81 protein-coding genes and 9 pseudogenes are annotated in these 100,118 nt (G+C 68.5%); 45 read left to right on the top strand and 45 right to left on the bottom strand.

Features of this window, described 5'->3' with window-relative positions; translation table 11 throughout:
- Window positions 1-382: transposase (locus ASC60_RS32265; RefSeq protein ID WP_199831104.1), on the top strand; the 382-nt coding region annotated here is incomplete at its 5' end.
- Between the two features lie 336 nt (window positions 383-718).
- On the opposite strand, the gene ASC60_RS32260 is transcribed toward ASC60_RS32265, so the two are convergent.
- A complete protein-coding gene (locus ASC60_RS32260) occupies window positions 719-1,453 on the bottom strand; it encodes an SDR family oxidoreductase (protein WP_055557211.1) in 735 nt (244 codons plus the stop codon).
- Window positions 1,450-1,716 carry an Atu4866 domain-containing protein gene (locus tag ASC60_RS32255; RefSeq protein ID WP_055557209.1) on the bottom strand — a complete coding sequence of 89 codons (267 nt, stop codon included), beginning with the start codon at window positions 1,714-1,716 and terminating at the stop codon, window positions 1,450-1,452. Before ASC60_RS32255 ends, ASC60_RS32260 begins: the two co-directional genes overlap by 4 nt.
- A 141-nt stretch (window positions 1,717-1,857) precedes the next feature.
- On the opposite strand from ASC60_RS32255, the gene ASC60_RS32250 reads away from it, so the two are divergent.
- The 6 genes from ASC60_RS32250 (at window position 1,858) to ASC60_RS32220 (ending at window position 8,633) form a co-directional block, all read left to right on the top strand.
- Window positions 1,858-2,691 carry a helix-turn-helix transcriptional regulator gene (locus ASC60_RS32250; RefSeq protein WP_079038770.1) on the top strand — a complete coding sequence of 278 codons (834 nt, stop codon included), beginning with the start codon at window positions 1,858-1,860 and terminating at the stop codon, window positions 2,689-2,691.
- A gap of 952 nt (window positions 2,692-3,643) precedes the next feature.
- The gene (locus ASC60_RS32240) at window positions 3,644-4,927 is read left to right on the top strand and encodes an NAD(P)/FAD-dependent oxidoreductase (RefSeq protein WP_079038769.1); all 1,284 of its coding nucleotides are present in this window, start codon (window positions 3,644-3,646) and stop codon (window positions 4,925-4,927) included.
- 10 nt (window positions 4,928-4,937) lie between these two features.
- Complete coding sequence (locus ASC60_RS32235; protein ID WP_055557203.1) at window positions 4,938-5,408, top strand: RidA family protein; 471 nt, start codon at window positions 4,938-4,940, stop codon at window positions 5,406-5,408.
- Entirely contained in the window at window positions 5,405-6,079 is a 675-nt protein-coding gene (locus ASC60_RS32230) for a DUF1028 domain-containing protein (RefSeq protein ID WP_055557202.1), read from the top strand. The genes ASC60_RS32235 and ASC60_RS32230 overlap by 4 nt, the downstream gene beginning before the upstream one ends.
- Window positions 6,079-7,221 carry a M20 family metallopeptidase gene (locus tag ASC60_RS32225; protein WP_055557200.1) on the top strand — a complete coding sequence of 381 codons (1,143 nt, stop codon included), beginning with the start codon at window positions 6,079-6,081 and terminating at the stop codon, window positions 7,219-7,221. The genes ASC60_RS32230 and ASC60_RS32225 overlap by 1 nt, the downstream gene beginning before the upstream one ends.
- 59 nt (window positions 7,222-7,280) lie before the next feature.
- Window positions 7,281-8,633 (top strand): MFS transporter, encoded by a 1,353-nt coding sequence (locus tag ASC60_RS32220; protein ID WP_079038768.1) that lies wholly within the window; start codon window positions 7,281-7,283, stop codon window positions 8,631-8,633.
- On the opposite strand, the pseudogene ASC60_RS40095 reads toward ASC60_RS32220, so the two are convergent.
- Window positions 8,630-9,261 (bottom strand): annotated as a pseudogene (locus tag ASC60_RS40095) (leucine zipper domain-containing protein). The gene ASC60_RS32220 and the pseudogene ASC60_RS40095 sit on opposite strands and share 4 nt — an antisense overlap.
- A gap of 183 nt (window positions 9,262-9,444) precedes the next feature.
- Here ASC60_RS40095 and ASC60_RS32210 point away from each other — a divergent pair.
- The 6 genes and pseudogenes from ASC60_RS32210 (at window position 9,445) to ASC60_RS32190 (ending at window position 14,960) form a co-directional block, all read left to right on the top strand.
- The gene (locus ASC60_RS32210) at window positions 9,445-10,371 is read left to right on the top strand and encodes a LysR family transcriptional regulator (RefSeq protein WP_063787254.1); all 927 of its coding nucleotides are present in this window, start codon (window positions 9,445-9,447) and stop codon (window positions 10,369-10,371) included.
- 140 nt (window positions 10,372-10,511) lie between these two features.
- The gene (locus ASC60_RS42395; RefSeq protein ID WP_055557194.1) at window positions 10,512-10,763 is read left to right on the top strand and encodes a hypothetical protein; all 252 of its coding nucleotides are present in this window, start codon (window positions 10,512-10,514) and stop codon (window positions 10,761-10,763) included.
- A gap of 8 nt (window positions 10,764-10,771) precedes the next feature.
- Window positions 10,772-11,050 (top strand): annotated as a pseudogene (locus ASC60_RS44250) (amidase family protein); the annotation flags it as partial.
- 211 nt (window positions 11,051-11,261) lie between these two features.
- Entirely contained in the window at window positions 11,262-13,169 is a 1,908-nt protein-coding gene (locus tag ASC60_RS43430) for a hypothetical protein (protein WP_055557192.1), read from the top strand.
- 191 nt (window positions 13,170-13,360) lie between these two features.
- Window positions 13,361-13,594: pseudogene (locus ASC60_RS40085) on the top strand (transposase); the annotation flags it as partial.
- 193 nt (window positions 13,595-13,787) lie between these two features.
- The gene (locus ASC60_RS32190; RefSeq protein ID WP_055557190.1) at window positions 13,788-14,960 is read left to right on the top strand and encodes a S1 family peptidase; all 1,173 of its coding nucleotides are present in this window, start codon (window positions 13,788-13,790) and stop codon (window positions 14,958-14,960) included.
- A 37-nt stretch (window positions 14,961-14,997) separates the two neighbouring features.
- Here ASC60_RS32190 and ASC60_RS40080 read toward each other — a convergent pair.
- From ASC60_RS40080 to ASC60_RS32160, 6 genes and pseudogenes are all read right to left on the bottom strand, one after another.
- Window positions 14,998-15,261 (bottom strand): annotated as a pseudogene (locus ASC60_RS40080) (multicopper oxidase domain-containing protein); the annotation flags it as partial.
- Window positions 15,262-15,266: 5 nt separating this feature from the next.
- Complete coding sequence (locus tag ASC60_RS32185) at window positions 15,267-15,608, bottom strand: IS110 family transposase (protein WP_055557188.1); 342 nt, start codon at window positions 15,606-15,608, stop codon at window positions 15,267-15,269.
- A 578-nt stretch (window positions 15,609-16,186) separates the two neighbouring features.
- A complete protein-coding gene (locus ASC60_RS32175; protein WP_055557184.1) occupies window positions 16,187-17,080 on the bottom strand; it encodes a nucleoside hydrolase in 894 nt (297 codons plus the stop codon).
- A gap of 85 nt (window positions 17,081-17,165) precedes the next feature.
- Window positions 17,166-18,032 carry a carbohydrate ABC transporter permease gene (locus ASC60_RS32170; protein WP_055557182.1) on the bottom strand — a complete coding sequence of 289 codons (867 nt, stop codon included), beginning with the start codon at window positions 18,030-18,032 and terminating at the stop codon, window positions 17,166-17,168.
- A gap of 2 nt (window positions 18,033-18,034) precedes the next feature.
- On the bottom strand, window positions 18,035-18,979 hold the full coding sequence (locus tag ASC60_RS32165) for a carbohydrate ABC transporter permease (protein WP_055557180.1): 945 nt from the start codon (window positions 18,977-18,979) through the stop codon (window positions 18,035-18,037).
- Window positions 18,976-20,301 (bottom strand): ABC transporter substrate-binding protein, encoded by a 1,326-nt coding sequence (locus ASC60_RS32160; protein WP_079038765.1) that lies wholly within the window; start codon window positions 20,299-20,301, stop codon window positions 18,976-18,978. The genes ASC60_RS32165 and ASC60_RS32160 overlap by 4 nt, the downstream gene beginning before the upstream one ends.
- Before the next feature lie 201 nt (window positions 20,302-20,502).
- Between ASC60_RS32160 and ASC60_RS32155 the strand changes: the two genes are divergently transcribed.
- The 8 genes from ASC60_RS32155 (at window position 20,503) to ASC60_RS32120 (ending at window position 28,527) form a co-directional block, all read left to right on the top strand.
- Complete coding sequence (locus ASC60_RS32155) at window positions 20,503-21,513, top strand: LacI family DNA-binding transcriptional regulator (protein ID WP_055557176.1); 1,011 nt, start codon at window positions 20,503-20,505, stop codon at window positions 21,511-21,513.
- Window positions 21,514-21,776: 263 nt separating this feature from the next.
- Window positions 21,777-21,965 (top strand): hypothetical protein, encoded by a 189-nt coding sequence (locus ASC60_RS32150; RefSeq protein WP_055557174.1) that lies wholly within the window; start codon window positions 21,777-21,779, stop codon window positions 21,963-21,965.
- 118 nt (window positions 21,966-22,083) lie between these two features.
- The gene (locus ASC60_RS32145; protein ID WP_055557172.1) at window positions 22,084-22,779 is read left to right on the top strand and encodes a TetR/AcrR family transcriptional regulator; all 696 of its coding nucleotides are present in this window, start codon (window positions 22,084-22,086) and stop codon (window positions 22,777-22,779) included.
- 242 nt (window positions 22,780-23,021) lie between these two features.
- Window positions 23,022-24,164 (top strand): NAD(P)/FAD-dependent oxidoreductase, encoded by a 1,143-nt coding sequence (locus tag ASC60_RS32140; RefSeq protein WP_079038764.1) that lies wholly within the window; start codon window positions 23,022-23,024, stop codon window positions 24,162-24,164.
- A 64-nt stretch (window positions 24,165-24,228) separates the two neighbouring features.
- On the top strand, window positions 24,229-24,981 hold the full coding sequence (locus tag ASC60_RS32135; protein ID WP_055557168.1) for an alpha/beta fold hydrolase: 753 nt from the start codon (window positions 24,229-24,231) through the stop codon (window positions 24,979-24,981).
- A gap of 144 nt (window positions 24,982-25,125) precedes the next feature.
- Window positions 25,126-25,707 (top strand): NADPH-dependent FMN reductase, encoded by a 582-nt coding sequence (locus ASC60_RS32130; protein WP_055557166.1) that lies wholly within the window; start codon window positions 25,126-25,128, stop codon window positions 25,705-25,707.
- 169 nt (window positions 25,708-25,876) lie between these two features.
- Window positions 25,877-26,773: a VOC family protein gene (locus tag ASC60_RS32125; RefSeq protein ID WP_055557164.1), complete on the top strand. Its 897-nt coding sequence runs from the start codon at window positions 25,877-25,879 to the stop codon at window positions 26,771-26,773.
- Window positions 26,774-26,979: 206 nt separating this feature from the next.
- Window positions 26,980-28,527, top strand: a complete 1,548-nt coding sequence (locus tag ASC60_RS32120) for an MDR family MFS transporter (RefSeq protein WP_055557162.1) — start codon at window positions 26,980-26,982, stop codon at window positions 28,525-28,527.
- A 154-nt stretch (window positions 28,528-28,681) separates the two neighbouring features.
- On the opposite strand, the gene ASC60_RS32115 is transcribed toward ASC60_RS32120, so the two are convergent.
- From ASC60_RS32115 to ASC60_RS32080, 8 genes are all read right to left on the bottom strand, one after another.
- A complete protein-coding gene (locus ASC60_RS32115) occupies window positions 28,682-29,686 on the bottom strand; it encodes a sugar phosphate isomerase/epimerase (protein ID WP_055557160.1) in 1,005 nt (334 codons plus the stop codon).
- 98 nt (window positions 29,687-29,784) lie between these two features.
- A complete protein-coding gene (locus ASC60_RS32110; RefSeq protein ID WP_370592994.1) occupies window positions 29,785-30,915 on the bottom strand; it encodes a Gfo/Idh/MocA family protein in 1,131 nt (376 codons plus the stop codon).
- Window positions 30,912-31,667, bottom strand: a complete 756-nt coding sequence (locus ASC60_RS32105; RefSeq protein WP_055557158.1) for a sugar phosphate isomerase/epimerase — start codon at window positions 31,665-31,667, stop codon at window positions 30,912-30,914. The genes ASC60_RS32110 and ASC60_RS32105 overlap by 4 nt, the downstream gene beginning before the upstream one ends.
- 57 nt (window positions 31,668-31,724) lie before the next feature.
- Complete coding sequence (locus tag ASC60_RS32100; RefSeq protein ID WP_055557156.1) at window positions 31,725-32,618, bottom strand: carbohydrate ABC transporter permease; 894 nt, start codon at window positions 32,616-32,618, stop codon at window positions 31,725-31,727.
- Window positions 32,615-33,577, bottom strand: coding sequence for a carbohydrate ABC transporter permease (locus tag ASC60_RS32095; protein ID WP_055557154.1), 963 nt, complete (start codon window positions 33,575-33,577; stop codon window positions 32,615-32,617). The genes ASC60_RS32100 and ASC60_RS32095 overlap by 4 nt, the downstream gene beginning before the upstream one ends.
- Before the next feature lie 14 nt (window positions 33,578-33,591).
- Complete coding sequence (locus ASC60_RS32090) at window positions 33,592-34,893, bottom strand: ABC transporter substrate-binding protein (RefSeq protein ID WP_055557152.1); 1,302 nt, start codon at window positions 34,891-34,893, stop codon at window positions 33,592-33,594.
- 47 nt (window positions 34,894-34,940) lie between these two features.
- On the bottom strand, window positions 34,941-35,720 hold the full coding sequence (locus ASC60_RS32085; RefSeq protein WP_055557150.1) for a hypothetical protein: 780 nt from the start codon (window positions 35,718-35,720) through the stop codon (window positions 34,941-34,943).
- Window positions 35,717-36,805 (bottom strand): Gfo/Idh/MocA family protein, encoded by a 1,089-nt coding sequence (locus ASC60_RS32080; RefSeq protein ID WP_199831102.1) that lies wholly within the window; start codon window positions 36,803-36,805, stop codon window positions 35,717-35,719. The genes ASC60_RS32085 and ASC60_RS32080 overlap by 4 nt, the downstream gene beginning before the upstream one ends.
- 558 nt (window positions 36,806-37,363) lie before the next feature.
- On the opposite strand from ASC60_RS32080, the gene ASC60_RS32075 reads away from it, so the two are divergent.
- Entirely contained in the window at window positions 37,364-38,011 is a 648-nt protein-coding gene (locus tag ASC60_RS32075; protein WP_055557146.1) for a TetR/AcrR family transcriptional regulator, read from the top strand.
- A gap of 288 nt (window positions 38,012-38,299) precedes the next feature.
- On the opposite strand, the gene ASC60_RS32070 is transcribed toward ASC60_RS32075, so the two are convergent.
- Window positions 38,300-38,761, bottom strand: coding sequence for a MarR family winged helix-turn-helix transcriptional regulator (locus ASC60_RS32070; RefSeq protein ID WP_055557144.1), 462 nt, complete (start codon window positions 38,759-38,761; stop codon window positions 38,300-38,302).
- Between the two features lie 157 nt (window positions 38,762-38,918).
- Between ASC60_RS32070 and ASC60_RS32065 the strand changes: the two genes are divergently transcribed.
- Window positions 38,919-39,866, top strand: a complete 948-nt coding sequence (locus ASC60_RS32065; protein ID WP_055557228.1) for an amidohydrolase family protein — start codon at window positions 38,919-38,921, stop codon at window positions 39,864-39,866.
- A gap of 695 nt (window positions 39,867-40,561) precedes the next feature.
- Here the strand turns inward: ASC60_RS32065 and ASC60_RS32060 are convergent.
- Window positions 40,562-41,242 (bottom strand): annotated as a pseudogene (locus ASC60_RS32060) (IS701 family transposase); the annotation flags it as partial.
- A gap of 46 nt (window positions 41,243-41,288) precedes the next feature.
- The gene (locus ASC60_RS32055) at window positions 41,289-41,642 is read right to left on the bottom strand and encodes a hypothetical protein (protein WP_055557142.1); all 354 of its coding nucleotides are present in this window, start codon (window positions 41,640-41,642) and stop codon (window positions 41,289-41,291) included.
- 1,225 nt (window positions 41,643-42,867) lie between these two features.
- Between ASC60_RS32055 and ASC60_RS38530 the strand changes: the two genes are divergently transcribed.
- The 6 genes from ASC60_RS38530 (at window position 42,868) to ASC60_RS32025 (ending at window position 46,569) form a co-directional block, all read left to right on the top strand.
- Window positions 42,868-43,437 (top strand): hypothetical protein, encoded by a 570-nt coding sequence (locus ASC60_RS38530; RefSeq protein WP_234357221.1) that lies wholly within the window; start codon window positions 42,868-42,870, stop codon window positions 43,435-43,437.
- A gap of 781 nt (window positions 43,438-44,218) precedes the next feature.
- Window positions 44,219-44,521 (top strand): hypothetical protein, encoded by a 303-nt coding sequence (locus ASC60_RS41895; RefSeq protein ID WP_159043366.1) that lies wholly within the window; start codon window positions 44,219-44,221, stop codon window positions 44,519-44,521.
- 155 nt (window positions 44,522-44,676) lie between these two features.
- A complete protein-coding gene (locus ASC60_RS41890) occupies window positions 44,677-45,345 on the top strand; it encodes a DUF6461 domain-containing protein (RefSeq protein ID WP_159043365.1) in 669 nt (222 codons plus the stop codon).
- Between the two features lie 285 nt (window positions 45,346-45,630).
- Window positions 45,631-45,870, top strand: a complete 240-nt coding sequence (locus tag ASC60_RS32035; RefSeq protein WP_055557136.1) for a hypothetical protein — start codon at window positions 45,631-45,633, stop codon at window positions 45,868-45,870.
- 40 nt (window positions 45,871-45,910) lie between these two features.
- Complete coding sequence (locus ASC60_RS32030) at window positions 45,911-46,282, top strand: DUF6247 family protein (protein ID WP_055557134.1); 372 nt, start codon at window positions 45,911-45,913, stop codon at window positions 46,280-46,282.
- A gap of 47 nt (window positions 46,283-46,329) precedes the next feature.
- Window positions 46,330-46,569, top strand: coding sequence for a hypothetical protein (locus ASC60_RS32025; RefSeq protein WP_055557227.1), 240 nt, complete (start codon window positions 46,330-46,332; stop codon window positions 46,567-46,569).
- Window positions 46,570-46,769: 200 nt separating this feature from the next.
- Here ASC60_RS32025 and ASC60_RS32020 read toward each other — a convergent pair whose 3' ends face one another.
- Window positions 46,770-47,669: an NADP-dependent oxidoreductase gene (locus ASC60_RS32020; protein WP_055557132.1), complete on the bottom strand. Its 900-nt coding sequence runs from the start codon at window positions 47,667-47,669 to the stop codon at window positions 46,770-46,772.
- Between the two features lie 195 nt (window positions 47,670-47,864).
- Complete coding sequence (locus ASC60_RS43825; protein ID WP_267892838.1) at window positions 47,865-47,987, bottom strand: hypothetical protein; 123 nt, start codon at window positions 47,985-47,987, stop codon at window positions 47,865-47,867.
- Window positions 47,988-48,066: 79 nt separating this feature from the next.
- Between ASC60_RS43825 and ASC60_RS32015 the strand changes: the two genes are divergently transcribed.
- Complete coding sequence (locus ASC60_RS32015; protein ID WP_107097228.1) at window positions 48,067-49,599, top strand: ISL3 family transposase; 1,533 nt, start codon at window positions 48,067-48,069, stop codon at window positions 49,597-49,599.
- Between the two features lie 317 nt (window positions 49,600-49,916).
- Here ASC60_RS32015 and ASC60_RS32010 read toward each other — a convergent pair whose 3' ends face one another.
- Window positions 49,917-50,432: a RidA family protein gene (locus tag ASC60_RS32010; protein WP_063787248.1), complete on the bottom strand. Its 516-nt coding sequence runs from the start codon at window positions 50,430-50,432 to the stop codon at window positions 49,917-49,919.
- Window positions 50,433-50,434: 2 nt separating this feature from the next.
- Window positions 50,435-51,958 carry a monooxygenase gene (locus tag ASC60_RS32005; protein WP_055557130.1) on the bottom strand — a complete coding sequence of 508 codons (1,524 nt, stop codon included), beginning with the start codon at window positions 51,956-51,958 and terminating at the stop codon, window positions 50,435-50,437.
- A 65-nt stretch (window positions 51,959-52,023) separates the two neighbouring features.
- Between ASC60_RS32005 and ASC60_RS32000 the strand changes: the two genes are divergently transcribed.
- Together ASC60_RS32000 and ASC60_RS31995 are read left to right on the top strand one after the other, a co-directional pair.
- Complete coding sequence (locus tag ASC60_RS32000) at window positions 52,024-52,692, top strand: TetR/AcrR family transcriptional regulator (RefSeq protein WP_107097227.1); 669 nt, start codon at window positions 52,024-52,026, stop codon at window positions 52,690-52,692.
- 842 nt (window positions 52,693-53,534) lie between these two features.
- Complete coding sequence (locus ASC60_RS31995) at window positions 53,535-54,161, top strand: ATP-binding protein (protein WP_267892843.1); 627 nt, start codon at window positions 53,535-53,537, stop codon at window positions 54,159-54,161.
- Window positions 54,162-54,363: 202 nt separating this feature from the next.
- On the opposite strand, the gene ASC60_RS31990 is transcribed toward ASC60_RS31995, so the two are convergent.
- The 3 genes and pseudogenes from ASC60_RS31990 to ASC60_RS31985 all read right to left on the bottom strand — a co-directional run bounded on the left by ASC60_RS31990 (window position 54,364) and on the right by ASC60_RS31985 (window position 56,749).
- A complete protein-coding gene (locus tag ASC60_RS31990; RefSeq protein WP_234357220.1) occupies window positions 54,364-55,233 on the bottom strand; it encodes a TniQ family protein in 870 nt (289 codons plus the stop codon).
- A gap of 89 nt (window positions 55,234-55,322) precedes the next feature.
- Window positions 55,323-56,333, bottom strand: a pseudogene (locus tag ASC60_RS40070) (TniB family NTP-binding protein); the annotation flags it as partial.
- Entirely contained in the window at window positions 56,330-56,749 is a 420-nt protein-coding gene (locus ASC60_RS31985; RefSeq protein ID WP_159043363.1) for a hypothetical protein, read from the bottom strand. The gene ASC60_RS31985 and the pseudogene ASC60_RS40070, both read right to left, overlap by 4 nt.
- Before the next feature lie 271 nt (window positions 56,750-57,020).
- Between ASC60_RS31985 and ASC60_RS31980 the strand changes: the two genes are divergently transcribed.
- Window positions 57,021-57,506 (top strand): GNAT family N-acetyltransferase, encoded by a 486-nt coding sequence (locus ASC60_RS31980; protein WP_055557122.1) that lies wholly within the window; start codon window positions 57,021-57,023, stop codon window positions 57,504-57,506.
- Between the two features lie 4 nt (window positions 57,507-57,510).
- On the opposite strand, the pseudogene ASC60_RS31975 reads toward ASC60_RS31980, so the two are convergent.
- Together ASC60_RS31975 and ASC60_RS43820 are read right to left on the bottom strand one after the other, a co-directional pair.
- A pseudogene (locus ASC60_RS31975) lies at window positions 57,511-58,176 on the bottom strand (ExeA family protein).
- Between the two features lie 140 nt (window positions 58,177-58,316).
- On the bottom strand, window positions 58,317-58,439 hold the full coding sequence (locus ASC60_RS43820) for a hypothetical protein (RefSeq protein WP_267892837.1): 123 nt from the start codon (window positions 58,437-58,439) through the stop codon (window positions 58,317-58,319).
- A 130-nt stretch (window positions 58,440-58,569) separates the two neighbouring features.
- Between ASC60_RS43820 and ASC60_RS31970 the strand changes: the two genes are divergently transcribed.
- On the top strand, window positions 58,570-60,156 hold the full coding sequence (locus ASC60_RS31970) for an ISL3 family transposase (RefSeq protein WP_370592995.1): 1,587 nt from the start codon (window positions 58,570-58,572) through the stop codon (window positions 60,154-60,156).
- A 93-nt stretch (window positions 60,157-60,249) separates the two neighbouring features.
- Window positions 60,250-62,556 (top strand): ATP-dependent RecD-like DNA helicase, encoded by a 2,307-nt coding sequence (locus tag ASC60_RS31965; RefSeq protein WP_055557120.1) that lies wholly within the window; start codon window positions 60,250-60,252, stop codon window positions 62,554-62,556.
- A 710-nt stretch (window positions 62,557-63,266) separates the two neighbouring features.
- On the opposite strand, the gene ASC60_RS40065 is transcribed toward ASC60_RS31965, so the two are convergent.
- From ASC60_RS40065 to ASC60_RS44245, 3 genes and pseudogenes are all read right to left on the bottom strand, one after another.
- Window positions 63,267-64,439, bottom strand: a complete 1,173-nt coding sequence (locus ASC60_RS40065) for a pitrilysin family protein (RefSeq protein WP_159043362.1) — start codon at window positions 64,437-64,439, stop codon at window positions 63,267-63,269.
- Between the two features lie 98 nt (window positions 64,440-64,537).
- Entirely contained in the window at window positions 64,538-65,377 is an 840-nt protein-coding gene (locus ASC60_RS31960; protein ID WP_055557118.1) for a pitrilysin family protein, read from the bottom strand.
- Between the two features lie 71 nt (window positions 65,378-65,448).
- Window positions 65,449-65,811 (bottom strand): annotated as a pseudogene (locus ASC60_RS44245) (insulinase family protein); the annotation flags it as partial.
- Window positions 65,812-65,907: 96 nt separating this feature from the next.
- Here ASC60_RS44245 and ASC60_RS31955 point away from each other — a divergent pair.
- The 6 genes from ASC60_RS31955 to ASC60_RS31930 all read left to right on the top strand — a co-directional run bounded on the left by ASC60_RS31955 (window position 65,908) and on the right by ASC60_RS31930 (window position 71,378).
- Window positions 65,908-66,507, top strand: coding sequence for a DUF6423 family protein (locus ASC60_RS31955; protein WP_107097225.1), 600 nt, complete (start codon window positions 65,908-65,910; stop codon window positions 66,505-66,507).
- Between the two features lie 65 nt (window positions 66,508-66,572).
- The gene (locus ASC60_RS31950) at window positions 66,573-67,820 is read left to right on the top strand and encodes an MFS transporter (protein ID WP_055557115.1); all 1,248 of its coding nucleotides are present in this window, start codon (window positions 66,573-66,575) and stop codon (window positions 67,818-67,820) included.
- A gap of 9 nt (window positions 67,821-67,829) precedes the next feature.
- Window positions 67,830-69,161 (top strand): NAD(P)-binding domain-containing protein, encoded by a 1,332-nt coding sequence (locus tag ASC60_RS38525; RefSeq protein ID WP_063787247.1) that lies wholly within the window; start codon window positions 67,830-67,832, stop codon window positions 69,159-69,161.
- Entirely contained in the window at window positions 69,158-69,589 is a 432-nt protein-coding gene (locus tag ASC60_RS31940) for a DUF6187 family protein (protein WP_055557111.1), read from the top strand. Before ASC60_RS38525 ends, ASC60_RS31940 begins: the two co-directional genes overlap by 4 nt.
- Window positions 69,586-70,473: a JmjC domain-containing protein gene (locus ASC60_RS31935; RefSeq protein ID WP_055557109.1), complete on the top strand. Its 888-nt coding sequence runs from the start codon at window positions 69,586-69,588 to the stop codon at window positions 70,471-70,473. The genes ASC60_RS31940 and ASC60_RS31935 overlap by 4 nt, the downstream gene beginning before the upstream one ends.
- A 176-nt stretch (window positions 70,474-70,649) precedes the next feature.
- On the top strand, window positions 70,650-71,378 hold the full coding sequence (locus tag ASC60_RS31930; RefSeq protein ID WP_234357224.1) for a DUF6008 family protein: 729 nt from the start codon (window positions 70,650-70,652) through the stop codon (window positions 71,376-71,378).
- Window positions 71,379-71,547: 169 nt separating this feature from the next.
- Here ASC60_RS31930 and ASC60_RS31925 read toward each other — a convergent pair.
- The 4 genes and pseudogenes from ASC60_RS31925 to ASC60_RS31910 form a co-directional block, all read right to left on the bottom strand.
- Window positions 71,548-71,958 (bottom strand): annotated as a pseudogene (locus ASC60_RS31925) (sugar ABC transporter ATP-binding protein); the annotation flags it as partial.
- A 438-nt stretch (window positions 71,959-72,396) separates the two neighbouring features.
- Window positions 72,397-75,168, bottom strand: coding sequence for an RNaseH domain-containing protein (locus tag ASC60_RS31920; RefSeq protein WP_055557107.1), 2,772 nt, complete (start codon window positions 75,166-75,168; stop codon window positions 72,397-72,399).
- Complete coding sequence (locus ASC60_RS31915; protein ID WP_055557105.1) at window positions 75,168-78,461, bottom strand: hypothetical protein; 3,294 nt, start codon at window positions 78,459-78,461, stop codon at window positions 75,168-75,170. The genes ASC60_RS31920 and ASC60_RS31915 overlap by 1 nt, the downstream gene beginning before the upstream one ends.
- Window positions 78,458-79,636, bottom strand: a complete 1,179-nt coding sequence (locus ASC60_RS31910; RefSeq protein WP_079038756.1) for a hypothetical protein — start codon at window positions 79,634-79,636, stop codon at window positions 78,458-78,460. Before ASC60_RS31910 ends, ASC60_RS31915 begins: the two co-directional genes overlap by 4 nt.
- A gap of 50 nt (window positions 79,637-79,686) precedes the next feature.
- Between ASC60_RS31910 and ASC60_RS31905 the strand changes: the two genes are divergently transcribed.
- From ASC60_RS31905 to ASC60_RS31895, 3 genes are all read left to right on the top strand, one after another.
- Entirely contained in the window at window positions 79,687-80,259 is a 573-nt protein-coding gene (locus ASC60_RS31905) for a putative phosphothreonine lyase domain-containg protein (RefSeq protein ID WP_159043359.1), read from the top strand.
- A 1,999-nt stretch (window positions 80,260-82,258) separates the two neighbouring features.
- Window positions 82,259-83,827 carry a DNA-binding transcriptional regulator gene (locus tag ASC60_RS31900; RefSeq protein WP_055557101.1) on the top strand — a complete coding sequence of 523 codons (1,569 nt, stop codon included), beginning with the start codon at window positions 82,259-82,261 and terminating at the stop codon, window positions 83,825-83,827.
- Window positions 83,827-84,417 (top strand): hypothetical protein, encoded by a 591-nt coding sequence (locus tag ASC60_RS31895; RefSeq protein WP_055557099.1) that lies wholly within the window; start codon window positions 83,827-83,829, stop codon window positions 84,415-84,417. Before ASC60_RS31900 ends, ASC60_RS31895 begins: the two co-directional genes overlap by 1 nt.
- A 159-nt stretch (window positions 84,418-84,576) precedes the next feature.
- On the opposite strand, the gene ASC60_RS31890 is transcribed toward ASC60_RS31895, so the two are convergent.
- Window positions 84,577-84,984 carry a hypothetical protein gene (locus ASC60_RS31890; RefSeq protein ID WP_159043357.1) on the bottom strand — a complete coding sequence of 136 codons (408 nt, stop codon included), beginning with the start codon at window positions 84,982-84,984 and terminating at the stop codon, window positions 84,577-84,579.
- 85 nt (window positions 84,985-85,069) lie between these two features.
- A complete protein-coding gene (locus ASC60_RS43815; protein WP_267892842.1) occupies window positions 85,070-85,897 on the bottom strand; it encodes a DUF742 domain-containing protein in 828 nt (275 codons plus the stop codon).
- A 1,776-nt stretch (window positions 85,898-87,673) separates the two neighbouring features.
- On the opposite strand from ASC60_RS43815, the gene ASC60_RS41875 reads away from it, so the two are divergent.
- On the top strand, window positions 87,674-87,838 hold the full coding sequence (locus ASC60_RS41875) for a hypothetical protein (RefSeq protein WP_159043356.1): 165 nt from the start codon (window positions 87,674-87,676) through the stop codon (window positions 87,836-87,838).
- A gap of 416 nt (window positions 87,839-88,254) precedes the next feature.
- Here the strand turns inward: ASC60_RS41875 and ASC60_RS41870 are convergent, their stop codons facing one another.
- The 7 genes from ASC60_RS41870 to ASC60_RS31845 all read right to left on the bottom strand — a co-directional run bounded on the left by ASC60_RS41870 (window position 88,255) and on the right by ASC60_RS31845 (window position 99,638).
- Window positions 88,255-89,205 carry a TniQ family protein gene (locus tag ASC60_RS41870; RefSeq protein ID WP_159043355.1) on the bottom strand — a complete coding sequence of 317 codons (951 nt, stop codon included), beginning with the start codon at window positions 89,203-89,205 and terminating at the stop codon, window positions 88,255-88,257.
- A complete protein-coding gene (locus tag ASC60_RS31870; RefSeq protein ID WP_055557092.1) occupies window positions 89,202-90,185 on the bottom strand; it encodes a TniB family NTP-binding protein in 984 nt (327 codons plus the stop codon). Before ASC60_RS31870 ends, ASC60_RS41870 begins: the two co-directional genes overlap by 4 nt.
- Before the next feature lie 98 nt (window positions 90,186-90,283).
- Window positions 90,284-92,446, bottom strand: a complete 2,163-nt coding sequence (locus ASC60_RS31865) for a Mu transposase C-terminal domain-containing protein (protein ID WP_055557091.1) — start codon at window positions 92,444-92,446, stop codon at window positions 90,284-90,286.
- Window positions 92,443-93,207: a TnsA-like heteromeric transposase endonuclease subunit gene (locus ASC60_RS31860; RefSeq protein ID WP_079038754.1), complete on the bottom strand. Its 765-nt coding sequence runs from the start codon at window positions 93,205-93,207 to the stop codon at window positions 92,443-92,445. The genes ASC60_RS31865 and ASC60_RS31860 overlap by 4 nt, the downstream gene beginning before the upstream one ends.
- Window positions 93,208-93,374: 167 nt before the next feature.
- Window positions 93,375-96,017 carry a Helicase associated domain protein gene (locus ASC60_RS31855; protein ID WP_055557087.1) on the bottom strand — a complete coding sequence of 881 codons (2,643 nt, stop codon included), beginning with the start codon at window positions 96,015-96,017 and terminating at the stop codon, window positions 93,375-93,377.
- A 14-nt stretch (window positions 96,018-96,031) separates the two neighbouring features.
- On the bottom strand, window positions 96,032-98,713 hold the full coding sequence (locus ASC60_RS31850; RefSeq protein WP_055557213.1) for a DEAD/DEAH box helicase: 2,682 nt from the start codon (window positions 98,711-98,713) through the stop codon (window positions 96,032-96,034).
- A gap of 151 nt (window positions 98,714-98,864) precedes the next feature.
- Complete coding sequence (locus ASC60_RS31845; RefSeq protein WP_234357219.1) at window positions 98,865-99,638, bottom strand: hypothetical protein; 774 nt, start codon at window positions 99,636-99,638, stop codon at window positions 98,865-98,867.
- Window positions 99,639-100,118: the final 480 nt, after the last annotated feature.

The following is a 100,118-nucleotide window of genomic DNA, read 5'->3' as shown; positions in this document are numbered from 1 at the left end:
CTACACGGCGCCGGCCGAAGAGGCCGCCCTGGAGCGGTTCGCCGAGTTCGCCGACGCCTGGGGCCGGAAGTATCCGGCGATCGTGAAGCTGTGGGAGAACGCCTGGGAGGAGTTCATCCCGTTCCTGCGGTTCGACACCGAGATCCGCCGCATCGTCTGCACCACCAACGCGATCGAGTCGGTCAACGCCCGCATCCGCCGGGCGGTCAAGGCCCGCGGCCACTTCCCCAACGAGCAGGCCGCCCTGAAGTGCGTCTACATGGCGATCATGTCCCTCGACCCCACCGGCAAGGGCCAGGCACGCTGGACCATGCGTTGGAAGACCGCGCTGAACGCCTTCGACATCACCTTCGACGGCCGCCTCTCCGCAGCCCGTCAGTAACCCATCAGCCCCAGTTACACCACTCGTTTGACAGACCCTCGGCCTGGTCGGACCGATCCGGGCCAGGAGCACCCGGCAGTCCCGCAAGGGCACCGTCTTCCACCGCGAAGCCTTCACGATCAACTGGGACGTGAAGGAGGCCACCTGCCCGCAGGGCAACGTCAGCCACCGGTGGTCGACACCCCCGTCCCTCGCGCCCTACGAGTTCTCCCCGGACGACTGCCGCCTTCTTCTGGGGGTAACCGTGTGGCGCGAGGCGAGTGGAGACCACTTTGTGCAGCTCAGCTCCGGTGTGATCGACAGTTTCGCGTGCAACGCGTGTGGCGCTACCGCGGGCTATTGGGCGCTTGCGGTGGGACGGACGACGATCTCGTTGACGTCGACCTGCGAAGGCTGGGAGATGGCGTAGGCGATGGCCTCCGCGATGGCGGAGGCGGGCAGTGCCACGGCGCGGTAGGTCTTCATGGCCTCCCTGGCAGCAGGGTCGGAGATGCTGTCGGCGAGTTCGGACTCGGTCACGCCCGGGGACACGAGGGTGACCCGGATGTTCCCGATGGACTCCTGGCGCAGTCCCTCGGAGATCGCGCGGACGGCGAATTTGGTGGCGCAGTAGACGGCGGCGGTGGGCGAGACCTCGTAGGCGCCGACAGAGGCGATGTTCACAAAGTGCCCGCCGCCCTGAGCGCGCATCGCGGGCAGGGCGGCGGCGATACCGTGCAGGACTCCCCGCACGTTCACGTCGATCATGCGGTCCCACTCCTCGGTCTTCAGCGCTTCCAGCGGCGAGAGCGGCATCACTCCGGCGTTGTTGACCACCACGTCCACTCGGCCGTAGCGCTCGCGGGCGGCGGACACGAAGGCCCGGACATCGTCGGCATCCGTGACGTCCAGCCGCTGGAACGCCGCAGTGCCGCCTGCGGCAGTGATCTCCCTGGTCAGCGCATCGAGACGATCGGTGCGCCGCGCTCCAAGGAGCAAACGGTGGCCGTCTGTGGCAAGTCGGCGGGCGGTCGCCTCGCCGATCCCGCTGCTCGCTCCGGTGACTGCCACGACCTTGGCTGTGTCTGTCATGCCTGCTTTTCCTCTCGGTAGAGCACGAGGTGCTCGTGGTAGAGCACGCCATCGCGGATGTCGCCCGTCGCGTGGAACCCGGAGTCGTCGACGTAATCGATATGGCTGCCGGTCACCGTGTAGCGGCCCGTGTACGCGCTGCGCCGGTTACCGCGGGCCTCGTCGTACCGGCCGTCCGCCCGCAGCTCCTGGCGGATGTGACCGTCCGCGGTCACCCACATGCCAACCACGTCGGCATGGCTCTCCTCCGTGTTCCCTGTCATGACGGACTCCCCTCGTCCATGGGTGCGGATCTGTCCTGCCCGACCGAGTCTGGACAGGTCGGAGACCGCCGACCAGGACGTGTGCTGCCTGGGTGCACCGCACCCAGGCAGCACACCGCCCCTGCGCCCTAGCCTGAGGACATGACCGACAACCTCCTGGGAGAGTTCCTACGCGCACGCAGGGCGGGCCTACGGCCGCAGGACGTCGGCATGGCGAGCTACGGCGTGCGCAGGGTCACTGGACTGCGCCGTGAAGAGGTCGCGGTCCTGGCCGGGGTGAACGCGGATTACTACACCCGCCTGGAACAGGGGCGCGAACGCCACCCCTCGGCCCAAGTACTCGACGCGCTCGGCCGCGCCTTGCGACTGGACCCCGACGCACACGCACACCTGCACCAGTTGGCCGGGACAGCGCCGAGTAACCAGTTCACCCACACCACGGACCGCGTCAGTCCCGCCCTTCGCCAGCTGATGGACGGCTACCCGGGCGCCCCGGCGTTCGTCATCAACCGGACCTTGGACGTCCTGGCGGGCAACGCCCTGGCCGGGGCCCTGCACTCACCCTTCCGGCAAGCGGACAATCTGGCCCGCATGACCTTCCTCGATCCGGCAGGCCGACAGTTCTACACCCGGTGGAGCCGCACGGCGCAGGCCACCGTGAGCCACCTGCGTCAGGCGGCCGGCCTCGACCCGGACAACCCACGGCTGGGGGAACTCGTCCGATCCCTCACCGAGCACAGCGCGGACTTCACCCGCTTGTGGAACTCCCACGCCGTGCGTGGCAAGACCCAGGACGCCAAGCACTTCCTCCACCCGGACGTCGGGCCCCTGACGCTCACCTTCCAGGCCTTTGACGTACGCGACGCTCCGGGCCAGCAACTTGTCATCTACCAGGCCGAACCCGGCAGCCCCAGCGCCCAGGCCCTCAACCTACTCGGTTCCATCCACGCCACTTCGAATCAGGCCGCCCTGTAGCCGGAAGAGATAGCCGGGATCTGCCGAGCAATCGCTGCAGCCGGCGCTCGCGTTCGGATGCCGCTCTTGGGCAAGTCCCTGAAGCGCCGGGATCCCGCCCGATCAATCCGATCGGGCGGGATCTCGTCAACCACCCAGACCTGGCCTCGCAACGGTCCTGGCAGTCGGCTGGGTCCGACCCAGCCGCGTTGGTTCAGCACGCTGGTCAGGTCCCGGTTGGCTGCCCTTGCGGCATCGAGATCGGAACGGGTCTCCTCCAACGCGGAGGTCAGTGCGACGTTGTGCTGCTCCAGCCTCGTGATCTTCCGTTGGAGCTCGTCGATGTCTGTTGAGGCTCCTGGCCCCGACTTCCGCCATGCCTGAGCTCCCGGCGTCTGCGAGAGGCGCTTCTCCGGCTGTTGAACGCGGGCGGCCAGGCGGGTGTTGCGGGCCTGGGCGTTGGCGAGGTCGGCCTGGAGCGAGGCCCGGCTCACCGGCGATCCGCCGGCCGGGTCCTGGGCTGCCGGTTCGAGTTCGGCGGCATGGACGAGTGCAAGCAGGTCGCGGTGACGGTAGAGGAAGCTGCGGTCGACTCCGGCTTGCCGGCGATGGCCGAGACACTGATCGGGGTGCCGCTCTTCGCGGCGCTCCTGACCGATGTGGCCCCCCGCTGGCGGCGACGCTCGGTGCCCGCCTGGCGGCCGTCACGCCTGGGCGGGGGTCATGGCAGCCTCCAGGGCCGGACGTCGGGGAGTGACTGGCCGACGCGGGGCATGCCCAGCATCACCAGACGGCCGCGGCGGACCACGGCGACGGCTTCCTCGGTCTGCGCCCGTTCTTCTTCTATAAATCAGATCGCTTACGGCGGAAACATCTGTTGGACAGATTTATAGCCCGGGTCGGAGGATTCCTCGTGCGGTAGCACAGTCAACGCGACAACCAATGGACTGCCGCATGGAGTGGAGGCTGAAAGTTGAGTGAAGAGACTGAGGTAGTCGTCGTCGGGGCGGGCCAGGCGGGTGTGGCGATGAGCGAGCACCTGGGAGCCCACGGTGTGCCACACATCGTCCTGGAGCGGCACCGTATCGCCGAGCGCTGGCGCTCGGAGCGCTGGGATTCCCTGGTGGCGAACGGCCCCGCGTGGCACGACCGGTTCCCAGGGATGGAGTTCCCTGGCCTCGCCCCCGATGCCTTCGCCTCAAAGGAGCAGGTCGCGGACTACTTCGTCACCTACGCCGAGAAGATCGGTGCCCCGATCCGGTGCGGTGTCGAGGTGACCTCGGTGCGTAAACACTCCGCTCGGCCCGGCTTCCGGGTCGAGACGTCGGAGGGCTCCATCGACGCGCGCTTCGTTGTGGCCGCGACGGGACCGTTCCAGCGACCCGTGATCCCGCCCATCGTCCCGGACGGTGCCGTCCCCGTGCAGATCCACTCCAGCGGGTACCGCAACCCGGAACAGCTTCCCGAGGGCGCGGTCCTCGTGGTCGGTGCCGGCTCCTCGGGAGTCCAGATCGCCGACGAGCTGCGTCGGTCCGGTCGCCGGGTCCTCCTCTCCGTCGGTCCGCACGACCGTCCCGCCCGCGAGTACCGCGGACGTGACTTCTGCTGGTGGCTCGGTGTGCTCGGGCGCTGGGACGAGGAGACGCCTCCGCGAGGTGCCGAACACGTCACCATCGCGGTCAGCGGCGCCCGTGGCGGCCACACCGTGGACTTCCGTGCCCTGGCCGCCGACGGCATCGAACTCGTCGGTCTGACCGCGTCCTACGACGACGGCGTGCTGCACTTCGCGCCGGATCTCGCCACGAACATCGCGCTCGGCGACGCCAAGTACCTCGAACTCCTCCGGGCGGCCGACGAGTACGTCGAGCGCAATGGGTTCGACCTCCCCGAGGAGCCGGAGGCCCACGTCCTCGGGCCGGACCCGGAAGGCGTGGCCGACCCCCGTCTGGAGCTCGACCTGGCCGGGGCCGGCGTGACCTCGATCGTCTGGGCGACGGGCTTCGCCACCGACTACAGCTGGCTCGAGGTCGACGCGTTCGACGAGCACGGCAGGCCGGACCAGCGACGCGGCGTGTCCTCCGAGCCCGGGGTCTACTTTCTGGGCCTGCCCTGGCTGTCCCGCCGCGGATCGAGCTTCATCTGGGGCGTCTGGCATGACGCCAGGTACGTCGCCGACCACATCACGACTCAGCGGGGATACCTCGCGTACGGCACCACCGACCGGCCCGGCGCCGCGCCGGCGAGCCGGCAGAACTGAGGAGCAGAAGATGACCTCCACGAGCGAGGGCCGCCAGGTGAAGGCCCCGATCGTCGCCGGCGGGCACACCCGGATCCGCCCGTTCAACACCCGCGACACCTATCCCGAGCAGAACCTCGACAACGACCTCTGTCAGGCCGTCGTCGCAGGCGACACCGTGTACGTACGGGGCCAGATCGGCCAGAACCTCGACACCAGCGAGTCCGTGGGCATCGGCGACGCCGAGGCGCAGGCCGAACAGGCCATGGCGAACATCCAGATGCTGCTCGAAGAGGCGGGCAGCCGGATGGAGCACCTGGTCAAGCTGACCATCTATCTGATCGACCCGCGCTACCGCGAGGTGGTGTACCGCACCGTGGGCCGCTGGACCAAGGGCGTCCACCCGATCTCCACCGGCCTGGTGGTGTCGGCCCTGGCCCGTCCGGAGTGGCTGTGCGAAATCGACGCCGTCGCCGTGATCCCCGAGGAGGAGCAGGCATGACGTTCTCACTGGTGGTCCGTGACGGCGAGCGGTTCGGCATGGTGGCCAGCTCGTCCAGTCCGGCGGTCGCCGCCCGGGTCGCCCATCTGCGACCCGGGGTCGGCGCGGCTGCTTCGCAGAACATCACCGACCCCACGCTCGGCACGAGCCTGCTGGAGGGGCTGGCGGACCACGGCGACGCGGAACGCGCGCTGGTCGGTGTCACCGGCGCGGCGCGGAACGCGAAGTCCATCGCCTACCGCCAGCTGACCGTTGTGGGCCGCTCCGGGCCCGGGTTCGCCTACAGCGGCTCGCACACCCTGGGCAGGTACGCCTCGGCCACCGCCGAGGGCGCGGTGGCGGCCGGCAACATGCTGTGCGGTGAGCACATCCCCGGCGTCCTCCTCGACGCGTACTCCGGTGCCTCGGGGGAGCTGGAGGAGCGGCTGGTCATCGCCCTGCAGGCGGCCGTCGCGGCCGGTGGCGAGGAGGGGCCGGTGTACTCCGCGGGCCTCGCAGTCGTCGCGGACGTGGACTGGCGGGTGACCGATCTGCGCGTGGACTGGGCCGACGACCCTGTCGACCGGCTCGCCGAACTCCTCGCCGTCTGGCTGCCGCAGCGGGACGACTACGTGCGCCGTGGGCTCGATCCCGCCTCCGCCCCCTCGTACGGCGTGCCGGGCGATCGGTGATGGGGGCGCTGAAAGAGGCCGCTCGGCACGAGATCGACCGGCACGCCGAGGAGCTGATCCGGCTGTCCGAGCGGCTGCACGCCGACCCGGAGACCGCCTGGGAAGAACACCGGGCGGCGGCCGCCGTACCCGAGCTGTTGGACCGCGCCGGATTCGACGTCACTTCGTCCTACCTGGGCCTGGACACCGCCTTCCATGCCCGGTTCGGCAGCGGGCCGGTCCGGATCGCGTTGTGCGCCGAGTACGACGCGTTGCCCGGCCTCGGTCATGCGTGTGGGCACAATCTCATCGCGGCGAGCTCGGTCGGTGCCGCGCTCGGCCTGGCCGCCGTCGCCGACGACGCCGGCCTCACCGTCGAGGTCTACGGCACCCCGGCGGAGGAGGGCGGCGGCGGCAAGATCGAGATGCTCGACCGGGGCGCCTTCGCCGGGGTGGACCTCGCGATGATGGTGCACCCGGCGCCGGTCGACGTCGCCGAGGCCCGCCCGTTCGCGGTCAGCCACTCCAAGGTCTCCTACACCGGCAGGTCCGCGCACGCCGCGGCCTATCCCGAGGCCGGGATCAACGCGGCCGACGCCTTCACCGTGGCCCAGGTCGCGATCGGGCTGCTCCGACAGCAGCTGCCGGCCTCCGCCCGGGTGCACGGCGTGGTGACCCACGCCGGGGACGCCCCGAACGCCATCCCGGAGCGGGCCACCGGCCGCTGGTACGTCAGGGCGGAAACCCTCGCCGAACTGGCCGGGCTGGAACCGCGGGTCATGCGGGCCTTCGAGGCGGGCGCCCTCGCCACTGGGTGCGAGCTGGAGATCGAGCCGGAGAGCAAGCCGTACGCGGAGTTCCGTAACGACGAGACCGCTCTCGGGCACTACCGTGCGAACGCCCTCGCTCTGGGGCGGCAGTTCGCGCCGCCCGGGCAGGCCGCCCGGATGAACCGCGCCTCCACCGACATGGGCAACGTCTCGCAGGTGGTGCCCGCCATCCACCCCTACATCGGCATCGGCTCGCTGCCCGCCACCAACCACCAGCACGAGTTCGCCACGTTCTGCGTGGGCGGGGAGGCCCAGCGGGCCCTGCTCGACGGGGCGAGGGCCCTGGCCTGGACCGGTGTCGACCGGAGCCCGGCCCGAGACGCGAGCCACTGACCGAGGCGGCACCCCTACAGCTCCGGCTTCTTCCACCCCATCCCCAAGGAGGCGCACACATGTCCAGTCCTCACACCGCCGTCACGACGACCGAGTCCCAGGTGGCCACCGATGTCGTCGCACTGCGCAGGAGCGTTGCCGCGGGAGCCGTCGGCGTGTTCGTGCACTGGTTCGACTGGGCGGCGTACGCCTATCTCGCCGGAACCGTCGCGACCGTGTTCTTCCCGGACGAGAACAGCACCACCGGACTGCTCGCCGTGTTCGGCGTATTCGCCGTGTCCTTCGGTATCCGGCCGATCGGCGCCATGGTGTTCGGACCGCTCGGTGACAGGATCGGCCGCAAGCGCACGCTGTCGCTGGTCATCTTCATGATGTCCGGCGCGACCATGACGATCGGCCTGCTCCCCGGTTACGCCGCGATCGGGGTCGCCGCCCCGGTGCTCCTGGTGATCCTGCGCCTGATCCAGGGATTCGCGGCGGGTGGCGAGTTCGGCAGCGCGGCGAGCTTCCTCGCCGAGAGCGCCCCCCGGCGCCGTCGCGGATTCGGGGTGAGCTGGCTGGAGGTCGGCTCCCTGCTGGGCTTCCTCGCCGGTTCGTTCGTCTACCTGCTGCTGTCCACGGGGCTGGACGAGAACCAGCTGACCTCCTGGGGCTGGCGCATCCCGTTCCTCATCTCCGCGCCGCTGGGCGTCATCGGCTTCATCATCCGCAACAAGATCGAGGACACCCCCGAGTACCGGACACTCGAGGCCAACAACACCCTGCCGCGCAGCCCGGTGCGGGAGCTGCTGCGCCGCGACAAGCGGCGACTGCTCCAGGCGGCGGGCCTGATGGCGGCCATGCACGTGCCCTTCTACACGGTGCTGACGTACCTGGTCACCTACGAGACCGACCACCTCGGGCACTCGGCGGGCAGCGCCGCCCTGCTGTCCACGGTGATCTCGCTGCTGGCGTTGGTGCTGGTCCCGGTGTTCGGGCTGCTGTCCGACCGCGTGGGGCGCAAACCGGTCTTTGTCGGCGCCACCGCGTCCCTCCTGGTCCTCTCCACCCCCGCGTTCCTCCTCATGCGAACCGGGCTCGTCGGAACCTGGATCGCCGGTCTGCTGCTCGGTGTGATCCTCGCTGCGATCCTCGGCACCTACGCGGTGTGGTCTGCGGAGATCTTCCCCACCCGCAGGCGTCAGAGCGGCCTGTCCATTCCTTACAACCTCACCGCCGCCCTGTTCGCCGGTACGGTGCCGTACCTGATGACCGTGCTCATCTCCGCGACCGGCAGTACCCTGCTGCCCGCCCCCTACCTGATGGTGTTCGCCGTCGGGGGCCTCATCGCCGCTCTGTCCCTGGAGGAGACCGCCGGTTCCGCCCTGCTGCGCCCCGAGGATGTCTCCGACATGTCCGCCGAGCGCCGCTAGGTGTGCTGTGCGGAGAGGTTGGTGACGCGGCTGGCTGGGCTGCGGCCGCTGGTTCCGGTGTGGGGTCGGTGGTTACCAGTCCAGCCAGTTGGGGAACGCGGCCTGTCGCTCGTTTTCTGAGGTGTAGGGCCGCTGGTAGGCCCACTCCCCGAGCAGGGTGCGATGGAAGCGTTCGACCTTCGGGGATACGGCCGAGGTTCTTGACGTCGATGTGGACCAGCTCGCCCGGCGGGGAGCGTTCGTAGCGGCGGACGGGCTCGCCAGTAGCCCGGTCGCAGGCAGCCAGGGGCGGCGTGCCATGGCGCTGGAGGATGCGGTGGGCGGTGGAGGTGGCGACCGAGACACGGGCGGCCAGCCGCAGCGGGCCGATGCGGTGTTCACGGCGCATCCGCAGCACCCGCGCCTCCACCACGGCGGGTGTCCGGCGTGGTGAGTGGTGGGGGCGGCTGGAGCGGTCGTGCAGACCCGCAGCCCCGTGGTGGCGGTAGCGGTGGGCCCAGCGGGCGGCGGTGGTGTGACTGACCTGGAACCGTTCGGCCGCCCGGCGCAGCGGCCACCCGTCGTCGATGACACACCGGGCCGGACGTAGCCTGCCGGTCGGGGGCAGCGGGGCGTTACGGTGGATCAACGAGGGCCTCCTGCGTGCCGGTGGTAGATGTCGCAATCCACACCGAAACCAGAGGCCCTCGCCTCGTTCAAGCACTTTCAGGGCGAGTCGCCCGTCACCAACGTGCCGGGACAGCACACCTGGGCACGGCCGCGTAAGGTCGACGCCGGCACGGTCACGTATCACCAGGCGCGAGGGGCACGCATGACGCCACCGGTGGGTTTCACCCTCCTCCAGCTCCGTTACTTCCTCGTCGCCGCCGAGCGCGGTTCGATGACGGAGGCATCGGGGGCGCTTCACGTCGCGCAGTCCGCCGTGTCCGCGGCCATCCAGAACCTCGAGCGCGACCTGCGGGTGCAGCTGTTCATCCGCCGCAGGGGCCGGGGACTGACCCTTACGCCCGCGGGGGAGAGGCTTAAACAGCACGCGCGTGAGCTGCTGGCCCGTGCGCGCGAGGTCGAGCGGGAGGCCCGGGGAGACGGTGAGACGATCTCCGGGCCGGTGGCCATCGGCTGCTTCGTGACGCTGGCCCCGTACTACCTGCCACCCTTGTTCAGCGAGTGCACCCGCCGCTACCCGGGCATCGAGATCGATGTGGTGGAAGCGGAGACGGATCAACTCGTCCAGGCCTTGGGCGCAGGGCGTATCGACTTCGCCGTCACCTACGGCCTCGGTCTGCCGACCGAGCCGACCCTGCGCAGCGAGACCATCGCGCAGGCTCCGGCCTACGTCATCGTCCCGGCCGATCACCCGCTGGCCCGGCAGTCCACCGTGGCGCTGGTCGAGCTGTCCGCGGAACCCCTCGTCCTGCTCGACCTGCCGCACAGTCGCGATTACTTCCGCTCGCTGGTGGCCGCCACCGGCACCGCACCCGATGTCCGCTACCGGACCCGGAGCTACGAAACCGTACGTTCCCTGGTGGCCCGTGGAGTCGGATACTCCGTGCTGAACCAGCGGCCGGCGACCACACAGACCTATGGCGGCGGCGAGATCGCGGAACTCGAGCTGCGGGACGAAAGCCCACCGCTCGAAGTCAAGATCGCCTCGGTGAAGGACATGACCCAGACCGTCCGCGCCCGCGCGGTGATGGATCTGCTGAGGGAGATCGCCGCCTGCCACGCCACGGCCTGAGCCGGGCTCCGCCCTACCACGAAGACGGCCCGCCGCCCCTTCGCGCCCCCGTCTTCGAGGGCGACCAGCCCGTGTGCCAGGTCGTGCGCGCTCGCGACGAGAGCGACCTCCCTGGCGAAGAGTGAGGTCATCAGCTCGGCGTGGCCGGGACTGCGGTCGACGCGCCGGTGCAGCTGTCGGCCGACGAGATGCCGGGGGCGTTTCGGCGGGGCGAGCTGTCCCCGGTGGAGGTACTGGACTCGCTGATCGAACGGGTCGCCAAGACCAGCGAGGTCAACGCGGTCGCCGAGGAGATGTTCGACGAGGCCCACGATGTCGCGCGGGCCGCCGAGGCCAGGTACGCGGGGAAGGCCCGGCGCCCCGGGCGCTCGAAGGCATCCCGGTCGCGGTGAAGGAGGAGATGCCGATCGCCGGCAGGTCCCATCGCTTCGGCTCCCTGCTGGCCGAAGGCAACGTCGCGACGCAGACGCAGCCGATGGTCCAGCGACTGATCGACGCCGGTGCGGTCCTGCATCTGCGGACCATGACGCCGGAGTTCTCGATCGCCGTGACCACCCGCCCCGAGCTGTGGGGCGTCACACGCAATCCATGGAACCTCGACTACAGCCCCGGCGGTTCGTCGGGCGGCTCGGGTGCGGCACTGGCTGCCGGACTCGCCCCACTGGCCACCGGCTCCGACAACGCGGGCTCCATCCGGGTTCCGTCGGCTCTGTGCGGCGTCATCGGGTTCCGGCCCCCTACGGACGGGTGCCATCGCTGCCGCCTACCAGTCTCGACACCTACTGTCAGGACGGGCCGATGGCCCGCACGGTCACTGACTGCGCTCTCCTCCAGAACGTCATCGCCGAACCGGACCTCGTCATGCTCAGGCCGAGGCCCGGGAGTACCGTGTGGCGGCTCAGGCATGCAAAACCGCTGGCAGGCCGCCCTGGAGCAGGAGCGGGGCGCACAAGCAGCTCAGCCAGGACCGCGCGGAGCGCTGGAAGGGATGGACGCACGAGATCCGGCAGGACCTGTCCGACGAGGTCCTCGCCGCCGCCCGTCCGGCTGTCGTGCCCGAGGGCAGCGTGCAGGCCCTGCGCGAGCGCTGGGCACAGACCCGGCGGGACTGGCTCAACGGCATCAGCGACACCGCCCTGCAACAGCGGCTCACCACTGCCGAAACCGCCATCAAGAATCTCAAGCAGAAGCTGGCCGAGGCTGGCTCTGCCGCACGCGCTCAGGCCACCGAACTCTTGGACCAAGCCGAGACGATGGACGCCGAGCACCTTGCTGCCCGCATCGCCGTTGCCGACAGAACTCTGAAAGACGCTGAGCGTGCGGAGGCGGAAGCGGGGCTGCTAGTGCGGCAGGCCACCAAGGACCACGAAGAGGCGGCCACCGCCCTCGATGACTTCTCCGGTGTCACGGTGCCGGCCATCGACAGCACCCAGGAAGCGCAGAAGCAGCTGCAGGAAGCCCAGCACCTGCTGGAACAGGACCGCGTCCTCGCCCAGGTGCGGCATCTGGACGCCGAGAAGATCCACCGGCGCGCCGACCAGGCGGCCAGCCACGCCGCGCAGCTTCGGCACTCGGTCAGCGCCCTCAGTGCGGCAAGCGACTATCCAGCCCTTGGCCAGGGTGCTGACGGCGCCGCGGAGATGACTGTGGACGCGCTCCTGCTCGAACAGCACGGGCTCTCCGCCGTGACCGCGCAGTCGCTGCAGCCGCACGACGCCGAGCAGATCAAGGACGCCCTCGTCCGCGAGGTCACTCAGGCCGACCGCGCCCTGGAGAGAGCCAGAACCGCCCTGTGCAAGGACGTGCGGAAGGTGGGACGGCTCGCACAACAGCCGGAGTACCTGCAGATCGTCGACGGACGGCTGCGCGAGCGCCTGCGGGAAGACCTCACCACCCCCGCCCGGCTGGCCGCACTCCTGGAGGACATCGAGGAGCGCGAACGGCAGGTGGTCGCGCTGCTGGCCGAGTCCGCCGAGGACCAGGCCCGCGTCGTGGACGCCTGTACGAGCACAGTCGAAGCGGTCCTGGACAGCGTGGAAGAAGTCGCCCACCACTCCCGTCTTCCCAAGTATCTGGGGAGTTGGTCCAGCCGGCGGTTCCTGTCGCTGGAGCTGCGCCAGCGCGCCAGAGGCGACGAACTGGCTCGGAGACTGTCCGCCGAGGTCGACCGTCTCATCACCAACCTGCCGGCCAAGGCCGCCGGACGGGCCAGCGCCCTGCCTGAGGCGATTGACCTGGCCAAACCACTGTTCCTGGCAGCCCTTGGCTGCCACGGCAACATCGTCGCGAAAATCATCAAGCCGACGCAGAGCCTGGACAACGTCGAACGTGAATCCGTCACCGAGATCCAGAAATTCAGCGGCGGCGAACTGCTGACCGTGTCCGTGCTGCTGTACTGCACACTTGCCCGGATGCGTGCAGTACAGCGGGACCGGCGCATCCCCGCCGGAGTGGGCACACTGGTGCTGGACAATCCCTTCGGGAAGGCCGACTACAGGCCCTTCGTCGACCTGCAGCGCCGCGCCGCCGCCCACGGTATCCAGCTCGTCCACACCACCGGATCCAACGATCTGCCTGCCCTGGGCCGCTTCCCCGTCATCATCCGCATGCGCAACGGCGTGGACGTGCGCACTGAACGGCGCTACGTCCAGATCCTCGACCGGTACGGCGACGCCGTCACTGCCGGCGTCGCCCGCGCCCAAGACGACGGCATCACCTCTGCCCATCTCCTGCGCCGAACCGTCCTGCGCACCGAGGCAGAACCAGACACTCAAGCCCCCGAGCAGGACGCCGTGTGACCGCCGCCGATCACATGGCCGCGTTCCTCGCCCGACAGCCCCGCCAGCGCGTCGACTTCGACGCGCTGGCGGGCGCCGCCGACGCGGGCGACTCCAGCCTGGCCGCCTCGCCCCGGCGCCGCCGCATCCTCGCCGACGCCGCCCGCACCTTGGCCCACCGCGGGATGGCCATCCTGCCCGAGGGAAGCGACAACGACGTGAAACTCACCGAGTGGATCACGACCGCCCGGGCCATCGACCTGCCTCACCTGCGCAGCTTCACCAACGGTCTCGAAATCGACCGATCCGCGGTGAACGCCGACCTCACCTTGCCCTACCACAACGGTCGCACCGAAGGCATCAACACCCGCACCAAGAGGATCATGCGACAGATACTCGGCCGCGCCGGATTCGACCTCCTCCGCCACCGCATCCTTCTGCCCTGACCGCTTACTCCGCGTCACCACCGACTATGGGGCAGAGCCACTCGTTTGACAGACCCCCTGCTGGCACAACCAGGTGCCGTCAGGTACTCGGTGGACTTCTCAGCTTGGTCTGGACTTTTCCCGGTGGATCGATAGGCTCCCCGCGATTGAAGGGGAGAGAGTGCTCTCACTCCACAGCTGAAGGGGAACAGCTATGCGACGTAAGCACGTTGTCCGTGCGGCTCTGTCCGCACTTCTCGTTCTCTGCACAGTGTCCGGCGCCGGTGGCGCGCTCTCGTCCGCCTCGGCGGCGCCTGCCCCCGGGACCGCGGACGCGCTGTCCGCGAAGTTCGTGCGCGCCCTCGGCCAGGACCTCGGCCTCACCGCGGAGCAGGCGCGGACCCGGCTGAGCCAGGAGGCCGCGGCCATGAAGACCGAGCCGAAGGCCAAGCGCGCCGCGGGCGCGGCCTACGGCGGATCCTGGTTCGACGCTGCCACCGGCAAGCTGGTCGTTGGCGTCACCAGCGCGGAGAAGGCCGCGGCGGTACGGGCCACCGGCGCCACGGTCCGGACCGTCGCCCGCAGCGCGGCCGCACTCGACGCGGCCAAGGCGAGACTCGACCGACAGGCGAAGAAGCACGCCGCCCCGGCCGCGGTGAGCAGCTGGGGCGTCGACCCCCGGTCGGGCAGTGTGGTGGTCCGGGTGCGGGCCGGAGCCGAGGACGACGCGGCCGTACGCACCTTCCTCGGCGCCGCCGAGCGCGCCGCCACGGTCCCGGTTACCGTCGAGAAGGCCCCTGCCCGGGCGCCGAAGACCCTCGCCGCGGGCACGGTCGGCGGCGACCCGTACTACACCGGCAACGTCCGCTGCTCCATAGGCTTCTCGGTGCAGGGCGGCTTCGTCACGGCCGGGCACTGCGGCACCAGCGGGGCCGGGGTGAACGGCTGGGACGGCTCGTACATCGGCACGTTTCGGGGATCGTCCTTCCCCGGCAACGACTACGCGTGGGTGAGCGTGGGCAGCGGCTGGTGGACCGTCCCCGTGGTGCTCGGCTGGGGCACCGTCCCGGACGCGCTGGTCCGCGGCTCCGCGGAGGCGCCGGTCGGCGCCTCCATCTGCCGGTCCGGTTCCACCACCAAGTGGCACTGCGGCACAGTCCTGGCCAAGAACGAGACGGTGAACTACGCGCAGGGCGCCGTGTACCAGATGACCAGGACCAATGTGTGCGCCGAGGGCGGTGACTCCGGTGGCTCGTTCATCAGCGGTGACCAGGCCCAAGGTGTGACCTCGGGCGGCTACGGCAACTGCACCAGCGGCGGCGAGATCTGGTTCCAGCCCATCAACGAGATCCTGTCGACGTACGGCCTGCGGCTGCACACCGCCTGACCGCCGGATCGTCCGGCCCAGGCCCCCGCCGGACGGGCTATGACCCGTGCCCCGTGCCGCCATGGTGGCCCGGGTCATAGCCCGGGATGCTGCCGTCCGCCTTGGCCACCAGGAACAGCCCCGCCATCCCCATGTCGGAATGGTTCTGCACGTGGCAGTGGTACATCCACGCGCCCGCGCCGGTGTTCTCCCCGGCGATCGACTGGAAGCCGAACGAGTCGGCCGGGCCGGTGATCTTGTTGTCGATGTCCCGGCTCGGGTCGTCCGGTCCCTCCAGGATGCCCGTGTGGTTGTCCGCCCAGGCTGCTATGTCGTGTCAAGCCGCTTGAGTGAGTTCTTCGAAGTGTTTCGGTCGCCGCGCTCCAGGATCTTGAAGATCTGGCGGCAGACCACCCGCTTGAGGCATCGCTGGGCGTCACGGGAGGTCTTCCCTTCGGTGATCTTGCGTGCGACGTACGTCTTCGTAGAGGGGGCGAGTCGCATCCGGATCAGGGTGATCGTGTGCATGGCCCGGTTGAGCTGCCGGTCGCCGCTGCGGTTGAGACGGTGTCGGTTGGTCAGCCCGGACGAGGCAGGGATCGGCGAAACACCGGCGAAGGTGGCGAAGGCGGCTTCCGAGCGGAACCGTCCCTGGTGAGACCAGCTCACCCAAGATCTGGGCGGTGGTGATCGGTCCGGGTGCCGGTGGATCAGGCGAAGACGGGGCGTGTCGGAGAGGAGCGGATCGTGTGGGGTGGCCTGGGCCGGAGGTGTCGCCGGAGCCACACGCGGTATCAGCCACCAGCTCCTCGCGCTCGGCGGTGGTCAGCAGGTCTTCCCGTTCGCCGGCGTCGGCCTCCGGCTGCCGGATCCAGTTGCGCAGGGCCTCGTGGTGCACCCCGAGTTCCTAGGCCATGCGGCGGATGACGGGCTTCGGTTCGGCGGCGCGATACATGCGGACCGCACGGTCACGCAACTCCAGCGGGTATATTTTCTCGGGGCAGACATCGTCTGCTCTCCTCTCGTGAGACCCATCTGACCTGCTGTCACCTCTCCCCGCGTCTCGGGGAAGCTCAACCCGGTGGAACTGCTGTGGTCGGCGACCAGAACACGCGAGCTGGCCAACCTCGCCGACACCGCTGAACGTGGCATCCACCGGTCTCCTCCGATGAACAACTCCCGTGGCCCTTCCTCACCCACTCGGGTCTGGCGATCCATGCTCAACCACCACAGAACCAACGAAAACCTCAGTAGGAGATGGCGGACTCGGTTCCGGCCCTCTCGATACGGGTTACGATCTCCTCGGCGACCGCGTCCAGGTCGACGTCGACGACAAGGCGGACCGGGCCCTCGGAGTCGCGGTGGAAGGCGGTACGGCCCTCGTCGTCGACCGTGACCGTACCGCGCTCGGTCCCGTACAGCTCTGGGCAGAGCATCGACAGGGCGGTGATCGGGTCGTGCGGGACGCTCCAGCCCTCGCCTGTGAACCTTGTCCAGGCATCGATTTCGCGGGCGAGGGCAGCACCGTAGACGCCGGCGGCGCGGATGCGTTCGATGCCGTCGCGGCCGATGCGGACCCTGCGGGTGATCTCCAGGCCGGTGATGACGGTCGGGATGCCGGAGGCGAAGACGGTGCGGGCGGCCGTGATGTCACTGACGATGTTGTGCTCGGGCCCGGCGTCGGGCGTGAAATGGCCGCCCATGAGATAGAGCGTGCGCACCGCCGGGGCGAAGCCCGGTTCGTGGGTGATGGCGCGGGCGAGGTTGGCCTGCGGGGCGATGCCCATGATGTCGAGTTCGCCGGGCCGGGCGAGGACGGCGTCGGCGAGGAAGCGGTGAGCGGGGACGTCGTCGCGTACGGGCTCGGTCTCCAGGTTGGTGAAGGCCCGGCCCTCGTGTCCGGCCCACCAGACCTCCTTTCCGGACAGGGTCTCCTCCGCTCCGGGCACCACGGTCAGGTCGTGCCCCGCGAAGGCGGCGAGACGGTGGGCGAGGCGGGCGCGCAGCAGGGTGTCGCCGTAGACGGTGGTGACGGCCTCGACGCGGACCTGCTCGGGCGAGCCGAGCAGGACGCCGAGCGCGAGGGCGTCGTCGACGTCGCTGCCGATGTCAGTGTCCAGGAGGAGGTGGTGGAAAGTCATGTGTGTCCTTGTACGTGTGCGGGACCCGTGGGCCGTGGGCCGGCGGCCTGCGGGAGGACGGACGGCGGGGGTCGGTGGGCGGTGGCTACTTGAGGCCGCTGCTCGCGATGGACTGAGTGAAGTGGCGCTGCAGCCGCAGCAGTACGACGAGCGGGATGAGAGTGAGGACGACGGCGGCCGCGAAGACCTGTCCGTAGTCGACGACCATCTGCCCCTGCAGGGTGCCGAGCGCGATGGGGCCGAGCTGTTTGGCGGGTTCGGTGCCGATGAGCAGGGGCCACATGTACGACTGCCACTGGAAGGTGAACAGGGTGAGTCCGGCGCCGACGAGCGCGGGCCGTGACAGCGGAAGGTAGACGCGGGTGAAGACGCCCCACCAGCTGAGGCCGTCGATGCGGGACGCTTCGACGAGTTCCCTCGGGACGGCGAGGAAGAACTGGCGCAGCAGGAAGATGGCCAGGCCGTTTCCTATGCCGGGCAGGGTGAGACCCGCGTACGTGTTCTGCAGTTCCCAGGAACGGAACAGCGAGGACAGGGGGATCGCGATCGCGTCAAACGGGATCATGAAAGTGAGCAGGATCACCGCGAAGACCAGACCTCTGCCCCGGAACGCGAAGACGGACAGTCCGAACGCGGCGCTGGCCGAGACCAGCAGGCCCAGCGCGACGGTGACGGCGGCGACCAGCACGGAGTTGAGGACGGCCCGGCCGAAGGCGCCCTGGAAGAGGGTGACGTAGTTGTCGAACGTGGCGTCGGTGGGGATCAGGCTGCGCCAGGACAGGTCGTCGAGGCTCGCGAGGACCTGGGAGCCGGGGCGCAGGGAGCCCGCGAGCACCCACAGCAACGGCAGCGCGAAGAGCACGCCGATCACCACGGCGGCGATCATCGGCATGTGCCGGGCCGGCGAGAGTCGCCTCGGCGTACCCGGGGCGGAACGGTGGAGGGTCGTCATGGCTACTCCTCGCCCTTGCCCTGCATCAGCCGGTATTGCACGGCGACGATTGCGAGGGTGAGCGCGACGAGCAGCACCACCTCGGCCTGGGCGTAGTGGATGTCGCCGACGCTGTAGGCGCGGCGGAAGACGTCGTACATGAGCAGGTTGGTGGAGCCCTCGGGGCCGCCGCCGGTGAGCAGTTGCACCGGCGCGAACACCAGGAAGTTGGAGACGGTGTCGGCGACGAGCACGAAGGCGAGCGGTCGGCGCAGCAGGGGCAGTGTGACGTGGACGAAACGCTGCCAGGCGTTGGTGCCGTCCATGGCGGCGGCGTCGTAGCACTCCTGCGGAATGTCCTGCAGGCCGGCGATGAGGAACGTCATCCAGTACCCGACACCGACCCACGACATCAGCACGATCAGTGCGTAGAGCGCTTGGGAGGGGCTGGTCAGGAACGGCTGGGAGGGGAGGCCGAGAACGCCGAGGACCGCGTTGAGCGGGCCTTCGGGCCGATAGAGGATGCCCCAGATCACGGCGGAGACCGCGGGCGGCACCGCGATCGGCGCGAAGACGAGGGAGCGCCACAGACGTGCACCCGCGAAGCGCCGGTTGAACAGGGCGGCGAGGCCGAGTGCGCACAGCACTTGGAGCGGGTTGACGATCAGGCTGAACAACAGCGTGACGCGCACGCTCTGCCAGAACTGCGGATCGCCGAACAAGTCGCGGTAGTTGGCGAGGCCGACGAAGCGGGTGACGCCGTCGACGAGACTGTGGTGGCGCAGGCTGTCGACGACCGCCAGCCCTGCGGGCAGCAGGCGCAGCGCGAGAAGCGTGAGCAGTGCGGGGGCCAGGAAGGCGAGCGCGGTGCGGGCCTGGGACCGGGGCCGTCGGCGGCGGGCCGAGCTCTGGATCTCGGCGGCAGGGGCTGCCGAATCCTCGCCGGCCTTGGCGGTGGTGGTGGTCATCGCAGTCTCTCCCAGGTGCGTACGAGCTCGTCCGAGGCCTTGGCGAGGCGGGCTTCGACCGGTGAACCGTTGCGGATGTCGGAGAAGGCCGATGCCAGTACGGTCTCGAACTGGGTGTAGCCGATGGAGCGTGGGCGGCTGACGGCCGTGTGCTCCAGCTCGTATCGCATGATCGCGGCGACGCCCTCGGTGGACCGCGTGGCCTTCTTCTCCAAGCCGGCCGCGTACTGCTCGAAAGCGGTGCGGTGGGAGGGGATGAGCGGCGAGGCGGCGACCGTGGCGAGGCTTCCGGGGGTGGTCAGTGTCGCGTACTCCATGAAGCGCAGGCCCAGGTTCTGGCGGCTGCTGTACGGGTTGATGCCCCATGACCAGGAGTCGGTCGGGGTGACGGGGCGACCGCCCTCGAAGTACGGCTGCGGGGCCGTCCCCCAGGTGAGGTTCTTGAGGGCGGCGAACGAGCCCAGGTTCCAGGGGCCGCCGACGAAGAACGGCACCCGGCCGGCGGTGAACAGGGAGGACAGTTGGAAGGACGTGATGCCGCGCGGAGAGAGGCCGTCGGCGAAGAGCTTGCCGTACCAGCGCATGGCGCGCTGCCAGCCGTCCGTGGTGACGGCGGGGGTGAGCATGTCCCTGCCGGTGATGCCGGATCCGCCGCCGAGGCCCTCGACCAGCGGCTGCAGGCCGTAGTAGGCGTCCGTCTGCTCCAGGACCAGGGCGTAGTCGCAACCCGCCCGCTTCATCGCGCGGCGCCCCACGTCAAGGGTCTTCTCCCAGGTCCAGCGCTCGGCGGGGTCGGCGGAAGGGACGTCCACGCCCACCTTCCTCAGCAGGTCCGCGTTGTAGAAGAGGTACTGGGTGGACGTCCATACCGGCAACGAACGCAGGGTGCCGTTCCAGGAGCTGATCTCGTACTGCTCCTCGGTGACGGCCGCGCGGGCCCGTCGGCTCACCGGGGTGAGGTTGGTGAGGAAGCCGCGGGCGCTCAGCGCGGGGATGCGCGGCTGGTCGACGCAGTAGACGTCGATGGCCGAGTCCTTGGCGGACAGGCGAAGCTGGAGGACGTCGTTGAGCTGGGCGGGCGGTACGGCGGTGTACGCCACGCGCACTCCGGGGTGGGCCCTCTCGAAACCGTGGATCACCGGCGCGAACGTCGCGGGGGTCTCGGGCCCGAGGAATCGCACCGTTCCCCTGGAGGGACCGGAGGCGCCGGAGGTACCTGACGAGGAACACCCGGTGAGGACCCCGCCGGACGCGGCGGCGAGGGCGGTGCCGAGCAGCCTTCTGCGGCTGAGGGAGCGCGCGGGCCTCGGGGCACGGTTCATGGCGCCCACTGTGCATCGCGAAGTGCCCCTGGAACGAGAGCTGTGACCATCATGGATCCAAATCGTTTTGTATGGCAGAGAGAGGCAGAACCATGTGCATAGCGCCTCGACGCCGAGCACACTACAAAACGTTTTGCGTTCTGGGTAGAGTGAAGCCGAACACGGCGCCGCCGGTGCGCCACGAACCTTCGGGAGGCGGATGTGCACGGCTCGGGCCGCGTCAAGATCGTGGACGTGGCGGCCGCCGCCGGAGTCAGCGTCACGACGGTGTCGCACGTGATCAGCGGGCGGCGTCCCGTCTCGGCGGCCACCCGGGCCCGGGTCGAGGACGCGGTGCGGCGCCTGGGCTACCAGGCGGATCCATCGGCGCGCGGGCTGCGCACCCAGCGAACCGACACCATCGGGCTCGTGGTACCGGACATCACCAACCCGTTCAACACCGAGTTGGCGGCGGGCATCCAGGCCGTCGCGTACGCGCGCGACCTGCTCACCGTGGTCTGCGAGGCACCCATGACGGGTGGCCCCCAACTTCCCTCCGTACTCAAACAGTTGGCGGCCCGTCGACTGGACGGCATCGTGCTCGGGCGGTTCGGCGCGCGACGCGTGGACCTCGACCTGATCGCCGGTTCCGGCGCGCGGCTCGTCAGGCTCGGCACCCGGATCGCCGACGGCCCCGGCGACGTGGTGCGTGGCGCCGAGACCGAGGGCATGCGCGACCTGGTCCGGTACCTGGCCGTCAAGCGCGGCTACCGGAGGATCGGATTCATCGGCGGCGAGCAGGGCGTCGAGCCGGGCGGCGAACGGTACGAGGGCTACCACCAGGCCCTCGGGGAGGCGGGCCGCCCCGTGCCCGAGGAGCTGACTGTGTGGACCGGCTTCACCCGGGAGGGCGGGCGCGTCGGCGCGGCCCACCTGCTCGATGCCGCCGAGCCGCCGGACGCCGTGGTGTGCGCCAACGACCTCATCGCGATCGGGGCACTGGACGTGGCCCGGGCGCGCGGCCTGGACGTGCCGGGCCGGCTGGCCGTCGCCGGGTACGACGACATCGACGCGGCGTCGATGGTCGCCCCGGCTCTGACGACGGTGCTCAATCCGGCGCGGGAGATCGGCCGCAGCGCGGCCCGGCTGCTGATCGACCGCCTCGACGGTTACACCGGACCGGCCCGCGAGATCGTCCTCGCGCATGAGGTGGTGCGGCGCGCCTCCGCATGACCGCGCACGGCCCGGTCGGCGGCATCGTGCTCTCGCCGGTCTCGGGGCCTCGGCGGGTCGGAGGTCTCGGCAGGGTGGACCGCAGCGTAGAAGAGGAGTGTCCAGGATCACGGGGAAACTTCAGGAGATCGGCCCTTCGACGAGATCCTGTAGAACTGACACGGACTGCAGCTGCGGCATGGGTAACACCACTGTTGCCCATGCCGTCGCTATGAAACTCGGCCTGAACTGGGAAAACCGACGGCTTCGACCTCGAGCACCCCGTGCAGTGGGAGGTCGAAGCCCTCGAACCGGCCGAACTCCAGCGCCTGGTCCTCGCCGCCGTCGAACCGTACGTCGACCGAACCGTGCTCGCCCAGCAGATCGCCCGCGAGGAACAGCAACGCCGCGCCCTGGACGACTTCATCGGCCGTTGGGGCGCGGCGGGCGGAACGAGCGAGAGGCCGTCCTAGCGCTGTACGGGGGCCTGGGCAACCCCACTGGCCCTGGGCGAGCCAGAAGCAGCATCCGTGAGGGCCGAAGGCGAACCGGGCAACCCCGCGTTTCGAACATGTTCGTTACGATCGGATTATGACTGCGAGAAGAGAGCCGATCAGCCGCCGGGAGCGTCCGGCGAAGCCCGCCCTGTCCCGGCGCTGGATTGTGGACACCGCTGTGCGGATCATGCGGGCGGAGGGGCTGGGGAAGGTCACGATGCGCCGCTTGGCGCAGGAGCTGGACACCGGTCCGGCGTCACTGTACGTCTACGTCGCCAACACCGCCGAGCTGCATGCGGCCGTCCTGGATTCCCTGCTCGGCGAGGTCGACCTGACCGGACGGGACGGCGGTGAGGACTGGCGCGAGCAGCTGCGTGCCGTCATGACGTCGTACACCCAGGTGCTGTTCGAGTACCCGCAGCTCGCGCGGGCCGCGCTCGTCGCCCGCCCGAGCGGCGAGAACTACCTGCGCCTGGTGGAGCGCATCCTCGACCTCCTTGCGCAGAGCGGGGCCGGTCGCGAGCAGGTCGCCTGGGGGGTGGACAAACTGCTCCAGGACGCGACAGCCACCGCCGCCGAGCACTCGACGCGGGAGCACGATCCCGCCGCCGAGGGCGACTGGGACGCCACCGTGCGCGCCCTGCGCGCCGTGGACGCCGCCACGCATCCGGCGATCACCGCGCACATGCCCGCCCTGATCGGCGGCTCGGTGCCGGACAGGATGCGCTGGAGCTTCGACGTCCTCGTCAACGGCATCACCCGCACACCCGTCCCGGGCGCAGTGGACTGAGTCCGGGACGGGGCGGCCCGCCCTGGGGGCGGACGCCACCCGGGGGAACGGAAGGTCTCCGCGCCGCCCGCCGCTCCTCGTGCCGAACTTGTTCGCAACGAACATGTTCGGTACGGTGGGGGGGTGGCCGAGGCATCCCTTGCCGCCCCGTCGCGCACGCCGCTCCTGCGAGGAGCTTTACGGCGTCGGCGGCGATGACTCGGCACACCGAGACGTTTCCCCTACTGCTTCCGGAGGCCCCCATGAGCACCAGTCATTTCCCGATCGCGATCATCGGCGCAGGTCTCGGCGGCCTGACCGCCGCCCGCGTCCTGCACGTCAACGGCGTCGAGGCGCCGATCTTCGAGCTGGAGGCGTCGGCGGCGGCCCGCACTCAGGGCGGGATGCTCGACATCCACGAGAACAACGGGCAGAAGGCCCTGCACGCCGCCGGCCTGCACGACGACTTCCTCAAGATCGTCCACGAGGGCGGTCAGGCCATGCGCCTGCTCGGCCCCGACGGCACCGTGCACGTGGCCGAGGAGGACGACGGCACCGGCGGCCGGCCGGAGGTGGACCGCGGCGACCTGCGGGACCTGCTGCTCGACTCCCTGCCCGACGGCACGATCCACTGGGGCCGCAAGGTCGCCGGAGCCCGGACGCTGGGTGACGGACGCCATGAGGTGACGTTCGCCGACGGCTCGGCCATCACCACCGATCTCCTGATCGGCGCGGACGGCGCCTGGTCCCGGATACGGCCGCTGGTCTCCAGCGCCTGGCCCGCCTACACCGGCATCTCCTTCGTCGAGACCGACCTGTTCGACGCCGACACCCGCCACCCGCGCAGCGCCGCGGTCATCGGCGGCGGGTTCTTCATCGCCCTCGGGGGCGAACGCGGTGTCCTCGCTCACCGGGAGACCGACGGCAGCCTTCACGTCTACACGGCCCTCAAGGCTGACGAGGGCTGGCTGGACACCGTCGACTTCACCGACCAGGCCGCCGCCAAGGCCGCGGTCCTCGCCCACTTCGAGGACTGGGACGAGGGTCTGCGCGGCTTGGTCGCCGACGCGGACACGATCACCCCGCGCCGTATCCACGCCCTGCCTGTCGGCCACCGCTGGGACCGCGTCCCGGGCGTGACGCTGCTCGGTGACGCCGCCCACGTGATGTCGCCCTTCGCCGGGGAGGGCGCCAACCTGGCCATGCTCGACGGCGCCGAAGTCGCCTTGGCCATCGCCGCCCACCCCGGCGACACCGAGGCCGCCCTGGCCGCGTACGAGGAGGCACTCTTCCCGCGCAGCGAGGCATCCGCCGCCGAGTCCGCCGCCAACCTGGACACGATGTTCAGCGAGAAGGGCCTGGCGCAGATGGTCGCCTTCTTCACCTCTGGCCCGGCAGCCCAGTGAGGCCCGCGCTTACGGCCGCCGCGCCCTCAGCCACCGAGCACCCCGCATCCAGGAGGAGGACCTCATGACCGCACCCCCGCAGCGCACCATTCCTGTACGGCCCGGCCTCGATCTCGACGTGCGCGAGGCCGGCACCAGCGGCAGCCCGGTCCTCGTCCTGCACGGCGGCCCCGGCCCGTCCAGTATCTCGCCCCTGGTCGACCACCTCGCACCGGAGCACAGAGTGGTCGCGCCCACCCATCCGGGCTGGGAGGGCACCGTACGGCCCGACGACCTGGACTGCGTGCCCGCACTCGCCGCTGCCTACCTGGACCTGCTCGGCCACCTCTCGCTGAACGACGTGACGGTGATCGGCACGTCCTTCGGTGGCTGGGTCGCCACCCAGACCGTCCTGGACGACCGCGAGGGCCGGATCTCCCGGCTCGTCCTCATGGACGCCATCGGCCCCGTCATACCCGGCCAGCAGATCACCGTGCCCGCCGGGCCACCGGCTCCGGCGGCCGCAGGACCGGCGCCGCAGGGCGGACCGTCCGCGCAGTCGATGGCCGCCATGCGCGTCTACGCCGGGCCGGCCATGGGAGATGCCGGCATGCTGCCCCGCCTTTCCACCGTCACCTGCCCGGTCCTGGTGATCTGGGGCGCCGACGACCCAGTCGTCACCCCGGACTTCGGCCGCGCCTACGCCGCGGCGTTCCCCCACGCGCGGTTCGAACTTATCCCCGGCGCAGGACACCTGCCCATCCGCGAGGAGCCCGAGGCGGTCTTCACCGCTCTGGACCCCTTCCTCACCCCCCGGGCCTCGGCCGCCGGCCACTGAACCCTGCCCTTGGTTCCCCGTCTGCGGGCCGGCGCCGGCATCGCCCTTCGGCAAGCGGGCGCCCATGGGACTCATCACGCGCGGTCGCAGACCGACCGCGCGGGGGCGGGGAACCGACCGTCCCTTTCATCCACCGGAGGCACGATGACGAAGATCGCGATTATTCTCGGCAGCACCCGCACCGGACGTGCCGGCGAACGCGTCGCACAGTGGGTCCTGGAGCAGGCCCGAAAGCGCGGCGACGCCGACTACGACCTGATCGACCTCGCCGAGGTCGACCTGCCGCAGATCGACGAACCGTTCCCGCCCGCCATGGGCCGCTACACCCACCCGCACACCCAGCAGTGGGCCACGACCGTCGCCGCCTACGACGGCTACGTCCTCGTCACCCCCGAGTACAACCACTCCTTCCCCGGCGTCCTGAAGAACGCCCTCGACCGCGTCCACGCCGAGTGGAACAACAAGGCCGCCGGCCTCGTCTCCTACGGCTTCGACGGCGGCGTGCGTGCCGTCGAAGCCCTGCGCCCGGTCCTGGGCGCCCTGCAGCTCGCGGACGTCTCCGCGACCGTCACCTTGAACATGCGCACCGACTTCGCCGACTTTGGCGCCACCTTCACCCCCGGCGACCACCAGGGCCCCGCCCTGACGGCGATGCTCGACCAGCTCCTGTCCTGGAGCAACGCCCTCGCCCAGACCCGCAACAGCGCAGCCCCGGCAGCTTCCTGAAGCCCCTTCGCACGACCTCCTCTCACACGACGGCCCCGGCCCGCAGCCCACTTCACGCGCCAGTCAAGAGCTGCGCTTTGCCTGCGAGCAGGGCCGCGACACCGGCCACGCTGCGGCTCACACAGGTGCTCCGCCCCCGGGGAGCCGCAGCACGGATGAAAGGTCGACCATGACCGACTACCGGATGGACCAGACACTCACCCTCGGACCCGTCACGCTGACGGTGGCCGACCTGGAACGCAGCGTGCCCTACTACACGCAGGTCGCAGGCTTCCGCCTCCTCGACCGTCAAACACAGCGAGCACAACTGGGCGTGGAGGGACAGGCGCTGGTCGACCTGCACGAGGTCGCCGGGGCCATCGCGCCGCCGCCCTCCAGCCCCGGGCTCAGCCACTTCGCCCCGCTCGTGCCCACCAGGGCGGACGTGGCCCGCTTCACCCAGCGGCACCTCGACGCAGGATTCGACGTCGATCCGCGCGACCACGTCGTGAGCCAGTCGTGCTACGTCACCGATCCCGACGGCCACACGATCGAGGTGACCTGGGCCTGCCCGCAGGAGCAATGGCAGTGGACCAACGAGGGCCTGCCCGTCGTGGTCTCCACCCCGATCGCTGTGCAGGACCTTCTCGACGAGCCCGGTGCGAGCACGCCCGCACACCTGCCGGCCGGGACACAGATGGGGCACGTCCAACTCAAGGCGACCGACGCCGCCCTCACCCGCACCACGCCGTTCTACCGCGACCTGCTGGGCCTGGAGATCTACGCCCGCCTGGGAGACGGGTTCATCGGCGTCGGCGTGAGTGACTACCGCAGCCTCCTCGTCCTCACCACCCGGTTCAGCCCGCAGGGAGGCACGCCCGCAGGACCCGACACTGCCCGGCTCACCTGCGTCGACCTGCTCCTCACCAACTCGGAGGCGATCGAGCGACTGGCCGAACGCCTCACTGCCGCCGACCACCCGCACCAGCGCACGGGAACCAGCCTGACCACACACGATCCCTCCGGGAACCCGCTGCGTTTCTCCGTACACGACACCGCGAAATCGGCATCCAGCGCGGACGCGTAGCACCCGCCCACACTCACTTCCCGGCGGCCTGCACAGGCGCATCATGCAGGCCGCCGATGCGCTGCCGCACCGCGAACTACCTCTACGCCCGCCCTACTGCACACCTCGCTCAAACTCGTTCGTAGCGAACTCGTTCGTTGGTGGTCGGGCCGCTTCAAGCGTCTCGTCACGCCGTCCCCCAGATCCACAGAAAGGGGTGATCTGTCATGGCGGCCCCTTCCATACCGGCCGGCACTGGCGACAGCGTCACCGTCCCCAAGAACATCCGCTGGGTCCTGCTCGGCGTCATGCTCGCCCTGCTGCTGTCGATGCTCGACGGCCTGATCGTCGGCACCGCGATGCCCACCGTCGTCGCCGACCTCGGCGGCCTGGACCACATGTCCTGGGTGGTGACCGGCTACACCCTGGCCACCGCCTGCTCCACCCCGGTCTGGGGCAAGCTCGGCGACCTGTTCAACCGCAAGAGGGTCTTCCTCACCTCGGTCGCCCTCTTCATCGCGGCCTCCGTGCTGTGCGGCACGGCCGGCTCGATGACCGAGCTGATCATCTTCCGGATCATTCAGGGCCTGGGCGCGGGCGGCATGGGCGCAGGCGCCTTCTCCCTGATCGGCGCGCTGCTGCCGCCGCGAGAGCGCGGCAAGTACCAGGGCATGACCGCCGGTGTAATGGCCGTCGGACAGCTCGGCGGCCCCCTGGTCGGCGGGTTCGTCACCAGTCACCTGAGCTGGCACTGGGCGTTTTACATCAACGTGCCCGTCGGCGTCATCTGCATCGCCTGGTGCTGGCTGCTGCTCCGCCTGCCGCCCGCGCAGCGCCGCGCGAAGATCACCATCGACTGGCTCGGCATCATGTTCCTGACCGGCGCGATATCCGCGTTCGTGCTCGCCGCGACCTGGGCCGGCAGCACATACGCCTGGCTCTCGTGGCAGACCACCGGCCTGGCCGTCCTCGCCCTCACCCTGCTCGCCGCGTTCATCGTCACCGAACGGCGCGCCACCGAGCCGCTGATGCCCCTGCGCATCTACAGCGGGCACCGCAACTTCCCGATCGCCGCGATCCTGCTGACCGTCAGCGGCGTCACCCTGTTCGGAGCGACCCTCTACCTGCCGCTCTACCAGCAGGTCGTCCAAGGAGCCTCGGCCGCCAACTCCGGTCTCCTGCTGCTACCCCTGATGATCGCCACACTGATCACCTCCAGCATCGCCGGCAAGGTCATGACCGCGACCGGCCGCTACAAGATCTTCCCCGTACTGGGCACCCTGCTCATGGTCGTCGGCATGGGACTGCTGTCCACCATGAACACCGACACTCCCCGCACCCTGACCTCCCTCTACATGGTGGTCCTCGGCGCAGGCACCGGATTGTGCATGCAGATGTCCAGCACCATCGCCCAGAACGCCGTCGAACTACGCGACATCGGCTCCGTCTCCGCCGCCACCAACCTCTTCCGCAACCTCGGTGGCTCCATCGGCATCGCCATCTTCGCCTCCCTGTTCACCGGCACCGTCACCGCCGGCACAGCAGCAACCCCCGCAGAGGGAACCGGCTCAAGCGCCGCCACCGCCCACCCCACCCAGACAGCCCGCGGCCTCATCTACATCCACGACGTCGCCCACGCCACCCACCTGATCTTCCTCACTGGCGCCTGTATCGGAATTGCCGCACTGATCGCCTCCGTACTGATCGAGGAAGTACCCCTCCGCGGCAAGTCCGGGGCTGCTGCTTCAGCCAAGCCCGATGCCCAGACCGCGTGACTCATCCACCGGGCCCTCCCGACGCGTCACGAACAGGTCGCCCAGCCGCGGTTGAAGATGACCTCGGCGGCCAGCCGGGAGTCGGAGCACTGTTTGCCGGCGGCGGTTGACTCCTTCCACCAGCCGCCGGCATCTGTTGCAGCCGCGCAGGAGGTCAGCTCTGCTTGCCGAAGGCGGCGTCGAAGGCGGCGCTGGCGGGGGCGAAGTCGTACTTCTTGAGGGCGGTGAGGGCTTCGGGCGCGCCGTAGAGACGGTCCATGCCGGCGTCCTCCCACTCGATGCTGATCGGTCCTTGGTAGCCGATGGCGGCCAAGGCGCGGAAGGCGTCTTCCCAAGGGACGTCACCGCGGCCGGCGGAGACGAAGTCCCAGCCGCGGCGGGGATCTCCCCAGGGCAGGTGGGAGGAGAGGATTCCCGCGCGGCCGTTGCCCATGCGGATGCGGGTGTCCTTGCAGTCGACGTGGTAGATCCGGTCGGCGAAGTCGGTGATGAAGGCGACGGGGTCGATGCCCTGCCAGATCATGTGGGAGGGGTCCCAGTTCAGGCCGAATGCCTCCCGGTGTCCTATGGCTTCCAGTGCGCGCTGGGTGGACCAGTAGTCGTAGGCGATCTCGGACGGGTGGACCTCGTGGGCGAACCGGATGCCGCATTCGTCGAAGACGTCCAGGATCGGGTTCCACCGCTCGGCGAAGTCCTGGTAGCCGGCCTCGATGGTTTCGGCCGGTACGGGCGGGAACATCGCCAGATAGTGCCAGATGCTCGATCCGGTGAAACCGACCACGGTTTTCGCCCCGAGCGCGCGGGCGAGGCGGGCGGTGTTCTTCATCTCCTCCGCGGCGCGGGTCCGGACGCCCTCGGGGTCGCCGTCACCCCACACCCGGGAGCCGACGATGGTCCGGTGGCGGAAGTCGATCGGGTCGTCGCACACCGCCTGGCCCTTGAGGTGGTTGGAGATCGCCCAGAGTTTGAGGCCGTGGCGTTCGAGGATGTCCAGGCGTTCGGCGATGTAGGTGTCGTCGTCCCATCGCCAGGCGTCCAGGTGCTCGCCGGAGACGGCGATCTCGAGACCGTCGTAGCCCCAGTCGGAGGCGTACCGGGCCACCTCCTCGAGTGTCAGGTCGGTCCATTGGCCGGTGAAGAGGGTGAAGGGGCGGGGCATGGGTGCTCTCCGGGGGGTTGTCGGCTCGCGTGGTCGGTCTTCGCCGAAAGCGGGACTGCGGGGGAGGCAGCGGCTGGAAGGGGGGTGTTTCGCGTGCTCTACAGGTGCACGGTGGCGGGTGTGGCAGCGGATGCCTCGATCGCGGCGAGGATGCGCTGGACCTGCAGCCCGTCTTCGAACGAGGGTGAGGGCGGGATGCCGTCGCGGATGGCCGTGAGGAAGTCACGGGCCTGGTGGGTGAAGGTGTGCTCCCAGCCGATCGTGTGGCCGGCAGGCCACCATGCGTCCATGTAGGGGTGCCCGGGCTCGGTGACGAGGATCCGCCGGAGGCCCTGTTCTTCGGCCGGACCCGCTGTCGCGTCGAGGAACTGGAGTTCGTTGAGCCGTTCGAGGTCGAATGCCAGGGACCCCTTGGAGCCGTAGATCTCGATCCGCAGCGAGTTCTTGCGTCCGAGGGCCACCCGTGAGGCGTGGACGGAGGCGACGGCTCCGCCGGCCAGGCTCAGCGTGGCCCAGGCGGCGTCGTCGACCGTGACGTCCTCGACCCCGTCGGGACCGGGGCGTCGGCGGGTGAAGGTGTGCAGGCGTGCTGAGACATCGGTGACGGTGTCGCGGAGGAGGAACTGGACCTGGTCGATCGCGTGGGAGGCGATGTCCCCCAGGGCTCCGGATCCGGCTGTCTCCTTGCGAAGCCGCCAGGTCATGGGTGCGGCTTCGTCGGCGAGCCAGTCCTGCAGGTACGACGCGTGGACCTCGCGGACGGTGCCGAGACGGCCGGCGGCGATGAGCCGGCGGGCGTGGGCGAGGGCCGGCACGCGTCGGTAGTTGAACCCGACCATCGACTGGATCCCGTTGTTCCGTGCGGCCCCTGCGGCCGCGGCCATGGCCTGGGACTCGGCGATGGTGTTCGCCAGGGGCTTCTCCACGAGCACGTGTTTGCCGGCCTTGAGGGCCGCGATCGCGATCTCGGCGTGCAGCGCGCCCGGGGCGCAGATGTCCACGATGTCGATGTCGTCGCGGCCGATGACCTGTTGCCAGTCGGTTGCGGATTCCGCCCACCCGTAGTGCTCCGCGGCCTTTGAGACCTGCTCGGCGTCCCGGCCGACGAGCACTTTCTGTTCGGCGGCCGGGATGTCGAAGAACGCGCGGACGTTCCGCCAGGCCTGCGAGTGGGCCTTGCCCATGAACGCGTACCCGATGACTGCGACACCGAGCGTGCGGCGGCTCACTTCGCGGCCCCCTGCACCGCCGGGGCGCCGGCCTGGAGGTAGCGCAGCGAGGCGGTGACGCCGTCGAAGATGTCGCCCGCGTAGTCGTCGAACTCGACGACGCGGACCTTTAGGGACTTCGCCGCGGCGATCACATCCCAGATGTCCATCGAGCCCTGGCCTGCGGGAAGCTGGGCTCGGACGTCGGTGTTGACGGGCCCGTCCTTGATGTGGAGCGCAACGACCCGTCCGCCGAGCCGCTCCAGCAGTGCGGCGGGGTCTTCGCCGCCGACCGCGGCCCAGTAGGTGTCGATCTCGAGAACGAGCTCGGGGTCGAGCAGAGCGGCGAAGAACTCGAGCGCCGTGCTGCCCTCGATCTTCGAGGAGAGTTCCCAGTCGTGGTTGTGGTAGCCGACGCGGATGCCGTGCTCGGCGGCCTTCCTGGCGGCTTGGTTGAGCCCGGCGGCCGTGTGCCGGATGGTCTCGGCATCCTGCCAGTGTTCGGCCGGGACGTAGGGCTCGATCACGGTACCGATGCCGAGGCGCTGAGCGGCTGCGAAGATCTCGTCCTGGTTCCCGGACAGCAGGGGGGCGTGGCCGGTCGGGGCGCTGATGCCGTTCTCGGTGAGCGCGTCGGCCAGCGCGTCGGCAAGGCGTGCGAAGTCGTAGGGCTCGACCTGGGTGTAGCCGATCTCGGCCAGGCGCCGGATGGTCCCGGGAAGGTCGTCGGCGATGGCGTTGCGGACGGTGTAGAGCTGGACTGAACAGGCCATGGGGAAGTGTTCCTTCGGCAGTGGTGGTGCGCAGAGAAGGTTCGTGCGGGCTCGGGATCAGCGGCCGGCGAGGGAGCCGCCGATGCCGCCGACGCTGAAGTACCTGTTGAGGGTGGCGAACACGGCGACGGGCGGGAGCATCATGACCACGGCGAGGGCCATGACGGAGCCCCAGTCGGTGGTGTTCTGCTGGAAGAAGGACTCGACGCCGATGGGCAGGGTGAAGTTGACGTCGGTGCGCAGGAACACGATGGCGACGAGGTAGTCGTTCCAGGCGAGGAGGAAGGCGAAGATCGCGGTGGAGAGCACCCCTGGGAGGCTGTTGCGCAGAACGATCCTCAGGAAGGAGCCGAACACCGAGCAGCCGTCGATCCAGGAAGCCTCCTCCAGACTGACGGGGATCGAGTCGTAGTAGGCGGCCATCATCCAGGTTGCGACGGCCATGGTCGAGGCGACGTAGACGATGATGACGCCGAGCAGGTGGTCCGCCAGGCCGAGGTCGGCGAACAGGATGAACAGGGGCACCACTGAGGTGATGACCGGCAGGGACTGCATGACGAACAGCAGGAGGGAGTAGCCCGAGACGGCCTTTGAGCGTCCGCGGGACAGGACATACCCGGCCGGGGCGGCGACCGCGACGGAGACGACGACGGTGACCAGCGTGACGAGGAGGCTGTTGCCGAGCCAGGTGGATGCCAGGGTCTGGGTGAAGACGTTGGTGAAGTTCTCGAATGTGAAACCGGTGGTCGTGCTCGTGGCGCCGGGGGTGAAGGCGAGCACGGCCACGACGGCGATGGGGACGAGGACGACGGCGGTGATCACGAACATCAGGGCGAAGCGCCACCAGCGCCCGCGCACTTCGGCCTCAAAGACGGTGCGGCGCCTGGGGGAGCCGCCTGCGGCGGCCCCGTCGGCCGCTTCAGCGGCTTGGGTGTGCAGGACGGTGCTCATTCGACGCTCGACTTTCGGATCTGGCGGTACAGGACGGCGGAGACGACCACGAGGGTGACGGTCATGAGGAACGCGACAGCCACACCGGGGCCGGTCTGGAAGTTCTGGAACACGGTGCGATAGGCGAACACGACGAGTGAGTTGGTCGCGTCGGCCGGGCCGCCACCGGTGAGCAGGTAGATGGTCGGGAAGTCGTTGACGCAGAAGATCGTCATGAGGATCCACGAGATGTACGTGGAGCGTGCGATGAGCGGAAGCGTGATCCTGGTGAACTGCTGCCAGCGGCCGGCTCCGTCCATGCTCGCCGCCTCGTAGACGCTGGGGTCGACGGCGGCCAACGCGGAGGCGGACATCATCATCATGAACGGGAAGCTGACCCAGACCTTGAAGACGCAGACCGTGACGGCAGCGAGGGTGGGGTCGGCGAGGAAGAGCGGTGTGCCCAGGCCGAGGGAGTGCAACAGGGCGGGGACGGGGCTCTGCGGGGTGGCGACGAGCCAGTTCCACGCGGTCGAGGAGACCACGATCGGCACGACCCACGGCAGGAGCAGCAGGATCTTGAACACGCCGCGGGCAGGGATGCGGGTGCGCAGGAGGAGGGCGAGGCCGAGGCCGACGAGCCACGAGCCGAACACGCCCACGATCGTGAACACCACGGTGAACTCCGCAGCCTTCCAGAACGCCGCAGAGGTCAGGACGTGTGTGAAGTTCTCCAGGCCGACGAAGCGGCCGGCGTCGATGAGCGAGCCGCTGTGGGTGGCCTGGATCGCGGCGTAGACCAGCGGGTAGCCGTTGATCAGAACCAGCAGGAGTACCGAGGGCAGCAGGAGCCAGAAGAACGTTCTGGTCGCCTGTGCCCTGAGCGGGCTGGTGGGATGACGCTTCGCCGGGGCGCAGCCAGGACCGCCGGGGGCCACACCGCGGCGGGCCTTGGCCAGCCCGTTCGTCGTGGTGGTCATGGAAGGGGCTCCCGTCAGGAGGTGATGACGGACTGCAGGCCGGACTGGAACGTGCGCAGTGCGCTCTTCGCGTCCGTCTTGCCGCCCAGGACCGTCTGGGTGAACTGGTTGATCGCCTGGCCGCCGTCGAGGACGGCGAGGTTGGCGCTGAGGGCCGTGCCGCGGGCGGCGGACGTCTTGGCGATCGGCTGGTACTCCTTGAGGATCCTGACGTTGTTCGCGTCCTTGGTGAACTCGGGCAGTGCGGTGATGGACTTGAACACCGGCAGTGAGTTCATGAGGTTCTGCTGCCACAGCTGCTTGATACGGCCCAGGTAGTAGACGAGGAACGCCTCGGACGAGGACTGGGACGGGGTGTTCTTGTACATCATGATGTTGTTCAGGAAGACGAGGGCCGCCTTGTCGCCGTGCGGTCCTGTCAGTGGGCTCGCGGCGATGATGTCCCCCGAGGTGTCGCCCACGCGCTGCGGCAGGCCCAGCACGTACAGCCCGAAGCCCGCCTGCTTGTCCTTCCACTGGGCGTCCATGTTGTTCGTCGTGTAGCTCACGGCCCCGGGATCGATGACGCCGTTCGAGACCAGTTCGCGGACGAACTCGACGGCCTCGACGTTGCGGTCGTTCAGCAGGTCCACGTGCCCGTCGGGGGTCCAGACCCCGCCGCCGTTGTTGAGCATCATGGCGATGAGGAAGTGGTTGCCGATGTTGTTGCCTGCGCCGGAGCCGGTGCAGAACCCGATCGCGCCCGCCTTCTTGAGGGCCTTGCCTGCCTGGAGCAGTGAGGGCCAGTCGGTCGGGACAGCGGCGTCGGCCTTGTCCAGCAGGGACTTGCGGTACCAGAACACGCGCATGTCCATCTGCCACGGCACGGCGACGTAGCCGTTGTCCGACTTGAACGGTTCGAGGACGCCCGGGAGGAAGTCGTCGTACTGGCCGTTCTTCTTCAGGGCATCGATGACGTTGTCCGCGTGCGCGATCGCCCCCTGCTGCTCGAACTGGAACGCCTGGAAGCCGGCGCCGGTGGAGACCGCCGGGCCTGTCTTGGAGGCGATGGCCGAGGAGAAGGTCTGGTAGAAGTTGTTCCACTGGATGATCTGGTAGTTCGTTCTGAGGTCGCCCGAGGCGGGGACGTACGACTGCGTGATCTTCTTCGCTGCGGTGTTGTACGCGGGCGTGGCCCACGGCATGTCCCAGAACTCGATGCTGTTCCTGCTGGAGGACGAGGAGCCGCCGCAGGCGGAAAGGGTGGGCGCGGCCGCAGCGGCAGCGGCGAGTCCGAGGAAGCCGCGGCGGGTGAACGCGGTTCGGGATGGGTTCATGGCTGGTCCTTCGTCATGGAGAGTGGCGGCGGTGGAACGGCGTGACCTCAGCCCCGCAGTGCGACGGCCAGTGCGGTGATGCGGTGGAGTTCGGCGACGTCGCTGCAGACGGTGGCCCCCGTGGCGATTGCCACGGCCCGCCGCCAGCTTGCGCGGCGGGATGTTTCCCACAGAGTGGGCAGGAGGCGTTCACCGTCAGGTGTGAGGATCCGGACTTCGGCCGGTGCGGCCGTGTCCGGTGCCGGAACGGCGGCGGTGAGACCGCCGTCCGCCGTCAGCAGCCGTAGCCGCAACGAGGCGGGCGCGGCGTTGCTCACGACGACGGAGAGGCTCAACGGGGCACCCGTGTCGAGGCGGCCTGCAGCATGCCATCCGTCGCGGTCCCGGTGGAGCGTCCGGCGGAGGCCGAAGGCGCCGGCCACGCGGGATGTCGCGGTGAGCAGGTCGAGCATCGCGGCGTCGAGATCGGTGCCCGCAGGCACACGCAGCTGCGCGTCGGCGAAAACGGCTCGCTCCCGCAGCGGACCGGCGGCGTCGCCGGCTGCCAGCACGCCGGGGTTGGCAGCGAAGGCCCAGCCCAGCACGGTGTGGGCGGCGGCTTCCACCCCGAGCCGTGCGGCTCCGTTGTCCGCGGAGGGTGACTCCACGACGACGGCCACGGCCCCGCCGGCCAACGCCTCCTCGGCGCGCTCGGCCCACCCGGGCGCGCCTGTGACGGCGGCGAGCTGCGCAGGCGAGGAAGCAGGGGCGAGTGAGAGGGGAAGCGAGGCGGTGACCTCGGCCAGTCCCGGGACCTGCGTCGTGTCGACGGTGAGTGCGACGGTCATGCTGCAGCCTCCAGGATGTGAGTCCGGGCGCCCTCGGCGATGGCGAGGGCGAAGCTCAGGTCGTCGATGAGTGCTGGCGCGCCGGGCGCCGGATCAGTGCCCCGGAGGATTCCGGCGATACGCCGCCACTCGCCCTCGTAGCCGTTGTGGCCGAACGGACCCGCGATGGTGGTACGGCCGCGTGCCGTGAGTTCGGCGACAGCGGAGCCGGCTTGAACGTACGACGGCGTGAACGTCACCTTGAGCGACGAATCCGGGCCGATGGCCTCGAACGTCCAGTCGGGCTTCCATGCGGCGCTCGCGCCGGAGGACATCTGGGCGGTGAGCTCGACAGTTCGGCCGCCGGCCCGGAGGAGGAAGATGTAGCCCACGGGTTCGACGACCTCCGCGCGCAGGACCGCGAGGTCGTCGAAGCAGGGCACGAAGCGCCGCGCGAGGGGCAGGTCGTGGATCGCCAGGCCGAGGATGCCGCCCGCGAGCGTGGCCGCGATGACCGTCGGGTCGGTGGTGTCGGGCTCATTGGCGCTGGGGCGGGCGATGACCTCGGTCGCGAAGTCCTCGAAGCGGGCGTTCGGCGGCAGCACGATCGAGGAGCGCAGGGTGTGGGCCGTCTTGGGCAGGTCGCCCCACAGCTGCTCGGCTGCGAGCCACCCTGGATCGAACGCGTGCATGGCCCCGACGACGATCGGCACCCCTGTCTCCGCGGACACCGCGGAGATCTGGGCGGCCTCCTCGACCGAGACCGCGAAGGGCTTCTCGCACAGCACGGCCTTCTTTCCCGCCCGGCAGGCGGCGATGACCTGCTCCGCGTGAAACCGGTGCGGGCTGCAGACCGCGACGACATCCACGCCCGGGTCCGCGAGGAGGGCTTCCACCGAGGGGGTGTGCCGGGCACCGACTCGGGCGGCGACCGCAGAGGCGACATCGGCGTCGACGTCCATGACATGGGCGACGGTGAACAACTCGGTGAGTCGAGAGAGTGTCGGCAGATGGATCGCCTGCGTCACCGGGCCCGCGCCCAGGAACCCCACGCCGAGACGGGAGTTCGCGGCTTGGACTGTGTCGGTCGGAGTCGATGAGGGCACCTGGAGAACTCCTGTGTGATCTTGAACCGGCGGCGCTGACGGCGCGAGGCAGACGGTTGACGTGGCGGGCATCACATGGAAACCACCCGCTTACTTTTCGGAACAGTAAGCGAGTGGTAGCTTTTGGGCAAGGGGATGAACGACAGGATCTGACACCGTTCCCTTTCGCCCGGTTCGGCGAACGATGTTCAGATCTGGCACGGCGACAGAGTGCTGCGGGGAGGGGACATGCCGGATGCCGACACGTGTCCCACCGCGTGGAGGGCGGCAGATCGCCTTGTTGCGGACAGGTCGCGGGAGGCGGCGTGCGATGAGGCCAGGCCCGCGGCCGCTGCCGCCCGCCTGCCGACGCCGAGACGGATTCATCCTCGCCGGGCCGCGAGCCACATTGCCGGGTCGACGGACGCATCGGCAGCGGGGCTGCTGCGAAGGGGAGCCGTGCGGATGCCTGCTCGGCAAGCCGACCCGGGATGCCGGACCTGAAGGAGCGAACCGCGTCCAAGACCAACTGCGCTGGGACTGCGCCATCGGACCACAACGAGGAAGGGCCAACTGGCTATGGCAGAACAGGCTTCGGAGTCATCACGAGGCCCCTACCGCAAGGGCATCGAACGCAGACGGCAGATCGTGGAGGCGGCTGCAAAAATCTTCGCCCAGTACGGCTACGCGGCAGGGTCCCTGCGCCACATCGCGGCGGAGGTCGGCGTGACCAACGCGGCGCTGATCAAGCACTTCGGGGACAAGGAAGGGCTGCTCACCGCTGTCCTCGACTACTGGGACCGCGAAGCGGTGGTGCTCAGCGGAACGGGCCTGGAGTACTTTCGCTCCATCTGCACGCTGATGGAGTACCACACCACTCACCGTGGCTTCATCGAACTCTTCCTGACCCTTGCCACGGAGGCGTCGAATCCCGAGCATCCCGCACGGGAATTCTTCGTCGCCAGGTACAACAAGGTGGTGGCCGAGTTTGCCACGCACCTGCGCGAGGCTCAGGAGGCCGGTCAGGTCGCCCTTCCCGAGGAACGGGTCGAACAAGAGGCCCGAGCACTCGTCGCACTCCTCGACGGCATCGAGATCCAGTGGCTGCTCAACCCCGAGTTGGACCTCGTCGGGTTTGTGCGCGCCCTCCTGGAGACGACCATCGAGCGGTGGCAAGCGGGCCACGGCTTCGTGGCACCCCTCGGCGCCAAGCTCACGGAGACCTGACGCAGACCGGGGCCGGCAGCGGTGTGCGCGGGGGGCGGGACCGGGTCGAGGCGGTGGTCTTCGCCTACGAGACCCGGCTCGTCCAGCCCGGCCGATCGGCAGTGCGTTGCCGGACAGTTCCTGACCACGGGCCAGGGGCCAGTTCGGGGCGGCCTGGGAGCTGGTGCGCCGGGCCTGCGCCCGGACCGCCCTCGTCGAGTCCGACGAACACCGGCAGGTGATCGCGCCGAGACCGGCCACCCGCCAGGCCCCAGGTCTGCGCGCACAGATTTTGGCCGGTGAACGGGTTCAGGTCGCGTTGTGTCGCCGTGTTGACCAGTTGGCGCTGTCCTGGCTGTAGCGGACGAGGTAGTGGGCGAATTGGCGGCGTTCGTCGGGATCCCATGCCGCGGTGATGCGTTCGAAGGTATCGCGTTGCTCGCAGGCCAGGCGGCGTCGTTCGGCTTCGCCGGCCTCGGTGAGTTCCAGGACGGTGCGGCGGCCGTCGGCCTGGGAGGCGGCGCGGCGCAGCAGGCCGTCGGCGATGCAGGCGGCGACGGTACGGCTGGCGACGGGCTGGGTGACACCCATCTCAGCGGCGATGCCGCCGACGGTCATCTCTCCTGGTGCGTCAGCGACCACGTTCAGCACGAGGTTGCGGGTCAGGTCCCGGCGTCCCGTGGGTGAGCGGCGGCGCAGACGCGACAGGGCGGGCCCGACCTGGTCGAAAAGGGTCTCGTCGTCGGGTCCGGGCGGTGTCGGGTTGCTCATGTCAAGCATCCTAGGCGATTTGCATACCTTGCGGGTTGCACATGCTGGATGAAATGTGCATAGCATTAGGTATGTAATTTGCTGCGGTGCGGTCAGTCGCACGACGCCCGGTGCGCGCTGACCGCCGTCTCCACCCCACGACTGACAGGTGCTCGACATGTCCGCCCAGCGCATTGATGTCGACGCCCACTACTTCGGCGGGAGCGTGGCCGCCCTTACCAGAGCCAAGGGGCTGCCGACGGCTCTCGCCGCGGCGTCGTGGACGCCCCAGGGCGCGCTGGCGGCCATGGACCGGCACCAGGTGGCCACGCAGGTGCTCTCCGTCCCGTTCACCGCGACCTCCAAGGGGCAGGACGCCGGCTTCGCGCGGACGCTGTGCCGTCGTATCAACGAGGAGCTGGCCGAACTGACCGAGCAGCACCCCGGCCGGTTCGGTGCATTCGCCTCCTTGCCCGGTGACGACACCGAGACGATGCTCGACGAGCTCGCCTACGCGCTGGACACCCTGCACCTGGACGGCGTGTCACTCACCTCGAACGTCGCAGGGCACTACCTGGGGTCACCGATGCTCGAACCGGTGCTCGCCGAACTCGACCGCCGCCGCATGCCGGTCCACATCCACCCCGCCGACTGCGCACACGCCGCCGAACTCGCTCTCGGCCGCCCCGCCTCGCTGGTCGAGTTTTCCTTCGACACCGCCCGCAACATCACCAACGCCCTCTACCGCGGGGTGTTCCTGCGCCACCCCGGTCTCAGGCTGATCCTGTCGCATCTCGGCGGCCCGCTGCCCGCGCTGGCCTGGCGCATCGCGGCGTGCACCGCGGTCTCCACCGGCCCCCAGGACACCCCCCTCACACCGCAGCACGTGCACGACGAGCTGCGGGGCCTGTACTACGACACCGCCATGGCCGGCGGCCCGCACTCCCTCCTGCCCGCCCTGCAGGTCACCGGCATCGACCACATCCTGTTCGGCACCGACGCGGCAGCCGCCCCCGAACCGCTCATCGCCGACGCCATCAGCGAACTCACCTCGACACTGACCGGCCCGGACCTGCAAGCCGTCGAGCGCGACAACGCCCTGCGCCTCTTCCCCCGCCTCGCCTGAACCCCTGACACCCGACCCCCGCCACCGGGCACGCCACCCCGGTAGCCGGCGGCACCGGACAAACAGATCTCCGAAGGGAACCACAAGTGATCATCAAGAACGTGACCGTCATCGACGGCACCGGCAGCGCGCCCCGCCTCGGTATGGACGTCACCATCGCCGACGGACGCTTCACCGACATCCGCCCCACTGCTGCGGAAACTCCGGCCGCTCCCGGCGGCCACGCCGACGACCAGGTGATCGACGGGCGCGGCCGCTACCTCGCCCCGGGCCTGTGGGAGAGCCACACTCACCTGACCGGCCACGCGATGGCCCTGCCGGAGGCCGAGCGCGTTCCGCACGTGCGCCAGCAGCTGGCCGACTACCTGAAGGCGGGCATCACCTCGGTGTGCGACCTCGGCGGATCGGCCGCCTACGGCCGCATGGTCCGCGAAGCGGGGCAGCCCGGCACCGCGGCGCGGCTCTTCTACGCCGGACCGTGCTTACACCTCGGTTCCGGCCGCGTCCTGGCGGTGAGGCACAGCCCTGCGCGGCCCCACCGGCTTCCTCTGCGACACCGCCTCGGCCACCGCTACGGGCGCATCCGCCTCGGCCAGTGCCGGGACGGTCAACATGATCGGATCGCTGCAGTGGGCGGGGTGGGTCGAGTCGGTGGGCCGGTCCGGGGCCGCGCTGGCGGCGACGGCGGTCAGGAAGGCCAGGGCGAGCATGGCGAGCGTGATGTGCCGGTGCCATGCGGTCCAGTTCCGGACCTGGTAGTGGTCGAGGCCGACTTGGCCCTTGGCGGCCTGGAAACACTCCTCCACGCTCCAGCGGACACCTGCGACGCGGACCAGCTCCGCCAGGGGCACCTTGGTGGGTGACCAGCACAGGTAGAAGGCGAGTTCGCCGGTGGTCGGGTTGCGGCGGACCAGCAGGTGGCGGTGGGCGTCGCTGCCGATGTGGATCCAGGCCCAGTCGTAGTAGCGCGGGCCCTTCGCCCCTGCCCCGGCGCTGTGTCGCTGCCAGGCCGTGGCGGGCAGGCGGCGGACGAGGACGTCGGCGCGGACGGGGGTGCGGCCGTGGTTGATCCGGACCCGGGTGGAGCAGGCGACGGCCAGCACGTAGCCCAGGCCCCGTGCCTCCAGAGCGGCGCGGAGCTGGGGATCTTGGCCGTAGGCTTCGTCGCCGGTCGCCCAGGAGGCGGTGATGCCGGCGTCCAGTGCGGCGGCGATCATCTCTTGGGCCAGGCGGGGCTTGGTCGCGAACTGCACCGTCTCGGGTATCCCGGCCGCGTGGCGGCGCCCGGGACAGGCATCGTCTGGGCTCCTCTCATGAGACCCATCTGACCCCCTGTCACCCTTCCCCGCATCCCGGGGGAACCTCAGTGCGCGCACGCCGTCCGAGTCTGTCAGCCCTCGGTAATTCCTCTGGCCTCCGCGATCACTGCGGCAGGCCGGCCTGGGCTGCCAGGCGGAACACGTCCCCGCACGTGGGGGACGGCACCGGTGAGCGTTCGGCGAGGACGATCAGCGTATGGCGCAGTTCCCTGCTCAGATGGAAGAGCCAGCGGCTGGACTGCCCACCCTTGTAGGCGTACAAGCGGAAGAGGCCGACGGTCTGTCCGTCACAACCATCGGCGAAGGTATCCGGGAGCCCCGCGAGCAGGTCGATGTCACGCTTGCCAGTCGCCGCATCCGCCACGGCGCTGAGAGGCAGCGCGTCGAATTCTGCGGCAGACACGGAAGCTTCAGCCGCGACGGCGTGGGCAGCCAGGGCCGCGAAAACCTCGATCAAATGCTCGCCTTCGACTGTGCCGATGCCCCAGGTCCGCAGGTTCTCGTGACGACGAGCCTGCCGTCATGGCTCCTGGTCCATCAGTGGCAGCAGAACACGGCCCAGGCGCGCACAGCGGGCCCAAAGCATGTCGTGGTCCGAGGTCACGGTCGATCCTCTCTACGGCGAGTGGAAGGCCTGAGGCGAGGATCAGCCCGACTGCCACAAGCCCCCCAATTTCCCACTACGCGCAGGGCACGTACAGAACGGAGCTGTTTGCCGTGCCATGGCCCGTAGTGCCGCTCGAGCTCACGATGGCCCCGACCGTAGTGGTACGCCAGCCAACCTTCGGGTCATTGGGGTGGTTCACGCAGGTTGCCGCTGCGGTCGACGACCGCAGCGGTGGCGCGCACTTGGACTGACGTGAGGTTGCTGCCGTCATCCACATGTTCGAGAAGTTGTTGTAGAACTCGAGGTCCGCCTCGCTGGTGCAGGCCACAGGCCCACCTGAGCATGAACTGAAGCCCCCGGTACCCGTCATCCGGGAGCCGCTGTGGTTGGGCTTCGACGCGTAGGTAAGACAGGTGGCCGCTGCTCCCGATGTGTCCTGCGCGGTCACCGCGACCTCAGGCGGTTCCGCATTCGGCGGCGGGTCCGCCAGCGCCGTCTGAGGGCTGGTGGCGACCAACGCCAAACCGACGGCGAATGCACTCGCAATGGTTTCTTAATCGCACGAAGTAGTCTCCTCTTCGCTGTACGGCGCCCAACTGACCATCAGCCGGGCCTTGGGCAACACCAGACCGTAGATGTGGAACACGAGGTACATCAGTGGCGTACCAGCCAACGCGCCGGACCAGGTTCCGTCAGCTGCTCGACGAGGCCGCCCCTCGCCTAGGCCTATCGGGATAGCCGCCGAAAGCCACATCAGTAGGCGAGGTTGGCGGCGGAACCAGCCAAGCCGCTTCGCTCACACTCTGCACACATGGCAGGTGCAGCAATAACGGCTTTTGATCTCTGGCCAACTTCCCGTGGACTGCCCAACGCCGCCTGCCGTAACCAGGAACACTTCTCGTACTTTGATCGCCGTACACCACTCAGGCACTACCTCAGTGCCGCACAGCGGCCTACCTGGTACCGAACAAGGTGTACCTAGCAGGCTTTAAGAGAAGGGAAGCACCATGAAGATCGGCATCAAGAGCAAGGCTTGCTGCTCGCATGCTCTTTGGCGGCGGTGCCGTTAATAGGAATGCTGCATTCCGCGCAGGCGGATAGCGACACAAGCAATGTTGTCAGACCGAGCGCGGGCCTCTTCGGTGAGGACCCTCAGTCGGATGATCCTGGCTCGGAAGATGTCCCGGCTACCCCGGTAGAGGAACAGCCGGAGCTGGAAGGCGAGCTGATCCCGCACGTCGTCGAAGACGCAGCGGCCGAGCCCCCGGTCATCGGCGATGGCGACGGCAGCGGAGGATCCGCTGTCGAAAGCGCTACCAAGTGCACGGCCCCCAGCAACGACACCTGCCAGGTCCTCAAGGGAAGAAAGCTGAAGCTCGATTCCTGGACGAGTCTCGCCTATCGGTTCCCCCGCCACGGTCGAGTATGTGACATCCTGGCGACGTTCAAGTACAACGTGACCATCTTGCATCCGGGCGTGTGGGAGGTCGCCAAGTTCAGGGGCTGCAAGACCGCTCCGCCGAACGGTTACATCAGGTGGGACTCGGCGAACGTCGGCCCCGTGACCTTCAACGGCAACACCTACGTGAACGTCGCATGGACAGACGGTTTCGGGACAACCCCCAAGGCCCACGTCCATAAGTAAAAAGACGTGGGATTCAGCCAGCAGCTACGGCAGGGGTACGACATGAACAGCGACCAGCGCCTCACGCCCACGATTGGCTACCCATCCCGCTGGCGGGTTTTACTACGCCGGTTCGTGCAATGCCCTGGGGTCTTCCAGGTCACCACGTGGGCCGATGCAACCCTGCCCTTTGTTCGAGGACGCCTGGGATGGATCTTCGATAGCCCCTCGGCGACTTCCGGACGAACTTAAATGTCCAACTAACTCATCCGTTAGTCAGCTGCGGGTGTTCTGAACCCTGGGAAAGAGAAAGTGCCTTCTTGACTGGCGCGGCTGTCTACAAGCTCGTTCTAGCAGGAAGGCACTTTCTGTCTGCATGCTACTGAGGCGCACCCAGACCTCTCGCACTCGTCATACTCTACGGCCCGTATCGGGCGGTGAGAAGGGCGTCGGCTGCCTGCCGGTCAGGCCGTTCCGCAGCCGTCGCGCGCCAGTAGTAGAAGCTGGAGCGGGTGACGCCGAGGACGCTGCACAGCCGCTTCACGCCATAATTTGCCCTGGTAGTCGGCGACGAACCAGAAGCGGTTCACCAACGCGTCTCTCGGGCGAAATACTTCGTCGCCTTCCGAAGGATCTCGCGTTACTGCCAGCCAGTAAGTACGGCGCCGCGGCAGTTCTGTACAAGTGGGCACAGGTCAAACTCCCGGACCAGTGGGGCGCAGGAACCCCCCTGCGGCGATTGGCGGACGATAAGGCTTCTGAAGCTAACCGTGATAGCATCTGTGGCGCGTCATTCGAGCGGATGCCCGATGTCATCCCCGATGACTCGTGTGATGAGTTCCCCTTCGCAAAATCCTATGAGGGTGGCACTCCCGGTTTGCTGTGCGCGGAAGTCATACCCGGGCAGATCAGTCCCGGCATGTGGGAAGTTCGCGATGCCGATCCCGGCAGGCCCGTCAAATTTACAGAGAAATGCGCACGGGGCCACGTTCCCCGGCCAGAGAACGGTGCGGCAGGTGGAAAGCTTGGAAGCTTCGCTAGTTTGCAACGAGTCCTCGACCTGGAAAAGTACAACGTGGACGTACCCGACATCAAATTCCAGTGAGCCGTAGACTCTGTAAACGTACAGCCTGAGCACCCAGTTCCGGACATTCAGGTCCTGAATCCTCCACAGCACTGCTCTATCCCTGCACCATCGGCCATGACACCGCCGCGCCTCCGGCTAAGCCAGAGGCGCGGCTCCGGTTCTCGGAGCACACTATGAGTACGCCGTCCTCACCATGGGAGTGGACATCCACCATCGGTGGCACAGGATTCTGCGTCACGTTCACCCACGGCAAAACCCCGCACGAGGTGCTGGCATGCTACGGCGCCGACCCTGGCCGCGCGGCCTTGCATACCTTGTACGAGTCTGCCGATAAATACGAGGAGACATCAGAAGGAACACTGCTCAGGACGGGCCCCTTGGGCAGGTGGACCTTCTGCTATGAAGACGGGGTCCCTGAAGGCATCAAGACACAGGTTCTGCACCGACTGTCGCAGGGAACCGATACACTCGCTCTCTTCAAAGGCGGAGACGGCCTGGTCACCTTCACTCATTTCCACGACGGCAACCGCGCTGCACAATTCGAGCCGGGGCGCCCCCATACGATCGACGGCGACGACCCCCAGCACTTCTGGCAAGCCATTCAAATAGCCAGGCAGCCAGCAGACAACAATGGCAGACCCGTCCTGTCAATCCATGCTGCCTTGCATGCGATCGGCCAACACATCGGAGCTGACTTTGACACATCCACGCTGAATGGATCGATGCTCACTGCGTTACTTCCCGACACCGACCGCGTACCCCGCGACATCACAACATCCCAGCCATCAAATGGCCCTAGCAGACGGAGCCTCGGGAGGGCCATTCAAGCCGATACCCAGTAAGAGGAGGTGCGGCTAGGCGCTCGAATCACCCGTCACACTGCGCCCTCACCGGAGCCGATATGGCCGCCCCCCAGTGCGCGCAGAAACGGCAAGGTCGCGGGCCTCGCGAGCAAGGCCGCCTACACCCCACAACGGTTCCATGAGTCCGAGCGTAAGCGGCCGCACGAATCCGGCCTCGGTCCGGACAGTCGTCCCGGACCGGGGCCGGGCTCGACGGATGGCGAGCGCGATATCGTGGAGAGCCTGATGTCTGTTCGTATCCCTGACCTGGCAGGAGCGTCCCGCGTGCCCGAGGACCCCATAGCCCACCACCGACTCGCCGCCCTCTCCTGGCGTTTCGAAGAGGCCACGGAGAAGAACGACCGCGAGTTCGAGATCATCAAGAGCGACATGACCGCGGTGCGTCCCCAGGCCGGAAACCTCGGCCAGAAGGCCGACCGACTGCAAGCCCGTCTCGAAGACCTCGGGCAGAGGTTAAACCGGAACCAGGCGCAGATCGTCAAGCTGCTCACGGGCCGCAGATAGTCGTCGCGGCCCCGGTGAGCATGACACGGAGCGAGGCAGCATGAGCGAGTCAGTAGCCGACGGACACGGCCCCCTGATCCCGCAGCCCAAGGCGACCGCGGAGGAGCTGCGTGCCGCGCTGGTGCGGATCGCGCCGAGCCAGGTGGCCGTCTTCGACGCTGACCGGACGAAGGCGATGGCGGCTGCTCGTGAGCATGTGGACGCGGCGCCGATGCGGCGGTTCCTGCGGCAGTGGGCGTTGACCGTGGCGATCGAGCGCCACCCCGCTCGCGCAGCACGCCTGCGCGAGCTGGAGACACGCGCCGCGCAAGTGGAGGACCTGACGGAGGCCCGCGCCATCGCCGCCGAGGTGTCCGCCATCCAGACCGAGGCGGCGGACGAGGCGGGTATCGACCGGCGGGCTGGCGGGTGACCGGCGGGAGTGGATGGCAGTGGGAGTACGAGCCCGGCTTCGAGCACATGGCGAAGGGACTGCCTGAACGCGTGGTCGCTGAAGTGGAGAGGCTCGCCGGACAGCTCGTCGACCTGGCCGAGATGGGGATCGACGTCACGGACATCGGAGAAGGCCCGCGTCCAGGGGGCGCCGGCGGCGTGCGGCGCCTTCCCCTCCTTGAGGACGGTTTCATGCTGGCGCTGCCGCTGCCCCGCTTACAGCTGATCGCCATCACGTACATCTGCCCGCCGTTCGCGGACCTGTAGCCCCCTCCAAGCGCCGTAACTCATCTGCCCGGCCCAACGAGATGAAGGGGCCGCGCCCGCCGGACAGTGGCGGACGCCGCCCCTTCAAGCTCTGGGGAAAGAAATCTTCAGGCAGGCGGCCGCGGTGTGATCAACGACTTCTCGATCGGGCCTGGCGGGCACGGTGGCTCAGCATCGGGATCGGGCGGTATCCGGGCGGGTCATGCTCGGGTAAGCACGATCTTCTTACCGCCGGCCCGTCCGGTAACCACCCGGGCGAACGCAGCCGGCCCCTCGCTCAGCGGCAGGGGTTCCGGTGCGAGTTTCAAGGTTCCCGCGGCGGCCTGGTCCGCCAGCTGGACAAGCTGCGCGGCGTTGGGCTCGACGTAGAGGTCCCAACTCGTGATGCCTCGTTCCTCCGGAGGCGCGTCCGAGGTCAGGGAGCACAGTCGGCCGCCGTCCCGCACCAAAGGCAGGACGGTGTCCGCCGTGCTGGTGGCGATGGTGAGGGCGGCGTCGAACCCACCGCGTACCTTGGCCGACCAGTTCGGGTCGTGGTAGTCGACAACCTCCATCGCTCCCAGCCCGAGCAGGCGCTCTGCGGCGGCAGCAGACGCGGTCGCGGTCACCTCGATGCCCTTGGCCGCGGCAAGCTGGATGGCCAGGGCTCCGGTGGCCCCGCCTCCGTTGGTGATGAGGAGCCGCTGTCCTCGGCTGAGGTCCAGCTTCTCCAGAGCCTGCAACGCGGTGAGTCCGTTGACCGGCAGCGCCGCCGCGTGCACGGCGTCCAGCCCGCGTGGGCAGGCTGCCGCGTGATCCGCGTTGATCAGAACGCGTTCGGCCCAGAAGCCGCTGCCCCCGGGCAGCGGAGCCTCGTGTGCGAGCACCCGGTCGCCTACGGCAAACCCGGTGACACCCGCGCCGAAGGCCAGCACCTTGCCCGCGCCCTCCACTCCCAGCGCCGCCGGGGGACGCAGCCCCACGTCCCAACCAGCGCCGTTCAGCAGTTCGTCCCACGGGCCAACCCCGGCCGCCTCAACCGCCACCAGGATCTGACCGGGCCCCGGAGATGACGGTTCGGGCAACTCCAGCAAGGCGACTTCCTTCTCGGCCCCGGACACTCCGCACGCCTTCACAGCAGATCTTTGTCCTCTCACTCAGCCCGGCTGGCCGGGAGGTACGGGCCAGAAACCCAAAGCAGGCACCAGTGTCGACCTTGGGGATCCCCTACGGAGGTAGCTCGTGGTCTCAGCCGCATTCGTGTCGAGCCTATGCAGCTAGCGACCCGGACATGTGGGTGGCGGTGTCCGTGTCGTCTACCGGGTGCCGCGCAGGTGGTCTCGCCGGGCAGTGACCAGGGCGCGCCAGCGCTCGCGGACGGTGTGTGCGTCATCGAGCCACTGGATGGCGCTGTCGACGGGCTGGGGCAGGTTGCCCATGGCGGGGGACGTAAAACGTTCGGCCCTGTCTCACATTCGGTGGTGATGGAGAGTCGTGGGGCTCGTTGCCCTTCATGTGATGGATGTCAACAAGCTTGTGCAGATGGTGTTTTCGGGTCTGTCGCCGCTGGTCATGGAGGATGTGGCCGACGAGGGTGAGCGGATCGTGGTGCGGGCCCGGACGCCGCTGGACACCGCGGTCTGTTTGGTGTGCGGGGCGTCGTCGGGACGGGTGCACGGCTATCACTGGCGGACGGTGGCCGACGTTCCGGTCGACGGGCGACGGGTGGTGGTCCGTGTGCGGGTGCGGCGTCTGGTGTGCCCCACGCGAGGGTGCCGCCACACCTTCCGCGAACAGGTGCCCGGGGTGCTGGAGCGATACCAGCGACGAACCGCTCGTCTGACCAGGCAGGTCAAGGCGGTGGTCAAAGAGTTAGCGGGCCGGGCGGGATCACGTTTGCTGGCGATACTCGCGGTGGGCCTGTCGCGTCACACGACCCTGCGCACCCTGCTGCGCATCCCACTGCCCACCGGGCGGACACCCCGTGTGATCGGCGTCGACGACTTCGCCCTGCGCCGGCGGCACCGCTATGCCACCGTGGTGATCGACGCCGAGACCCATGAACGGATCGACGTACTCCCCGACCGCACCGCCGACACCCTTGAGGCGTGGCTGCGCAAGCACCCGGGTATCGAGGTCGTGTGTCGTGACGGCTCGGCGACCTATGCCGAGGCCATCCGCCGCGCCCTGCCCGACGCGGTGCAGGTCGGAGATCGCTGGCATCTGTGGCACAACCTGTGCGACGCCACCCTCAGCGAGGTGAAGGCCCACAGCACCTGCTGGGCCACCGTACTGGACGCACCCATCTACGACGGGCCCCGCGCACAGACCACCCTCGAACGCTGGCATCAGGTCCACGACCTCCTCGACCAAGGCGCCGGCCTGCTGGAATGCGCCCGCCGCCTGCAACTCGCCCTGAACACCGTCAAACGCTACGCCCGCGCCGACCAGCCCGAACGGATGCTCCGCGTCCCCAAATACCGCGCCAGTCTCGTCGACCCCTACCGCGAGCACCTGCGCAAACGCCGAGCCGAGGACCCCGCCGCCCCCGTCAAGCACCTCTTCGAAGAGATCAAAGCCCTCGGCTTCACGGGATGCCTCAACCTTCTGCACAAGTACATCAACCAAGGCCGCGCAGACGCCGACCGCAGCCACATCTCCCCGCGGCGGCTCGCCCGGATGCTGCTGACCAGGCCCGACAACCTCAAGACCGAGCAGCACGAACTCCTGGCCAAACTCACCGCCTCCTGCCCCGAGATGACCCAACTCGCAGCCGGTATCAGAGACTTCGCCCCGCTCCTTACGCCGCACGCCGACAACGCCGACGCACTCACGCGCTGGATCGCCCAAGTCCGAGAGGCCGACCTGCCTCATCTGCGCACCTTCACCCGGGGCCTGGACCGAGACCTCGACGCCGTGATCGCGGGGCTCACCCTTCCGTACAGCAACGGCCCCACCGAGGGCGTCAACACGAAGACCAAACGGATCGCGCGCCAGATACACGGACGAGCAGGCTTCACCTTGCTCCGGCACCGCATCCTCCTCGGATAGCAGCACGCTCCGTTACCACCGAATGTGAGACAGGGCCACTCGTTTGACAGACCCGAGGGCTTCCAGGGCGAAGGTGTCTTCACCCGGCTCGCCCGCGTCGGCGCTTGGCAGCGCGGCGAAGCGGAGGAGGAGCGGCGTCGCGTGGCTGAACGGGAGGCCGGCTCGTCCGGCCGTTTCGCGGGTGGGAGGACGTAGTACAGGGTGTCGCGTCTTTGCAGCCTGACCTGCACCTTGACCCCCGGGGCCACCCGCACCCCCATCGACGCCAGGGCCTCCAGGGGCTCGCGTTCCAGTCGCGCGGCGAAGGACGGGTTTTTTCAGGCCCGGCGGGTGAGTGCCGTTTCGAGATCCTGGTCCCCGTCCGTCTCGTGTGCCCTGGCGGGCTCGCCCGCCTCGGTGCCGGCGTCGGCCGGTACGGCCCGGTCCTGGCTCCCCTGTCCGGGGAGCGCGGCGACCACCTTGACCTCCAGGAGGAACCCCGGTGCGAAGAGCGCGGACACGCCCACCAGCGTGCTCGCGGGTGCTTCCGCGACACCGGCCCGCAGCGGCCCGAAGATCGCGGGCAGCAGCTCCGGGGTGTAGTCGACGACGTAGATGGTCTCGTCGACGATGTCGTCACGGGTGGCGCCGACCGCGGCGAGCGCGGCGTCGAGGTTATGGGCGATCTGTGCCGCCTGGGCCCCGTGGTCACCGAGTCCCACGGGCCGTCCTCGCTCATCCCAGGCGACCTGCCCGGAGAGTTGCACGAGCCGCCTTCCGTCGACGGTGACGACCTGGGTGATCTGGTCGGACGGGTTGTGCACGGACGGTGGGCTGACGCGGGTCACCGACATGATCAGCTCCTTGAGGAGGGCGTACCCGCCCAGGCGGTCAGCGCCTGGACCCGCTCGTCGCGGCGCGTGGCGTGGTCGGCGGTACGGGTGGCCCACGCGACGTGGCCGTCGGGGCGTACGAGCACCTCGGTGACCCCGTCGAGGTCGGCGTGCTCGTCGTACTTATCGACGGATACGGCCGTGACCCGGGGGGCCCGGTCCGTGTCGACGGCCTCCCGCAGGGACGGGTCCTTCGCCAGAGCGAGCAGAACGAAGCGGCCCCGGGTGAGGAGTTCGTACACCCGTGTCGCCGCCGAACCGGCGGCGGTCAGTCCCACATCGGGCATACGCCGCCCCACCAGCGGGTCGGCGCCCGGGTCCGCCGGCGGGTAGTGGGTGCCGAGCGCGGAGACCTGATCGGCGAGCCGGCGGTTGACCTCCGCGATGCCCAGCAGCTGGTCGAGAAGCGACCGCAGGGCCGCGGCCGGGCGCTGGTACCCCGAGATCAGCGTCAGCTCCGCCAGCAGCGTCTGGACCTCGGTGTTCTCGGTCACCGACCGGCCGGCCGGCCGGCGCTCCGCGTCGTAACTGTCCAGCAGCCCGGGCGGGGCCCAGCCGTGCACCGCGGCGGCCAGTTTCCACCCCAGGTTCATGGCGTCCTGGAGCCCGGTGTTGAGCCCCTGGCCCGCCGCGGGGAAGTGGATGTGGGCGGCGTCGCCCGCCAGCAGGATCCGTCCCGAGCGGTAGCTCTCCGCGAGCCGCGTGGCATTGCCGAAACGCGACAGCCAGTCGGGCTCGGCGACCCCGCAGTCGGAGCCGGTGATCCGGGTGAGCGACGTACGGAACTCCTCCAGGGTGACGGGCTCCCGGGACGGGACCCGCATCCGCTCCGGATCCAGGCAGACGAACCGGGTGAGCCCGCCCTCCAGCGGCGCGACGATCACGCCACGGGCCCGTGCCGCATCGAGGGCGCCGGGCCGCGGGTCGACGACCGCGAAGTCCCCGAGTATCCCGGTCAGGGTCTCGTCGGTGCCGGGGAAGCCGATCCCTGCAGTCCGCCGTACGAGGCTGCGCCCGCCGTCGCACCCGACCGCGTACAGGGCACGTACGGTCTCGGTGCCACCGCCGGGGACGCGGGTCTCCACCTCGACCCCGTCGCCGTCCTGGCTCACGCCGAGGATCTCGTGTCCCCGGCTGATCTCCACCCCCAGCTCGTGTGCCCGCTCCTCGAGGATCGCCTCGGTGCGCGCTTGGGCCAGGAAGAGGGTGTAGCCGTGCCGGGAGTCGAGGGCACCGAAGTCTAGCTGGGTGGGCAACCCCGCGAAGTGCCAGCCCGGCACGGTCCGGCCGAGCGGGAGGAAACGGTCGAGCAGTCCCCGCTGGTCCATCAGTTCCACGCTGCGCGGGTGCAGGCTCAGCGCCCGCGAATGGCGCTGCGGTTCGGTGCGGCGCTCCAGGACCCGGGTCCGTATGCCCGCCAGTGCCAGCTCGCAGGCGAGCATCAGCCCGGTCGGGCCGGCGCCTACGACGATCACGTCGGTGTTCATCGGAGATGGCCTCCTTTATTTAGTGAACGATGTTCACGTGAACGGTGTTCAGTATAGTGGGGTCCATGAGCGCACCGTCAAGCCCGGCCAGGGGCCGCCCAGCCCGGCTCAACCAGGCCCGCACCGTCCGGACCGCCCTCGACCTGCTGAACGAGTCCGGGCTCGACGCGCTGACCATGCGTAGGCTCGCCGATGCGATGGGTGTCCAAGCCGGTGCGCTGTACCGCTACTTCGCGACTAAACAGGACCTGCTCACCGCCATGGCCGAGCACATGGTCGGCGGCGTCGCCGGCGCCACCGGCCCGGCCGGGGACGGCGACTGGAGCGAGGGAGTGGCGCGCCTGGCCCGCGCACTGCGCACGGCCCTGCTCGCCCATCGCGACGGCGCCCGCGTTTACGCCGGTACGCACTCGACCGGCCCGAACACCCTGGGCTTCGCCGACGGCCTCATCGGGGTGCTGCGTGCGGCGGGCTTCAGCGACGGTGAGGCGGCGCGGGCGCTCTACGCGGTGTCCCACTTCACCGTCGGCCACACCCTGGAGGAACAGGCCGCCCTCCGGCCGGAGGACGGGGGGCCCATCAACGCGGGGGCCCTGCACGAGGCGGTGGTGGAGGCAGGGACGTATCCGCACCTCGCCGCCACCCTGCCGGTGCTAACCAGTACGGACTTCACGGCACACTTCGAGTTCGGGCTGCGGCTGCTCCTGGACGGACTGCGTGCCGTCCGGCGGTGAGCCCGGCGGCGGTGCTCCCCGCGACGGTCTCCCTGCGTCACGAGTTCAACCTCAGTAGCAGGTTGGTTGCCTGGCTGTCATGGCTTTCGCTGTTCCTGTGTGAGGGGCTGGCGGGGTCGGGTGGGCTGGGCCGTATGACGGTTCAGGGGGTTTCGGCGGGTGGGCCGAGGCGGGATCGGCTGGTGGTGTGCCGGCCGGGGGTGCGCCGTTGGCGCGGGGTGTGGTGGTACGGCGGCTTCTTGCGGTGGATGGGGAGGAGACGCTGTCGCGGTTGCATGTGCGGATCTGCATGTGCGGATCGCGGCGGAGCTGGCGGGTGTGTCGGAGCGGACGGTGTGGCGGTGGCTGGCCGATGGGCGTCGGGGCCATGTCGACGCGCGGCCGCGGCAGGACGGGGTTTCGCTGAGTGACGCGTTGTGGGAGGTCCTCGCGGAGGCGGGCGGGAACGTCGCGGAGTTGCGGCGCAGGATGCTCCGGGCCCAGGAGGAGGGGGCGTTGGAGGGATGGGGCGCGGAGTGTGTGCCCTCGCTGCCGACGTTGCACCGCGTGATCAAGCGGGATCTGGAAGCGGGCCGGGTTCTTGAAGTGGCTCGTCCGGCTGGGGCCCGGGCCGGGCTGGAGCCGAGTCGGTATGACCGGGCACTGGCGGATTTGGGGCTCGTGGACGGGGCGGGTGGTCCGCTTGTTGTCGACGGTCCGCCCGCCGAGGTGCCGGTACCGGAGGGCACCGCGGATGCGGGGGTGCGGGGCGGCGGTGTTCGATTGTACGTGCCGGTGGCCCGGCTGGTGTCGACCCGGCAGGTGTGGTGGAGGCCGTGGGGCATACGGTCGCGGCCCGCGGGATGTGCTGCGTGTACGGGGACACGGGCCTGGGGAAGACGGTCGCCGTCGAGCAGGCTTTGCATCTCCTTCCCGGCCGGGTGCCGGTGTGGCGGACGGTGGCCGGTGTGGCGGACGGTCTGCCGCAGCTGCGGGCCTCGCTGTGTGAAGCGTTCGGGCTGCCGTCGGGGGCGCTGACGCACCGGGCCGGGCCGGCCAGCCAGGCTCTGATGCGTGCACTGGTCGAGCCGGGTGTGCTGTTTGTCGATGACGCCCAGCGTCTGACGCCGCCATTGCTGGATTATCTGCGGCAGTTGTGGGACGCGCCGGGCTGTGGGGCGGCGCTGGTGCTGTGCGGGGCCGGAAGCGAACGGGCCCTCGCTCGCGCTTCGGCACTGCGCTCACGAGTGCTGACCTGGCATCAGGTCGGGCGGCTTGAGGCGTCCCAATTGCCCCAGACGCTGACTCTGTTCCATCCCGTGTGGGCGGAGGCGGACCCGGACGACCTTGCCCGGGCGGACGGGCCCCCTCTTCCCACCGGTTCCGCTGTCTTCAGGACAACACCGGCAGCCGTCGGCTACAGCTGTGGCGTAACTGTTGCGCCTGCTTATCGATCTTGGTTGTGGCCTGTTGTTGCTCAGTTGTTCTGAGCGGTGGGTCTGTTCCGTGGGGGGAGGCTTATGCGGGGCCGTGGCGTCGGCGACGGGCGGTATGTGGGCTGAGCTGGGCGTTTATGGCTGCGCAGTGAGTTGAGCGTGGTGGCGGTTTTTGCGCAGGGTAGTTGGCGCGTCTTTTGGTACGGGAGTTGTCGGCCTGTTCTGTCAGGGCTGGGCAGCGAGGGACGTTGTTGGTTCAGCGGGTGGCGAGGCGTTGCCGGAGCAGGTCGTGGTCGGCGGGTGCGAGGCGGGGCAGGTGGAGGCGGCCGGCGAGTTGGTGGAGGAAGGCGGTCTGCTGTGTGCGTGTCAGGGGGTGCGGGGGCAGGCGGTCGAGGGCCGTGGCGAGGGTGAGGGTCTCGGGATAGGTGATCAGTTCCCGGCAGGTCAGGGCGGGCGAGGCCGGGCCTGGGGGGATGTGGGGGTTGGCGGCGGTGAGCTGGTGCAGGCGCGTTCGCCAGCGCTGGTGCAGGTGTTGGTGGTGGTCGTACCAGCGTGTGGTGATCGTCGATGCCCAGCTCAGGGAGACCGGTGTCGCCGGGTGCCGCGCGCGAAGGTGGGCTTGGGTGAGTTCGGGGACAGCTTGGATGTTGAGGGGCGCGGGGTGCCGGGGGTCGCTTGAGGCCTGTTGGTGGCGGGTGCAGATCATGATCCGGGGCAGGTGTGGCGGCGGGTGGATCCACGCGGGGGCTGCCGTGTGCGGGCTGCGGCGGATGGTGCAGGCGGTGCACGCCGGCAGCGGCTGCAGGGCGGGCTCGGCCACATGCCAGTGGGCGGTGGCGGTGTCGTGCGCACCGGTGTTGGCCGACGAGGGTGCGGGCGGGCGCAGGTGGGGTAGGGCGCGGGTGAGGTGTGTGAGGGGGATGCGTGTGAAGCCGGACAGGCGGCGGGCGGTTTCGGCGCTGAGGTGGATCTCGGCGGCGGGCGGGGCGTGCTCGGTGCCGGTGACGGTGGTTGCGAGTCCGTCGAGGAGCTGGGCGGGGCTGAGGCGGTAGGTGGCGGCGAGGCGGGTGAGGTAGGAGGCGGTGGCCTCGCCGGGCAGCGGCCGTACGTGCAGCGGGCCGGGCACGGACGGCCATATGGCGGCGGCCCGCACCGGGGGCCTGGTTGGGGCCGGGGAGGCCACCGGCTGCTGGGGCGGGTGCGGCGGCGGGTGCGGCGGCGGGTGGGGTTGCGGGGCCGGTAGTGCTCTTCGGCGATGTGGTCGAGCGCGAAGCCGTCCAAGAGTGTCTTGGCGATGCGTTCGCTGCTGTCGAGGATGGCTTCGATGGCGGCTTGGCGGATCAGGCGGGAGAGGCTGCCGATCCGTCCGGCGGTCCGCTCGTGCAGGTAGGGGGCCAGCTTCGGCAGGCTGCCCGCGCGGTGGGCGTGAAGGTCGAGGGCCTGCTCGAGGGAGGCGATCAGTTCCCGGAACGGTTCGCGCGATCCGGCGCGGGCGGGCAGCGCCCCGCAGTCGATCAGGGAGGCGCGTCCGGCCAGCTGCGCGCCGCGGACCCCGGTGAATACGGCGCTGTCGGTGACGTCGATGCCCGCGTAGACGAACGTGGCCCGCACGCGTTCGGTGAGGTCTTTGAGCCAGTCGGCAGCCTCGGAGCCGCTGGAGGTGCGCGGGTTGAGCCGGTGGATCTCGTCGATCAGCACGAGCTTGATGCCGGCCGCGGCGTAGGTGCGGCAGACGGCGGTGGTGATCTGCGTGGTGGTCATGCGGGTGGTGACGGGGATGCCGAGGTAGCGGGCGAACTCCCCGGTCAGGGTCTTGGCGGTGGCGCCGGGCGGCACCAGCACGTAGGCGACGGGCACGCTGTCGTCGCCGGGCGCGGCGCGGCGGGTGTGGGCCAGGTGGCAGGTTCGGCCCACTTCGAGCAGCGCGGTCGTCTTGCCGGTCGTGGCCGGCCCGGTAACGATCAGGGACGGGCGTGCGGTGACGCTCTGGTGGCGGCCGAGGATCATCAGGGTGCGCACACTGCGTGAGAGGGTTTCGATGGCCGGGGTGCGCACGGTGACGAACTGGGAGTGGTAGGCCAGGCGTTCTTCCGGCGAGCGGGGTGCTTGGCCCGGCTTCGGTGGTGTGGGCGGGGCGGTGGCGGCGAACCGGGCGAAGGCGTCGAAGGTGGTGACTGTCCCTGCGGATGTCTCCTCGGCGGGGGGCGTGGTGTCGGGGCTTCTCACCAGTGTTCGGCCTCCTCGAAGGCGTTGTACAGCGCGTATCGGCCTGCGGGCGGGGAGAGTTCATCGCTGTCGGCAAGATTGCCGTCAGCGTCAGCGTCAGCGTCAGGGGCGTGGGCGTCGACGGCGTCGGGACTGTCCTCGGCCTCCGCGCCGTCATCCGCCGTCTGCGGGCTCGCCGCTCCCGCCGCCGCTGGGGCGGGTGTGCCGTGGCCGGGCAGGGGGCGGGCGCGGCGCAGGACATGGTCGGCGGCCTCCGCGAGGGCGGCCTCGTGTGCCTCGCGGTCGCCGCGCCGGTTCAGGGTGGCGCGGATGTGACGCCAGATGGTCTCGCCCATGGGGGCGTGGACGTGGTCGCGGTGGATCCACGGGACCTCGTGCAGGTGCCCGTCGGGCAGGCGGATGTAGATCTGTCGCACGTCGTGTGGGTTGAGGTGGACCTCCCACTTGCCGCCGGGTTGGCCGGTGTGTTGCCCGACACTCAAAATGCCGATGACGGCGGCGTTCACGGTGCCGATGTTCTGTGACAACGACGCCCCGCCGGCGGGGTTCCAGGCGGGGCGATCGTCGGCAAGGTGTCGCTGTCGTCGGTAAGGTGCCGGTTGGTCAGTGAGTATTTGAGATCTGCAAGGTCATGCCTTGGGCGGCCTGTCGTTCGCCACCGCTCATGTGGATCATTGAGGTTCGACGATGGCGAGCCTGTGGGGGTGTTCGGTGGGGATTTCGATCCGGCCTGCGCGGCTGGACGAAGCGAGCGTTTTGACTGACCTGGCGCTTCGTTCGAAAGCGTATTGGGGGTATGACGCTCAGTTTCTTGAGTCGTGTCGTGAAGAACTCACGCTCAGAGAAGGTGAGCTCTCCGTCCGCCGAGCCACTGTGGCAGAACAGGACGGCGGCATTGTGGGCTTCACGACCTTGGAGGGCGATCCGCCGCAGGGCGTGCTGGGCATGATGTTCGTCGATCCCGGTGTCATCGGGAAGGGCGTCGGCCGTCTGCTGTTCCAGCACGCTGTTGCGACTGCTCGGAACCTGGGGTTCACCCAGTTCACCATCGACGCGGACCCGAACGCTGAGCCCTTCTATGAGGCCATGGGTGCAATGCCTGTTGGCGTTGTTCCCTCGGGATCGATCCCCGGCAGGACACTCACCCAGTTGCTGCGCAGCATCCCCGACTGAGTTTTCAGTCGACCACCTCGCTGACGGCTGCGCGAGCGGAGGCGTCGTCGACGAGGTTCTTGCCGGTAGCGAAGGCGGCGACCAGGGATTGCAGGGCGAGGTTGTTGACCGCCCGCGGGTAGCCGCGCGAGGTCGTGTGGATCAGCGAGAGTGCGTCCTCGGTGAACAGCTGGTCGGGCCGGCCGACGAGCTTGAGGTGGTGGGCGATGTAGCTGGTGGTCTCGGTGGAGGACATGCCCGGCATGGTGTAACGCAGGGCGGTCCGCTGTTCGAGGGCCGCCAGGACGGCCAGCTTCATGGTCCGCCGCAGGGTAGGCTGCCCGACCAGCAGGCAGGACAGCGGAGAGTCCTGGTCCATGCCCTGGTTCGTCATCATCCGGACGGCCTCCAGCTGCTCGTAGGACAGCAGGTGGGCCTCGTCCAGGACGAGGACGGGGGTGCGTCCGCGTTCCTCGCGTTCGGACATCAGGGCCTTGGAGGTCTGGACGGCGAGGCGGGAGCCCAGGTGGGAGGGCGTCTACCCGAAGGAGTTGACGATCTCTTCGTGGATGCCGCGGACGCCGATCACCGGGTTCGGCAGATAGATGACGGTGTACTTCGACGGGTCGAGGGCGTCGAGGCAGGTGCGGACGGAGACCGTCTTGCCGGCGCCGACTTCGCCGGTGACCACGCCGATCGACCGTTCGGAGATGCATCAGGAGATCCGGGCGACGGCCTCGTTGTGGGCCTGGTGCCGGTGGAGCATGCCGGGGCTGAGGTTACGGCCGAACGGCATCCGCTCGAAACCGTAGTGGGCCTGCAGTTTCTCGATCACGTGGCGGCTCCGGGAGGTGTGCTGGTGGAGGAGATGAAGGGGCGGCCGCTGAGGCGCTCGATGAACAGCTCGACGCTCGCGACGATCCAGTCGACGGCGGTGTCCGTGTCGGCGTACACCTGAACGTGGCTCTGGCAAGATTTTCGTAGCCGGGGATCATCTCAGTGACACGGTCGGCCGGTCCGCACAGCGGGCAGCCTGTGGCAGTGCACTATTGAACTGGCAAAGCTACTACCACAGTTGGCCAATGTGCTGGTGGTCTCGGCCGATGTCTCTGATGTTGTGGTGACGGTCCGCGCCCGCACGAGATCCGGTGTTCCAGCGGGATGCACGGGATGCGGCCAGTTCAGCGCGTGGTGCCATAGCCGCTATGTACGTCGCCTCGCCGACGTTACTCTCGCGGGCCGGCCTCTGCGCATCGACTTGTCCGTACGCCGCCTGTACTGCGAAAACCCGGCCTGCCCGAAGGTGACCTTCGCCGAGCAAGTGGCGGGGCTGACCGTGCGCTATCAGCGGCGCACACCACAGTTGCAGCGCCTGGTAGAGGCCGTCGGTGTGGTGCTGGCAGGCCGAGGCGGTTCCCGGATGCTGCGAATTTTGAACGTCACCCTCTCGCGGTGCACCGTCCTGTCCCAGCTGATGCGGGTGCCTCTTCCGCCACTGGAGACACCTCGAGTGCTGGGGGTGGACGATTTCGCGCTCTACGGCGACACCTACGGCACTCTCCTGGTCGACGCCACCACCCGGCTCCCGCTCACACTCTGGGAGGGACGCGACGCGGAACAGCTCAGCCGCTGGCTTCGCGAGCACCCCGGTGTCGAGGTCGCCTGCCGCGACGGCTCCCTCACCTTCCGGCAGGGCATCTTCGCCGGAGCCCCCGATGCCGTGCAGGTCAGCGACCGCTTCCACCTCTGGCAGGGGCTCTCCCGCCGTGTCCAGGACATCGCCTCCGCCCACCGCGGATGCCTGCCCGCAGCACTGCCCCCGGTCAGCGAGACCGATGCCGCACCGGTCGAGGAGACGAGCGAGAACACCGCCGCGGACACCCGGGCCGGGCGGCATGCCCGAAGGCTGTTCGAAGCCGTGCACGCTCTGACCCAGACCGGCCGGAGCCACAGCTCCGTGGCTCGGGAACTCGGCCTGGACCGCCGCACCGTAAGCAAGTACGCCCGAGCCCGCACCTGGCAGGAAGTGATGCGCCGCCCACCCCGCAAGCCCTCCACCCTGGACCCCTACCTCGACTACCTGCGACAACGCTGGTACGAGGGACAGCACAGCGCGAAGATCCTGCACGAGGAACTCCAGACCAAGGGCTACCTCGGCCACTACCAGCGCGTGAAAATGGCCGTCGCACCCCTGCGACGGGGCCTGCCCCTGGACGAGCCACGCGAGCGACCGCCCTCACCACGCGAAGCCGCCCGCTGGATCACCGCCCACCCGAGCCGCCGCAGCCCGCACATCAACGAGCGCCTGCCCCGCCTCCTCGACCAGTGCCCTGAACTCAGGCTCACCCACGACTTGGTCCGCCGGTTCGCCACCATGCTCGACAACCGCGACGCGACACCCTTGCCAGACTGGCTGAACGACCTCGCACACAGTGGACTGGCTCCTCTCGTCGGCCTCGCCGGAGCCCTGCGCGAAGATCGGCATGCCGTCGCCCATGGGATCACCACCCCTTACAACTCCGGGGTCAACGAAGGCCGCATTACCGATGTCAAGCTGCAGAAACGCCTGATGGCCGGTCGCGCCGGCGTCTCCCTCCTCCGCCACCGCGTCGTTCTGATCGCCCACCTCCGCCGCCGCTGTGCGGACCGGCCGACCGTGTCACTGAGATGATCTCCGGCTACGAAAATCTTGCCAGAGCCACGTTCAGGTGTACGCCGACACCACCCGCCTCACCCCGGCTCACACTATGAGAAGACACCGCCCGTGACCCCGCTGCCACCTCGCGACCGCATCGACGGAGTCGTCGACCACCTCGTCCACGTCACCTACGACCACCACACCGTGCTCCGCCTGACCAGCGCCGACGACACCCCCAGGCCCCAGACCATCACCGCGGTCGGCAAGGCACTGTTCGGCACGCAACCGGGGGAGAGCCTGTGCCTGACCGGCACCTGGATCCACCACCCCCGCTACGGGCGCCAGTTCAAGACCGAGATGTGCGAGCGAACTCTGCCCGCCACCCGGCGCGCAACCCGCCTCTACCTCGCCTCCGGACTGATCCACGGCATCGGCGAAACACTCGCCACCGCGATCGTCGACCAGTTCGGCGACCAGACCCTCCACATCATCGACACCGAACCCCACCGCCTCCTGGAAGTCCACGGCATCGGCCCCACCCGCCTGAACCGCATCACCCAGGCCTGGCACACCCAGAAGGCCATCGCCGAAATCATGGTCTTCCTCCAGGGCCTGGGCATCTCCGCCCACCTGGCCGTGAAGATCCACCAGACCTACACCGACGACGACCAAAACCCCATGGAGGTCGTCCGCCAAACCCCCTACCAGCTGTGCCGCGACATCCACGGCATCGGCTTCGAAACCGCCGACCGCATCGCCCTCGCCGTCGGCATCCCCAAACACAGCGACCAACGCCTCCAAGCAGCCCTCCTCCACACCCTCACCCAGGCCCGCGCCCGAGGCGACTGCCACCTCCCCGAACGCACCCTCCTCGCCCGCACCCGCCACCTCCTCACCGACAACGACCCTGCCACCGCCGACATCCTCGAAGACCCGATCCTGCGCCAGGCCCTGGACGCCCTCCGCGCCGACGGCGAGACCGTCATCGAAGCCCTGCCGACACCCGTCCTCGAAGACGCCGACGTCTACCACGCCGTCACCGCCGTCAGCCTCACCTCCATGTACCGCGCCGAGACCGGACTGGCCGAAGACATCCTCCGCCTGCACCACGCCCCGCCCACCCTGGCCGACCGCGCCGACTGGTCCAGCCTTTTAGCCCTAACCGCCCTCACGGGGCTGACCGAGGAGCAGCAGAAGTCTGTCCTGACCGCGCTCACCACACCGGTGTCGGTCCTGACCGGGGGACCTGGCTGCGGTAAGACCCACACCCTTCGCACTCTCGTCGCTCTCACCGAGCAAGCGGGCATCACCATCGCGCTGGCCGCCCCCACCGGCAAAGCTGCCAAGCGTATGGAGGAGGCCACCGGACATCCGGCCATGACCGTTCACCGCCTGATCCACCTCCCACCCAACCCCTCCGATCAGCCCAACGCACAGACGAGACTGGAAGCGGCAGACCTCATCGTCATCGACGAAGCCTCCATGCTCGACATCCAACTGGCCGCCCGACTCACCGCGGCCATCCGCACCGGCTGCCACCTGCTCCTGGTCGGCGACACCGACCAACTCCCCAGCGTCGGCCCCGGCCGCGTCCTGCGCGACCTCCTCGCCGTACCCGACATTCCCCGCACCCAGCTCACCCACATCTTCCGCCAAGACGATGGCAGCGCAGCCATCATCGACAACGCCCACCGCATCCTGCGCGGCCTGCCACCCCAGCCCGCCGACCGCGTCTTCGGCTGCCGACCCCTCGAAAACCCCGAGACCATCGCCGAACACGTCACAGAACTCGTCGCCACCCACATCCCGCACCACTTCAACACCGCACCCGAGGACATCCAAGTCCTGTGCCCAGCCCGGCGCCACGCCACCGGCACCCTCGCCCTCAACGCCCGCCTGCAGGCCCGCCTCAACCCACCCGCACCCGACAAACCCCAGCACCACCACGAAGGACACATCTTCCGCCTCGGCGACCGCGTCCTGCAGATCCGCAACCAGCCCCACCGCGGAACCAACGGCGTCTTCAACGGCTCCACCGGCACCATCACCGCCATCGACACCGACGCCCACCAACTCACCGTCACCCTCACCGACGGCGAACCCGTCCCCTACCTGTTCACCGACCTCGACGAACTCCTCCACGCCTACGCCCTGACCGTCCACCGATCCCAAGGCAGCGAATACCCCTACGTCATCATCCCCATGACCACCTCCGCCGGCCAACTCCTCCAACGCAACCTGCTCTACACCGCCGTCACCCGAGCACGCCAAGGCGTCATGCTCATCGGCCAGCCCTCCGCCGTCCACCAGGCCCTCGCCAACACCCACACACGCCGCCGATTCACCGCACTCGAACACCGCATCCGCCACCACACCACAGCCACCCCCCGCTCTCGCGCCATCCAAACCGTTGGACAACTTGCCTTGAGTTAGGGACCACGTCAGGCGAACCGAACGTGCCGGAAAACACTCCCGGCAAGCCACAAAGCGGCGCGTCGGCCGCTCCACTTCACACGGCTGCTGAGACACCCGGCTACGCAGGCGGGCAACCGCTCCGACACCGCCACGACCGCGGCCGCTTCATCGACGACCAACCCTTGGAACCAGCATCAGCTCAGTGGACACCACTTACAGCACATTGCTGCCCCGGTAGCCAGGGCCCACTACCGGCACACCGCTCACCATGGTGACGCGCCACCTCGCAGGGTGACGCGCCGTCGGTGGCGGTTGCCGAGTGCCCGCGCGGACGCAGCACAGGAGGAGCTCGACACCGGCGTCGCGCTGCAAACCCAGCTAGGGCAGTCCGACGCCGGGGGCAGAGCCATGCCGCAGCTCTCGAAAGTGCGGGCGTCGCCGACCCGAGGGCATCCTGGACGATCCGCGGTGGGGGAGTGGCGCGGCGACCAAGCTCACGAGTGGAGCGCCGCCCGATCTCTGTGAACGATGCCAGGGCCGGGCGGATCCTGCCTGCGCCCTGGCATCGGAGTTAGCCGATCATCTTGCGGAGTCCCACGGTGCTGGCTCTGTGAGGGGCAGATCGATGGAAACCGCGGTGGGTACGGTTCCTCGGAGAGGGCGATGCCGCGCCACTGGGTTACCACGAGGGCAGCATTCACCAAACTCGGAAGTCAGTGGCACAACCATCACGATGTGACCGGTCCCACCGTCGCTCCGGCTGCCCTGTCGGGATGCAGCCAATCTTGCGCCACCTGTAGGACTTGGGCAGGGGTGACGGCACGCAGGTTGCCGGGCCAGTTCCACAGCCAGTCGTACGGCAGGCCGAGCGACTGGACGTGAGTGAGCATGGCAGCTAAACCACTTTGCGAAGCGAGGGACGCAGCTAGTGTGCCGCAGGCATGGGCCACCACGCGACGCAGTTCGGCATCCGGTACTCGTTCGGTTCGCAGCCGTTCGACCTCCTCCATGAGGATCTGCTCGGCGGCCTGGCGGTGGCGCGTAGGAACGTCGATGTTCACTTCGAGTAAGGAGTATGCGGCATAGTGGTGAAAGTTGCTCCAGGGCGAGTAGCTCCAGCGGAGGGATTCCCGGAAGCGTTGCATGAGGCGCGCACCGTATCCGCCGCCGAGAACCAGATGGGCTGCGTAGAGGGCCGCGTGCTCAGCGGCGGAGCGACCAGGAACCGCCCAAGCCGCTCTGACACATGTGCTTTCGCCCCCTCCAACGTTGATCCGCTGCCACCGTCCGGATGCACGCAAAGACTCCGGTGTGCTGCACTGCGCTGTCATATCGGTGTCGGTCTTGGTGAGGGCAGTGGTGAAATCGGTCAGTGCGGACATCGCCGAGTGGGCATCGATTGAGCCCACCGCTGTGAAGCACGCGCGGCGCATGTCCAGGGCAGTGATCAGTCGCTCACCGTTCAGGAGCTGTACGGCGAGCTCTGTATCGGAGTGGGTTAGCGATGGAGCGAAGTCTGCTGCCTGGTTGTTGCTCAGCATCCGACGGACTGCGGCTGCAGCTACTGCGCTGTGATCATATTGATCCTCTGCCGCACGGGCGGTGATGACCTCGGCATGCCTGGCGAGCCCGTCCGGGTCACCGGTCGCGTGAGCCATGGTCTCGGAGAGGTGGCATAGTAAGCCGGTCCAACCGTCTGTGAGGCAGGTCAGCGTCCAGAGCAGTCCCTGGTTGTGCGGGACTATTCGGAAGCGTCCGCCCTGTCGGGCAACGGCGAGGGCCAGACCGCCACGCGCGCTGTCGAGCGTCGGCAAGGCTTCAGACACAAGGCCCGCGCGTGCTGACACTGACTCAACTGTGCCGGGGCCGGGGATCAGTGGTGTAAAGCCGCTGATCTCCACAAGAGGGACCTCTCCGTAGCGTACGGAGGTGAGGGACTGTGCGAGTGCTGGCTGACTAGTGACGAGAGATGCTAGAGGAATGGTGGGGACACCTGTGATCACTGCTTTTCCTCCAGGGTGAGTACGGCGACATGCTGTTGGGCGAGGAAAGATGCAGCCGCACGCACTTCGTCAGGCGTGATCGTCAAGATTTGGGCTGGAAGATTCAGAGCTGTCTCGCAGGTGCCGTGCAGCAGTTCCACCGCGCCTAAGAGCAATAGACGTCCTAGCGTCTGATCCTGCGCACGCCACATCTGGGCGGCGGTGCGCCGGGCCGTGTGGTTCACTTCGTCTTGAGTCGGACCGGCCTGGGCGATGGCGGTCAACTCGTCGCGTATCTCGGCGACCAACTGGTCGGCGGTGAGGGTGCTGGAGTGCAGGGCTTCCACGATCCATGGCAACGGGGCTCTGCCACCGAAGGGATTGGCGAACAGGCCTACGTAGCTTCCCAGATCTGTTACTCCGGTTGACGGGCCGAGCCGGCGATCCAGGCGGCCCAGCGGATCGTCGACGAGGTTGTCGGCGAGCATGGTCGTGGCAAGCAGCTCGCGGGTCAGGCCGGTGGCTGAAGGCGCGCGGAAGGCGATGGCCGTAGCCGGATGTGGCGCGTGCGGGTCGTGTCGGCGCAGCAGGCGATCCTCGGTCAGATCGGGTTCGGCCGTGAGGACTGGTCCAGCGCTTGCGAGTGGCTTGTCAATGCCTGCGAACGCTTCGTAGATCTGCTCGACGACATACGCACGGTCGAAAGATCCACTGACGGTGAGCAGTGCGTTCGCAGGTGCATAGAAGTCTTGCAGAAAGCTGTCCAGATCTTGGTGAGAGATGGTTTCCACACGGTCGGCTCCGTAGCCGTTGTGCGCGTTCTCCGGTGCACGGAAGGCCACCTCCGAGATCCACATCCAGGGGAACCCTCCGAACGGCTGGCCATCGATGTTGGCTCGAACTTCATCCTTGACAATTTGATTTCTCTTTCTAAGGCATCGCGTGGCACTGTTGTGACAGCCATTCGTTCCGCTTCGAGCCGGAGCAGTGCCTGGATCTCAGATGTGGGCAGCAGTCCGTAGTAGTTCGTGTAGTCCGCCTGGGTAGTCGCGTTCATCATGCCGCCGACCCGGAGTACGCCATCGACCTGCGACTTCGGTAACCCGTCCCACAGCACATGCTCGAACAGATGCGCGATGCCATTGCAGTCCCTGGGCTCCGTGCGGAATCCGACGTCATAGTGGACGGCCACGCCGGCCAAACCGTGTGCGTCGTACGGGTCCAATAGCACTCGTAGACCGTTGTCAAGCTTCAGCCTCTCGATTTCGCTACTCACGGTGTTCGCCTCCATCAGGCTTCAGGCCAACGCGCATGCATCTGACACTCTTGACTCTCTGCTAGCTGACACAAGATGGCCCAGTCATCAACAGAAAAGCGGAGGAATCGAGTGACTACCGTCCACGAAAACCCGCTGCTTACAGGAGCGCTGAGGGCCAAGGACATCCAGATGGCGGCCACCGCCGACCTGGAACGGCATGTTCTGCTCATCAGCGGAGCGATCGATGTCAATACGCACGACATCGTCGTGACCTTCGAACTGCCGGAGCCCGGCAAGTGGCAGGTCGTCAAGAGCGAATCGAACCTGACCGACCTGCCCTGGCTCACTTGGCAGATGACCTGCGACGAACACACCCGCTTCTGTGCCGACAGCGACGCCGTGATCGTCTCACGCCAGTTCGCCAAGACCTTCATGAGTCCTGACCAGGACCGCATCACGTTCTACGACGGCGAAGTCCGCCCCGGCGAAGCGGTACTGAAGATGTTCACCATCGAAGCTGCCCGCCGAAGGACATCGGTGTCCCACTCACGGTTCGTGCCGCCGCCCAGCGATGTGCCCGGCGCGAGCCCGCAGCGACCTGAGCAGCCCACCCAGCCGCGACCGATCAAGCAGCAGTTGGAGGAGCAGATCCAGGCGATCGTCGAGAACGGAATGCCGCCGCGTCCCGCGATCGAGCTGTACATTCCGGTGACGTCGATCAAGGGCTGAGGGCTGGCGCTCTTTGGGGGCGGCACGTAAAAATGCCGCCCCCAAAGAGCTGATCGAGGACGTGAATGAAGACTGCTGAGCTCCACCGCTTCGTCGCCGCTCGAACCATTTCCATGCTCGGCGACCGCGCTGCCGAGACCGCGCTGCCGATCATCCTGCTGTTGGTCACCGACAGCCCCCTGGTAGCCAGCCTCGTCACCGCTTCCAACATTCTTCCCACCCTGCTCTTTTCCCTGCCGATCGGCCACCTCGTCGATACACGGGAACGCCGCAGGCTCATGATCACCGCAGATGTCTGGCGGGCGATTCTGGGGTTCGGTCTCGCGCTGGCGCTTCTTGCGCCTGAGCCATCGATCGTGCTGCTGGTGGGTATCACTTTCCTCATGGGCTGCGGCGATGTTCTCTTTTCCGTGTCCGCCCAGGCTTACCTGCCTGCCCTCGTACCTTCGACCCGGATCATGCGCGCCAATACCGCCATAGAGGCAGGAGACGCAGCGGCCACCCTCACTGGACCAGCACTCGCTGGCGTCCTGGTCTCCCGGTTTCCCAACCCTGTAGCACTGACGGTCAACGCCGGTTCCTTCGTCGTCTCAGCGGCTTTACTGACCCGGTTGCCCACAGCAGTCGCGGCTCGTGCCCACAACCAGAGAAGTGAAGCCGCACCCGCATCAAACCAGCGCGACGTGCTCGCGGGCTTCCGTCTCCTCGTTACGGAACGGGCTCAACGACTGCTACAACTCGCCTGCCTGTACATGCACCTATCCGCCGCGACCTGCGTCCTCCTCACCGTTGCCCTGTCTGTGCAGAAGCTGCACCTCTCGCCCCTCCGCGTAGGGCTGATTCTCTCCGCAGCGGGGGTGGGAGGGCTCCTCGTGACTTTGCTGGTCGTACGGTTTGTCGAGCACCTTCTCTGGGGGCCGCTCCTAGGGGTGGCGCTCTGCGGGCTAGCAGGTAGCTTCTTTTGGCTGGCCGCGGCACAAGGATTCTTCAGCGCCTTCTTCGCTGTGCTGTGCATGGACGCCTGTTCCGCCTTCGCGTTCATCACGGCTGGATCCGTACGCCAGGTGTTCACCCCCACCCTGCTTCTCGGACGACTCACCGCCGCCACTGGGCTGGTCAATGCGGCAGTACGCGCCATCGGCGTTCTGGGTAGCGGTGCCGTAGTGGCATGGCTAGGCGCCCGCATGACTGCCGCCGTCCTCGGCATCATCGGTCTGGTTTGCGCCGTACCGCTGCTGATGGCCCGCTCGGCGCGCCACCCCGTCGCAGGCGACCCGGCTCGAGTCCCGACCTCGCACGTTCCAGCAGAGTAGGAGGCACCCGTGCCTAGTACTTTTCTCCCTGCCCCGGAGATCCTCGACAGTCCACGAGGACGCCGGTTCACAGACGCTGCACCCCAGGCACTCACCATCCCAGGAACCCCACTGCCGGCTGAGGCTCCTGTAGTCATCATCGGCGGAGGCCTGGCAGCGCTCACTCTCGCTGCGCAGCTGTGGCACCACGACATTCGCGACTACCTCATCCTTGAGCGCGAACCGAAGCTCACTGGGCGCTTCTTCACACGGGTCGACAACGTCAGCCAACGTGTACTCCGCAGCCCATACGAACACCATCCCGGTGCCGAAGGCCACCGTGACTGCGAGATGCTGGATTTCGCCCGACTGCACTGGTCCTGGCTGACAGAAGTCGAACAACACGAGGTCCGCATGGCGCAGTCAGGGCAGCGAGGCGTCGCCCCCATCGACTTATTCGAGTCCTACTGTTCTCATGTCGCTGCCTCCCACGATGTGACCAAACGAGCGAGAAGCGCCGCAGTCCGTGAAGTAGTCAGGGCAGGCGACAGATGGCAAGTCGTCACCGACCGCGGAAGCGTACGCGCGAGCGCAGTGGTGTGGGCAGTGGGAGAACCCAGACGTCCGGCACCTGACACCTGGGACACGCACTCCCCGCGGGTGCGATTTTGGGATGAGCCGCAGGACCGCAACATCGATTCCCGCAACGCGACACACGCCGTCATTGGATCAGGTCTCAGCTCCGCTCACATCGTCCACGACCTGTGCACCCGCGGTCACCGCGTACGATGGATCTTCCGCGGCAAGGAGCACTACCAGTGCGCCGACGTGAATGCCGCCTTCTTCCGGCCCGAGGGCAGGGCCATGTTCAGCCAGCGGTCGTTGGAACACCGGGCCCGGATGCTCACCGCAGAGCGCCGACCCTCCATCATGTTCGAGTTCCGGCCGAGGCTGCAGGCCTGGGAAGAATCCGGACAGCTAAGCGTGCTCCGCGAGACCGAAGTCAGCGCGCTCAAGGACTGCGGTGCACACGTCGAGATCGCTATCGCTGACGGAGACACTGTGCAGGCCGACCGGGTCCATCTCGCTCTGGGGACCCAGATGCACTTCTCGCCAGGAGTCCGGGGCGCCCAGATCCGCATACACCGCGGACTCCCCCTTGTCTCCGACAGCACCATGGAACTGGCAGGGGCACCGGGCCTTTACGCGATCGGGGCACTGGCGTCGTGTGCGCTGGGGCCGGCGGCGCGCAACATCGATGGCCATCGAGTAGCCGCGGCCCGTATCACGGCCGCTCTGCAGTCAGCGTTGCCCAAGCCGGACAATCCCGTGGATCAGACACCTAGCGAGGCGAGCACGTGATCATCACCAACTACAGCGGAGCGGAATCAACCCTCGAACCCCAGCTGATCGTTCTTGGAACCGAGACCGAACGGATCCTCGCTGCCTTGGGCATGGCCTACCACAGCAGGGACGTCGCCCGAGTGATGGTCTCTACGGAATACGCTCAGCACATCGGCTCCTGGTCCTTTAGCTGGCACGAGGCGGTACGCCATGGCACCCGCGCCTGGGCGGCGCTGCGGCCTCGGTTCACCGCTGCTGGGCTGGAAGACGCCCGCCGCAACGGAGCTCCCAGGGAAAATCTCGCACGCTTCGGTCAGGCTATCGCCACCGAGCTCGGCTTGCCTGCCGATGATGCGCTGGTGGTGCTGCTAGCCGTGGCCATGATCCGCCGTGAAGAGTTCGACAGCTACACCCAAGAGGAGAACGCGAAGGGAGCACACCTGTGAGGTACCAGACGTCACCGCCGGAACTGGAGCTGTCCGACGCCTTCTACACCCGCCACTGGGAGCGCGGTCCGCTTCATGTGCGCGAAGCAGCCTCTGAGGGATTCAGCGAACTCTTCGACAGTTCCTCCTTCGAAGAGCTGCTGGCTTTCGGAGCGCTGCGCTCGGGGTTTGTGACCGTCATCTACCAAGGAAGGCCGGTGGCGGCCGAGTTGCTCTGCCATGAGCTCCAAGAAGTGGGCGGCATCGAACACGACGATCTCATCGATCCGCAGAAGCTGACTCCCTATCGTGATCAAGGGGGGACGGTCATCCTTGCCTCCCTCCACCTGTATTCCCGAAAAATAGCAGAATTTGCCGAGCGGCTGTCGAACTCCATGGGCTGCACGGTGGAAGCACACGCCTTCCACACCCCAGCTCATACCCACGGTCTGGCTCCCCATTTCGACGGTGAGCCCGGATTTCTCCTGCAACTGGAGGGAACTAAGCACTGGACCTTGCACCCGCCGCTCACCGATCCGCTTCCGATCCAAGGCAGCCATCCGCCGATTGGGTGGGAACCTGATGAGGCGCTGACTCAACGGTTCACCGTTGAGCCCGGAGATCTCCTCTATCTGCCGCGCGGCTGGATTCACTACGCGGATACGGCCGAGCAGCATTCTCTTCACGTGACGTTCCAAGCCCTGCCGAATTTGGAACGGGACGTGATTCTTGAGCGGATTGAGCGTGAGGTCGACGAGGCGGTACGCAGAGAGGACGTACTGCCAGTCGTACCCATGCGGGGACCGTCGTCGCTGGCCGCCCACGTGAGGGGGATAGCGGAGAAGCTGGCTGTGTGGGCCGACGAGCTGGATAGCCATGGCATTTCCGGTAGCCGGGTTTCCTGAGACTCCTGCTCCAACGGCACTGAAAGAGGGCGCAGAGGGTCGCCTTCGCCACGATGGCAGCGATGGTGACCCGGTGCCCCGCAACCCGAAGGGTGCACGGGTTAGGCCGCGGAAGAAGTGAGCATTATCAGAAACCCAAAGGAGTCCATTTGAATCATCCGCCTGGCATGCCAGAAATGCCCTCGATGGTGACCCCCGCGTCGTCTGTGGACACGATCGGCGCCCTGCTTCTTATCGCCTGGGCCATTGCGATGTGGTTTGCCGTCGCGGTCCTCGCATACGCCAACCGACGGCCAGCGCGGCCTTGGCTCTTCAAGACGTCCGTCGGTTTGATCGGGCTGGGAGTAATTGGTCAGGTCGGGCACTTCCAAGAGCACGTATCCCAGGCCGGTTACTGGATCGCGCATCCGAACTCACCGGCATGGATGACTCCGTGGGCCAACAGCCTGTCCCGGGGAATGGGCCAGATTGATACGACAAAGCCGTCACTCGGTATGGAGATCTTGCACCTCACCGGCAACTTCATCTTCCTTGCTGGCTTGGTGGGCATCATGCTGATCGCGAAGCGGGTGGCCGGGAACCTCAAGTCCCAGAAGTGGGCCAAGATGGGGGTCTGGATGCAAGGTATCCACGGTGTTGAACACATCGTGCTGACTGCGTCCGTCGCACTGGGTGCAAGCCGTGCCATTGGGCTGTCCACCTGGTTCGGCACAATCGACCCGGGACCGGCGCTGACCACTTACCGAGTATGGTGGCACTTCGTCGCAAACCTTATCGGCACTGCGATTCTCGCGCTATCGCTGTACCATCTTTGGCGTGAGAGGCAGATCGTCGTAGCCAGATATCAGAAGGACCAGCACGACAAGAAGGGGAAAAGGGAAGATTCACTTGCTCTCGCCGAGTAAACGTAGCTACAGTAAGCCCGCCAATACCGGGTAGAGCCAGTCCGATGGCGTTGCCGCAGGCCTTGCCGGGGAAGGCGTCGGCAAGAGGGGGTGTCCTGCAGTAGTCCCGCAGGACACCCCTTCAGCACTCGAGGTAACGCATCCAGCTGGTTGCCCGTTCAGCGATGGGTCAGCCGGAGAGGCGTTCACTGGTGGAGGTGGAGAGTACGTGGGTCTCGCCCGGCCGTGGCACGACGTGCAGGGTGGCGCCCTTCTCCGGCACTGAGCGGCCGTTGATGCGGACCACGAGGTCCTTGTGTTCGCCGCCGAGCTTGGCGCTGCCGTAGACGTAGCCGTCGGCTCCCAGTTCCTCGACGACGTTCACGGAGACCGCGAGACCTGCCGGGGCGTTGGCGGAGTCCTTGCTGAGCGAGGCCGCAGTGCCGCCGTTCGCCTCGATCACGTCGAAGTGCTCGGGCCGGACACCCACGGTGACCGTACGGTCGCCCTTGTCGGCCGCGGCGCCCAGCGCCTCCCGGTTCACCGGGACCACGCTGTTGCCGAACTTCACACCGCCGTCGGTGATCGGCACCTCGACCAGGAGATCGCCGCCCGCCACCCCGACCGCGCAGTCGCAACCACACAATTGGTCAACGATCTTCGCCACAAGGCTGTCGGAACAGACTTGGATGTCGACGCGCTGCCCTCACCACAGACCGACGCTGAGCCATCCGAGGAAGCTGAGTGAGACAGCGCCGAGAGGACACCCAGTACCAGCGCCACCGCGGTCGCGAGGAGCAGGGCGGACCCGGCCAGCTGCACGGTGATGCGACGCCGTGCAGCCTCGGCCTCGCCCTGCCTCGACCCGCAGCCGTGCTACCCGGCGGACGCGTTCGTGGCGGTGTGGCAGCAGACTTGCCCATACGGGCAGCACACCGTCTGGAACCGCCGCAGCTGATGCACCTTCCCGGCCCCATTGCCGTCTTCGTAGCCCTGCGACAGGGCTACGAAGACGGCAATGGGGGAGCCTTCCGGTGGGTCAGCCGGCGGTTTCGTCGGTGTCCCAGTCGATGGTGCGGCGGTATTCGGGGTGGTCTTTGTCCATCTGGATGGCGGCGTGGATGGGCAGGGGGTGGCGGGTGCGGTGTTCCCAGGCCAGGGCGTGGTTGCACAGCCGCGCGGTGGTCAGGGCGTAGGGGAGGGCGTCCTCGCTGTCGGGGTGCTGAATGACGGCGATCTCGGTGGCGGTGAGGTTGTACCAGGTCTCTGCCTGCTGCTCCTTGTCGTTACACGCCCAACGCCCCTGCATGCGACCGGACTTGGCAGATGGGGTCTTGCCGTCCATCTGCTGGGGCCGGCGGCTCATGACGAACGTGGTCTTGGTGCCGTCGAGCTGGAACAGTGCGTTGCTGGTCTTGTCCCCGTCACTGACGTTGCCGTCCTCGTCGATCTCGTGGAAGAGCGCGGGCAGGGGGATGCTCGGGTCGGCGCTGGAGGTGGTGCGGATGACCGCTTGCGGTCGGTGCTCGGGCGCGAGTGTGGCGCCGGGCAGTGCGGGCCTGCCATGGGCAAGGCAGTTGTCGTCGGGGTGCAGGTCGGCGTTCTTGTTCGCCAGCAGCGGCCAGACGGGCCGGGTGGAGTCACCGGAGACGTAGAGGACGTAGCCGCACTCGAGGTGCCGGCTCAATTCGTACAGGGCGTGGTCGATGCGGCGGGGCAGCATGTCGTCGCCTCGGCTGCCCTCGGGAATGGGGCGGCTGCGGGACAGGCTTTGGCCGCGGGCGTAGTTGAACCAGCCGCCGCTGCCGCTACGGCCGGCGGGCAGGTAGGCGAGGGCCTTCCAGTGTTCGCCGACCGGCACGAACGCGGTGAGGACCCACATGAGCTTGGGCTCCTCCGTACGGTTGACGTGCTTCTCGCCGAGCTGGGCGCGCATGTGCAGACCGAGGTGGGCGACGCGGTCCTTCAGACCGTTGCCGGTGGAGATGGTACGGGTCAGGCGCGGATGGACCATGCCGACGGAGCGCAGCATGTCGCCGATGGCGTTGTGCCCGGGGAAGTCCGCGGCAAGTTCCATGCCAAGGGCCTCCAGCGGGGATGCGGGCTCGCGCTCCTTCTTCTTCGAGCGCCGCTTTCTGGTTTCGGGGGTGAGGAACTGGGCGATCATCCCGTGCCGTGCGAGATGCCGGGAGACCTCAGGTTTGGCGTCCAGCACATAGGGGTCGACGGCGCCGTCCTCTTCGCGGCGGGCGGCGCGGCGCTGGCGGCCCCACTCCTTGGCGTCGTATTCGGTCTCGACCAGGGCCAGGACCCCGGTGTCCTTCGCTTCGAGCCCGGGCAGGGAGTCGGCGAGTGCACCGCGCAGGTCGTGGTGGTCGCCGTGGGACAGCAGCTGCGGGGCCCGGTGCAGCAACACCTCGGCGTGGCAGCCGAGCTGAACGACCTCGTCCTCGGGCATGCCGTCGGCGAGGTCGGGCCGGTTGAAGTGGTAGGCCAGCAGACGCTGCATGCGGGTGCGCATCTCCTGGTGTTCGTACAGGGCCAGGACGCGCAGCTTCGAACAGCCCGCGGCGGCCATGATGCCCCTGAGGTCGGTGTCGTCGAGCAGAGTGGCATCACGTCCGTGCTCGGTCTTGCGGGCGGCCACAGAGAGGACCTTGGCGACTTGGGTGCCGTGGACGAGGTCCTGGCCGGTGACGGTGGACAGGTGGTCGGCCAGGGCGGTGACGGTGTGCAGGCCGACGCCCTTGCCGATGGGGAACGACTTCGAGAAGGGGATGAGCGCTCGGAAGTTGCCGGGCTCGCCGGACAGGTCCAGGGCGCCCACGGGCAGGAACTCGGTGTCCTCGGGGGCGCGGGGGAAGACGGGCTCGTCCATCAGCCGCACCCACGCATCTAGTGCCAGACGGCTGGTGTGCTCGAGGTGCGTGTACTTGCCCTTGCCGCCCAAGTTCACACAGAGCAGCGGCCGGCTGGGGGAGCGCGGCGCCCACCAGGCGGTGCGGGCGCCGTTGATCTGGTTGCTCAGCCGGGAGACGCGGGGCGTCATGACCACCAGCGGCACGGGCAGCGAGTGTAGCGACTTCATCGCTACTTCCACCCGCAATGCGGCGTAGTGCCGCCGGATCTTCCACTCCTCCGGCTCTGGGGGCTCCTCAGCTGTGCTCTTGAGGCTGTCGTTCTTCTTGTCCTTGGCGGTGCGGACGTCGAGCCAGTTGTTCGACCACAGGTGCTCGGTGTCCCAGACCATGACGTTGTTGGCGGTGTCCGGGCGCAGCGGGACGGTGCGGCCATCGACCCTCAAGTCGGTCTTGGCAACCAGGGAGGCGAGGTTCCAGCCGGCTGCGTCCCACGCCCAGCCGTCCGCGTCCACGGCATGCGGTCCGAAGCGGACGTGGTCCCAGATGGCTACCTGTTCGGGCTCCACGGAGGCGAACAGGTCGGCCAGCGGGCTGCTGTAGGCGAGGGAGATCTCGTCCGACGGCGTCTGGAGCAGGGCCTGCTCCCACAGGGCCACCGCGGCGCGCAGCTGCGCTGTTGGCGGTCTCCTGGACAGGGCGAGGAACTCCGGCGGGTTCTTCTTGCTGGTGGGGGACAGGGAGGCGCTGGTGGCGCCGCTGGCGCGCAGCACCATCAGCAGCCCGGCATAGGGCAAGTTCGCCCGTGATCCCGTCTTTCCGCGGTAGATGGCGCGCAGCTTGTTCCACTCGTGCTCGATCTTTTCGGGAAGCCGGTACAGCCACGCGGTGCCCATCAGCGTGCTGGTCAACGGCGCGGCCAGCATGGACATGCGGGTGTCATTCGACGGCATCACTGGGGTCCTTGGGTATCCAGGGTCGGGGCGGGGATGAGGGTGACGGGGCCTGGCAGCAGGTCCTCGCTGTGGGCGAGGTCGAGCCAGGCGGTGAGGGTGGAGCCGTAGATGCGGCGCAGGATGTCCTGCTCGTCCGTGTCCAGCTGGCTGTAGTAGGAGCGCAGCAGCCGGGGGAAGTCGCAGCCCAGCTGCTGGTTGAAGAAGGCGTGGTCGACCAGGTAGAGCTCAACCGGGGTGCCGCCGCGGCGCGCGCGCCCGGCCAGCTGGATGAGCTCGACAAGAATGCCCGCCAGAACCTCGGTCTTGAGGAACTTCGGCATGCGGGAGAACCGCGGGTCGGTGCGCAGCAGCAGCTCCCGGTGGCGGATGGCGGCGGTGCGCTGTGAGGCGAGTATGCCGGCGGGATCTGCACTGAGGGTGCCGGCGGCGATGCCGCAGGCGTTGATGCTCGCGTACATGACGGCAGGCTCGTGCAGGTGTGTGAGGGGGCGCACCCCTACCCACACCGAGGCGAGCGCCGAGCGGTCGGTGTGGGGGATGAGGATGTTCAGGCCGCGGGAGACCACCGACAGCGGTGCGCAGATCACCTTCACCCGGGGGTGGGTGGCGGGCAGATCTTCGAGTTCGTCGATGGTCACCCGCACCACGCCCTCGGGCAGGTTCACGGCCGCTTTGGAGGGGGTTCGGGTGTTGCTGACGAGGACCGCGACCCACTCGGGGCGGCCGCGCGCGGCCGCGATCCCGGCAGCCATCACCTCCGCATGGAAATAGGAATTCCCGGCCAGCAGCGCCAGCTCCCGCAGCGGGTCGTCGCGGGCGACCTTCTCCAGATGCGACGACATCTGGGTGTGCCAGAGCCGCTCGGCGAGCTTGCGCAGCTCGGAGGGTTTGCGCTTTTCCTCCACACCGCCGATCGAGATGGGCTGCCAGCCGATATCCGTGGAGGACACGTGCCCGGCATGGGCGGTGACCGCGCCGGGGGCAGCGTCGGTCATCACATAGGCGGGCAGAGTGTGCACATGCTGCAGAGCAGCCTTGGGGAAGAACGCGGTAGCGGACAGGCCCAAGACGCTGCGCCGTACCCCGGCGGTCGCCAGTGCGACGGTGTCGCCCAGCCGGACGGTGGAGGTGTGCGGATCGCCGCCCAGGGACTGCAGCGACAGCCATCCGGACCCGCCGGCGTTCTTGTCGAGCTTGAATCCGTACAAGTTCTGCCCGAGCGGCCCGTAGGGGATCGGCTCATCGCGGGGGATCAGCCCCATCGTGGAGACCAGGTCGGTGGCCGCGTTCAGCTGCCCGAGCAGCGGCAGGACGGACCACTTCAGGGCGTGCAGCTCGTTGTGGAGTGCGCCGAGCCAGGCCCGCACGAGGAGATCGTTGACCAGTGCGGCGCGCCGGGAGGCGGGCACGTTGAAGGGAGCGCCAGCCAGGACGCGGGCGATGGAGTCCTTGAAGACTGCGAGCTTTCTGCTGCGGTGGGTTCCTTGGACCTTGCCGGCCAGGGCCTGGCGGATCTGATCGGCGAGCGGATGCCAGTCCTGCGGCAACTCGGCGCTGGTCCGCTCACCAGGGAAAAGGGCCAGGTACGCCTGGTGGACTCCGTCGGTGATCTCGGCATCCGCACAGGCCCCGGTCAGGGCACGGCATAGCTCGGCGTCCTTCTTGCCCACCATGTACCAGCCGGACCCGGGACGGTTGTGGCGTTCTTGTTCGGACTTCAGATACAGATGCCCGGTCAGGACGTTGTCCAGGAAGGTCTCACTCAGCCGACGTGCCTCCATCAGCGGGCCTGTCACCAGCAGGTTCTCCAGTGCCGACAGACCACCTCGGTGCCGGTCGACCTCTTCCAGCCGTCCCGCCCGGCCGCGGCCGCGGCTGATGAGGGTGAACTCCTGTGCGCCGTTGGTGCACCAGGTGGACTGGAAGGCGTCGACCTCATCAATGATCACGACGCGGCAGCGGCGCAGCACGAACTCCAGCACGCTCATGTCGTCGACGATCCGCTCGCCGTCCACCTCGACGGGCACCTTGCAGCGCCCGCGGATCAGGTTGTGATGGTTGGTGACGATGATGTCGGCCTCGGCGGCCCGCCGGATGTGTTCGAAGCGCCCGCAGATCCCCATACGCGGGCACAGGTGCTTCCCACCGCTTTTGGGCTCGGCGGGACCGTTGACCCACTCCAACTGGGTGCAGGGGAGCTTGGCACGGTCCAGCCGTGGACCGTCCACCTGCCAGCCGGTCATCTCGCAGCCGCCCGCGAACCGCTCGAACCGGTCCTCACGACCCTGGGCGAACGCGAGCTCCGCCTGGTCGTCGTGGCGTGAGGACGCCACCCAAGGCACTACCCGCAGCGGCTCGGCTGCCCGCTCGGCGGCGTCCTGCACAGCCGCGCATGTCTCCTCTACCAGAGCGTTGTCCGCGGCCAACTGCTCGGCAGTCCCCAGTCCTTCACGGATGCGGCCCACCACCACCAGGACCGGACCCTGGCCGCTCGCCGCCAACAGGCGCGCCGCATCCCGCATCAGCACGCTCTTGCCCACCCCGGTGGGCGCATTCAGCAGCGCCATCGCCCCGGCGGGCAGCCGCAGCTCTGCCGCCGTGCGGCCGTAGGCGTCGGTGAGCTGCTCGAAGAACCCCTGGAGCAGACCGGGCTTCCACCCGAACTTCTCCGGCTGAGCCCTTGCCTGGCCCACCACGTGGTCCATCACCGCCTCGCGCGGCAATACCACCTCCTTGAGGAACGGCTCGGTGCGCAGCCGGACCGGGGAAACGAACGATCCCTTCTCGCTGGCGGGAATCCCCACCGTGTACAGCCGGTCGCGGCCGAAGGACCACAGGCCCTCGCCGGCCGTCGGCCGCGCCCTCTGAAGCATGGCCCGGTAGCCCTCGGACTCCTGAACGAGATGCTCGGCCAGGGCCAGAGGCTCTTGTGCGTGGCAGGCCACCAGCCAGCGGGCGTCGTCCGGGTTCGAATGCTCCGGAATCCGAAACAGCGCCGTGGGCGCCACCGCGTACTCCAAGGCCGCCTCGCGGAACGTCTCCGGCTGCGCCAGGTCCCCCGCCTGCTTGATCGCCTGCCACAACCGCCCCACCAGCTCGTACTCGGCGCGCGGCAGGGACAGCCACGCCCCCCACACATCGGTGCGCCGCGCGGCGAGCATCTGCGCGAAATCCAGTGGCACACCGCGCCGACCGTCGAGGGTGCCGAACGCGAAGTACTGCTCGGACAGGGCGAGGTACGCCGCGATGGCACAGCGCTGCAACGCCTCACGGACATCACCGGTCTTCATGACTCACCCCGGCACCAGCGACGAACCTCGCCGACAATGTCTTCGTCGGTCATCACTTCAAGGTCCGGCCGCCCCGCAAGGCAGGATTCCAGCAGCGGAAGGTCGGACCGCTGCCGATGGGGGACCACGATCGTCAGCGGCACCGCTCCGCCCAGCACGGGACGCTCGAGCAACGCATCGGCCAGGGCTGTGAAGGACCGCCACGCCTTGGCATCCACCCGCCACTGTTTGGCCACCAACGGGTCGGCGGCCGTGATGCGCAGGTCGTAGCGGTCACCGTCCGGGTACATGAAGATGTCAAGCCCGGGGATGCCTGTTAACGCGTCCCGGATCGCGAACTCCATACGCCCCGGCAGAGTCAGATACCGCCACACCGTCCGGGAGACCGCCAGATAGTCACCGGCAGCCGGGAAGCCCTTCACCCGATCGGCCGACCAGCCACCGCCCTCCAGAGCCGGGGGCCCACTGCCGCGCCGTACCTGGCGGCAGGTGTACTGCACCCCCTCCAGGAGATGAGCGTCGCACGACACAACGAAAACACCACCGCCGGCGGACTGAGCACGCATCGGCCAGGCGCAGGCAGGGCACGGGAAGCACCAGCCCGCCACGTTGCACCACGGCCAGGACGAGACCGGCTCGAAGAACCCGAACCGCCCCCACAAGCCACCCCACTTCTCCCACAGCACGTCTTGCTCCGCCACCGGATCACTCGCCAGCAACTCGCGCACCTTCGCGTAGTCCTCCGGCGGAAGGCGCCGGATCTCCGCGTACAGCTGCTGCTCCTCCTGCTCGGCGCGCAAGCGCGCCCAGGGCCAGTACTCCATCAACGCCTGCTGCGGCACGAGATGTTCGCGGCCCAGGTCCTCCACCGCATCGCACAGCAGGCCGTCCTGGTCCAGCAGCCTCATCTCGCCGAGCGGGTCACCGTACTCGCCGTCGGCGGGCAGGAGGGGCGCGAGCCCGAGGCGCAGACCGCGCCGCAGCGCGCCCATGTCCAAGGCGGCGGCTGCACCGGCGCGGTGTGTCGAGCGCAGGACCCCGAGGCAGTCGATGAGCCGGGCGGCTCGCTGGCCCGGATCGCCTGTGCGATCCGCTTCCGCTACGGCGGCAGCGCAGCAGGCGGTGAGCGCCAGGTCACGGCGCCATCGGGGAGTGTTCCGCTCCGCGAGTCCCATAACGGGTAAATAAGCCAAAAAGGTAACGAATGTCGTGTACGGTGCCGATCGTGGACGTCAAGACCGCCCCATCGGCCCAGCCCGAACCCCTCACCGGCACCAGCCCCTCACGCGAGGCCGCCGAGCACTGGCTGTGGGCCGCCTCCCCAGGCACCCCCCTGGCCGAGGGCGGCCACCCCCGGAGTGGAAAGTGGATCTGGTTCACACCGCTCAGCCTCCTTGACCACTCCTGGACCACAATCCGCGCCGCAACCGAAGACGGCCTCCTTGGCCACCGCAGCAAGACAGCCACGCTCATCAACACCCGCACCAAGAGCGATGACACACGCCGCCCCATCTGCGTCTACACCCGCGACTGGCGCGACATCGACGACGTCCAACGCGTTCTGACCAGCCTGCGGGCCATCGGCATCGTCGACGTCCTGCTCTACAAGACCAACAGCGACACCCTGCGGGGCCGCTACGGCACCGGCGCCAGCACCTTCGTCGCGCCGGCCACCAAGATGAAACTGGTCATCCCCAAACGCACCCGAGAAGCACTCGAGCACCACCATGCGGCACGAGCCCAGGCCCGTAGGACTGCTGCGGCACGCAGGAAGGCGCCAGTGCCCAAGCTCACCTGAACACGCTGCCTCTCCTTCCTCACAGGAGGAGAGACGCTGGTGCGGGGTGAACCATCGCTGGGGCGCCGGGCAGGTACCTCGGTGCAGTCGACGGCGCGGACGACGCCCTGGCCGGGCCCGCGGCCGCCGTCCAGCTTCTGCAGGACCCAGCCGGTTGGCTGGCGCGGCCCGGGAATCTGCCGCTCCGCCTTGCGGCGGTGAGTGGGGGCCTGCCCTACACGCCCGGTGGCATGACGCTGGCGCGATGTGGTCGCCGCGGCTGCCTGAACCTGACTCGCGGCAGGGCGACCGATCGTGTCTGTTGTGACGTGTGTGAACTCGATGCCCTGCAGACCCCGGCAGGCTCTCGAAGCCGTCCTCGCGGCGCCGCTGGCACAGCCAGTCGGCTCGCCGGAGGCCGCGTCGGCGCCACGCAGCGAGGACCGGCGGTCAGGGCTTGCCTTGCTGCGTCGTACGGAGGCGGCGGAGGCCGAGGCGCGGCAGGCGTACCAGACGGCAATGCGTAGTCGGCACCGTTATGGCCCCCGAGCGGAGACTGAGGCGGTCGTCGAAGGCTGGCGAGCAAGCGCGGCAACGGGTCGCGGAGCATTTGCTGACCCACCCGTACCGCCGAGCTGCAGGCAGCGGAGCCTGCTCCTACGGCGCCTGCTGAGCCTGCTATCGAGGGTGGGGGAGAGCATGCTGGCGCGAGGGCAGGTCATCGTCCGACGTTGGTACGGGTGCGCCGTAAGTCGCCGCCAGCGAACCCCGTCGCAATGTGTCTGGAGTCACAGAAAATCATCTTCCTTCTCCGCTTATGGGCGGCCTCCAGTCTCTTTTCCTGTCTGACCTGGGGGTTCCGAAATGGTGGCCGAACGGCTTCACCGAGGTGGTGAGCGGTTCCATCTCGATCCACTCGGCCACCACCGAGGTGGAGGTGCTGACGCCACGTCATGGCAGCTCACTGGCCCGCTAGTCTGATCCCTGTCGCCACCTCCGACGGCCGGATCGGGGCGGGGTGTGCACGAGTCAGCGTTTCGTGCACACCCTGCCCCGATTCGCTCGACAGAGAGGAGACAAAGTGCCGGATCCATTAGTCGGACATGAGGCTGGCAGTCAGCTAGCTGACGAGGGCCGGGGAGGGGTGCAGTCAGCACCCCGCACGTTCAGTCGGATCATCCGGGCTGCCAGGCGGGCCGGGATCGTCGTCGCTACCGCGGCCATCTCGGGCGCGGTGGGCGTGGGGATCCAGCTGGCGGTCCCATTTCAGGGGTCTGAAGGCGGCGACTCCGTGCGACTCTGCTGTGTCTATACAGCAGAACGGCCCGACGAGAGCCGGGCCGTAGTGCACTGCAGTTAAACAGAAAGTCTGAAGACGTCTGGCGCTTACGGGTTCACGGCCCTGGCGTCAGGCGTCTTCGCTGATTCGGGCGGGGTGTTTCTCCGAGGAGAGGTGTCCGCCGTTGGCTGCCATTGGCAGCCAACGGGAACAACAATACCGGCTTTGGCACGGCGTGTGTCAGGAGCCGGGCTACAGCACCCCGATCATGGCGTTGCCTCCCAGTCGTCGGTGCCCTCGATAGCCCTCCATGACGGCGAACCCGTCGACTGGATGAGGCGACCGCTCGGGCGATGACCGCTGGCCTCCGGGGCGCGATCGCTGATGTTCGTCGCTCGGTCGCCGCCCTTACCGACTGGGTCCGTGCTGCGCACATCGCCCGGGCGTGGCTGTCTCTCGGCTACAAATCGTGGGCGTCGTAAGCCGAAGCCGAGTTCGGTATCAGCCGCGCCCAGGCGTACCGGCTGATCGATATCGCCCGCGTCCTCGCCCTCGCCGGTGGCTGGCGCGCCCTGCGTGGCACCGTCCTCTGACCCCGCCCTGCCGTAACTCACCGGGTCGAGTCGGGTTGCGCCCAGATGCTGATCATCGCAGGCTCGGCGTACCGCTCCATGCAAATAGATGCCTAATGAATGCCTAATCAATTGGCGATATATGCCTAGTGAAGTGTAGTGTTGAGGTATGAGCGATGAGCAATTCGACAGCGTGGAGGCGCTGTTGGAGGAGGCGCGGCTGACGGCGCGGATGCCGGAGCCGGCCGAGCGGCTGCGGCTGCGGCAGGCCGCCGGCCTCTCCCGCGCCCAGGTCGCCGCAGCGGTGGGTGTCGGGCGGCAGACGGTCGCCAATTGGGAGGACGGCACCACCGATCCGCAGCCGCCAGGGCGCTTCAAGTACCTGCGACTGCTGGAGGGCCTGGCCCGGATCCACCCCGCCCCGGCCCAAGCACCTGCCGAGACCGCCGCCCCGGACAGCGCCCCAGCTGCAGAGTTCGCCGTCCCTGAGACCGCGTGGGGCCCCAGCGGGCGAGCCGTCCAGGGCGAGCCCGGCCCCTGCGTCCGCTGTGGTGTCACGACGCCCTACAAGGCCACCGACGGCCGTTCCCTGCACCCCGGTGCCATGTGCCAGCCCCCCGCCGCCGCGGCGCCCCAGGCCGCCGCCACGCCCGCGCCCGCCCCGGCCAGCGCGCCCGCACCCGCTCCGGCCACTGCGCCGTCACCGGTTCCGGCGCCGGTGCCCTCGCGGCCGCAGCGCCGGGCGAAGTCCGCGGCCCGTGCCCAGGCGGAGACCGCCGGCCTCATCGGCCGGGCTGTGCACGAAGAGCTGGAGCGCGCCGAAGGTGACACCGACGCCGCCATGAAGGCCCTGATCAAGCGCGCCATCCCCGACGTCATGCGCCTGTTCGAGGAGACCCGGGCCACCGCCCGCTACACCTACACCGCCTACCCGGCCCTGCCCGACATCCTCAAGAAGCCCTCGAAGAAGGAGCCGGACCAGATCTGGGAGGCCCGCCCCAACTTCCACCACCCCGACTACTCCCTCAAGATCGCCGGGAGTATCGGGGTCACCGCCCTGGACGTCAACGCCGCCTACCTCTCCGCGCTGAAGACCTGGCTGCCGATCGGGAAGCTGGAGCACTCCACCGGCACCGGCGGCGTGGACCCCAAGCGCTCCGGCGTCCACCTGATCACCCCCTCACCATGGGACCACCCGCACCTGCCCGACCCCCTCGGCGACCGCGACCAACCCGGCCCCCTCTGGATCACCAACGCCACCCTGCGCCTCCTGCTGCGCCTCTCCACCCCGAAGCACGGGCTTCTCGACCCACCGGTTGTTCACGAGTCGTGGACGTCCGGAGCGACCGAGAATTTCCTGGACGCCCTGCGCAAGACGCTGACCGCGGCGCGGGAGACGGCTATCGCCGAGGACGACACCATCACCCTGGAATACATCAAGGCGATGTATTCGAAGTTCATCTCCACGATGGGTGAATCAATCCACAACCGCGAGATGATGCGCCCGGACTGGATGCACATCATTCACAGCCAGGCGTACGCCAACCTCTGGGGCAAGGCGTACAAGGCCCACCAGGCCGGTCTGGACGTCATCGCCATGGTGGGCACCGACGAACTGCACGTCACCGGCGACTGGCGGCAGGTCTTCTCCGAGGGACGGGGGGTCGCCCAGATGAAGATCAAGTACAGCGACGCCAAGGCGTCCGCTGAGTACACCATCGGCAAGGCGGCCCGCTGATGGCCCGCACCGGCGGCCGCTGGAGGGACCTCGGCACCTTCCGTGCCCGAGGCGTCCCGGGGTGGGAGGCCCTGGCCGAAGGCATCGACCGGATGGTCACCGGCATCGAGTCCCCCGTCGGCTCCGAGCGCGGCCTGGCCGCCCGCCTGCGCTACCTCACCGCCAGCGACGCCGGCTACGAGGCCATGGACCGTGCGGGCGTCCACGTCCGGCCCCGCACCCTCATCGCCTGGCTGGCCGAAGAACAGACCCCCAGCAAGGCCAACCTCGCCCGCCTGGACGCCGCGTACTGGGACCTGCGCCGCCGCAACGTGGCCGCCGACCTCAAGCGCCGGCTCGACAACCGCGGCCGCGGAACCCGCATCGAGATCGACCCGGTCGACCAGACCGCCGTCGAACGCAGACACCAGCGCGATCTGGAGACCCGCAACATCAACGTACGCGGTGTCGTATGGGACCGTGTTGTCGACGCCTGGATCGCCCACGACACGCAGGGACTCGAAGCCATCTGGGACGACATCATCCAAAGCAGCCTCGGCACCGACTGGGACGCCTACACCCACGTCTCTTCCATCGGCTGGGCCGCCTGAAGGACGCGGTGGGGCTCGTGAGGAACACTACGGTGGCGGCGATGCCGTCGGGGCGGCCGCGCGGGGGGCGCACCGCCGCCCACCGGCGACGCCCCGACCGTGCGCTCACTTCCCACCAGCGTGGCACCGGACGACACGCTCTGACACCAGGTTTCGACGTCAAGGACATCCATCGCGTTCGTACGGTTCGTGGAAAGGGACCTCGACGGCATGGCGCCGCTGACGGTCGCCGGTGAGCGCGACGATCCGGCGGACCGGTACCGCGATGGACGGGTGGCCGCCGGTGGGGGAGAACCCCAGGTCGCCGGTGCCGGGTTCGAGGGAGGTCACGGTGCCGCATAGGCGGCGCAGGGCGGTGTCGGGCCGGGGCTCGCATTCGACGTCCAGGCACAGGGGCCAGTCCTTGAGCCTCAAAGCTGCTGTGGCGGTGCCGCCGGGGTGGTCGTCGGGTACCCAGCTGTACTTGCCCACAACCAGCTTGTTGTACCGGGCGGTCGGGTCAGGATCGCTGTGAAGTGCCTGCATCGCGCGTTGGGCGCTGCGCCGTGCCGCCCGGGCTTCGGACACCAGGGGAGTGGGCTGCGCGCCGGGCCCGTCGTGCTCGGCATCCGCGGGCAGGTAGGGGTGCCGCCCATCGCGGTGGTGACGTCGTTCATGCCCACTCAACTCCCAGCTCGACAAGGGCGGCTGTGACGGGGCAGTGATGTTCAGGTGGTGTGGCTGTTCTGGTCTGGTGTTTCGTCTTTCGGTTGGGATTTGGGGCTGGGGTCGGGTTGTGTTTCTGGTGTGATGGGCGGGGTCTGGTGGCGTGTTCGGTTTGGTTGTTCGGCTGGTTGGTCTGCGGTTTTGTAGTTGTGTGGGAATGATCTTGGTTTTTCGGGAGGATCGTCTCTTTGTCGCCGTCCACTCCTGCCTCGTTGCCGGTGTGGACGATTGAGTTGTCCGGGGCTCGCAGATTGTTGAAGAAGACGAAGTACTGGTCCGAGTACACCTGCCCCTCCTTCGCTCCGATCGCGGCCGCGTCCAGATCGAAGTCTGTGCCGTTGCAGTCAGGGACCTCCCAGCCCAGGCCGACACTGAGCGTGATCCCAGATGCCTCTGGTGTCAACTCGATGCTGCCGCCCTTGTCGAGCGACGCGAGCACTGCATCTGATTGAACAGCCACAAGACCGGCTTCTAAGAGATCCGCTACCAGGATCCTGGCGACCCCGAGAGGAAGGGAAAGCTGATCAGCTACTTGGCTGATGTCGTGTGGCTCGCGGCAGAGGTGGCAGATGCGTTGATGTTCGGGCAACAGCCCGGCGATGTGTGAGGCGTCCGCTGTCGTACGGACGACGGTTTCGATCGGAAGGGCGTAGCGCGGTGGTGCCGCACGTCCGCCGGTCATTGCGAACGGGCGTACGAAGTTCCTGTCCTCCGCCGTGTACCAGTTGGCATCATCCGTGCCTTCGCTGGTTTCGTCCTGACCGTCACTGGTCAGCAAGCCTGCCGGTCGTGGACGCGCGGTAAGGGCGACCTCGCGAGTTGCAGTTTTCTCTCGCTGGCGATGTGCGCGCTCGATTGTTTCGGCGTCGGCGCGCCGGAGGTGGCGGAGTGCTTCCGCCAGGAGCGGCAGTTCGTCCAGGGGCCGGTCTCGACAGGCTGCATCCAGGATCCATTGAGCGTCATGCTCGTCCACTCGTGCGAGGACCTCAAGCACCTCCACCGGGGGACAGTCCCGTCCCACGGCGCTGAGAACCTGGTATGCGTCAGAGTGCTGCTCCGCATCACGCAGGGATATCACAGCGTCAACGATTGCCGATGCCACCCAAGTGCGGGCCACCTGATTCAAGATGTGGTAGAGCTCAGCATCGCGTTCAAGGCTGCGTAGTCCGCCAATCAGTGCGGGCATGTCGCCAGCCGAGGTGTTGGCTGCCACATCAAAGATCAGCTGGGTGGCATGACTGGTCAGGCCCCCCTCGTGTATCAGGGCAACTGTCCGCAGGGCCTCTGCGGTGGACAGCGCCCGACCTGCCCGTCGGAGAAGGCTCTCAACGTGACTCTGGCCCCCACCCATGTTCACCAGTGACTGGAGGTTGGAGAAGACCTCTTCCGGCGTCAGCGTGACGTCCTCTGCTGCAGAGTCCGGAGCATTGTCCGAGAAGTTGTCCGACGCATCGCCCGAGGTAGGGGCGTTGTCCGGCTGGTTGTCCAGGTTAAGTTCGTCGGCCAGCTGATCGAGACGGTCGGCACGGTCGTCGAGGTGACGAGCGGCCATGACGAGCGCCACATCAATGTCATCGGCCGCGCTAATCAACGCGTCCTGTGAACCGGATGTCGAGGCCGGCAACCGGGCAGCTTCACCCAGGGCTGGGCCGGGAACCTCACCGCGAAGGCGTTCGAGTTCCTCGGCCAGCAGGCGTACTTGCTCGGCAGCCTCTTCGGCGAGCCGATCAGCTTTCTGACGCTCAGCACGAGCGCGCTCCAGCTCCGACTCCGCCGTGACCCGCTGCTGCTCACTCCGTGCCAGACGCTCATGCACTTGTTCCAACTCAGTGTCCACGGAACGGGGGGCGCGTACACGGTCCCGTTCCCGGGCCAGCGCGTCGATGTCGCGGTGCAGCTTGTCCACCATGGCCAACAGCACCAGCACCATCTGGTTGGCATCATTGCGCTCGCGCTCCAGCTGCGCTGCACGTTCCATCGCCCGCACCAGCTTGTCGGAGACCGCAAGCGACCTTTGCTGCACGATCACAAGTTCCGCTTCAGCAGCGGAGCTACCAGCTCCTGTGCCGTTCGCAGCGCTGGCCGCGCCCTGCCGGGCAGCGTCGGCCTGGGCAAGAAGCCGATCCCTGTCAGCTACGTCCCGTGAGCAGATGTCTGCTATGGCCTGGACAAAGTCCTCCCGCAACCCGACGCCCGCCAGACGCTCAGACATCGTGGATCGGCTAGGGACGCGTGCGTCAGTGAAGTGCTCTGGCGTCAGTCGCCTTAGCACGTCATCCACCCGCATGCCCGCCCGATCCAGCCACTGCCTCAGCACCTGAGCGACAGCGTTGGCTTCGTCAGATGGCCCTTTCAACGGCCCCCATGGACGAGTCCGCCTGCCCCCACTGATCACGCAACCCCCCTGTCCAACGAACAACCTGCCCTTGTCCGGGCTTGTCCAGACCAGGGTCCGAACAAGTAGACCAGGTCCCATTCACCCCAGGAGCGTTAAGGCGTCATCACACCGCATCTGGCCTCTCGGCCCGAGCCAATGCAGGAGCCCAACTCAATGAACACCCTTCAGCACGCCTTCAATCTCGCTATCCACGGCTTGCTCACGGAGCTTCCCGCCCAGCTCATCACAGCGGCGGTGACAGCTGCCACCGCCGCTGCCATCCGGGCCTGGAAGAAGCGACAGGCTACGGCCGACGCCGAGAGCAAGGCGGAACGATAGGTAACGCCCTTCTCCCCATGCATACCAAGCGGGGCGAGGTCGGCACGTCGCTGGGGACGGTGCGTACTCGGCGGCGTGCCGTGCCGCGTTCCCCATACCCAAGCTCCCCGCCTTCGCTATGCCGCTGCCCAGCCGAGCCCGAGGTTGGCGAGCTGCTGGTGTGACGGGGCAGTGATGTTCAGGTGGTGTGGCTGTTCTGGTCTGGTGTTTCGTCTTTCGGTTGGGATTTGGGGCTGGGGTCGGGTTGTGTTTCTGGTGTGATGGGCGGGGTCTGGTGGCGTGTTCGGTTTGGTTGTTCGGCTGGTTGGTCTGCGGTTTTGTAGTTGTGTGGGAATGATCTTGGTTTTTCGGTAGGTGTGGTGGTGCGTCTGTAGGCGACTGCGCTTTCTGGCGGTTTCAGGGGTCGTTTGTGCTGGTCAGCGGCGTGTGTGGGTGAGGTAGGCGCGGAGTGGGTCGTGGACGGCGGGGGTCAGGTGGGCCAGGCCGAGGCGACGGGCGATGAGTGCGAGGGCGTCGTCGGTGGTGTGGCGTGGTTGGTGGGGCAGGGTGGCGAGTGCGCGGGCGAGGGCACCGGTTTCGGGATAGATCACCAGGTCGCGGGTGAGTAGGGCGGGGGAGGCGCTGCCCGTGGTGGTCAGGTGGTCGTTGGTGGCGATCAGCTGGCCCAGGCGGGTGTGCCAGCGGTGGGTGAGGTGTTGCTGGTGGTCGTACCAGCGGGTGGTGATGGCGCGTGCCGTGGTCCAGGCGGTGCTGGCGCGGGGGTGTCGCAGCAGGCGCTGGTGGGTGTGGTGCGCGGCGGCGAGTTCGGGCACGGCCCAGGTGTGAATGGTGGAGGTGAGCCTCGGGTCGGGAGCGGCTTGGTGATGGCGGGGGCACACCAGCCGGTACGGCGGTGGGTGTATCCAGGCAGTGTGGGTTGCGCCGTGGCTTTGGTGGCGGGTGCACAGGGTGCAGGCAAGTACGGGCTGCTGTTCTGCTTCGAGTCGTTTCCAGCGTGCGGTCGCCGCGGTGGAGTGGGCGGCGTCGCTGAGGTGGGGCAGGGCACGTGTCAGGTGGGGGAGTGGGATGCGGGCCAGGGCGGCGAGGTGCCGGGCTGCACCCGGAGTGAGGATGAGTTCGGCGGTCGGTGGCGTGCCGTGGGGGTGGAGGGTGATGTCGGCACCATCGAGGAGCTGGGGCAGCGTCAGCCGGTATGCCCCGGCGAGGCGTTGTACGTATGAGGCAGTCGCTTCCCCAGGCAGCGGCCGTACACCGAACACGCCCGGTGCTGCTGACGGGATCTGCCGCCATGCCCCTGTGGTGACGGCGCTGCGCTGCGCGGGGACAGCTGTGGCCGCATCGCGGGCCGTGACGTCTGTCCGGCTCACGGGGTGCTGGTGCTCCTCCGGGGGCGGTTGTGGGGTCGGTAGTGCTGTTCGGCGAGGTGGTCCAGGCGGATGGTTTCGAGGGTGGTTTTGGTGATGCGTTCGGTGCCGTCGATGAGGGTGGTGATGGCGGCCTGGCGGATGAGGCGGGCGAGGCTGCCGATGCGGCCGGCGGTGCGCTGGTGCAGGTACGGACTCAGCCGGGGGAGGGTGCCGGGCTTGTGGTGGCGCAGGTCGAGTGCGGCTTCCATCGCGGTGATGAGGTCGCGGAAGGGCTCTTGGTCGCCGAGGCGGGCGGGGAAGGCGGCGCAGTCGATGAGGGAGGCGCGTCCGGCGAGCTGGGCGCCGCGCACCCCGGTGAACAGGGGTGTGGCGGTGACGTCGATGCCGGCGTAGACGAAGGTGGCGCCGATGCGTTCGGTGAGGTCTTTGATCAGGTCGGCACTCTGTGCGCCGGTGGTGGTACGGGGGTTGAGCCGGTGGACTTCGTCGATCATCACGAGCTGGACTTTGGCGGCGGTGTAGGTGTGACAGACAGAGTTGGTGATCTGGGCCTGGGACATGCCGGCGGCGACGGGGATGCCGAGGTAGCGGGCGAACTCGGTGGCCAGGGTCTTGGCGCTGGCGGCGGGCGGGACCAGGACGTAGGCGACGGGGACCTGTCCAGCTGTGGCTGTGGGGCCGTGGCGTCGGGTGTGGGCGAGGTGGCAGGCGCGGCCGACCTGGAGCAGGGCGGTGGTTTTCCCGGCGCCGGCGGGCCCGGTGACGATCAGGGACGGCCGTGCGGTGACCGTCTGGTGGCGGCCGAGAATCATCAGGGTGCGTACGTTCTTGGCGAGCGCGTCGATGGCCGGGGTGCGCACGGTGACGAACCGTGAGTGGTAGGCCAGGCGTTCCTCCAGGCTGCGAGGTGGCGCTTCGCGTGGGGGAGGAGCTGCCACGGGCGTGGTGGCGAAGGCATGGAAACCGTCCCAGGTGGTCACGGACTGCTGCTGCGCCTCTGGGGTGCCGGCACCGGCAGGGCTCGCTGCGGTGCCGGGCGGCTGGTCGGCTGCTGACGGGGAACTGCCAGCCGTCGTGTTCACCATTGCTCGGCCTCTGCTTCGGCGTCCCACAGTCCGTATCCGCCTGCTTCGGCCGGCAGTACGCCCGCGCCCTCCGGCTCGCTCGTGTCGGTCTCGGCCGCAGCGTCGACGGTGATGAGGTCGTCCAGGCTCTCGCTCCAGTCTGGGGCCGGGGCCGGTGTGTTCTCCGTATCGAGGGGGCGCCGCTGGCCTGGCAGATCGGGCAGCTGTGCTTCCGTACTTCCGGAGCGGGGGGTTCTCCGGCGGCGAGTGTTGTGCTCGGTCCCGGCGGGGTGGCGGGTGCGGCGCAGGAGCTGGTCGAGGGCGTCGGCGAGGTCGGCTTCGTGCTGGTCGCGGTCACCGCGTTGTTCGACCTCGGTCTGGATGTGGCGCCAGATCTGATCGTTGAAGGGCCGGTGGACGTGGTCGCGGTGGATCCACGGGACTTCGTGGAGCTGTCCGTCGGTGAGGCGAACCCAGATCTGGCGGGCGTCGTGGGGGTTGTGGTGGACCTCCCATTTGCCGTCCTTGCTCGCGATACCGGAGCGCTGGCCGCGATGAGGGTCGAGGACGGGGTGGTTGTAGGTGCGGTAGTCGAGGCGGATGCCGCGTTCGGTGATGGGCTGCCAGCGCACGGGCAGCAGTTCAAGGTAGTCGGCCCCAGTCAGTGGCACCGGCACGTAGCCGCTGATGGTGATCAGCGCGGCCCACATCTGGTTCGGCGTGAGGGCAGTTTTGGGCAGAACCGGGTGGCGCAGGCCGTCGTGGCGCCTGTTCTGCCACCCGCAGGTGATCCATTCGTCGAGGAAGTCCTGCAGCTGCGGGATCGTCCACCGCGCCTCGGCCGCCGTCGCGGAGCCGCGGCGCTGGGGGTTGGAGCCGGTGTGGCCGGCGACGTGCTGACAGAACAGGTCGTTGACCGAGCCGAAGGTCCGCTCCACCACGGCCTTGGCCTGCGGCCGCCTCGGAGGGGCGGGCTGCACGCTCACCCCGAGCGTCTCGCACGCGGCGATGAAGCCTTCGGAGAGATAGATCTTCCCGCGGTCGACGACGATCGTCTCGGGCACGATCACCGGGCGTGCGGCCGCGCCCTCCAGCCGCTCGTCCAGCGACAGCATCCGGTCATAGGGCACCTCGGCCCGCGACAGATGCAGTGACTTGGGCCAGGTCGGCCGGGCGGGCTGGGGGACGGCCATCTCCGCGAGAAGCAGGGCCGCGTCGACGGCTTTGGTGCTGTGCGGGCGCAGGACGGCGGCCAGGATGGAGCGGGTGGCGACGTCGACGGCGATGGTCAGCTCCGGCCGCCCCAGCGTGCCGTCCTCCAAGACGGCCATGATGTCCAGGCGGGTGGTGTCGATCTGCACCTGCTCACCAGGCCGCAGCACCACCGGCGCCGTCGAAGCGCGGGCGGGTGCGGTGGCGGTGCGTGCGGGACGTCCCGCACGATCGGCCGGGTCGGCCAGCACGTTCACCAGCCGGTAGAACGACGACCGTGACGGCAGCTCCACCACCCCCCGCCCGTGCGCATCCTCAAGGATCTGCCCGACCAGCACCTGCAGTCCCTTCACCGTCCCCTTCGACCGGCCCCGCTGGCGCCGCAGCCCCTCCAGCACCGCGGCCACGACCCGCTCGTCGGCATACCCCGTCGGACACCGGCCACGTGTCGGCACCGTGCGTTTGTCGACCAGCCCCCACAACCCCTGCTTGCGATACATGAACCGCATCCGCTGCACCGTCGTACGCGTCACCCGGGTGAAGCCGAGCGACGTCATCTCTCGTGCCTTCGAGGCCTCCCGCTGCGCCAGCGTCCACCGCTCGGGGTCGTACTCCGGCCGCATCGCCTGCCCCTCGCGGCTGCCCTCAGGGTGCGGCCACCCCGTCTCGACCTCCCGGATGTGGGGCAGCCACGCCAGCGCCCGCTGCTGGGCCGCCAGCGGCACGGTCTCGAACAGCCCCCACTGCGGCACCACGTCCGGCGCCCGCGCTCCCACCACCTCGAAACCCGGATCTGCGAACAACCGTCCCAACAGCAAGGTTTTCTCGGTGCCGTTCTCCTGCAACAGGTACACCCGCTGGCCCTGCAAGGCGGCGACCTGCCAGGTCTGCCCCTGGTAGGCGATGTGCGCGCCGACCTCCACCACGGGCCGCCGTTGGCCCAGCTGATCGCCCACCGCGCTCATCCCCTCCCCAACCCGGCGGCGCCCGCCGCCGTGATGTCCTGCTCGCCGTCGGTCCGGTGTGCGCACACCAGTGCCTGCTCACTGAGCGGCTCGTCGAGCCGCGCTACCAACCGCCCTGACCACAGGGCGTGGTAGACAGTCGGCAAGACGCGCAGCGGATCACCCACCGACACTGTTCCGTCGGCCAGAGGCCGGGGCACCGTAAACGCCTCCGCTACCGCATCCTGCAGCCCGGGCGGCCCCTCATAGCGGAGATGGCGGTAGCCGGCCAGCCATCGCAGGTTCGCAGCCATCACCGGATCAGGCGGCTCCAGCTGCCGGTATACCCAGCCCACGCGCGCACACGCGGCCTCCAGGACCACCCGCGCTCCCTGTGCCCGGTCTCCACCGGCAGCCAGGCTTGAGGGGCAGTCGGCCAGGAGGCCGGTGCCGTCCGTGTACCGGGCGAAGAGCTGGGGCACCCATGAACGCACCCGCCCGTCGGCTGGGTCCCGCCACCGCAGGCGTACCGGACGTGCGGACAGACCAGTCACTTCCGGGTGCCGGTCCAGCATCATCAGCTGGGTACGCATCGCGGCGGACCCGTGCACCACGTGCCGTCCAGTGGTCGCCGACCACCACCAACCAGGCCCCCACCGGCGGCCCGGCACCACCGGGAACGCCGACACCGGTGCCAGATCCTCGAACCGCACCGATCCGATCGCCTGCTCCCACGGCAGGTGCGCCAGGTGCCCATCGACGCTGGCGAAGGCTGCTTCCACGCCCGAACTGTCCTTCCGTACCGCCGCTGCCTCAAAGCACGCACGACGCACGCACCGTGCGATAGCCCAACAGCCAATTACGTAGGGGACGCTGCGCGGCGAGCGAACAGTCTCTTCTCACTCGAACAGGTGATTCTCGGTGGAATCTCAGACTTGCGATGCCACTTTCAGGTGCGGCCACGCGGCCCCAACCGGGCCCGGGCCGCCTCGGCGGTGATGCCGATGGCGCAGAGCAGGCGCTGCTGGTCGGGGTGGAGGGTGCCGTAGAGCGTGCACTGTCGTCTGACCCATTTACCCAGCGCGTCCTTCCGCACCGGAAGACCGCCTGCCGCGTCGGTTCGGCGGACGGCGTGCATGTAGTCGCGGGCGCGGTAGTAGTTGCGCTGCCAGTGCAGGTTCCACGGCGGGTTCCACCACGGATCGAGCGCGGCCAACTCCTGAAGGTGGGGCGAGGGCGGCTCGCCCTGCCGGGCACGCTGCTTGGCGCGATTGCGCTGGCCGAACAGCCACATGCCCAACGCGAACCCGTCCAGCTGCACCTCCCGCGGAACGGCCAGGTGCCCGTGAGTGGCTGCCCAGGCCCGGGCATGCACCAGCGCGCGTTCGAACCGGGCACGCTGGTCGGGACGCTGCCCGAGCCGTGACCGCCGCACTCCCAACAAACCCAGCGCTGCGAACACAGGAAGGTGTTCAGGCGCCACCTCCCCGTCTTCCCGGCCATCGTGCCCCTGGAGACGGTGGCGCTGTCCCAGAGCCGTTGCGGCGGTATCCGGACGGATGGACCGGTCGCCCGGTCGTGGTGCGCGTGCACGAGCAACAGAGGCGCTAGCCATGTCGGCCGGCGTTTCAGTAACGGCTGCCTCAAGCCTCAGACCGAGTTCGGCAAGGAGATCCTGCTGTGCGGCCCCGAGCGAGTCGTACTGGCGCTGCTGGATGAGCAGCCACTCCCGCGCCGCCTTGTCCATCCGGGGAAAGCACGTCGCGAGCTCCCCGCCGCCCGCGGCCTGAAGCTGCCGGCGCGCGTGCTCGTAGGAACGTTGCCAGCACAGGTGCCACGGCGGCCGCCACCACGGATCGATCCGGGCCAGGGCCTCGGCACGGTCCCCTGACAGCACCCCACGCCCCATCTGGCTGCGTCGCCCCGCCAGCCACCTCCCCAGTGGATATCCCTCGTGGACCGTTCCGGTACCGACTCCCGCCAGGCTTCCATGTTCCGCTGCCCAGGCCCGGGCGTGAGCAAGGGCCTCTTGCTCCCCGGCGCGTAGATTGCGGCGCCGGGGACGGGCAGCCCGGGCCGCCGCGGCGTCGATGCCCAATCGCGTAAGCAGCCGCTGTTGCTCGGGATGCAGATCCGGGTACCGACTGCACTGCAGATACAGCCACTCACCCAGGCCGATGCTGGTACCGGGAAATCCGGCCCGCGCATCCAGTAGCCCGTGTTCTTCAACGTGGCGCCTTGCCTGGTGGTAGGTGCGCTGCCACAGAGTCGGCCATGGCGTGTTCCACCACGGATCCAGCGCACGCAGCGCGGCACCGCGCCAGACCGGCATGTCGAGACCGTGCATGCGCTGGTTGGACATCCACTGCCCCAGCGCAAAGCCGTCCTGGAAAGTGTCGGCCCGAGTCGCCAGGTGCCCGTGCACAGCCGCATACGCCTGGGCATGCGCCAGGCCGGCTTCGAAGGCTTCGTCGGCTTGGTGGCTGTGGCCGCGTCGCCGTTTGGGTGCCGGAGCGTCTGCGGTATCGCCGTGGGCGGTCTGCTGCCGGTATGCGGCGAGCTCATCCGCCACAAGACGGGGGCGGTGCCCGGAGTGGACCGTCCACAACAGCGGCTGGCCGCTTTGCCCCGACCGACCGCTGATCTTGCTGCACTGGTACGCCCACGTAAACAGCGGGCCGTAAGTACATGACGCCAGGCGATCGGTGAGCCAGGGCCGCCCGAGATGGCTCGCCAGCTCACCGACGAGCCCAGCGACGTCAGCAAGGAGGAAGGGAAGCTGGCCACGAGCCTCGGCTGCGATCCGGCGCTGCACCGCCTCGTCAGCGAGTACCTCAGCCACCGTCACTGTCTCGGGGTAGGTGACCAAGCGGCGGCCCAGCACACGCCACAGCCCCGGCTCCTCATCATCAGGCGCAGTCGCGCGTAGGCGCGCCGGCCACGCCTGTTCTTCCGACCAGTCCTGTGTCCACCACCAGGCGGTGACCGCCTCAGCGACTTCGAATGCCTCACCGCCGGCGGGGGAGCGCCGCAGTAGCAGCCGGTGATCAGCCTGCGCGCGTACCACCTCAGGACACTCGGACAGTCTCACGACTCGGCCGCCGCTGTCTGGCACGGCCATCAGCCAGTACCGGTGCCGAGGGCACACTCGCTGATGCGCCGCCAGGTACGCGCGGGCCGATACAGGCCGCCCGGTCCGTGCGGCGACGCAGCCCGGACACGCCGGACCCCAGGCGCCGACCGTCTCCACCCCCGCATGGAGCCGGGCCGCCGGCCCTTCTCCGTAACGGCCCTGTGGCTCCTCCTGCTCCCAGGCCGGCAGTGCCCGACGCAAGTCCTCCTGCCGCACACGGCACAGCCCGGAAACCCGTTCCCGGGCCGCCGCGTTCAAGAACACTTCACTGTCGGCCCTGAGGACCCCGTCGACATTCTGCTGACCGGCCACCTCGGTTACCGCCGACAGCAGACTCCTCACCGCCAGGCCATATTCGTCCGCGACTCGCCCCAGGAACGACAGCGTCATCTCACCCTGCAGCGGAGCGACGCGAAAAGCACCAGCAGCCAGCAACACTCTCTCCCCGCCCCCGGGCATCACACACGCGCGGGTCAATCAAACAGCCCCAGATCCGCCAGCAGCTGCCGCTGCACGTCGGACAGCGACGCCTGCCGACTACGCATGTTGCTGCGCCACACCCCGAGCTTCACAGCGCATTCCTGACCGTCGAGCACGATCGTCTCTACGTGGGCCCTGGAGACCTTCACAGAGCCCGTACGGGCCTTGTACTGCGCCAAGGCCGCAAGGCCCCGCTCGAAGGCCCCGGAGACGCCCTTACGGGCCTTGGCAGGCGGTTCCTCCGGCGCGGACAGCGGCGTGACACCGAGGCCGCTCAAGCGCTCGCGCTGCCCGTCGCTCAGCTGCTCCCAGCCCTCGCGCTGCGCCGTCAGCCACGCGCCGACGTCCTGGTCGCCGAAGGTGACGCCGGGCAGGAGCTCGGCCAGCGTCGCCTGGTCCGCGATCAGGCTGGCCAGCGCCGCGTACCGGCGTTGCCAGTCGATGGGCCAGTCCGGGTTCCAGTCCGGGTCGATGGCCTCCAGCGCCCTGCGGCGGTCGGCCGCCCGTTCTTCGTCCCGGCCCAAGCCCCCGGCTTTGCGGAGATTGGCCAGCCACTGGCCCACCGCTACCCCATCCACGACCGCGTCCTTGGGCGCGGCGAGCGTCCCGTGGACCGCGTGATACACCCGCGCCGCGGCCAGGTTCTTCCAGAACCGGGCGTCCGTGACCGACCAGACCATGCCCAGCTCATCCAGCAACTCGGCGCGCCACGGCTTCAGCGTGCCCAGGCGGAACTGACGCCGCTGCTCGCTGACCCAGGCCCCCAGCGCATAGGTCCCGCCGTCGCCGTCACCTCCATCGCTTTCGGTCGTGCTGATGGGGACGACCGCGTCCAGCGGCACCTGCGCGTCGCCCTGGGCTTGGACCCACTTGCGCAGGGCGTTGTAGCCGGTCAGCCAGACCTCGGAGTCGGGCCGCAGCACGCGGGTGCGCAGGAACGCGGCGATGACGTCGGGGTTGCGCGGCAGGGAGAACCGCAGCAACGGCACTCCCGCCGCCTCCGCCCCGGCTTCTTCTTCCTCCTGGCGGCCGCTGGCGGCCGCTGTGCTCTCGGCGCTCTCTTCCAGGTGGTCTTCGCCGTGGTCCTCGGCGGCGCTGGCGCTGTCGACTGCCCCCTCTGCGGCCTGCTCGCCTTCGTCTTCGTCGGTGTCCTCGTGCTGCGGGTCAAGTGCCACCACGGAGGTGGCCTGCCCGCTGGAGGTGCTGGTCCGCAGGGCCATGCGCTCGATGATCCGGTCATCGTGCGCACGGAGCCCTTGCAGCACGGCGACCAGCGGGCGGTAGCTCGCGGAGGCCATCATGTCCTCAGGGTCCTCCCCGGGCTGGAGAAAGATGGGCACGATCAGCCGCGCGACCTTCCCCTCGCCCGGATGCTGGCGCAGACCTCGGCCGGTGATCTGCACGATCTCCACCGGAGAACTGCGGGTATCGGCGAAGACGACACCGCCGACCCCGCGCTTGCCGCGGATGTCGACGCCCTCGCCCAGCACCCGGCAGGACGCCAGGAGCCCCATGTCGGTCACCCACCCCTCGGCGTCCAGACCGTCGCCGAACCGGTCCAGCACCGCCCGCCGATGGCTCGCCGGGTGCTCCCCGCACAGCCACTCCGCCCCCACCCGCTTCGGATAGGCCACCGGATCCGTCTCGTACAGCTCGGCCGCGGTCTCCGGCAACGCGCGAGCGAACGCCATCGCATCCAGGGTGCGGCTGTGGAACGTCATCAACGACCGGGCACCGGTGGTGTCCGCGTGCTTGAGCAACGCCGCCTGCAACGCGGCCAGACGCCGGCCCCGCTGCTCCTCCACCAACGCGTCCGGCCCCGGCGCCTCGGGATCCCGGATCTCCAGCACATCCACCTCGAAACGGGCGAGAATGCCGCGCTCGATGCTCTCCATCAGTCCGAGTTCGTACAGAACCGGCCCGTACAGCTCAACGTCATCCATCGACGCCACCAGACGCCCACCCAAGCCCTCTGAACCGTCCTCAGAGCCGCTCTGCCCGCCCTTCGAGCCCATGGCCCCAGCGGCACCGGGAACGGCTTCCCACAGGCGCGGTGTGGCCGTCATGTACAGCCGCCGCACCGCCGGGATCCGCTCCTGATCGTGAACAGCCGCCCACGCCTTCCCCAGATCACCCGAACTCCGGTGCGCCTCATCGACCACCAGCAGGTCGAACGCACCCATACGCTTCCCGGACACTCCGCGCATGGCCCGCTCCAGCACCCCCCGCGCGGCCGCGCCCTCCTCGCCCTGGTCGTCCTCCGACCCCTGCGGCGAAAGGCTCGCGTACGTCGCGAAGACCACCATCGGCCCGCCCTGCGCCCACAGCGCCAACTGCGCGGGATCGGTCGTGCACCGCACGTCCAGCGCCTCCAGCAGCGAGTCAGAACCCAGACTGCACACCGCCACCGCCGGGCCCGAATGCCCCACCGCACGCCACGCCTCGACGCTCTGGGTCAACAGATCCAGCGTCGGCACCACGACCCCCACCAGCCCCCGTGGCACCATCCGCAACGCCGCCACACCCGCGGTGATCGTCTTGCCCGACCCCGTAGACGAGACGAGTTGTCCACGCAAGCCCCGGGCAGGCACAGCCCCGTCGGCAGGGGCCGAAAGTCCCTGAATGATCGCGTCCACAGCCTCTACTTGATGAGGCCGAAGCTTAATACCACTCAATTTCACGACCTCCTGCGCTGAGTAGCGGCATGCTGATTACCGATCACCGGTTTTCTTTTTCGCCCATGCCGTATTTGCACGCCTTCTGAAATCGTTTCAGCGGGGTTTCCTTGCGCCCTTTCTCCAGACGCGGGAGCGTCCTGATGCCCGGTCACCGCTCGGTCCTCGCCAGGCCGTGGTGGTCCAGGTAGGCCAGGAGGAACAGGGCCAGTGCCCGACCGGGGTCGCTGGCGTGCTCGATCCCGGGCGGCTCGCTGGTCCAGCCGAACGTGGCCTGGTGGGACCGCGGATGTACGCCGCCGTTGTGCGGGTCGGGGAAGACGACGGCGCGGGTGAAGAAGTCGTCCAGGCGGTTCAGCAGGTCCGCATCCGGGTCGTCCGGCTCACGGCCACGCACGGTGGTGATGGCGGCCTCCAGGATGATGGTGAGGTACCGCCGGCGCGCCTCCTCCTGCTGCCGGAGCTCGCTGTCCCAGCTCTCCTCGACCACCTCCACCACGCGGTACATACCCTGGTCCCCGTACAGACCGCCCGGCCCCTCCAACGCCTTCCGGGCCTTGGCGACGGCCTCCTCGACCGACCGCCCGTAGGCGTAGTTCGTCAGCAAGGCGGCGCCAGGGTGCGCCGGATCAGTCCGCTGCGCCACGATCCGATAGCGGATCAGCTCCGGGTCCGGCCCCGAAGCTGCACCGCTCTCGCGCTCCTGACCCTCCCGCTGCGCCTGGTGCCAGCGGTGCGCGTCCGGGTCGTGCTCAGGGGAGTAGGTCTCCCAACCCTCGCCGGTCATCAGGTTCCAGATGCGCCCAAGCTCGTTCCGCCGGACTGCGGCCAGCCGCTCCTCCGTACTGAGCGGCTTCGTCTGGTCCCCGTGGCCCTCCAGCCCGCCCGCGGCCACCAGCCGTTCGTGGACCTGATCCGCTGTCAATCCAGCGACCTCACGGTGGATTTCTTCCCGCGCCTGAAGGCGCATTTCGAAGCTCAACGAATTCAATTCGTCATCCTCGCTTCCATCCCGTTCGGGTGAGGTGTCCCGTGTTTTCGCCAATGGTTGTGGGCCTATCGTTCCACGCGGCGACCCGTCCCAGATCATTCCGAGGTAGCCCCGAGCGGTGGTGCTGTATTTTCACAGACTCTACCCGGCATAACGGAGTGATGCATCAGGTTCGACAGGAGTGGACACGAAAGGGGTACAGGGGGTATGGTCGCCCGTGAACGGCGCCAGAGGCGCCACGAGAGGACTGACCGAAGGGGTTGGTTCACTGCCCGCCAGAGCCCACGCCCCATCACCCAGGGGCTGGGGCAGACGGGATGACTGCTGACCCACCGCCACCCCTCTCCGTAGCCCGCCAATCCTGAACTTTCACCCAGTAAAGCAAGTTGACGGCATCCGGATGTGAACCACGTG

It is taken from the genome of Streptomyces sp. NBRC 110028, from assembly GCF_001417735.1.
Lineage (GTDB): Bacteria > Actinomycetota > Actinomycetes > Streptomycetales > Streptomycetaceae > Streptomyces.
Note: the sequence above shows the minus strand (reverse complement) of the source record. Positions and strands in the feature narration are given on the sequence as shown.

Excerpts from the sequence above, each read along its gene's own strand:
- ASC60_RS32260 (WP_055557211.1), bottom strand. The coding sequence starts at position 1,453 with ATGACAGACACAGCCAAGGTCGTGGCAGTCACCGGAGCGAGCAGCGGG.
- ASC60_RS32255 (WP_055557209.1), bottom strand. The coding sequence starts at position 1,716 with ATGACAGGGAACACGGAGGAGAGCCATGCCGACGTGGTTGGCATGTGG.
- ASC60_RS32250 (WP_079038770.1), top strand. The coding sequence starts at position 1,858 with ATGACCGACAACCTCCTGGGAGAGTTCCTACGCGCACGCAGGGCGGGC.
- ASC60_RS32235 (WP_055557203.1), top strand. The coding sequence starts at position 4,938 with ATGACCTCCACGAGCGAGGGCCGCCAGGTGAAGGCCCCGATCGTCGCC.
- ASC60_RS32230 (WP_055557202.1), top strand. The coding sequence starts at position 5,405 with ATGACGTTCTCACTGGTGGTCCGTGACGGCGAGCGGTTCGGCATGGTG.
- ASC60_RS32225 (WP_055557200.1), top strand. The coding sequence starts at position 6,079 with ATGGGGGCGCTGAAAGAGGCCGCTCGGCACGAGATCGACCGGCACGCC.
- ASC60_RS32220 (WP_079038768.1), top strand. The coding sequence starts at position 7,281 with ATGTCCAGTCCTCACACCGCCGTCACGACGACCGAGTCCCAGGTGGCC.
- ASC60_RS32210 (WP_063787254.1), top strand. The coding sequence starts at position 9,445 with ATGACGCCACCGGTGGGTTTCACCCTCCTCCAGCTCCGTTACTTCCTC.
- ASC60_RS32190 (WP_055557190.1), top strand. The coding sequence starts at position 13,788 with ATGCGACGTAAGCACGTTGTCCGTGCGGCTCTGTCCGCACTTCTCGTT.
- ASC60_RS32175 (WP_055557184.1), bottom strand. The coding sequence starts at position 17,080 with ATGACTTTCCACCACCTCCTCCTGGACACTGACATCGGCAGCGACGTC.
- ASC60_RS32170 (WP_055557182.1), bottom strand. The coding sequence starts at position 18,032 with ATGACGACCCTCCACCGTTCCGCCCCGGGTACGCCGAGGCGACTCTCG.
- ASC60_RS32165 (WP_055557180.1), bottom strand. The coding sequence starts at position 18,979 with ATGACCACCACCACCGCCAAGGCCGGCGAGGATTCGGCAGCCCCTGCC.
- ASC60_RS32160 (WP_079038765.1), bottom strand. The coding sequence starts at position 20,301 with ATGAACCGTGCCCCGAGGCCCGCGCGCTCCCTCAGCCGCAGAAGGCTG.
- ASC60_RS32145 (WP_055557172.1), top strand. The coding sequence starts at position 22,084 with ATGACTGCGAGAAGAGAGCCGATCAGCCGCCGGGAGCGTCCGGCGAAG.
- ASC60_RS32140 (WP_079038764.1), top strand. The coding sequence starts at position 23,022 with ATGAGCACCAGTCATTTCCCGATCGCGATCATCGGCGCAGGTCTCGGC.
- ASC60_RS32135 (WP_055557168.1), top strand. The coding sequence starts at position 24,229 with ATGACCGCACCCCCGCAGCGCACCATTCCTGTACGGCCCGGCCTCGAT.
- ASC60_RS32130 (WP_055557166.1), top strand. The coding sequence starts at position 25,126 with ATGACGAAGATCGCGATTATTCTCGGCAGCACCCGCACCGGACGTGCC.
- ASC60_RS32125 (WP_055557164.1), top strand. The coding sequence starts at position 25,877 with ATGACCGACTACCGGATGGACCAGACACTCACCCTCGGACCCGTCACG.
- ASC60_RS32120 (WP_055557162.1), top strand. The coding sequence starts at position 26,980 with ATGGCGGCCCCTTCCATACCGGCCGGCACTGGCGACAGCGTCACCGTC.
- ASC60_RS32115 (WP_055557160.1), bottom strand. The coding sequence starts at position 29,686 with ATGCCCCGCCCCTTCACCCTCTTCACCGGCCAATGGACCGACCTGACA.
- ASC60_RS32105 (WP_055557158.1), bottom strand. The coding sequence starts at position 31,667 with ATGGCCTGTTCAGTCCAGCTCTACACCGTCCGCAACGCCATCGCCGAC.
- ASC60_RS32100 (WP_055557156.1), bottom strand. The coding sequence starts at position 32,618 with ATGAGCACCGTCCTGCACACCCAAGCCGCTGAAGCGGCCGACGGGGCC.
- ASC60_RS32095 (WP_055557154.1), bottom strand. The coding sequence starts at position 33,577 with ATGACCACCACGACGAACGGGCTGGCCAAGGCCCGCCGCGGTGTGGCC.
- ASC60_RS32090 (WP_055557152.1), bottom strand. The coding sequence starts at position 34,893 with ATGAACCCATCCCGAACCGCGTTCACCCGCCGCGGCTTCCTCGGACTC.
- ASC60_RS32085 (WP_055557150.1), bottom strand. The coding sequence starts at position 35,720 with ATGACCGTCGCACTCACCGTCGACACGACGCAGGTCCCGGGACTGGCC.
- ASC60_RS32075 (WP_055557146.1), top strand. The coding sequence starts at position 37,364 with ATGGCAGAACAGGCTTCGGAGTCATCACGAGGCCCCTACCGCAAGGGC.
- ASC60_RS32070 (WP_055557144.1), bottom strand. The coding sequence starts at position 38,761 with ATGAGCAACCCGACACCGCCCGGACCCGACGACGAGACCCTTTTCGAC.
- ASC60_RS32065 (WP_055557228.1), top strand. The coding sequence starts at position 38,919 with ATGTCCGCCCAGCGCATTGATGTCGACGCCCACTACTTCGGCGGGAGC.
- ASC60_RS38530 (WP_234357221.1), top strand. The coding sequence starts at position 42,868 with ATGCTGCATTCCGCGCAGGCGGATAGCGACACAAGCAATGTTGTCAGA.
- ASC60_RS41895 (WP_159043366.1), top strand. The coding sequence starts at position 44,219 with ATGCCCGATGTCATCCCCGATGACTCGTGTGATGAGTTCCCCTTCGCA.
- ASC60_RS41890 (WP_159043365.1), top strand. The coding sequence starts at position 44,677 with ATGAGTACGCCGTCCTCACCATGGGAGTGGACATCCACCATCGGTGGC.
- ASC60_RS32030 (WP_055557134.1), top strand. The coding sequence starts at position 45,911 with ATGAGCGAGTCAGTAGCCGACGGACACGGCCCCCTGATCCCGCAGCCC.
- ASC60_RS32025 (WP_055557227.1), top strand. The coding sequence starts at position 46,330 with ATGGCGAAGGGACTGCCTGAACGCGTGGTCGCTGAAGTGGAGAGGCTC.
- ASC60_RS43825 (WP_267892838.1), bottom strand. The coding sequence starts at position 47,987 with ATGGGCAACCTGCCCCAGCCCGTCGACAGCGCCATCCAGTGGCTCGAT.
- ASC60_RS32015 (WP_107097228.1), top strand. The coding sequence starts at position 48,067 with ATGGATGTCAACAAGCTTGTGCAGATGGTGTTTTCGGGTCTGTCGCCG.
- ASC60_RS32010 (WP_063787248.1), bottom strand. The coding sequence starts at position 50,432 with ATGTCGGTGACCCGCGTCAGCCCACCGTCCGTGCACAACCCGTCCGAC.
- ASC60_RS32005 (WP_055557130.1), bottom strand. The coding sequence starts at position 51,958 with ATGAACACCGACGTGATCGTCGTAGGCGCCGGCCCGACCGGGCTGATG.
- ASC60_RS32000 (WP_107097227.1), top strand. The coding sequence starts at position 52,024 with ATGAGCGCACCGTCAAGCCCGGCCAGGGGCCGCCCAGCCCGGCTCAAC.
- ASC60_RS31995 (WP_267892843.1), top strand. The coding sequence starts at position 53,535 with ATGTGCTGCGTGTACGGGGACACGGGCCTGGGGAAGACGGTCGCCGTC.
- ASC60_RS31980 (WP_055557122.1), top strand. The coding sequence starts at position 57,021 with ATGGCGAGCCTGTGGGGGTGTTCGGTGGGGATTTCGATCCGGCCTGCG.
- ASC60_RS31960 (WP_055557118.1), bottom strand. The coding sequence starts at position 65,377 with ATGTGGATCTCGGAGGTGGCCTTCCGTGCACCGGAGAACGCGCACAAC.
- ASC60_RS31950 (WP_055557115.1), top strand. The coding sequence starts at position 66,573 with ATGAAGACTGCTGAGCTCCACCGCTTCGTCGCCGCTCGAACCATTTCC.
- ASC60_RS31930 (WP_234357224.1), top strand. The coding sequence starts at position 70,650 with ATGCCCTCGATGGTGACCCCCGCGTCGTCTGTGGACACGATCGGCGCC.
- ASC60_RS31920 (WP_055557107.1), bottom strand. The coding sequence starts at position 75,168 with ATGCCGTCGAATGACACCCGCATGTCCATGCTGGCCGCGCCGTTGACC.
- ASC60_RS31915 (WP_055557105.1), bottom strand. The coding sequence starts at position 78,461 with ATGAAGACCGGTGATGTCCGTGAGGCGTTGCAGCGCTGTGCCATCGCG.
- ASC60_RS31910 (WP_079038756.1), bottom strand. The coding sequence starts at position 79,636 with ATGGGACTCGCGGAGCGGAACACTCCCCGATGGCGCCGTGACCTGGCG.
- ASC60_RS31900 (WP_055557101.1), top strand. The coding sequence starts at position 82,259 with ATGAGCGATGAGCAATTCGACAGCGTGGAGGCGCTGTTGGAGGAGGCG.
- ASC60_RS31895 (WP_055557099.1), top strand. The coding sequence starts at position 83,827 with ATGGCCCGCACCGGCGGCCGCTGGAGGGACCTCGGCACCTTCCGTGCC.
- ASC60_RS41875 (WP_159043356.1), top strand. The coding sequence starts at position 87,674 with ATGAACACCCTTCAGCACGCCTTCAATCTCGCTATCCACGGCTTGCTC.
- ASC60_RS31865 (WP_055557091.1), bottom strand. The coding sequence starts at position 92,446 with ATGAGCGCGGTGGGCGATCAGCTGGGCCAACGGCGGCCCGTGGTGGAG.
- ASC60_RS31855 (WP_055557087.1), bottom strand. The coding sequence starts at position 96,017 with ATGCCCGGGGGCGGGGAGAGAGTGTTGCTGGCTGCTGGTGCTTTTCGC.